The following is a 114,076-nucleotide window of genomic DNA, read 5'->3' on the forward strand; positions in this document are numbered from 1 at the left end:
AGTTCGGCTCGACCAGCACCACGGCGGAGGGCTCCACGGCGCGCAGCCGGTGGAAGAGCTCCTGCCGATCCGCTCCCGCGGCCATGTGGTGGAGGGCGAAGGCCGCGTGCACCACGCGAGGCCCGGGGTTGTCGCCCAGCAGGCGCCAGTCGTCCTCGTCGAGCGCCTCGATGACCTTGGGAATGCCCCGGAAGTGCAGGGCGATGCCCAGCTCCCGTGCAACGCCCAGGAGCGCGGCCTCCGCCGTCCGCAGGCTGTCGCCGTCGGGCTCCACGGCCACCACGGTGAGCCGACGCAGCGCCGTGCCACGCGCCTTCAGCGTCCGCAGCAGCGCCACCTCCTGACGCCCCATGCCCAGGCCCACGTCCAGCAGCGAGGCCTCCTCATGGCCCGCGAACAGCCGGCACATCACATCGTTGGCGATCCGCCCCGCCAGATTCACCATCGGCAGCCGCTCGGCCACCAGGTTGAAGAGGGCGATCTGCGGCAGCTCGAAGCGCCGAAGGTAGAGGTTCATCCTCTGGGCATCCCCCACCCCCAGTCTCCGGGCGAGCGCCGTGGCGAAGAGGAAATACTGCATGTCCTCGGCCACCGCATCGATGTCCAGCTTTCGTGTGAGTGCCGCCAGCGACCGCCGGGCCACTGATGCCCGCCCCGCCTGGAGCTCCTCCAGCACACGCACGAGCAAAGAAAACTTTTCCGAGCGCACGTCTCCCCCTGACCCCCCTCCCCTGACCGTCGAATCTTCTCGGCTTCAGGAAAAAGGGTCCATCCCGGGTCGGCTCAGACCCTGGGCTAGGTCCCATGTTGGGAATTGATCTCCTGAGACCCGATTGGATCTCAGGTGGTCACATGAGAAAGGGGTGGGCTAGCGGCGGCGGCGCCCTCCGCCGAAGGCGATCAGCAGGACGCCGCCCACCACGCCCGCACCGCCGAGGATGAGATCACGCTGGGTGCGCTCGGTGTAACGCCCGGTGAGCGTCTCCATGGCGCGCTCGGAAAGAGAGCCGGTGGCGCGGTAGGCGCTCACCAGAAGCATGGTGCCAGCGACGACGAGCACGAATCCCAGGATGCGGGCGATTCCCACGGGCGATTCCTCACGAGGGTGATGAACGGTGCCGGGGGGTTCCGGCGCCGCGCGCAGGTTAGTGCGGAACACGTCCCCTGGGGGTAGCTTCCGCGCACATGGCGTCCTCCCTCCTCGAGCTCTTCCTCACCCGCGCCCGCCAGGAGCCCGCGCGGCCCGTCCTGGACTTCGAGCAGCAGCGCTTCAGCGCCGGCCAGCTCGCGAGCCACGTCACCGCCTTCGCCAGCGCCCTCCAGCGCCGCGGGCTGAAGCCCGGGGAGCGTGTGGCCCTCTTCCTGGAGAACAGCCCCGCCTTCGTCATCTCCTACCTGGGCACCTGGTACGCCGGGGGCGTCGTCGTCCTCGTCAACACCCAGTACCGCATGGTGGAGCTCAGCCACATCCTCTCCGACGCCGGTGCGCGCGCCTGCGTCACCGGGGCCTCGGGCGCCGCCGAGCTCGCCCCCTTGAAGCAGCAGCTCCCCGCCCTCGAGTGGCTCGTCACCGTGGAGCCCCCCACCGCCCCCGTGCCGTGGCCCACCGTCGCCTTCGAGGCGCTCCTCTCCGAGGGGGACTCCTCCGCCGCCCTCCCCCTGCCCCGGGGCGAGCAGCTCGCGGTGCTCGGCTACACCTCCGGCACCACCGGCCGCTCCAAGGGCGCCATGCTGCTGCACCGCAACCTGCTCGCCAACGTGCGCGCCGTCACCGAGGCCTGGCGCTGGACGGAGCAAGACAGGCTCCTGCTCACCCTCCCCCTCTTCCACACCCACGGCCTCATGGTGGGCCTGCATGGCACGCTCTACTCCGGCGGTACCGTGGACCTGCGCCGCCGCTTCGCCGCCCCCGAGGTCCTCTCCGCCCTGCGCGAGGACGCCTCGCTGACGATGTTCTTCGGCGTGCCCACCATGTACGGCCGGCTCGTCGAGGAGGCCCGCCGCGCCGGGCCGCGTCCGCGCTCCCTCCGGCTGCTCGTCTCCGGCTCCGCTCCGCTCAGCCCTCAGCTCTTCCACGACGTGGAGGAGACGTTCGGCCAGCGCATTCTCGAGCGCTACGGGATGACGGAGACCATCATGAACACCACCAACCCCTACGAGGGCGAGCGGCGCCCCGGCACCGTGGGCATGCCCTACCCCGGCCAGGAGGCCCGCGTGGTGGACGTGCGCACCCGCCAGCCGCTGCCGGACGGGGAGACGGGGGAGATTGAAGTGCGCGGCCCCCACGTCTTCGCCGGCTACTGGCAGCGCCCGGACGCCACCGCCGAGTCCTTCGACCCCGAGGGCTGGTTCCGCACCGGGGACCTCGGCCTGCGCGACGGCGACGGCTACTTCCATATTACCGGCCGCGCCCGCGAGCTCATCATCAGCGGCGGCTTCAACGTCTACCCGCGCGAGGTGGAGGAGGTGCTCGCCACGCACCCGGGCGTCGCCGAGGTGGCGGTGCTCGGCCTGCCGGATCCGGACTTCGGCGAGCAGGTGGTGGCCGTCGTCGTCCCGCGCTCCCCCGCTCCCGAGCCCCAGGCCCTGGTGGACTACTGCAAGGACCGGCTCGCCAGCTTCAAGAAGCCGCGCCAGGTCGTCTTCGTGGAGGCCCTGCCCCGCAACGCGCTCGGCAAGGTGCAGAAGCACCTACTGCGGGAGCGACTGCCGCCCCACCCGAACGTCCAGAAGCCAACAGTCACCTGAACCTTCGGGCACCTTCCGACATTCGCAACGGAAATCTCCTCGGCGCCCGGCGGGGGCCAGTAGTGTCAGGGAGGCGAGAGGAGCGGCGAGCGTGAACGAAGCCGAGCAGTCCGAGGAGCCCGTCCGCCGGGTGTCGACCGGCTCCTCAGGCCTGGACACCATCCTCCATGGCGGGTGGGCCCACGGTGGCACCTACATGGTCACCGGCTCGCCGGGCGCGGGGAAGACGATCCTCGGCAACCAGCTCTGCTTCTCGCACGTGGCCTCGGGGGGCCACGCCGTCTTCGTCACCATGCTGTCCGAGTCCCACGAGCGGATGATGACGCACCTGCGTCGCATGCACTTCTTCCGGCGGGACGTCATCGGCCAGTCGCTGCACTACGTGAGCGGCTACGCCACGCTCAAGGCCGAGGGGCTGGACGGACTGGCACGGCTGCTCTACCGCTCGGTGCGCGAGCACCAGGCCACGGTGCTGGTGGTGGACGGGCTGCTGGCGGTGCAGGAGAGCGTCGGCTCGGCGCTGGCCTTCCGCGAGTTCCTCCACGCCCTGGGGGTGCACAACGCGCTGGCCGGCTGCACCACGCTGTTGCTCACCAACCAGCAGGAGAGCCCCGCGGACCCCCAGTTCGCCATGGTGGACGGGGTGCTGATGTTGGAACTGCGAGGACTCCGAGCCGTGCGCACCCTGGAAGTGACGAAGCTGCGCGGCGAGGCACAGCTCGCTGGCAAGCACACCTTCCACATCACCGACAACGGGCTGGACGTCTACCCACGCCTCGAGTCCCTCCCCCCTCTCCCGCCAGGCCCGGAGCAGCCGGACGGCAAGCGGAGGCTCGGCTTCGGCCTGACCCGGCTAGATGAGATGCTCGGGGGCGGGCTGATTCCCCGCTCGTCCACACTGGTGTTCGGCTCGCCGGGCAGCGGTAAAACGCTGCTGGGGCTGCACTTCCTGGCGCAGGGAGCCCAGCAGGACGAGCCCGGGCTCTACTACGGCTTCATGGAGACGAGCGCCCGGCTGGTGGAGAAGGCCGCGGGCGTGGGCCTGCAGCTACGGCCGTGGGTGGACTCGGGCCGACTGGTGTTGAAGACCCGAGTGGCGACGGAGACGCTCCCGGACGCCCTGGCATACGAGCTGTTGGGCTTGGTGGAGCACCACCGGGTGCGGCGGCTCGTCATCGATGGACTGGAGCCCCTCGTCCAGGAGACGATGGACTCCCGGAGGATTCCGGGTTTCCTCACCGCGCTCACCCACAGGCTGCGCTCGCGCGGCGTCACCGTGCTGATGACCCAGCAGACCCACGTGCTCTTCGGACCCCGGCTGGAGGCGAAGCTGGAGGGCCTGGAAGCCATCGTCGACAACATCGTGTTCCTCCGGTATGTGGAACTGCGCTCGCAGTTGTACCGGATGCTGTCCATCCTCAAGATGCGCGAGAGCGACTACGAACCCGCCCTGCGCGAGTTCTCCATCTCAGCCCGAGGCATCGACGTGGCGGAGACCTTCGAGAGCGCCGAAGCCATCCTGACCGGACAGGCCCGGCCGTTGAACATGAAGACCCGGCGCAAGAAAGCGGGCCGGCGCATGCCCTCCCGGAGACGGAGCCGCTCATGAGCAAGCTCCTCATCGTGGACGACGAGGTGGCCATCCTGGAGGCCCTCACGGACATCCTCTCCGTGGAGGGGTACGAGGTGGCCACGGCCGCCAATGGGGCCGAGGGGCTCGACCACGTGCACAAGGACCGGCCGGACCTCATCCTGTTGGACCTGATGATGCCGGTGATGGACGGCCAGGAGATGCTGCGCCGGCTCAAGGAGGACCCGGACCTGCGAAACATCCCCGTGGTGGTGATGAGCGCCGGGCGCGTGTCCAAGTCGGAGCTGCAGGGCAGCCGCTTCCTGGCCAAGCCCTTCGAGCTGGACGACCTGCTGAACACCGTGTCCGCGGAGCTCGACAAGGCGCACTGAGCTCAGGGGCGCGTGCTATCCGCCGGTGGCCGCGCGGAAGAGGTGCGTGCGGTAGTGCGTCAGCTCGTGGATGCTCGCGCGCAAATCCGCCAGCGCCGTGTGCTCCGTGGTCTTCTTCTTGAGCGGGGGCATGTCCGGGAACCACGCGTTCGCCAGCACCTTGAGGCTCGTCACGTCCACCTGCCGGTAGTGCAGGAAGCGGTCGAGCATCGGCATGTACTTGGCCAGGAAGCGCCGATCCGTGTGGATGGAGTTGCCACAGAGGATGCCCTCGCCCAGCGAGCAGTGCTGCGACACCAGCGCCGTCACGTCCCGCTCGGCCACCCAGAGCGACGTCTGCGACTCGCGCACCCGCTTCCACAGCCCGTTGCGCGTGTGCATCTCCTTCACCACCGGCTCCATGCGCGCGAGCACCTCGTCCGGCTGCCAGATGACGCGCTCCAGCTCCGCCTTCGGCACCAGGTCCGGGCCCGTGATGATGACGCCAATCTCGATGATGGTGGATTCCTCCGGGTCCAACCCGGTCATCTCCAGGTCGAGCCATATGAAACAGGGGGGTGAGGTGGGTGCAGGCATGTGGCGGTCAGTGTAACCCGGGTCCGCTCACCGGTGCGGACGGAGAGGGCGGATTGTCGGCGTCCTCCAGGAAGGTGTGCACGTCGATCTCCGACTCCATCGTGCGGTGCACCGGGCAGCGGTCCGCCATCCGCACCAGCCGCTGGCGCTGCTCCGTGCTCAGCGGGCCCTCCAGCGTCACCGTCCGGTCGATGCGGTCCACCTTGCCTTCCTTCGTCTCGCAGTGCCGGCAGTCCTCGGCGTGCACCTTCGAGTGGTGCAGCCGTACCGAGACGTGCTCCAGCGGCCAGCCCTTGTTCTGCGCGTACATGCGCAGCGTCATCGCCGTGCACGCCCCCAGCGCCGCCGCCAGCAGCCCGTAGGGCGAGGGGCCCGTGTCCTCTCCTCCGTACTCCGTCGGCTCGTCCGCTCGCAGCCGGTGCCGCCCCACCCGGATGTCCTGCGCGAACGGGCCCTCGCCCGCCTCGTGCACCTCCACCACGCCGTGCGCCAGTTCCGGCCCGGCCTCGCGCTGCGCCTCCACTTCCCGCGAGCCCACGTACCTCCCCGCCCACGCCCCCAGCACCGCCGCCGCGAAACGTGCGTCCTCGGGCCGGCTCAACAGGTGGTCCGCTCCCTCCAGCGCCAGGAGGCTCTTCGGCTGCCGCGCCGCCTCGAAGATGCGCTGCGCGCTCCCCATCCCCACCACTCCGTCGACCGGCGAGTGCAGCACCAGCAGCGCCCGGCCCAGCTGGTGCAACGCCGTCTCCATTGCCGGTTCGGTCAGCTCCTCCAGGAAGCGCCGGGAGATGCGCACCGTCCCCTGCCCCAGCCGCACCCGCGCCTCGCCCTGCTCCTCCACCTGCTTCAGCACCGGCGCCAGCAGCCCGTGCACCAGGCTCGGAACGAAGGGCGCCCCCAGGGTCGCCACCGCCCTCGCCTCGGGCACCGAGCCCGCCGCGTGCAACACCGCCGTGCCTCCCAGGCTGTGGCCGATGAGCAGCCGGGGCGCCTCGCGCTGGGTTCGCAGGTGTGCCACCGCCGCCAGTACGTCCTCCACGTCCGAGAAGTCGTGCGGGGAGGAGGCATCTCCACCCGCCTCCGTGAAGTCGAAGCGCAGCACCGCCAGCCCGTGCCCCGCCAGCGCCTGGCTGATGGCCTCCGCCGGGAAGACGTCTCCTCCGCACGTGAAGCAGTGCGCGAACAGGGCATAAGCCACCGGCTTCCTCGCCGGCAGGTCCAGGCGCGCCTCCAGCGTGCGGCCCCCGGCCCCTCGGAAGGTCATTCTCTCGGTACGGGTCTCCATCGCGCGCTCCCCCCTTCAGCCCTTGATGCACGCCAGGGGCTCGAGCCTCGCCACCTTGTGCGACAGCCCCGCCACCTCCGCCGCGTCCACCACCTCGACGACGTCCTTGTAGGCTCCGGGGGCCTCCTCGGCCACCCCCCGCATCGACGGACTGCGGATGAGGATTCCCCTCCTCGCCAATGACTCCACCACGTCCCGGCCCCTCCAGTGCCGGAGCGCATCGTGCCGGCTGTGGCTCCGCCCCGCTCCGTGCGCCGAGGAGCTGAAGGCCCTCGCCTCGCTCTCCTCCGTCCCCGCCAGCACGTAGGACGCCGTCCCCATGCTCCCGCCAATGAGCACCGGCTGCCCCACCTCGCGCAGCCCCGGCGGCAGGTCCGGGTGTCCCGGTCCGAATGCCCGCGTCGCTCCCTTGCGGTGCACGAAGAGCCTCCGCCGCTTCCCGTCCACCTCGTGCTCCTCCACCTTGCACGTGTTGTGGGACACGTCGAAGAGCAGCCGCAGCTCCGAGGCGCCCGTCACCCGCGCGAACACTTGGCGCACCAGGTGAGTGATGATCTGCCGGTTCGCCAGCGCGCAGTTGATGCCCGCGCGCATCGCTCCCAGATACTCGCGCCCCACGTCCGAGCGGATGGGCGCACAGGCCAGCTCCCGGTCCGGCAGCGACAGCCCGTGCTTCGCGGCCACCAGGGTCATCTCACGCAGGTACTCGGTGCCAATCTGATGCCCCAGCCCTCGCGAGCCGCAGTGGATGCTCACCACCACCTGCCCCTCGCGCAGCCCGTAGGCCTCCGCCAGCCGCGCGTCCTCCACGTGCGCCACGTGCTGCACCTCGAGGTAGTGGTTCCCCGAGCCCAACGTCCCCATCTCGTCCGCCTGCCGCTGCCTCGCCCGGCGCGACACGGACTCGGGATGGGCCCCCGCCATGCATCCGCCCTCTTCGATGCGCGGCAGGTCCGCCCACGTGCCAAACCCCTGCTCCACCGCCCACCGCGCGCCCCCGGCCAGCATCGCGTCCAGTTCCGCGTCATCCAGGTGCACCCGGCCCGTGCTCCCCATCCCCACGGGTACCTCGTGGTAGAGCGCGTCCGCCAGCGCCTCCTTGAAGGGCTCCAACTGCTCGCGCGTCAGAGGAGTCTCCAGCAGCCGCACCCCGCACGAGATGTCGAAGCCCACCCCTCCCGCCGAGATGATGCCCTCCTCTTCATCGAAGGCCGCCACTCCGCCAATGGGGAAGCCATAGCCCCAGTGCGCGTCTGGCATCGCGTACGCCGCCTTCACGATGCCCGGCAGGCTCGCCACGTTGCACGCCTGCTCGGACACCTTCTCGTCCATCTCCCGCATCAACGGCTCGGAGGCGTACACCACTGCGGGCACCCGCATCGCCCCGTGCGGCTCCACCCACCACTCCGCCTCGGCGTGCCTGCTCACGCGTGACAGGTCCATCGCTGCTCCTCCCGCGGGCCGGCGTCACACGTCGACCACGCATTGCGCGTACCACCCCCCATCCGGCTCCCGCCTCACCTCCAGCCCCGTCAGCGTGGCCGCCTTCACCTCCACCGCGGGCTCGTGCCGTTCCACCTCTACCGGCTCGCCCCACGCCCGGCCCTCGAGGTGCCCGTCCGCGAGCCGCACCTCGAACCGGCTGAAGAGCATCCGCCGCACCGACATCTCGTAGATGAGCGCGTTCAACCAGTCCGTGAAGAGCACCTCCACGTCCGGCGCCTCGCAGCTCACCTCCACCGGCTCCCTGGGGACAACGCGCGACGGCTCCGTGATGACCCCACAGAGCGCCACCGCGGCCCGCTCGAAGGCCTCCTCCCTCGTGCGGCCCCGGCCCCAGACGCCGATGTCCGAGCCGTGGCGCAGATGGCCCCAGGCATGGGCACCTTCTCCCCCCGGAGGTGTCTCTCCGAGGGTGGGTGTTTCTCTCGGCGGCTCTGCCTGCATCGGGAAGACCCTCACTCCGGCCCTCTCCCGAAGGAGAGGGACCATGGGCCGGAGCACCTCAGGGCGCCGAGGGCCTCGTCTCCTGACCCAGCGGCAAGCCCACCAGGAACCGCCTGAACCACCCCGCCGCCAGCTCCGCCACCCGCTCCAGCGCTCCTGGCTCCGGGAACAGGTGCGTCGCTCCCGGAATCACCTCCATCGCCCTCATTGGCGCCCGCAGCCGCTCCAACGCCCGCTGGTTCAGGTCCAGCACGATGTCGTCCGCCCCGCCCACGACGAACAGCGTCGGCGCCATCACCCGCTCGAGCGCCTCTCCCGCCAGGTCCGGCCTCCCGCCCCTCGACACCACCGCGCCAATCTCATCCGTCCGCTCCGCCGCGGCCACCAGCGCCGCCGCCGCCCCCGTGCTCGAACCGAAGTAGCCCACGTTCAACTGGCGCAGCTCCGGATTCGCGAACACCCAGTCCGTCACCTCCGCCAACCGCTTCGCCAGGAAGCCGATGTCGAAGCGCAGCTCCGCCGTCACCTCGTCCAGCGCTTCCTCGTCCTCCGTCAGCAGATCAAACAGCAACGTCCCCAGCCCCGCCATCCGCAGCGAGTACGCCACGTAGCGGTTGCGCGGGCTGTGCCGGCTGCTCCCGCTTCCGTGCGCGAAGATGACCAACCCCCGCGCCCCTTCCGGAACCGCGAGTGTCCCTCCGAGCCTCGCCTGCCCCGCCATCACCTCGACTTCCCGTTCCACGGCCATGTCGCTCCTCCTCTCGCGCTCAAACCCACCAGGTGTCCCCGGCGTCCATCGCCGCCTCGGGGCTCCCTTCGTCCCGGCGGCGCTGCCCGCGTGCCCGCGCCAGCAGCTCCTGCACCTCCTCGTCGGACGTCTGGTTGAAGTCGTCGTAGAACTCGCCCACCGACATCATGAACTCGGCCGGATGGACGGTGACCAGGTCGTCCACCTCGTCGCGCAAGACCTCGAGCGACTCCACCGCGCCCACCGGCACCGCGAGGACAATCCTTCCCGGCTTGCGCTCCCTCAGCGCCCGGATGGCCGCCCGCACCGTGCCGCCCGTGGCCACGCCGTCGTCCACCAGGATGACCGTGCGGCCCTCGAGGTCCGGCGGGGGATGAGGGCCCCGGAAACGGGCGACGCGGGCCGTCACCTCGTCCGCTTCCCGCTCGGCCGTCTGCATCACCTCCGTCTCGGAGAAGCCCAGCGAGTGCAGCATTCCCCGGTCCAGGAAGAGCGCCCCGCCCTCGGCCACCGCCCCCAGCCCCAGCTCGGGCTGCCCCGGCGCCCCCACCTTGCGCACCACCCACACGTCCAACGGAGCCCCGAGCGTCCGGGCGACCTCATAGGCCACCGGAATGCCGCCACGAGGCAGACCGAGCACCAGGGGCGACTCGGCCCGGAACTTCGTCAATTGAGCCGCCAGCTGCTGGCCCGCGTCCTTCCTGTTTCGAAAGCGCATGAACTCCCCCCAGGGCGAAGGTCTTTCTCTCTAGGAGAAGCATGGGGCGCGCCATTGGCTCCCGACGCCCCACCGAGGGCATGGCCACCCTCTCGGCACGGGTGCGCGAATCCCACGCCCCACGTCCCGCCGGAATGAGGGATGATGCGAGCACTCCCCACGGCCAGCCCGGCCCGAGGGCCCGCGGAGGGACCATGGACCTGACCGTCTTCAGCGGCACCGCCAACCGCCCCTTGGGTGATGCGCTCGCCCAGGCGCTCGGACGCCACCTGGGCAAGTGCCACCTCGAGCGCTTCCCGGACGGCGAGCTGCACGTGGAGCTCCAGGAGGACGTGCGAGGGCGGAGCGTGTGCCTGATTCAACCCACCGTGCCGCCCGTGGGGGAGAACCTGCTGGAGCTGCTGCTGATGGCGGACGCGTGCTGGCGCGGAGGCGCGACGCGGCTCATGGCGGTGCTGCCCTACTTCGGTTACGCGCGGCAGGACCGGCGCAGCAACGTCGGCGAGGCGCTCGGCGGCAAGCTGGTGGCGGACCTGCTGGAGCGCGGACACTTCGAGCGGCTGGTGGCGGTGAACCTGCACACGCCCTCGCTGGAGGGCTGCTTCGCCATGCCGCTGGAGCACCTCAACGCGGGGACCCTGCTGGCCGAGGCCGCGAGGCCCTACGCGGGCCCGGGCGCGGTGGTGGTGTCTCCGGACCTGGGCGCGGTGAAGCTGGCCGAGCGCTATGCGCGTCAGCTCGGATTGCCACTGGCCATCGTGCACAAGAGCCGGACGAGCGGCTCCGAGGTGAACGTCCGGGGCCTGGTGGGCGAGGTGCGAGGGCTGCGGCCCATCATCGTGGACGACCTCATCTCCACGGCGGGCACCATCGCGGCGACGGTGGAGGCAGTGCGGGAGGCGGGCTGCGCAAACGAGGTGACCGTGGTGGCCACCCACGCGCTATTGGTGGGCCCCGCGGTGGAGCGACTGAGCAAGGCACCCATCCACCGCCTCATCTCCACCGACAGCGTGTTGCACCGCACGGACCTGCCCTTCCAGCACGAGGTGGTGAGCCTCGCCCCGCTGCTCGCAGACGCCATCCGCCGCGTCACGGGCACCGGGCGCTGAGGGAGGCGGCGCTCCCGGGCGCGCTTTCGAGCAACTGGTCCGATGGCAGGGTTGGTCAGAACAGATAGGGAGTGGCGGCCGAGCGAGGAAGCCCCCAGTCTTGGCAGAGAGAAGGGCATTCGCCATGCCCTCCAGCCGCTCAGGCTCAATCCGCTGTTCCGACCAACCCTGTGGTCGGACCAGTCCGCACGACTCGCGACCGGAGGCCCTCCGAGTCGTCTGACACCCTTTTCGGCGTTCGGAAATGGCTGAGCAGCCAGTCTTACGAGGCGCAGCGAGCGTTTGGCCTGCTTGCAATCAAGAACGTACAGAGTGGGATATTGTGAAGAGTTTCGAAAAGCTCATTGAAGAGTTTGCTTATCACGTGCAAGCCCAGAATGAGGAGATTTTCAAGGGAGATGCAAGGGCCGGAAACAAGCACGCCAAGAAATTCATAGCCGCATTCATGCAACTTCGCTCTCACGGAGATACTGGGCGCGACGCGCTCGCGGTGCTGTTCTCACATCCTCGCATGGACGTGCGGGTAATGGCTGCTGTGTTCCTGCTCCGCCATCGGACAGCGGAGGCCAAAGCAGTTCTGGAACAGGCAGCAAAGGGGCAAGGGTTGGTTCCGTTCGGAGCTTCCGAAGCCTTGAAGCGGTGGGAAGAGGGCACTTGGGCACTGGACCCTGCCGAGGATGATACGGGGCAGTCAAAAGAAGCCCCTCCGGCACCGCCGACCAAGCGCAGCCGACCACGCACGGAGCGCGCCGCTACTGATAGACGGAGAGGGAGCAAGCGGGACAAACCTGGAGGTTGATCTAGAACAGGGCGAGCAAGTGGGCTTGCCCCGATTACGTGGCTCTCCCGCAGTTTGTGTGAAACCTGCGGTCATCGCGTCGGTTGCATGAGAGATGCTCGCCTGCTTGCCGCCGCAGAACCACGCGAAGTGCGGGAGAGCCACAAAATCGGGGCAGGCTCACACCTCACTTGTCGAGGTCGAACAGACACAACCCGGGTTGGTCCTCACTCGCCCCTGCGCATTTCTCCAGCGGCCCGCAGGTGCCCGGCGCATCCGCTTTGCAACTCTGGATACAGCGATCACCCATACACGAGAAGCCCTCGGGACACGATGGCGCCTGAGGGCCGCACGAGCGCAGACACATCATCCCCACGCGATTCTGGGACTCGCGGGCCGAGACTTCGCAGACTTGACCCGCCGGGCAGGGATGGAGTTGACAATCCGTACCCTGGACCCGCGCGCAAATCGATATGCCGTGCTCCAAAGCCACGCATCGTTGCCCTTCGGGGCAGGTGCGCCCCTCGCAGGTCGGCAGACACACGGAGCCCTTCGCATCCGCCGCATGGCAGTAGAAACCTTCTGGACAACTCCGGGGCTCCTGGGGCTGACAGGGGCGGCGGCATTTCGTGTGAGTACACTCCAGGCCCGGCGCGCACGCCCATCTCCGCAAGCGGGGCAACTCCATGCATAGCTTCCCCTCCGCGACCTCACCCGGAGCACCACACATGCGAACCACGCGTTCGCCTGCTGCAATCGAATGGCAGGAGAGGCCTCCGCTACAATCTGCGTCCGTTGTACAAGTGCTGGCCACACAGGCTCTCCTGAGCAGGAGCTGGGCTGGAAGACAGACGAGCGGAGCATCACAGTCCGCATCACCCTGACAATTTCTATCGAACGAGAGCAACCGTCTCGTCTCGTCTGGCGCAAGAATTGGGACGAACCTGTGGTCGTCCTCGCGCGCAGTAGATGCATAGAGACCACCCAGCAGCAGCCTGGTCGAGGCCCATATCAATAGGAGCGGCAGCAGAACGGCCAACAGGACGACAAGCCACGCGCGCCCCCTCACTTCCAGCCTCTCCTTTCCATCTCCAGCATGCAGTCCTCCATGCATGCCGCGTAGTCATCAGGAGCACACTCGGCTCTGATGGCCACGGGCCATTCTTTCGATTTCGTCCTTGCGCAAGGACTGATGCAGCACGCCCGCTTCACCTCCCACGGGGCACACCGTCTCCCTCGAAGAACATCGCAGGGCCCTACCCCCAAGGGGATAGGACCCTGTCCACCACAACACGTGGAAGGACTACGGAGGGAGGAACGTCTGGGAGACGGTGTTGGTCCTGCAGAGGTCTACGTTGTTAGGCCCTCGGATGATGAGATACCTCTGATAGTAGCCTTCGAGGCCGGGGGAGTTGAGGACGAGGAAGGAGAACGTGAGTTGGTCGTAGGAGAACGTGCCATTCGTATCCACCACGCCATTCCTTGTTCCATACAAGTAGGCCTTTGAGCCCGCGGGGTAGGAGCCCGACGCTGAGAAACCGAAGGTCGCCGTGCCACCACTGGGAACCGTGGGACTGCTGAACCACGCCGAGCACGAGCAGCCTTCGTCGACGGAGCCATCGCAGTTGTTGTCCATCCTGTCGCACACCTCGGTGGCTCCAGGATGCACGAAGGAGTTGCTGTCGTTGCAGTCGTCGGAATTAGCGGCGTAGCCCACCAGCTGAGTGCAGCCCAGGTAGGAAGCGGGGCCGGGGGCGGGGCCCGCAACAAAACCCTGTCCATAACCATCTCCATCGGCATCCCAGGAGTAATAGCGAGGCAACGTGGCGTTGGTATCGTCGCAATCGCTGTAGTCAGACACGTAACCGGACGGTGCCGAGCACGTCTGGACGATCACCGATGGATTGCCGCGCCTGTCCCCATCCGCGTCGCGGTACCAGGTGCTCACGGGAAGCCCCTCGTCGATGGAGCCATTGCAGTTGTCATCCACCTTGTTGCACACCTCGGTGGCTCCAGGCTTCACGCTGGCCAGGTCGTCGTTGCAGTCCGCGGAGTTGGACACGTAGCCCGTGGGCTTCGCGCAGGCATGGGTGATCACCGCCGGATTGCCATACCCATCGTTATCCGCGTCGCGATACCAGGTGCCCCCGGACGCCCCGTCATCCACCTGTCCATTGCAGTTGTTGTCCCGGCCATCGCATACCTCCGTGGCTCCAGGATTGAGCGTGGAATCGAAGTCATCGCAGTCCAGGCCCTGCTCCACGTACTCGGGGCTTGAAGGCTGGCAGCCCTCCTCGGAGGGAAACAGGTCGCCTCCATAGCCATCGGTATCGAGATCGTAGAAGTAGATGTTCAGCAACTGCGTCTGGGTCATGGTGGAATGATTGGTCTGCGTGCCATCGCCCAGCTGCCCCGAGGAGTTCAGCCCCCAGGCCCAGAACGGGCAGCCGGGACGCAGCGCCAGGGAGTGGGAGAGTCCCGCGGAGATCGCCAGCGCATCACTCAACCCCTGCACCTGCACCGGGCTGGTACGCTGGGTGAGCGTCCCGTCGCCCAGCTGGCCCCAGCTGTTCTGGCCCCAGCCCCAGGCGGCCCCGGTGGCGTCGATGGCCAGCGAGAAGTTGCCTCCCGTGGCGATGGACTTCACCGCCCCCGTGAGCGCCGCCGCCACGGGCGTGCTCTGCGCCGTGGCGGTCGTCCCGTTGCCCAGCTGTCCATTGGTGTTCTGTCCCCACCCCACCACGCTCTGATTGGAGAGCAGCGCCAATGCGTGGGTGGCTCCGGCAGCAATGGCGGTGGCTGGGAGCGCCAGGTTCACCTGGTACGGCGTGAGCTGATTGACGCTCGAGGCGCTCCCATTGCCGATCTGCCCATTGAGGTTGCGGCCCCACGTCCACACATGTCCGTCCGCCCCCAGCGCCATCGAGTGGAACCACCCCGCCGAAATGGCCACGATGGTGGCAGGCAGGCTGAGGTGGACCGGCGTCAGCCGGGCGTTCGTCGTTCCATCCCCGAGCTGGCCATCGCTGTTGGCGCCCCACGCGTAGACACTGCCATCGGCGGCAATGGCCAGCGAGTGGTTCAGGCCTCCGGCGATGGCCACGGCGCCTCCCGGAATGGTCACGGACACGGGCGTCAGGCGGCCGGTCGTCGTTCCATCCCCGAGCTGGCCCGAGGCGTTCTGGCCCCAGGCCCAGACCGAGCCGTCCACCCCGAGCGCGAGCGAGTGGTTCCTGCCCGCGGCGATCGCCTTGATGACGGGGAGTCCCGTCACGCGGAGCGGGACGGGGCTGAGGGTCAGCGTCCCGTTTCCAAGCTGCCCAAATGAGTTCTGTCCCCACGCCCACACCGAGCCGTCCGTGCGCAGGACCAGGGAGTGGGTGTTACCGGCGGAGAGGGCCTTCGTCACGGGGCCGCTGGTGACGAGCGCGGCGGCCACGGTCCGTTCGTCCTTTGCGTCGGAGGGCAGCGCTTCTCCCGTTTGCGCCGAGAGCTCGCTCTCGCGCAGGTCACCTTCCGAGTCATCCACTACACAAGCCGTCACAAACAGGCCCAAAAATACCGCCCACAAAATCCGGGGCCCCGACAACTTCTTCTTCATTGAACTCTCCTCTGCCTCGAAAAAATCGGCGCGCACCCTACAGAGCGTTCACTCACCGCGAAAGCCCATTTTCTCGGGGTGATCTCCCAGAGCACTACTGCACGAGCCCGATCTGCTTCATGAACATCGGGTTGTCCCAGAACAGGAACTCCTCGACCATGACGCCGTCCTTCCAGCGGCCCACCGTGCTCATCTCCAGCTTGAAAGGCTTGCCCGTCGGGGCGCTCGTGCCGTTCAAGCGGACGTCTACACGCGGATCGTGTTGGCATGAACGCACGACCTATCCGTAATCTCGAATCGAACTCTGTGTGGAAGGAGTCAACGCCAGGAGGCGCTGCATGTCACGCGCGTGGGCTGTGCTGCTCTGCATGTTTCTTGTGGGGTGTAACGGCGCTGCCCAAAGTGTCCGTCACGCCACTGCCCAGCAAGAGCGCTGTGTTGATGTCCCTCGCAGTGACGTTGCGCCGGGGGCACGAAATGAAGCGTTTCATTCAGCTCGCGCTGGCGTGGAAGCAGTGCCTGTGGCGGCTACGCTGGGGGCGGCTTCACCAACGGCGCCGCTGACCCCACCCTCGTCACCTCCACTGGAGGCGCAGTCACCGCAGCAGCCAATAGTGTGCTCTTGCTCTGCTTGACCGCCAAGGCGGCCGTGGATGGGGCGGAGACCCCGATCGACTCATGATGGAGAGAGGATGCCCGGAAGTGGGCTCCCGAGCACGCCCCTGTCTCCCGGCCCTGTTGGCGAGATGCCTTCGGCCGTCTCCATCGACATCTTCCACGCGAACGACAACCACTACGTCTTCGGGCGTCGCAAGTAGGGAGGGTGGGAATCGCCAGCCCGGCCCTGCGCAAAGCCATGATGAACCGCTTGAGCCAGCGCTTCCGGAAGTGCACCACCTGGCCAGGAAGCGCGCCGCGAAGACATAGGCACCGGAGTCCCTGCGCTGGGATTACTCGTCCCGGGGCGGGGGAACAGGGACGTACAGGAACTGCGAGGGCTTCTCTGCCAGGTGGCTGAAGTCCGGACGCATGAGCTCGGGACGCCCTTCCTGGTACGCGTTGGGCTTTTGCTGATGGAGCTGGCCCACCATGACCCACTGTCCCTGCTGCGCGGGCTGACCGGGCTGAGCAGGCCTGGGCCTTTCATACTGGGCGAAGACCGTGGCACCCGTTGCCAGGGGCGTTCCATCCTTCAACTTCATGCTGGTGGGGTGCGAGTAATCCGCGGGCCCGAGCGTGGCGGCGTGCTGCAGGTTCGGATTCCTCCTCAGGAAGTCCGCCAACTCCGCCTGGCCGTTCTTCGAGAAGTCGGCGTGGTGCACGAAAGACAGCGTCTGGGTGTTCTTGTCGTGGAAGGCGTGCACGGCGCAGCCATTGAGCTGTCCCGTGATGATGGTCGTCGGCGCGCCGGGCGGGGGATGCTGGGGCACGCCACTGATGCCCGCGTAGCGACCCATATCCGCCGACAGGTAGTGCAGGTAATGCGCCTGCAGGCCCTGACCTCCCTCGGGATTGAAGGCCAGGTTCGCGTTGCCCACCTTGGTCTTGTCCCCGGGATTGTGCTGGTAGGCGTTGACGGTGACGGTGGAATGAGCGGCGGGCACGAAGGTCTGGTTCGGCGTGGGCAGCGGCAGACCCGGCGGCGGCACCGTGTTGTTGACGTTGAGGACGTTGTTCGCCGTGAACATCACGGGATTGCTCGCGAGGTTCGCCGAGACGTTCGTGCCTCCCGGTGCCTTCGGGGGTGGCATGGGGATGGTCTTCGCGGGCACGTAACCGACCGCCGACGAGCTCGAGCCGGAGAATCCATCGCCGCTCCCGGGCGAGGAAGAGCCGGTGCGAGCCTGGGGAGTCGCCGGAGCGGGCACCGAGCTGCTGGACGCTGGGGTTCGCGGAGCCTGGATGCTCGGGAGGGACGGCTTCTTGCCGCCAATCGACTTGAACACGGGTCATCTCCTGGAAAGACGGAGGATGTTGTCGTGTCCCTCGTACCACGTCCTGGCTCGGGTTTTCAATTTAAGCGGACATTTCCTGTTTCTTGGAAATTCCAAGGAGTATCCGCGGCTCACATGAGCGTTCCGCACTCGGCGATCCGCTGAACCCGGAGCGCGGCCAGCCGCTCCAAGGGGGCCGCCACGTCGGGTCCTTCGAGGGCCGACACCGCGCGGGCGATGGCATCCAGGGTGGACATGCCGGAGGGATGCGTGGGCTCGCGCAGCCGGAGCAATCCGGGCTCGGGCGGCGGCAGCACCAGCCGGGGGAGCGCGCGCAGCACGGGGAGCCGTTGGGTCATCCGCCGCGCCTGTGACCAGCTCGCATCCAGCACCACCAGTTGCCTGGGGGGCGGGGCGTCCGACGGCGCGGTGGGACCATCGGGGTAGAGCAGCCAGGTGCCGGGCTCGGAGAGCAGGGCGGTGTCGAGGAACTCGGCCGGTGAGCCATAGGTGAGCAGCCGGACGTTCGCGAGGGCCAGCGCGGCCACCCGTCCGGTGTTGCTCTTCTTCGCGATCTCCATCACGTGCTGCAGGAGCAGGAGCCGGGTGCGCGTCTCCACCCGGGGTATCTCCGCGCACAGGCACAGGTGCGAGGGGAGGTTGCAGCGCGGACAGCGGGGCCGGGGGAAAACGCGATGGGACATCCTGCGCCATCCTCTTCCGCTTCCGCTGGCCCGGGGAAGAGAAGCTGGACCCGAGGCTCCCTCTGGCCCCCCCCCCAGCCGCTTCATCTCCTCGATGCGTCCCCCCTGCACGACTCCTGGAGAGCCGTGCCAATCCTGGAAGGCCCGGATGCCGTCAGGAGAGAAACCCCTTGTTCTTCTTGAGTTCCCGCTTGTGGTGCAGGCGGCATCGATGTATCTTCATACGTCGAGATGCAGGAACTGACCGAAGCCTTCAAGACCCTGGGCGACCCCACGCGGCTGCGCATCCTGCGGCTGGTGGGTGAGGCGCGGCTCAACGTGTCCGAGGTGGTGTCCCTGGTGGGGGTGGCGCAGTCGTCGGTGTCGCACCACCTGACCCGGCTCAAGGCGTTGGACCTCATCCGCGAGGAGCGCCAGGGCGGCTTCACCTATTACTCGCTGGCGGTGGACGAGAAGGCGCCACTCTGGCCGCTCATCCGGCTGGCCAAGGAAGCGCCCGACGAGCATGGGGACCTGGCGCGGCTGACGGACCTGCTGCAGCGGCGCGAGGACGTGCACACGCTCAACGAGAAGCTGCTCGAGCCCGGCCAGTCCTGGCGGCTGTGGGCCGCGGCACTCGCGAGCCTGTTGCCACCGCTGGACTGGGTGGACTTCGGGTGTGGCACGGGCGTGTTGACGATGGAGATGGCGCGCTGGGCCCGGCACGTGACGGCCATCGACCGCAGCGCCTCGGCGCTGGGCAAGGCCCGCGCGGAGGCCGAGCGCCAGGGCCTGCACAACATCACCTTCCTCGAGGCCAACCTGGAGGAGCTGCCGCTCAAGAGCGCGGCGTATGACCTGGTGGTGCTCTCGCAGAGCCTGCACCACGTGGAGTCGTGCGCGCGGGTGCTGACCGAGGGCGCGCGCCTGCTCAAGCCCGGCGGGCGCATGGTGGTGCTGGAGCTGCTGCCGCATGACGAGCAGTGGGTGCGCTCACGGCTGGGGCACCAGCACCTGGGCTTCGAGCCGGACACGCTGCGCGAGCTGCTACGGGAAGCGGGGCTGGAGGCGCCCACGCTCGTGTCCGCGCCCCGGGACGTGGCCTCCCCCTTCAAGGCCTTCCTCCTCACGGGAACGCGCGCCATCTCCGAGGCGCTTCCGGTCCCGCTTCCCCTTCGCAAGTCCTCCCCAGGCACGAGAGCGTCATGATCCGACCCGCGCACACCACCCAGGAGCTCGAGCAGCTGTTCTCCCAGCGCATCGCCGTGCTCGACGGCGCCATGGGCTCGATGATCCAGAGCTACCCGCTCACCGAGGCCGACTTCCGGGGCACGCGCTTCCAGGCACACCCCAAGGATCTCAAGGGCAACAACGATCTGCTGTGCCTCACGCGGCCGGACATCATCGAGGAGATCCACGCGCGCTACTTCGCCGCGGGCGCCGACATGGTGGAGACCAACACGTTCAGCAGCACGTCCATCGCCCAGGCGGACTACGAGCTGGGCTCCATCGTGACGGAGCTGAACGAGGCGGCGGTCCAGTGTGCCCGCCGGGCCGCGGTGGCCGCCGAGGCCGCCACGCCGGGCCGCCGCTGCTTCGTCGCGGGCGCCATCGGGCCGCTCAACCGTACGCTGTCCATGTCCCCGGACGTCAACCGCCCGGACTACCGCGCGGTGAACTGGGACGAGGTGGTGGCCTCCTACGCCGAGCAGGTGCGCGCCATGCTGCGCGCCGGCGTGGACGTGCTGCTGGTGGAGACCATCTTCGACACGCTCAACGCCAAGGCCGCGCTCTTCGCCATCGACAGCTGCTTCGAGGAGCTGGGCGTGCGCGTGCCGGTGATGGTGTCCGTCACCATCACCGACGCCTCGGGGCGCACGCTGTCGGGGCAGACCATCACCGCCTTCTACCACTCCATCCGGCACGCCCGGCCCTTCAGCGTGGGCATCAACTGCGCGCTGGGCGCCAAGGACATGCGGCCCTACCTCCAGGAGCTGTCGGCGGTCGCCGAGTGCCATGTCACCTGCTACCCCAACGCGGGCCTGCCCAACGCGTTCGGCGGCTATGACGAGACGCCCGCGGACATGGCCCGGGCGTTGAGCGACTTCGCCCGTCAGGGCTGGGTGAACATGGTGGGCGGCTGCTGCGGCTCGACGCCGGCACACATCGCCGCCATCGCCACCGCCGTGCGCCCCTTCGCCCACCGCGTCCTCCAGCCCCCCTCGCACCTCCTGCGCCTCAGTGGTCTCGAACCGCTCCTCGTTCCGTGAGCCGTAGAAAGAAGGCCCCGTCGTGACGAATCAGGCTACGCGCTTCCAGCTCGTTGGCGAGCGCACCAACATCACCGGCTCTCCGAAGTTCGCCAAGGCCCTGAAGGCCGGAGACTGGGACGCTTGTCTGTCCATCGCCCGCCAGCAGGTGGAGTCCGGCGCCAACATCCTCGACATCAACGTGGATGAGGCGCTCATCGACGGCGAGGCGACGATGGTGAAGTTCCTCAACCTCATCGCCGCCGAGCCGGAGATCTGCCGGGTGCCGCTGATGCTCGACTCCTCCAAGTGGAGCGTGCTGGAGGCGGGACTCAAGTGCATCCAGGGCAAGGGAATCGTCAACTCCATCTCGCTCAAGGACGGCGAGGCGGAGTTCCTGCGCCGCGCGCGCCTCATCCGCCGCTATGGCGCCGCCACCGTGGTGATGGCCTTCGACGAGCAGGGCCAGGCGGCCACGCGCGACGACAAGGTGCGCATCTGCACGCGCGCCTACCGGCTCCTGGTGGACCAGGTGGGCTTCCCGCCGGAAGACATCATCTTCGATCCCAACATCCTCACCGTGGCCACGGGCATCGAGGAGCACAACAGCTACGCGGTGGACTTCTTCGAGGCCACGCGCCTCATCAAGGCCACGCTGCCGCACGCGAAGGTGTCCGGTGGCGTGTCGAACGTGTCCTTCTCGTTCCGCGGCAACAACCCGGTGCGCGAGGCCATCCACGCGGCCTTCCTGTACCACGGGGTCGCCGCGGGCATGGACATGGGAATCGTCAACGCCGGCATGCTGGGCGTGTACGAGGAGATTCCCAAGGACCTGCTCGTGTGCGTGGAGGATGTGCTGCTCAACCGCCGTCCGGACGCGACGGACCGGCTCATCGCCCTGGCCGACGAGATGAAGGCGCGGGATGGCGGCGGCTCCAAGGCCGAGGTGAAGGAGGACCTGGCGTGGCGCAAGGCGCCGGTGGCCGAGCGGCTGTCGCACGCGCTCGTCAAGGGCATCGATGCCTTCATCGACGCGGACACCGAGGAGGCGCGGCTGCTCTATAAGCGGCCCCTGGACATCATCGAGGGGCCGCTCATGGATGGCATGCGCGTGGTGGGCGACCTGTTCGGTGCGGGCAAGATGTTCCTGCCGCAGGTGGTGAAGTCCGCGCGCGTGATGAAGCGCGCGGTGGCGTGGCTCACGCCCTTCATGGAGGAGGAGAAGCGCCGCCACCAGGAGGCCGGCGGCACGGCGCGCTCGCAGGGCAAGGTGCTGCTCGCCACGGTGAAGGGCGACGTGCACGACATCGGCAAGAACATCGTGGGCGTGGTGCTGGCCTGCAACAACTACGAGGTCATCGACCTGGGCGTGATGGTGCCGTGCGAGAAGATCCTCTCCACGGCCCGGGAGCAGGGCGTGGACGTCGTCGGCCTGTCGGGCCTCATCACCCCGTCGCTCGACGAGATGGTGAACGTCGCCCGGGAGATGAAGCGCCTGCGCTTCGAGGTGCCGCTGCTCATCGGCGGCGCCACCACCAGCCAGCCGCACACCTCGGTGAAGATCGCGCCCGAGTACGAGCCCGGCGTGGTGCACGTGCTCGACGCCTCGCGGGTGGTGAACGTGGTGAGCGCCCTGCTGTCTCCCGAGCAGAAGCCGGGCTTCCTCGCGGAGGTGACGGACAAGCAGCGCCAGGCGCGCGAGGACTTCACCTCGCGCCGGGTGCGGCGCCGGCTGCTGCCGCTCAAGGAGGTGCGGGCACGCCGGGCCACCTGCGACTGGGACTCGGTGGACATCCCCCGGCCCGCCTTCCTGGGCACGCGGGTGTACCAGGACGTGCCGTTGAGCGAGGTGGTGCCCTTCATCGACTGGGGCCCATTCTTCAACGCCTGGGAGCTGTATGGCGCCTTCCCGCGCATCCTGGAGGACGCCAAGGTGGGCGCCGAGGCGCGCAAGCTCTATGAAGACGCGCGCGTGCTGCTCAAGCGCATCGTCGACGAGAAGCGCTTCACCGCGCGCGCCGTGCTGGGCTTCTGGCCCTGCAACGCGGTGGGGGATGACGTCGAGCTGTACACGGACGAGTCGCGCAAGAAGGTGCTCGGCCACCTGCGCATGCTGCGGCAGCAGGCGGAGAAGCCCCAGGAGCAGCCCTACCTGTGCCTGGCGGACTTCGTGGCGCCCCGGGAGTCCGGCCGCCTCGACTACTGCGGTGGCTTCGTGGTGACGGCGGGCCTGGGTGTGGAGGCCTTCGCGAACTCCTTCCGCGCGAAGCACGACGACTACTCGGCCATCATGGTGCAGGCGCTGGGGGATCGGCTTGCCGAGGCCCTGGCGGAGCTGATGCACAAGCGAGCCCGGGAGTTCTGCGGCTTCGGCAAGCTGGAGGACCTGACCAACGAGCAGCTCATCCGCGAGCAGTACCGGGGCATCCGTCCGGCGCCGGGCTACCCCGCGTGCCCGGAGCACACGGAGAAGGGCACGCTCTTCGCGCTGCTCAACGCCACGGCCGCCACGGGCGTGTCCCTCACGGAGAGCTTCGCGATGACGCCGGCCAGCAGCGTCAGCGGCTTCTACTTCAACCACCCCGAGGCGAGGTACTTCGGGCTGGGGAAGATCGGCCTGGATCAGCTGGAGGACTACGCGCGGCGCAAGGGCATGAGCATCGACGAGGCGGCGCGCTGGCTCGGCCCCAACCTCGACGAGGAGGTCGCCGCCCCGGCGAGCGTGGCGGCCTGAGCGCGGCGAGTTGCAGGTGATGGCGCCGCTGTTGTCGCGCACGGACGGCGTCTTGTAGACCAGGGTGAGCAGCTCCCCCTGGGCGAAGCCTCGCCCCCGCGTCCGTGTGGAGCACCTGGGATTGCCCACGGCATGTGCGCGGTTGGCCCTGCGCCTCGGGCAAACCTCACGAGGCGCCACGGCGTCTTCGCTCCTGGCGCGCAACCGCGGCCATTTTGCACTTCACGGGCTGTGCGTGTAGAGTCTGCACGGCACATTTGCCATTGGACAACACAAGCAGCTCATCTTCATTACGCTGGAAGGTGTCATGAAAACATCCCTGTTTTCTTGTATGGGTCTGGCCCTGGGTGCACTTGTCGTGACGATGGTCATTCCCCTGAATGCGGCGGGCAGCGCCACTCAGGGAACTGCCCCCTCCAGTACCGAGGAACAAGGCTCCTCCCAGAGCATGGAATCCAATTGCATGCAGAGCGTGGAGTCCGAAGTCGACACCAGCTCGGAACCTGATCCGTCCATGCTTGCCTGCAACTGCGCCATTGGCGAGACCTGCAACGGCGTGAAGCTCTACAGCCAGCCCTGTGGGACCCGGGTCTGTGGGAAGGACAAGTACTGGTACACCTGTACCAACTGGAACTGGCAGAAAGAAACAACCCCCTGTAGCTGCTAATGCATGGATGGCAGGAGCCCATGTTCGCAGGTTCATGTGAAACATGGGCCTCTGCGGGCTCGACCGAGCTCAGTCGAGCCCGGTCTTCCCGCATGGTGGAATCTCCGTGAGGTCAGTCGTCGACACCGACGACGATGCCGGCACCGAGCCAGGTGGCGAGCAGCGTGCCGGCGCGGGTCACGCCTTCCTCCTCGCCGAGATGTGCAACCAGCGTGTCGCACAACGCGCCAAAACGATCGTCGTCGCGCAGGCTGAGCAGGGCCGCGTGCTCCACACGGTCGATCCGCTTCAGTCGCGAGGTGAAGTCGCATCGCCAGACGACAAGGCCGCCCGGCGCGTCGAGCATCTCGCTCTTCGGCGCCTCGACCGCGTCCTGCAGGGCCGACCAGATATCGTCCGCGTTGGTGGTAGCCACGCGCTGGCGCAAGCTCGGGGTCAGGCGCAGGCGTGCCATGTCCCAGTCGACCCGCAACAGCTCGTCGTTCGAGGCTGGCGTGGCATCGCCTGCGACGAAGGCTTCGGACAACGCCCACTCGATCCAGGCCAGTTCGTGTACGTCGGGGTTGTGCGGAAACAGCGCGAGCAACGTGTCACCGAAGTCGCCGCCGTAGGCATCGAGCGTCCACGTGCGCGGCGGACGGCTGTTGATATGGGTGATCGCGGCTTCGCGGAAGGCGTCGTCACCGATCCAGCGGCGCAGTTGCGGGTAGCTCGCTTCCAGGCAGCCGAACAGTTGGGAACGGTAGTTGTTCTGGTAGACCGCCAATCCGGTGGTCGCTCGGTCGCCGAAGCGCCGCGCCGAATCGTCGGAGGCGGTGACCAGCCAGGCGCGGAAATCGCGCTGCAGTTCGGCGAGGTTCATGCGACCTCCAGCATGCGCTGCGCCCGGCCCTGGCCGATGCCGCGCGCGGTGTTCAATTCGTCGAGCAGTTCCGCCAGCGGAGGGATCGAGTCGTCGCGCTCAATCATCGTCGCCACGGGTCCGACCCGCGACATCGCCGTGGCGTAGAGCGACCAGACGTCGTCGCACACGGGCTGGTCGTGCGTGTCGATCAGCAGTTCCGGTCCCTGGGTGTGACCGGCGAGGTGGATCTGCCGCACGCGATCGGCGGGAATGCCGCGCAGGAACGCATGGGCGTCGAAACCGTGGTTGCTGGCGCTGACGAAGACGTTGTTCACGTCAAGCAGCAGGCCGCAGCCGGTGCGCCGCGACATCTCGGCGAGGAATTCCCATTCGCTCATCGACGCGCAGTCGAAGGCGATGTAGCTGGACGGATTTTCGAACAGCATCGACCGGCCCAGCGTCTCCTGCGCCATGTCGATGTTCCGGCAGACCATCGCCAGAGCCTCCGCGGTGTATGGCAGCGGCAGCAGGTCGTGAACGTTGAACCCGTCGATGCGCGACCAGCTCAGGTGATCGGAAACGAACAACGGCTCGATCTCGTCCGCCAGTGCTTTCAGGCGACGGAGGTAGGCGCGGTCCACGCCATCGGCCGACCCGATCGACATGGACACGCCATGCAACGCCACCGGGTGCTTCTCGCGCACCTGGCGCAGGATGTGACGCGGCTGGCCACCGTCGACCATGAAGTTCTCGGAGATCACCTCGACGAAGTCGACCGGCACATCGGTCTCGAGGAAATCGCGGTAATGCTCCTTGCGCAGGCCGAGGCCGTAGCCGGAGAAGCTCGGGGGTGGCGTGAACATGGCGTTGTTCCTTGCTGCGAGAGGGGGCGGGACCGGCCAATCGCCGGTCCCGCGTGGCGCTTACTTCGGCTCGGTCAGCGTGCCGCCGGCGGCCTTGCACTCGCTCGGCGTCTTCACCAGAACGCCCTGGCCCTTGCAGCTGTTCAGGCCCTTGCAGTCGTTCTTGGCGGTGGCGCAGAGGCTGCTGCCCTTGCAGGTGTTGATGCCATAGCAGCGACCCGGCTGCTCCTTGGCGGGAGCCTTGTCGGCGGCGCTGACCGGCGAGCCGATCGAGGCGACGGCGAGGGTGGCGAGCGCGGCGGCGGCGGCGAGGCGGGTGCGGGACCTGGTGGCAATGGTTGTCATGGTGTGTCTCCTTCGTGGTGGGCTTGGGTTGACGGGGTTGTGTAGGGGGTGGTGTTTACTTGACGCTCTTCGCTGCTTCCTCGATCACCTCGGCGACCTTCTCCGGTTGCGAGATGTAGACGACGTGGCTGGCTTTGATTTCGGTGACCTTCGAGCCGGCGCGCTTGTACATCCAGCGCTGGAGGTCCGGGCTCAGGGCGCGGTCCTCGGTGGCGACGACGCCCCAGGTCGGCTTGGTGAGCCATGCGGCGACCTGCATCGTGGCGCCGAAGGCGGCGGTGGTGGCCGGCACCTGCGAGACGGCCATGAAGTCCGTGCGGTTCTTCGTGAGGTCGCCGGCGAAGTCGGTGCCGTACTTGCTCTCGTCGAAGAACAGGTGCCCGTCGCGGGTGGGCACCACGTCGTTGCTCGGCGACGGCATGGACGCGACCAACTGCGACAGGCTCTCGCCGACGTTCGGCTGCACCGCGGCCACGTAGACCAGCGCCTTGACCTTGTCGCGGTTGCCCGCCTGCGTGATCACGGCGCCGCCATAGCTGTGGCCGACCAGCACGACCGGGCCATTCTGTTTGCGGACCTGCTCGTGGGTCAGCTCGATGTCGTCGGCCAGCGTTTCGATGCGCGGCTGGACGATGCTCACGGTGTAGCCTTTGTGGATCAGGATGTCGTGCACGACACGCCAGCCCGAGCCGTCAACGAAGGCGCCCGGCACGATGACGATGTTCTTCACGCCTGGCGGGGTCGGTGCGTCGGCGGCGAAGCCGACGGCGGAGCCGCCCAGGGCGAGCGCGGCGATGGCGATGGTGAGCGGTTTGCGCATGGTCAATCCCTGTAGTGGTTGGGTGATGGAATGAATGGGGAAGCGTGGGAATCGGGCGGTGTTCAGCGGAATGGCGCTGGCTCAGACGAGGGCGAGCTCGACGTTGATGTTTCCGCGCGTCGCCTTCGAGTACGGACAAGTGCGGTGGGCGGCCTCGATCAGGGCCTGGGCCACCTCGCGGTCGAGGCCCGGCAGGCTCACGGTGAGGCGGGCCTGGAGGAAGTACGCGCCTTCGCTAGTGCCGAGGTCGACCTCGGCGTCCACCGCGGTGTCCTTCGGCAGGGCGACCTTGCGCTCGCGGGCCGCGAGGCCCATCGCACCGATGAAGCACGCCGACCAGCCAGCGGCGAACAACTGCTCCGGATTGGTGCCGAGGCCGGTGGAGCCGGGCGGCGAGAGCTTCACGTTGAGGTGGTTGTCGGAACTGCGCGCTTCGCCGTCGCGGCCCCCGGTGGTGTGGGTCTTGCCGGTGTAGAGGACGGTGTCGATCTGTGCCATGGTTGGGTTTCCCGTTGCGGTTGATGACTGCGCCTTGGGCGCGTCGGCTGTCGGTCAGCCGATGTGCACAAGAAACCGTCGTTGCGTATCCCGGGTGTGTCGTGGCGGGCGCCGAAGGGCATCGGAATGTGTAGCGTCCCCGGCCGGATACAGTCGGATACAATCCCGCCCGCATCCCGCTGCGGGAAAGGCGTCAGAGAACTCGAGACGAGGGACCCGAGCGAGAACAAGGCTCGCCGTAGACGGGCAACCGACCGCTCTTCAAGTCTTTCTGAGGACTTGGCTCTGGCCCTTCACCTTCGCTTCCAACCCTGCGCTCCAATCTCTCCAAGAAGGTGGGCAGGCTCGTGGACTGGAGCGGCAGCTTCTGGGAAAGGCGTTACCCGGCTGAGCCTGTCCTGGACGACACGGCTCTGGTAGGCCGGCTGCGCTACGTGCTGTCCCATGGCGTGAAAGAGGGGCTGGTGGAGAAGAGCGCCGAGTGGCCGGGCCTCACGTGTCTGCCTCAATTGCTGGGGCCGGCGCGACGACTGTTCCCGTGGTTCAATTGGACGAAACGCTGGAGCAAGAGGGGGAGCGAAGACAAGGCAGGAGTGCAGGAACTCTTCGCCCAGGACTGGCCCGAGCACCTCAAGCGCAGCCCTCGGCCTCTGGGGCATGCATCCTCGCTCCAGGCGCTGCGCGAGTTGAGTGAGCAGTACCTTTCCTTCGTCGCGGCTTTCCGAGAGGCAGCCGCTCGCTGGATGCGTGGGGACTTCTCTGCGCCCTTCCCGCCTTTCTCCTTCCTTCCGCGTGTGGTGCCAGAGCGCGTCGCTCGAATTCTTTGACTCCCTCTCGGAACACCCTCTCGGCTCAAGTTCTTTGACACCCTCTCGGGGTCCCGAGCCGGCAGCGCGCTGGAGTACACGCCGATGACTGTCAGACCCGCGCCTAGAATGGGACGCTACATATGAGCCATGTTCAATCAAGAGCCCTCCTCCTTGCGATAACCATGACACTCCTCCCGTGTGCCTCCTTCGCCGCGGAAATGCCCAAGGAACTCGCCACCAGGCTGAGCGACGCGAAAATCGACGAGGATCGCTTTACGGCCCTTTGTGCCGAAGCTGTCCGGGCCGCCGATCCGGAGGCGACCGTGTCAGTCGTCGCCCCGTTCAAGGTCGCCGTTACCAGCCAGGGAGCAAAGCTGATGGTTGGATTCGAGAACCCCTGGCGAGCTTCGCCGGGTAGCAGGGCACAGGCCGTTTGGAACCATGTTCAACAGCTTCGGGATGTGGTCCAGGCTTCACTCGGCAAGGTAATGGGTGAGCTGTCGGAGATCGTTCCCCTGGTGAGGGGCGAGGTCGAGGCATCCGTGCAGATGATCAAGGCGGGCAAGTACAACCAGATTGGAGAAAGGCTCGCTGGCGATCTGTGGGTCATCTATGCGTTCAACAAGCCCACCCACTTCATGCCCGTGACCGATGCGGACCTGAAGCGGCTGAAGCTGGAAAGAGCACAGCTTCGGGCGACCGCTCTGAAGAACCTCCGGCAGCAGATTCCGCCGGTCGAGAAACGGGGGGGCGCTGGTACCTGGATGTTCATCCTTCCCAAGACGGGCGGGAACTTCGAGGCAAGCTTGTTGCTGTTCGATGAGCTCTGGGATGGGAAGTCAACAGAGAAGGAGGGCGACTTCGTCGTCGCCGTTCCCGCACGAGACATCCTCCTCGTTACCGGGTCACGGAGCAAGGCTGGGGTCGAGAAGGTCAGCGCTCTGGCCGCTGAGACATTCGCCGGGGGCGACCACCCGATTTCCAAGCAGGTGCTTATCCGGCGGAAGGGGAAATGGGAGACCTTCCAGGCGCAGTAGTAAGGGAGTCGTGGCAGGTACGCGGACGGAGTTCGCCGCCCGCGAAGCTGGCCCCGGCCCAAGGGCCAGCGCTGCTCTCCTGGAGTTGTCATCCCCTCTGCTCCAGCCCTCCCACCCTCCATTGGCCTCCCATTCGCCCGATGCGTCTTTCGGTGCGGGCATGCGGCTCCAGCATTCTTCAAGCCACGTTCGAAGCGTCAGCCCTCGGCAAGTTTGCGCTGAAACCACGCCCGCAACGCGATCACGTCCTCGCGCTCGCTCAGCTCCGGCGCGGACACGAAGTGGTACGTCGCGCCGCTCAGCGCTTCACGAAACGGCCGGACCAGCAATCCTGACCTGAGCGCGTCGTCGACGAGGACGATGCTCGCGATGACGACCCCCTGACCTGAGAGAGCGGACTGCACCGCATGGAGGCTGTCGCTGAAGCGCGGACCCACTTCAGTATTCACGCCGGCGACTCCTGCCTCGGCGCACCAGCGGCTCCAGGTCGGCGGTGGGCGCGGCACCCGCTGGCCGTCGACATGGAGGAGCGTGGCGCGGCGCAGGTCGCTCGGTCGCGAGACTCCGAGCCGGGGACTGCACACGGGAGAGAAGGAGTCCGCCCGCAGGACAGTCGTGTCGACTCCGGCGTAGGGGCCTCTGCCGTACCGGATTGCAACGTCGACCGCTCCCGCCTGCAGCGGAACGGCAGCCCCGCTCGTGTGCAGTCGGAGATCGACCTCGGGCAGAAGCTTCCGCAGCTCCTCGAGCCGAGGCACGAGCCACTGACTCAAGAAGCCCGTGGTCGCGGAGAGTGTGAGCGCAGGGCGCGACCTCCCCGGCCGAAGGCGCGATACCGCTCGACTGATCTCGGCGAAACCCATCACCACGGCATCGAGCAGCTCTCTCCCGGCGGGTGTGACGGCCACCGATCTCGGTGTGCGATCGAGCACCCGGACGCCGAGCTCGGTCTCGAGCTGTCGGATCTGGTGACTGATGGCGGTCGGCGTGACGAAGAGCTCGGCCGCTGCGGCCTTGAAGCTGCTGTGACGCGCGACTGCCTCGAAGGCCCGCAGCGCTGCCAGCGGAGGAAGATCATACCGGGTCATGCTGAGCTCTTTTCATCTCAGGGCTGAAAACATCGACTTTGCGCCAGACGCTCTACCGAAACTATACCCTTTCGCCGAATAAAAGATGAGCAGCACTCATCCACGCGGGAGCGAAGCACATGACGGAATTGGTAGCGGGGCTCATCGACGTGTTCGCGGATGCGCCTCTGAACGGAAATCCGCTGGCCGTGGTCGAAGGCGGGGACGAGCTGCCGGACGCGACGCTGCGGCGGGTCGCCGGCGAGTTCAACCAGGCGGAGACGACGTTCCTGCTGAGGAGCACGCGCGCGGACTGGAGGCTGCGCTCCTTCACGGCGAGCGGCGCGGAGATCTTCGGCGCCGGCCACAACGCGCTCGGGGCGTGGCTGTGGCTCGCAGAGCGAGGCCTCCTCGGTCGGCTCGACCTCCCGCGGACGTTCCACCAGGAGATTGGCAACGACGTGTTGCCCATCACGCTCCAGCGCCGCGACGGGCGTGTCTTCGGGAGGATGAAGCAGGCTCCCCTGCGATTGGGTCGACCCTTCGCGGACGTCTCTGCGCTCGCCGCAGCGCTCCAGTTGAACGATGCGGACGTTCTGACCCGACCTGCGCCCCGCGTCGCGGACACAGGTGCGGGTCACCTGATGGTCCGGGTTCGCGACGCCGCGTCGGTGGACCGCGCAAGGCCCACCGCGGACGTGCTCCTCAAGGTGCTGCGTGATGCCGAAGCCGAGGGCTGCTACGTCTATTCCTTCGACAGCGCCGCGCCGGGCTCAGCCTATGCGCGCTTCTTCAACCCGACGGTGGGGCTCTGGGAAGACGCGGCGACGGGCACCGCGGCCGGCCCGCTTTGCGGCTATCTCGGCGCGGAAAATCTCCTTGGACGCGAGGAGGGCGCGCTGCTGGTGGAGCAGGGCGTCGCCATGGGACGCCGAAGCCTGCTGCACGTCCGGCTTACGCCCGAGCCCGAGCTGTCTGGCAGCGGGGCCGTCGTGCTCCGCGGCACGCTTCGCGTCCGATGAACTGGGCTCTTTCGACACCCATTGATGCGGCGGGCTGCTGCGCCGACCGGCCGGAGAAGGTGTCAAAGTGTTTCTGACTGCTCCGGCTCCGTACGCCTGCACGCCTTCACCTTCGCTTCCAACCACTTCCACCTGCTGGTGTGGGCGCGCGGTGCCTCCCTCTCCTCTGTAATACCTCGCCGTCACGACGTGGGACGGCGAGGTATTACGATCAACAACGGCGCAGCACGAGATTAGTGCCCGGGGGAAAGGAACGAGCCGAGCTGCGCCTTCAATTGCTCGAGCGCGACCTCCTTGTTGGCGAACACCGAACGCTCACTGTAGACAAGGACTCGCACGACGCTGGTGCTGCCCAGCGCCGCCGCGAGACAGGTTCGCACCGACTCGGGCAGCATCGGAGACGCGGGGTCGAAGGTGATTTCGACCCAGGCCGACACCTCCCGTGGAACGTCCGAAGGACGCCGCCGCAAGTGATCCCCCCCACGCGGCATGCGCATCTGGATGGCTGGGGCAAGCTCCTGGAGTTCGACTGGGAGGTACTCAGGGTCAACCGGCATGCACTGATTCTCCTCTTGAGAGACTGAGGGCGCTTCGCCACGACCATGGGGGCGGCATCCCAGTGGATGCGGTCCCCCAGGCGGTAGTAGGGCAAGTCCCCGACATCACATAAGTTCGAGTTTCGCAGTTTCGAGCGGTCGGGATGAGCGAGCGGAGGGTGAGCTGGTGAGTTGTGTAGCCCCCGCTCCCGGTGGCGCCTTCCAGCTCGCCTGAAGACGGCGCGGGGGAGCGAAGCTGGAGCGAGCAGGGGCAGGACAAACAGGGTCGACAAAACCTTCTCCTGCTCCTACCCGGCTCCTTGAAGGCCGCTGCTCGAGCGTCGCTAAAAGTGCGAAACTCGAACTTGGTCATCAGCGGCTTCTTCGCCGTCTGCATGGGCTACCTCCACTTCTTCGGCGCTCCGTAGCAGACTCTCCCTCTCGGTCGAGTACCTGCGCCGCCACGTTCGCGCCCGCCAGCCCCACTCACGGGTGCTGGAGTCCCGGGTCGAGCACCGTGCGCCCGCGAAGCCCACCCGAGGCCTGGCGCCAGGTCCACCGGGAGCGCACGTCCGTGTCGGGCAGCAGACCCCGCAGGAGGTTCTCCAGCCGCTCCGGCATCTCTTCCTCCGATTGCATGATGCTGAGGGTGTCCAGGAAGGACAGGCGTCCCATCCTGCGCAAGTCGTCCGCGCGCCACGGCTTCAGCGGGAGGCTCATGTCGAGCGCGAGGACCCGCAGCGACGGCAGGCGCGTGGCGAACTCCACCAGGGCATCGATGCCCTCTTCGGAGAAGTCATTATCCTTCAAGCTCAGCACGCGAAGCCTGGGCGCCCCCTCGATGCCACAGCCGTGCGAAGGGGGCGGGCGTTGAAGCCGGGGGCATGGGGCCGTCCTCGTGGTTGGGGCCGTGTGGCATGGGGGCGGGCTCACGGAGTCGTTCAGGGGAGTACGTCATCACCGTGGCCAGGCCCAGCATACGGGAGCAGGTCATCGTCCCTGACGCGACCGTGACTGTTCGTGCGACTCCGTGTTCGGAAGGGCTCGGCGGGACCTCGACAGAGGACGGCGTCTCCCCCGAGCGTCGTGCTACATACGGCAGCCATGTCCACCGAGCGTCCCAAGTACGATCCCTCATCCATCGAGCCCAAGTGGCAGGCCCGCTGGGAGCAGGAGAAGACCTTCGCAGCCCGCCGTCATCCGGGCCGCCCCAAGGCGTACATCCTCGACATGTTCCCCTACCCCTCCGGCTCGGGGCTCCACGTGGGCCACCCGGAGGGCTACACCGCCACCGACATCGTGGCCCGCTACCAGCGCATGCGCGGCGTGGACGTCCTCCACCCCATGGGCTGGGACTCGTTCGGCCTCCCCGCCGAGCAGCACGCCATCGAGACCGGCACCCACCCCGCCCAGACCACGGCGAAGAACATCGCCACCTTCAAGCGGCAGCTCAAGTCGCTCGGCTTCTCGTATGACTGGTCGCGCGAGCTGGCCACTACCGACGAGGCCTACGTCCGCTGGACACAGTGGATCTTCCTCAAGCTCTTCGAGCGCGGGCTCGCCTACCAGGCCGAGCTGCCCGTGAACTGGTGCCCCGCCCTCGGCACCGTGCTCGCCAACGAGGAGGTCATCGACGGCAAGAGCGAGCGCGGTGGCCACCCCGTGGTCCGCCTCCCGCTCCGTCAGTGGACGCTGCGCATCACCGCCTACGCGGACCGCCTGGCGCAGGAGCTCCAGGGGCTCGACTGGCCCGAGACGAAGGAGAAGCAGGTCCACTGGATTGGCCGCAGCGAGGGCGCCGAGGTGGACTTCGCCCTCGAGGGCCGCGGCGAGAAGCTCCGCATCTTTACCACGCGCCCGGACACCCTCTTCGGCGCCACGTACATGGTCATCGCCCCCGAGCACCCGCTGCTCGAGTCGCTCACCACCCCGGAGCACCGGCAGAAGGTGCTCGCCTACCGGGACTCGGTAGTCAGCAAGAGCGACATGGATCGCACGGCGCTCACCAAGACGAAGACGGGTGAGTTCACCGGAGCCTACGCACTCCACCCCATCACCGGGGCCCGGCTGCCCATCTGGGTGGCGGACTTCGTGCTGGGCTCCTACGGCACCGGCGCCATCATGAGCGTGCCCGCGCACGACGAGCGCGACTTCGAGTTCGCCCGCGCCTTCGGGCTGCCCGTGGTCGAGGTCGTCTCGCCCGACGGCCAGCTCCACGACACCGCCTCCTGGGCCGAGGCCTTCACCGCCGAGGGTGTCGCCGTGCGCTCGGGGTTCCTCGACGGCCAGCGCACGCCCGAGGCCAAGGCCACGATGAGCTCCCACCTGGAGCAGAAGGGCCTGGGCACACGCCGGGTGCAGTACCGCCTGCGCGACTGGGTCTTCTCCCGCCAGCGCTACTGGGGCGAGCCCATCCCCGTCTACTTCCCCGTCGAGCTGCCCCCCGGCTCCACGGATCCGCGCAAGCATCCGCACACGGTGCGCTACGACCAGCCCATCGCCGTGCCCGAGAGCGAGCTGCCCGTGCGCCTGCCCGAGCTCGAGGACTTCAAGCCCTCGGACGACCCCGCGGGGCCGCTGTCGCGCGCGCTCGACTGGCGCTTCTTCCAGAAGGACGGCAAGTGGTTCGCCCGCGAGACGAACACCATGCCCCAGTGGGCCGGCTCGTGCTGGTACTACCTGCGCTTCCTCGACCCACACAACACCCAGGCCGCCTTCTCCCAGGAGGCCTATGACGCGTGGATGCCCGTGGACCTGTACGTCGGCGGCTCCGAGCACGCCGTGCTCCACCTGCTCTACGCCCGCTTCTGGCACAAGGTCCTCTTCGACTGCGGCGTCGTCTCGCACCCCGAGCCCTTCGGCAAGCTCGTCCACCAGGGGATGATCCTCGGCGAGAACAACGAGAAGATGTCCAAGTCGCGCGGCAACGTCGTCAACCCCGACGAAGTCGTCCAGCGCCACGGCGCCGACTCGCTCCGCGTCTACGAGATGTTCATGGGCCCCCTCGAGGCCGTGAAGCCCTGGCAGACCCAGGGCGTCACCGGCGTCCGCCGCTTCCTCGACCGCGCCTGGAATACCCTGGCCTTCGTCCGCGAGGAGCCCGGCGCCGCCGAAGCCACGCTCGACGAGGAGACGCTCCGGCTGCTGCACAAGACGGTGAAGAAGGTCGGCGAGGACATCGAGGCCCTCCGGCTCAACACCGCCGTGAGCGCACTGATGATCCTCACCAACCGGCTCGCGGATAGTCCTCGCGTGCCGCTCGAGACGGCCCGGACGTTCGCGCTCCTGCTGTCGCCCTTCGCGCCCCACCTGGCCGAGGAGCTGTGGGAGCGGCTCGGTGCCACCCAGAGTCTGGCCTACGAGCCCTGGCCCTCCTACGACCCCGCCCTCACCGTGGACGATGTCGTCGAGATGGGCGTCCAGGTGAACGGGAAGATGCGCAGCAAGGTGAAGCTGCGCCGCGATGCCACCGAGGCCGAGGTTCGCGCCGCCATCGCGAATGACCCCAACGTCCTGGCCCACACCCAGGGCAAGACGGAGAAGAAGTTCGTCTACGTCCCGGGCCGCATCATCAACCTGGTCGTCGGCTGAACGGCCTCGGGGGCTCGGGCCCAACCTGGGGCCCGTGGCCCCCTCACCCCGGGGAATGTGTCATAGGACTCGTTTCGGCCCCCGGGACGGAGTCCTCGCCGCTTACGAGTCGTCTGACACCCGGCCTGGGGCTTGGCGCTCAACACCACGCGAGCTGCGCTGGCCCCTGGGCCGGGGCCAGCTGAGCGGGCGGAGAGGGCAGTGCCAGGTGCTCGAAAAGAGCGCGCCCCCCACGGGGAGCCGTCAGGCATGCCAGCTCCTGGTGCCTGCCTCCACACCGGGCGCAGATGACCTGTGCGCATCGGGCAACGGTCCAGAACACTGATGAAGCCTTCAACCACCTATCAACTTCCCTTCAAGTTCCTGGTGTCCGAGGGGCCGCTCTTTGGCGCCGGCATCTCCACTCGCGTCAGCCTGACGGTCGCCGGACGTCCTGACATGGACGACGTTCGCCCGTTACTTCACGCGAAGCTCATGCACTTCGGCGTTCTCTGCGCGACGGGCGCTTTCGGCGTGGTGCCGCCCCAGGGCTTCGATCCCATGACGCCGTTGTTCGAGTCGGCGGAGGAAGGGGAGGAATTCCTTGCCTGGACGCTCACGGGTTGGCCTGCCGGCGACGATGCCGTTGCGGTGCTCGCAAGTCTCTTCATGAGTGGCGACGTCGCCCCTCTGTTGGAGCGCGTCGAGATATCAGCCAAAGGCAAGACCTGCACGAGTGTTCTGCCGCTGGACGGGCGTGTGGAGCAGTCGTATCCCCCAAGAGCCACGCTGCCTTTCCCGAACCACATTTCGCATGAAGGGCAGGACAAGTTCGAACTGAATCTGTCATTCAATGGCTCGCCGCCGGACGAAGGGAAAGGCGAGATCGAACAACTGTTGCTGCTGTGGGCTCATGCAGCGTCGTCCGGGGCTTATGGTGTTTCGCCGGTGGAGCCTCTGAAATGCTCATTCCAGTTCTTGGAAGAGGTGGACTGGTTTGGTGATCGATTGACCTGGCACATTTCGCGGTTCCGCGCGCACGCCGATGCCTTGGACGGCCTGATGAATGTGTGCGGGACCATCCATGCCAGGTTGTGGCCGATCGTGGCATGCAAGATCGATTGAGCCACTTGTTCATCAAATAGGGCTGCAAGCGCTAAGGATTCGACATGCCCAATTGGACAACGAGGAAAGGGAAATAGATATGACAAACGCAAAATCTAACTCAATCATCAAAGACTCCCTGAGAGTCTTCCAAAAGACAGTTGAAAATCCCTACTCCCAAGACGCTCTCGAGCAATTTGAAAAGATAAACAAAACCAAAATCCCAGAAGAACTCAAGAGTTTCTTCACCGAGCATTCTCGAGTTGCGGTTCCTGATGATACGGACTCTTGGGAAAGTCTTTGTCTTTTCGTAGAGCCTCTGGGCCTGGATCAAATGTTTCCGGGACTTTTAGAATGGTTGGATCGGAGCTGGGGCGGACGACCCGAAATTGAATCCAGCTTTCAGCCGCAAGAAATTGAAGAGATCAATTCCAAGCTGCGCTGCTTTGGTTTTTTCAAAATTGATGATGAGTCTTATGATTACTTCGTCTTTGATCAAAATGGAAAAACCTATGTTCTCCATTACCATCAAGATGAGTGGGGGAAATTCGAAAAACTACTCAAATCAAAACCAGCGCCTCAGGCCATTGAAGAATTGCTGAAGAATTTCTTGGACAAGGTTGTTCAAGACCCCGATGCGGAAATAGTCGACACCGATTCGTCGAATGAGCCCACGGAAAATCCAACCCCGACGCCAAGTCATGACGATCTTTTGAATCAAAAAATCTCGGCCCTCGCATCAGCCGGTGACGCGGAAGGGATTTTTAACTTGTTAGTCTCGTGGCCCCACAAAACTGAAGCCTGGTACCAATGCTTGAACGGACGACTTTTAGCTCCATCAAGCACTAACGAACAACGCAAGATCTTGAAGCAGTTGATCAAGGAATTTGAAAAGGCGAATTCGGCCTTGAAGCCCTTCTCCAGGTGGAGTGCATGAAGGCCGCACGGGGTGTCCTCTTCAGCATGGCCCTGTTCCTCCTCGGAGCGGGGCCCCCATCCATGAAGCGCGAGCCCGTTCCCGTGGAGTGGACACATCCCGCTCCGCTCTACTGGCCGCAGTGCAAACCGGGCAGCACCTTGACCCGGCGCCACCTGCCCGCGGGAGGGGGAGCGCCCTTCGTGGAGCACATCACGCGCATGCGTCCCGACAGTGACTTCCGGGCGGAGCTGCGTTCCGAGCGAGTGCAGAGCGATGGGACGCGCAGCAAGCAGTGCTGCTCGATGGAGTTCGAGCCGTCGCTCTGGGGAAATGGCCTGGTCCTCTCCCAGCAATTCCTGCGTCGGGACGTCCTGGAGGTCGGCGGGAAGCGTGTGGATGTAGAGGTAACCCAGCGCATCTCCTCCTACGGCGGTGACATCATGTGTGGCACCCGCCCGGAGCCGTGTCCGGGTGTCAAAAGGGTGGAAGAGGTGTGGCGGCGCGTTGGAGCGCCACCCGCGGAAGGGCCGCTTCGTATCCGCGTGGATCTCAAGCCGTGGCTCTCAGGTGAGGTGCCTTCATCCTGCCGCCCTCCCACGAAGCGGGACCCCGATGCCGACGGCATGGTGGACACCCGGCTTGCGTTGGCCATCGACGTGAAGGTCGTCATGGACGAGCGGGTGCACGATTGCATCCGGGTGAGGATGTGGTCTGAACGCCCCCCCCTCTCGAATCGGTGGAGTGCCCCAGTGTCCTGGGTGGCTTCGCGATGTTTCAGCGCGGGAACAGGGAGGATGCCCTCGAGACGATCGAGGTGCTCTCCTTCAAGTGTCGCCAGCGAAAGTGAAGCTCCCTATCGGAAGACGGAGAGGGCCGTTTCGTAGGTGCCCACATGGATGTCGGCGCCGAAGGCCTCGAGCACCTCGGGCCCCCAGGGAATGTGTCATAGGACTCGTTTCGGCCCCCGGGACGGAGTCCTCGCCGCTTACGCTCCCATGCCGCGCCGGGTACACACCGGGTTCTGTCTGAGCGTCACTGCCTGTGCCTTGGGCATTGCGTGTCTCCCTCGGCTGTGCCTGCGGATGTGTCAGGACGTGTCAGCGACCGGGGCGCCGCGGGGCTTCACGCCCGTAGGTGCGGAATGGCTCCAGGATTTGCGCGAAGTAGGCGGTGGGATAGTCCGGCTGCTTGCCGATACCGAGCTCCTCCGTGGTGAAGCGCTTCTTCGGATCGGCGGTGAAGGTGCCGAGCAGGCAGTCCCAGAAGTGGGTGAAGAGGCCGAAGTTGACGTCGCCGATGCCCGCCCACTTGAGGTGGTGGAAGCGGTGCCCCTCGTTGAGGGCAAGGACGTAGCGCAGGGCGCCCATCCGGTAGTCCGCATTCGAGTGCTGCAGCAGCAGCTGGATGGCGGTGCAGAACGCCAGCGCGGTCGCCACGTCCTCCGGCAGGCCGATGAGCACCAGGGGGAGGACGCCCACCGTCATCTCCAGGGCCTGGTGCACCGGGTGCTTCATCAAGCCATTGAAGCCATAGAATCGCTTCACGCTGTGGTGCACGGCGTGGAAACGCCAGAGCAGCGGCAGCTTGTGGCTCGCGAAGTGGGTGAGTGTCACGCCGAAGTCGAAGACGAGGAGGGCGAAGAGGAGCTGAAGCACAAATGGCCACTGCCGCGGCCAGAGGTCCGCCACCGTCACGAGAGCGGTGATGAGCGGCAACGTCGCGAGGCTGACGAGGTTGGCCACCTCGTTGACGACCGCGTGTAGCACGTCGCGAAGTGCGTCGCCGTGGGAGCGGTTCCACTCCACCTCATAGGGGATGATGTGCTCGACGAGGAACGAGAGGCCCACCGCGCCGAGCAGCAGGGCGAGCAACCATCCCCTGGGCGCGTTGCTGGCGATGAGGTGCACCGCTGCGCCATTGGCTCCGAGGAGCAGGAGCGGCGCATAGCCGTAACGCAGGACTGTGTGGCGGATGGACCCGGTGACAGGCGAGGCCGGGAGGCGAGCCGCGGTGGGAGTGGTGCTCATGCCCACGACCCTGCCGCGACCGTCCTCCTCGGGCCTTGTATGAACTTGCTACCTCGCTTTGCCCATGACGCGGCTGTAGGTGGTCACGACGCTGGAGCAGGCAGGCGGCTATCCGCTCCCCGCTGCCTGAGCCCTCAAGCAGGTGGGGCATTGGTGTAAGGGGTTGAAATCACGAGGTCTTCGAGATTTCGCGCACGGGTGTCACGCCCTTGCGCGCTGAGTCGTCTCCCGGGCGAAAAACAAGGAGACGTCATCATGCGCGTTGTCATCCTGGGTGGTGGTTATGCGGGACTCATCTGTGCACTTCGGCTCGCGCGGCGCACGCGCGGGCAGGTCGCGGTCACGCTGGTGAGCGCGAGCCCGTGGTTCGTGGATCGCATCCGGTTGCATGAGCGGGCGGCCGGCTCGGAGCCGGTGAAGCGTGAGCTCGCCGAGATGGTGGCGGGCACGGGCATCACCCTGAAGATCGGCCGCGTCACCCGCATCGACCCGCGAGGCGAGGTCCTCCTCGGCGACGAGCGGCTGCCGTTCGAGCAGCTGGTGGTGGCGCTCGGCTCCCACGTGGACCTGGACGGAGTGCCGGGAGTCCGCGAGCACGCCTTCACGCTGGACGCCGCCTCCGCCGCATCGCTGTCCGAGCGCCTCCCCGCCATCGCCGCCCGCAAGGGACGCGTGGTCGTCGTCGGTGGAGGCCTCACGGGCATCGAGGGCGCCAGCGAGCTCGCCGAGGCCCACCCAGGCCTCCAGGTGACGCTGCTCTACGCCGGAGACCTGGGAGGCAACCTCTCCGAGGCCGGACGGGAGCACCTGCGCCGGAGCCTGAACCGGCTCGGCGTCACCCTCGAGCAGGGGAGGGTGAAGCGGCTCCAGGCAGGCTCCGTGGAGCTCGAGGATCGCAGCGTGCCGTTCGATGCCTGCCTATGGGCCGGCGGCTTCGTCGCTCCGGAGCTCCTGCGTCAGTCGGGGTTGTCCGTGAACGCACGCGGACAGGTGCTCGTGGATTCGTACCTGCGCGCGCTCGGGCACGAGAACCTCCACGTCATCGGTGACGCGGCCGCGCCCGTCGATCCTCCTTCCTCCATGCTCATGGGCTGCAAGACCGCCATGCCCATGGGGGTGTACGCCGCCGAGAGGCTCTCGCGACTCTCGCGGGGCCAGGACTCGGAGCCCTTCGACTACATGGACGTGGCCTTCTGCATCAGCCTGGGGCGCCGGGACGGGCTCGTGCAGCCCTACCGTCATGGCTCGCCGACGGGCTGGGTGTTCCGCAACCGCCTGGGCGCCTGGCTCAAGGAGGCGATCTGCCTCGGCGTGAGCTGGACTCTCGCTGCCGAGCGCAAGGGCCTGAGCTTCTACGCCTGGACCAAGACGGGTCGGAAGCTCTCGCCCCCGGCGGCGCAAGAGGGGAGACTGGCAGCATGACGGACGGAGCCCTGGAATCCTTCGAGGCCCATCGGCCCTCGATGATCGCCATCGCCTACCGGATGCTCGGCTCGGTCGCCGAGGCCGAGGACATCGTCCAGGAGGCGTGGCTGCGCTGGGAGGCCGCGGGGCGCGAGGACGTGCGCTCGGATCGGGCGTTCCTGTCGACGGTGGTCACCCGGTTGTGCCTCGACCGCCTCAAGAGCGCGCAGGTGACGCGCGAGCAGTACGTCGGGCCGTGGCTCCCCGAGCCCGTCCGCACCGACACGCAGGTGGATTCCGAGTCGATCTCGCTCGCGTTCCTGGTGCTGCTCGAGAGCCTGTCGCCCGTCGAGCGCGCCGTGTACCTGCTGCATGAGGTGTTCGGGTACAGCCACTCCGAGGTCGCCGAGATGGTGGGCAAGGAGGAGGCCGCGTGCCGGCAGATCCTCCACCGCGCCCGGGACCACATCCGGACGCGGCGGCCGCGCTTCGCTCCCTCCAAGGAGTCGCATGAGCGGCTGGTGACGGGCTTCATGTCCGCCTGTCTCAGTGGCGATCTGGAGGGCCTCAAGAACCTGCTCGCCCATGACGTGACGAGCTGGGCCGACGGAGGTGGCAAGGTCCGGGGCGCGTCGCGCAACCCCGTCCATGGCGCGGACGCCGTGGCTCGCCTGTTCCTCGGCATCATGAAGAAGGCCCCGGCCGGAATCGTTCCAGAGTTCGCCGAGGTGAATGGCTGGCCCGGGTTGGTGCTGCGGTGGAACGGCGCCGTCTTCGACGTCATCTCCTTCGAGACGGATGGCGCTCACATCCACGCCATCCGCTCGGTCCTCAACCCGGACAAGCTCGCTCGCATCTGAGCCGCATCGCGCGGCCGTGGACATCTCGACGGTGCAAGAGTTGCCACCTGTGCAACTCTTGCACTCCCCGCCCGGCGTCCCCCGAGCAATCCTTGCATGGATGCGGCCCCATCTCCCCCGGGGCGACTCCCGCCAGCTGGCACTCCCCTTGCTCTCGCGTTCCTCGGAGCCCAATCCGGGGCACTGAAGCATCCAGCGTTCGAGGGAGAAATCATGAGAAGTCTCCATGTCTTGGGTGTCGTCACCGGCCTTTTCTGCGCGGCAGTGCAAGCGCCCGTCGCCAGGGCAACGCCAGCCAATTTCAAACCCCCACTGCCCGCGGACCTGGCCCAGGGAGTGGGCGAGAGTCTCACGTACTGGCACCCGGGAGTTCCCCACAATCACTCGGTGGTCTCCGACGGGGAGAACCCGTGGCCCGACATGCTGAGCCGCTACCAGGGCATGCCTGGCATCGATTGGGCCGCGATGACGGACCATTACCCCTCCCGCTATGGCGGGTTCTGGATGGACGTACAGGAGTACGGGGATGAGTACGACAGCATCCGGGACAACTGGCAGAAACAGGGCTTCGCGGGGGTGCCAGGGATGGAGGTCACAGAGGACGGGGCACGAAGAGACGGCTGAGGTGATTCGGGAGATTCACGACCACGGCGGGTTTCCCATCATCGCCCATCCCTATGATGACGTGGATGGCAACACCACGATGCGGGGGCAGGTCCTCGCGGAGGTCCTGAAGACGGATCTGGCGACTCGCATGCCCTTCAGCATGGAAGTCATCAACAAGGAGATGGAGCCTCAGGACAGGGTCTCCATGACCTTGTGGACCCAGTTCCTGCTGCAAGGAGCGCGTGCCCTGCCCACTTTTGGCCGCGATGCGCACAGCTGCAATGGGGAAAACGGAGCGGACCCGGTGAGCGATGCTGGGGCGACCGTCCCCTATGCGAAGAGCCTCACCATGACGGGCATCGTGGAGGCCTTGCGCGCGGGCCGCTCCTACATTTCGACCGGCGCGGGCGTGGCGCTCTGGGTCCGGCCCGTCAACCCGGACCCCAGCATGCCCCACGACCCGAGCGACTACCGTTGGATGGGTTCCGTCGTCCCCCTCACCCTCTCGGGAGCCTCGCGTCTGTGGGAGGTCGTCGTGACCGTCAACGCGCCTGTCACGAGGCAGCTCCAGGTGAAGGTGGGGCGGCTCGGGCTGTCCAGCGAAACCGATCTCCTCAACCAGACCGTCTCTGGGACGAGGGAGATCGTCATCCCCCTGAATGTCGACAGGGACCTCTATGTCCGGGCGCAGCTCGTTGACGCGAGTGGTGCCGACAAACCAATCAATGAAGCCTATTCATCGCCCATCTGGTTCGACGTGCCGTTGCCGTAACCGGGATGTGCCAGGGCCCGGAGGGGCGGGCGGGGACCCACTCGTCGGAGAGGGAGATGGTGGGGCGCGGCCCCCTGCACAGGAAGCCTCACAGACGGAAGACGAGAACGTCCTGATCCCCGGGGCTCATCCACACGATGGCGTCGAGGCTGGGGAAGTAGATCGCCCGGCGCCGCGCGATGCCGCTCTGCAGTACGGGCGCGGCGTTGGCGAAGGTCTTCGGCCGCAGCGTCGCGGGCGTGGTCTTGAGGTCGAGCTCCAGCCAGGTCATGCCGCTGTTGAGCTTCGTGTACACCCAATAGACGTCCTCGGTCGGCACGTAGACCATGCCGTGGCCGTCGGTGGCGTGATCGGTGTCGGGGAACGAGGCGAGCGACAGGCCACCTTCGTACTTCCACGTCGAGCCCGACGAGAGCACGGTGTGGGTGGCCACATCGTAGCGCTGCCAGCGGCCAGGTGAGGCGTAGTACCCGGCGCTGTTCGGTGGCACGAAGATCGTCACGATGTCGCCTTCCTGCGTGTAGGCGCCACCGCTCCAGTCCCAGCTGCCCCAGGTCGCGCGCGGGGCGAGCCAGGTGTCGGTGCGCAGATCGTAATCGGCTGCGAAGGGGCCGCCGGAGCCACAGGAGCCGATCACCAGCTTCGACTCGTGGTCGAGCACCGCAATCACCTCCTCCGTCAAGGCGTAGGAGTCACCGTCGGCGCGCGGGTGCGTCTTGATCGTCCACTTGTGGCTCGCGAGTGAATACCGCCACAGCCGGCGGCAGGCGACGATCAGCTCGTTGCTCTCGGGCACGTAGATGAAGCCGTCGTACACGTGCCGCGCCGTGGGGTTGCCCATGGGGTTGCTTTCGGTGCGATCCCAGAAGATCTCGTCGTAGTACCAGTGGTCGCGCTGCGCCCAGGTCCCTGCGTCGACTTCGGCGTCGTAGGCCGCGCGAGACTCGGGGCAGCCCGCGAAGGTGCCTGACTCGCGGTACGCCTGGCTCCAGAGTCTGGTGTCGCTCGGCATGTGTTCGATCGACCAGCGCATCGAGTCGAGATCGAAGCGGTAGATGCCGTTGTTGCTCGAGTCGCTGTGACCACCGCCGTGACGCCACAGCCGGCGGCCGGCGAGGTCGAAGGCCGGCGCGTTCCACGCTTCGGTGACGCCGCTCCAGCCCATGCTGCCGTAGTCCCTCCACCCAGGAATAGCGGCCTGCACCTGCGCACCGAGGCCTTCGAGTTTCGTGCCCGCGACGCTCACCCACCGGCCGTGCGGCACCAGCGCCCAGCTCGATTCGTTCACTCGGCCGTCGCTGTCGCGCCCGGGCGTCCACACATCGTTGATGAACGTGCCGGGCTGGGTGCCGTGACCCCAGCCAGGGGAGTCGCCGGCATCGCGCACGCCTGCATCGACGCCACCGTCGTTACCTGCGTCGAGCGATTCGCCCGCATCGCTGACGACAGGGCCCGCGTCACTGGAAGTCCCCGCATCGGACGACGTGACGGAACTCACACATCCCGAAAGAGCCAACAGCGCGATCAGCCATCGTGACATGGCGAGCAGTGTAAATGGTTCAGCGGCTGACGAGTGAGCGGGAAGCGATGGGGACTTTGATAACAAGTCCGTCCAGCGAGGCATGTTGCGCCCGGCCTCAGGGTTCACCAGATTGAGCCGTACGATGGAGGCTCTCTACCGTGGCTACACCCTGAGACGTGCCAGGCCCGAGGAGCTGGCGGCGCTGCCGGATGTCGAGCAACTCGCGGGGCAGCAGTTCCTCCACTCGCCACATCCCTTCGCTGCCCAGATGCCGGTGCAGTCACTCGAACAGCTGAACGAGTACCAGCGGCACGGTGGCGCATGGGTGGCCGTGACGAAAGACGGGGACATCGCGGCCTTCGCTGTGTGCAAGGAGGTGGATGGCGCGCTCTTCATCGCTGAGCTGTCCGTGCACCCGGCCCATGCTCGGCAGCGGCTGGGAGGGGCTGTCCTCGGGCTCCTGGGACAGTGGGCCCGAGGGCGGGGCTACCCGGCGCTGCTGCTCACCACGTTCCGGGATGTGCAGTGGAATGCGCCCTACTACCAGCGCCTGGGCTTCCGCATCCTTCGGAACGAGGAGCTGGGGCCCGGGCTGCGCGCCATCCGCGCACACGAGACGGAGCTCGGCCTCCCTCCCGAGAGCCGCGTCTGCATGAAACGCGCGCTCGATGCACCCCTCGCCACGGAGTCCGGCACTCGATGAGGGACAATCGGCTCGGTACGTCGCGGGGCTCGCCTGCTTCGCGCATTCTGGCCCCCTTCTCGCGCACGATTCATCGACGCGTGCAAGGGACAGGACGGCTGTGGTAGTCCGCCCCATGAGCCAGCCGCGCAGGCACCCGGCGGCTGCTGTGACGAGCGCGATGGAGGCAGAGCCATGGGGACGCACGCGAACCCGAGGCGGTGGGCGCCGCCGCCGGAAGTGGAGCAGCAGCTCAACCAGGACCGCGAGCACTTCCGCAAGTGTCTCGACTACCTGAGGGAGCACGCAGCAGGCGAGCTCGAGGGCTTCTACGGCCCCGGCAGCATGACCTGGGAGCTCTATCGCGAGCCGGTGATCCTCCTCGGCGGACTGCGCGCCATCCTGCTGCAGATCGCCCATCCAGCGGTGGCCCACGGCGTATCCCAGAACAGCAACTTCCGGGGTGACCTGCTCGGCCGTGCGCGACGCACCTATACGGCGATGTACCAGCTCGTCTTCGGTGGCCTCCGCGAGGCGATGGGCGCCGCGAAGCGGGTCCACAGCCTCCACAGCCGAGTCTACGGCTCACTTCCGGCCGGCGCCGACCCGCACGGTGACGGCCGCTATCGCGCGAACGATCCCACGCTGCAGCGCTGGGTGCTCGCCACCCTCATCGACGGCGCCATCCTGGTCTTCGAGACATTCGTGCGGCCGCTCAGCATCGAGGAGAAGCGCCGTTACTATCAGGAGACGCTGCTCGCCGCGGCGCAGTTCGGGCTCCTGCCGGAGCAGGTGTCGCCCACGCTCGAGACCTTCTACGAGTGGTACAACCAACAGCTGGCGGGGGATACGCTGCGCGTGGGAGACACGGCGCTCGAGTTGGCGAGCCTGCTCTTCAATTCGCCATTCACCCGGGGACAGCTCGATGAGTTGCTCACCGCCGGCCTCCTACCGGAGCGCTGGCGCGAGGCGTACGGACTGGCCTGGGGACCGGGAGAGCAGCGCGCGTGGAAGCTCCTGAAGGGCGCGATGCGCCGGGCCATCAACCTCACCCCGCCAACGCTCCGCTCCGTCACGGCCTGGCATCAGGCTCAGCTGCGGCTGGCCCTGGCTCGAGGAGAGCGGCCGACGGTCATGGCCCGGGTGCTGAACACCATCGACTCCTACGTCGACGTGCCGTTCAGCATCCGGCCGGTCGCGGTGAAGGTCCCAGCGGACGACAAGGATTGAGAAACCCACTCCGAGGCGGTCTGGGTTGACGGCCGCGAACGCACGCGAGGAGTCATGCCCGCGGCGATGCGCGAACAATCAGGCGAAAGCCGGCGTGCACTACGTTCTCATCGAGTGAGAATGCCTATGCGTTTCCTGGCACGGCCCTCGCTGATTCTCTCGGCTTATGGGAATTGCATCGCTCCGTCTTCACCTGGAGCGAAACGACTTTCTCTGAGGGAGGGGTGAAGGACGGCGCGTTCCGCAAAGGGGCAATGCGCTGGTGGTTGATGGTCGAATGAAGTCGAAAAGACACAGGCGATTGCTTATACGAGCGCGGACTTTTCGCTGAGGCTCACGAAGCCCGGCTGCGGCCGAACCCCGGCCTGCTTGGAGGCACTGCTGAAGCGCTCGTACACCCTGGTCTTCCCCACGCCCGCCCTGTATTGGCTCGTCGCCGGCATCGTCATGATCTACCTGGTGGCGGCGGCGATCCTCGCGCCCACATCGCTGCACCTGCTTCCGCGGGGGGTGATCGAAAGCCTGCTCCGACACAGCTTCGGGTTCCTCATCCTGCTGTTTGGCATTCCCTGCGGCGTCTACCTGATTGGCTGGCGGGCCAGTGACATCTTCGCCTGGATGCGCGCGCCACGCTCGCTGGAGCTGGACGACGAAGGCCTGCGCGCCGCCAACACCCGGATCGCGTGGAAGGACGTGAGTGCGATCATCGAGCAGCACCAGCACGACCGGGTCGTCCTGCGTCACCGCAACGGGCTCTATCGGCTGCGGCTGAACCTGTGGAGCGACGCGGAGCACCTGCACCGCAAAGTGACCACCCATGTTGTGTCGGGGCTGCTGGACCGCGTGAACCGTCAGGTCGCTGCGGGCCAATCAGTGCACTTTGGTCCGCTGACCCTCAACGGCGCGGGGCTGACACACAAGGGGCGGTTGATGCGTTGGGAAGAGATCGAGAGCATCCGCCTCCAGGACGAAGAGGAGCAAGGCGTGGCGACCCGCGAGCTGGTCATCGTCACCCAGGGCAAGCTCCGCAAGATAGACGAAGCGAAGATCGTCAACGCGCCAGTTCTGCTGGCCTACCTGTCAGGCCGCCGAGGCGACTGACTTCAACCCCACCACTCACAGGCATCACATCATGCAAATCTATAGCTCCGCTCAGACGAAGAAGAAGACGGAACAGCCACATGCGATCTACTACTCCCGCACCAAGCTCATCTCCGGCGCCGTAATCTGGACGCTGGGTATGGCCTTCTTCGGCCTGCTCACCTATCGATTGAGGGCCGAAACCGGTGCGATGCTCCTCACCGGCCTGGTGACGTTTGGGGCGATCAGGATGTTCTTCAACTGCGTCCGGCCCCTGGGCAGCCTGGACAAGCCAGCGCTCATCATCGGCAAGGATGGCATCCGTTTTGAGGACGGCCTGCTGATCGGCTGGGACGACATGCAGGAAAACGTCTACCTCAACCAGACGTACATGGGCATTCCGATCCTCAAGATGGTTCAGATCAAGACCACCTTGGACAAGCCCAAGGTCAAGAAGATGCGCGTTGCCGCCCTGGCCCTCGATAGCGACGAGTACCTGGCGCTCTGTGACAGCTACAGCCAGGGCGCGACCCCGTCAGCCACGCGCTGACACGATTGCACATCATTTCTGCATGAGGCATGGCCAGGGCCTTGCCTCCTTGTGTCCCGGCGGTGCCGTACGAAGTGGCTGACTCGTCAGGGACAAAGTGTCGGAACGAGTCCCATGACGCCTTATCGGCGCGGGAGTCCGCTCAATCAGGCCAGAACTCCACCTTCGCCACGCGCCCATCGTGGAACCGGACGATGCCCCAGTTGGTGCGCTGACGCGGCGCGCCGTACAGGAGGGTGGTGCGGTTCGAGTGAAATCGTGTTGCCTCAGGTTCGTAGGGAGGGGGAACACTGCGCACATTCCCTACGAGGCATCCGATGAGAGTCGATGGCGGTTCGGTCCTGGGCCTTGCCTTGCTTCTGGCCGTGCCCATAACCACCCATGCGGCCGCGCCAGATACGGAGGTGACTCCGGCGAAGTCGACCCCGAAGGCCCCAGCAGAAGTCCCCGCGTTCACGAAAGCGCAGGCGAGAGACATCATCGCCGACGCCCGCCGGATCGTCACCCCTAACGGGGTCCAGGAGTTGCTCGAGCTGCCGATTGGCGGAACGAAGCAGTGGATTTCGGTGCGAGGACGCGACCGTCGCAATCCCCTCCTGCTCATGATTCACGGCGGTCCCGCCTCGCCGGAGATGCCGACGAGCTGGGCATTCCAGGCGGGGTGGGAGGACTACTTCACTGTCGTCCAGTGGGACCAGCGCGGGTCTGGCAAGTCATACACCTCGAACGACCCGGCCACGGTCCAACCCACGCTGTCGCTCGAACGAATCACCCAGGACGCGGCCGAAGTCGTGCAGGCCCTGCGAAAGCGTTATGGCAAGGAGAAGATCTTCGTCCTGGGCCACTCGTGGGGGAGCCTGGTGGGCCTGAGCCTCGCGCATGAGCATCCAGAGTGGCTTCACGCCTACGTGGGCATGGGCCAGGTCATCAACGGCCAGGAGAGCGAGCGCGCCGGGTACGAGCTCACGCTCCGCGCCGCCGAGGCGGCCAGGAACGACGAGGCCATTCGCGAGCTGAAGTCGATTGCACCCTATCCAGAAAAAGACGGCACGTTGCCGCTCGAGAAGATCGGCCTCGAGCGCAAATGGTCCGTTCGGCTCGGCGGACTGAGCCATGGCCGGGACAACCTGGGGTACTACCTCAACCAGGCGGAGCTCTCGCCGGACTACTCCGACGAGGATGTGGCCGCCATCGACAAGGGCGCCGCGCTGTCGGTGCCGCGCCTGCTACCCGACCTCGGGAAGTTCAACTACACGAATGTCCGGGACTTCCGATGCCCCATCCTCATCTTCGCTGGGCGGCATGACTTCACGACGCCCTCGGAACCCACCGCGGCATGGCTCCAGCGTGTCCGCGCGCCGAAGAAGAAGCTGATCTGGTTCGAGAACTCGAGCCACATGGCGATGGTGGAGGAGCCCGGTCGCATGCTCGTGCATCTGGTCGAGGACGTACGTCCCCTGGCCGGCAAGGCCGAGCTCGACGTTGACGCGAAGTCCCCGGTCACTACCATGACTGAGTGACGTGTCCCTCAGCGCCCCAGGACGAACCGGAGGGGCTGTCTGACGCCAGCGCGCCTCGTGGACGAGGGAGTCCGCCAGACAGGCCCGCACGGCCCTCAGGGCATGCCCTGGTACGTGGTGCTGACGAGTGCCACGGTGTTCATCAACAGGTTGTCATACACGGGGTTCTGGCGGATCTGATCGACCGTGTCCCAGTTGTAGGGCCCGGTGACGATCTTCCCGTCAGCGCCGAGCTGCGCGATCGAATGGTTCAACACGCTCCGTCGATCGCGCTCGTGCTGCGGGTTGATCCGCTCGTTCCGGCGCGTCTCCATGAGCCAGTCGAACACCTCCTGGGTCTCGACGTACCACCCCGTATCCTCATCGATGACGCACTGGAGGTCGGGCGCCAGCCTCCCCTCGGTGCCGAACTGCTCCGCATAGCGTTGGATGTCCGGCACGTCCTTGAAAAGGAACTCGTCGAACTCGGCGGCCGCGGCGAAGGAGAATCCGCTCAGGTCCTGGTGCTGGTAGTAGGGGTTGCCTTCCTTGTAGATCCACCACACGTTGCTGATGGGGCGCAGGTAGAACTCGAAATCGTAGGCCCCTCCAATCGTCCGGTAGCCAGGAACGAATGCGAGCAGTTGGGTGCGGATGAAGTTCTGGATATCCACCAGCGTCCGGAGGACGTCCCACCACCTCATGGCGTTGGGTTGAGGCAAGGGAGGCTGCGCCGGCAGCACGATGCTCTGCAGGGACTCATAGCGGCGATCCATGGAGATCCGCGTCTGCTTGCCCGGGATGGGCGTCCCGGTGACATCGTAGACCTGCTTCTTGAAGCCGGCCTTGAGGAACTTCTCCCAGAGGATATCCGGCACCTCGATGAACGCGTCGCAGTCGAACTGGTTGGGATCGAAGGCCTGCGAGGTGAGCTTGTTGGGTCCCTTGTGATAGGCCTTCAGGCCACGCACCAGGCTGCCACGGAACTTGATGCGCACCCGTGAGCCTTCAGGGCCAAAGACCGAGAACACCTTCTGGATGATGTCCCGGAAGGGAAAGAGGATGGAGGCCACGTCCGTGATGGCATCCAGGCGTGGCTGATGGGGCGCGGTGCCCGAGACGTTGACGAAGTCCTGGAGATCGGAATCCAGCCCGATGGCGCTCCACTTCCGCGTCTCGCGGGTGATGAGCTCCTCCTGAAGCTCGAGGCTCGTCCTGGCGCGGCGCGGTGGCCTGCCCGTCATCTGCCGCCGTTTGGAGGGCTCCTCGAGGTCTTCCAGCCGCTCGGAGAGCTCCTCGACCTGATCCTTGAGACGAAACACCACATCTTCCAGTTGTTGCAGCGTCAGGGGCATGGAGCTCGCTCCGGCGGAGTCAGGTAGGGGAAACCGCTCTCTTCCCAGGACGGGCGAGACCGGCTCCCGGTGAAGCGCGCCCAGCTCGAAACCGGTGCCTTCACAAGCAAAGTCCGCCCGGCGTCTGTCTCTCGATTCCCATGGTCGGGGAGAGGTGGACAGATGCAGGAAAAGTTCCTGAACGAGAATCCCAAGCCATCTGGCAACAGCATCCGCTTCGATGCCTTGATGAACAGCCTCCTGTACTTCAACTATGACGAGCTGCTGATGGGCTACCAGGAGACCGCGAAGACCCTCTCCCAAACCCAGACGTGCGCGAGCTGCAGCGGGGTGGAGTCCACCAAGGCGCTGTGGGCCGCGGCCCAGGTCATCCAGGATGCCGGGAGGTGGAAGGGCGAGGGCGACACGCTCGCTCCGACGGACGTGGCGGGGCTCCCCCCCTCCCTCGCTCCAGCGCAAAGGGTGGGCTTCGGCACGAGCGGGGCCGCCATGTATCAAACCGGCGTTGCCAGATCGGACAAGTGGCAACGGCTGTATGACCGGGTGAGGGAGGCGAAGTGGAAGGACTGGAACTGGAAGAACTGGCTGGAGACGAACAAGGCCGGCCAGGAGCGGGACTACCTGCAGCGGGCCGTGGGAGCCTTCCTCAAGAAGCCAGCCCATGCGCACTCGGTGATGTCCCGCGCCACCATGAGCAGTGGCATCCGGCTGGCCCTGGTGGAGTTCTCCTCCTTCGTGAGTTGGGGAGGCCACGCCCGCACCGAGGACCATGAGCGCATCTTCCGCGAGAGCCTCGCCCTGCGCGGCCAGGGACAAAACCTCAACCTGGATGAATCCCTGCTGCTGATCCGCCTCTATCAGTCGTTCAAGGCGAAGCTGGCCAAGGCCCCCTACTTCGCCGACTCCCCTGCTCGCACCGTCTCCGCAATCCTGACATGCCTCATCCAGGCCAGCGCGGAGTGGGCGGCGGACGCCACGCTGGCGCCCTACCTCCACCTCCTCCTGCCCGGCTGCGCGGCCCTTTGCCGTGCCTGGATGCTGTCCTACGGCGAAAGCATGGCCAGCACGACGCTGGGCAAGCAGAAGCTCCACCAGAAGACCCGGTTGAGGCGCTTGCTGCTCCAGGCGGACTTCCGACCCCTGCTCACGCGAGAGAAGAAGGCGCCGAGCCGAGGCATCCCCCTGCAGGACTTCGAGGCCCTGGTCGACACCATCCGGGGCAAGAGCGACGAGTCGGCCCCGGCCTGTGCGGTGGTGCATGCGGTGGGCGGGAGCTGGGACACGGAGCGGAGCGTCGAGTTCGGAACCCAGTGCGGATGGTGCGAGCTGGATCAGGGCAGCGGCGACCTGACCGGGCGCTTCATGGCGGTCGCCCAGCAAAGCCTCGCTGGGACCAACCCCTTCGTGGGCACGGGCTACTACCAGTTCGCGAACGGCAACGCCTCTCAACCCACGGCCTGGGATCTCCAGTCCGCGGTGGCCTGCAAGGTGTGTGAGATCGCCACCGGGCGCCTCTTCGACGACGGGACGATGTACGGCATGTCCGAGGCGCAAATCCAGGTCATGTCCGAGCTGCGAGAGGTCCTCAGCGCCTGCCCGGCGGTCTTCGTCGGGTACGTGGAGGCACTGCTCATCGAGGCCTCCTACATGAGCGATGCCGCTCCCTTCATCACCAAGGTCATTCAACCCATGAAGGTGAAGTCATGAAGAAGACCGTCGACATCGCCGGGACCCAGCTCGAGCTCGAGCCGGAGCTGGCCTCCACGGCGGAGACCTGGCGGCAGTGCCTCGAGAGCTTGCGGAAGGTGTTGCAAGCGTATGAACAGCAGATGGACGAGCCGCGGCTGACCCCGGCCCTCACCGGAGCGAGCCTGGTTCCGCTGCTCGGCGGCCTGGTGGACCTGCTGCACGAGCACGTCGGATGGATGGATGCCGGTGCGCCCAACACCCGGTCCATCGCCCAGGAGCTGACCGAACGCTACGCGGATTCCTTGCTGGAGACCTGCTCCCGGCTGCTCACGGACTGGGACAGCCTCGAGAAGCTCTTCTTCTGGAGCGACCTCGAGAAGCACCAGCTCGTGTCCTTGCAATGCATCACGCCCACGGGGAGCGACCTGCACAACGGTGGCCGACAGGTGATGATCCTCACCTTCCTGCTCGCGCCCACGGGCGAGCTGCCCACCCTGTCCGCCTCCCTCACGGCGCGGCTCGTCTACAAGCCGAGCGCTCTGGATATGGACTGGTTCTTCGTGGGGGACACGCGTCACCTGTGCTGTCAGGGAGGGCCCTACGTCTACACGGCGCGGCCTTGCACGCACCGCACGTGCCGCAGCCTCGCCGAGCTGCTCAACCTCGAGCTGGGCAACGGGTTCGCCCTGCCCACCTACGTCGTGTGGCCGGCCAACTCCGCCACCGCCCCGCGCCAGGGTGACACCTCGCCCTATGGCTACATCCAATACCTCTCGCACGAGCTGGAACGGGACCGGACGGCGCAGGGCGAGGAGGACGTGCGCGCCTTCTACTTCGCCCAGGGCCGGCTGTGCGCTCTGGCCTACGTCTTCTGCATGGAGGACATGCACCTGCAGAACGTGCTCGTCCACTCGGGACTCCCGCACCCCATCGACCTGGAGAACGCCTTCGCCAACCCCTTCCGCGACCTCTCGCGGACGCTGATCTTCCGGGAGGACATCGGGCCTCTGCTGAGCACGTTGGATCCCACGGATGTCACCAGTGGCCAGGAGGGCACCCCAGAGACGCTCGCCTACCGGTTGTTCCGCAAGGCGGGCGGCTCCAACGTCCGGCTCGTGGATCCACGGCCCTACCTGTTCCAGCTCCAGCAGGGCTGCGACGAGACGCTGCGCGCCCTCGGAAAGCTCTCGGAGGAGCTGGGGGAACGGCTGCTCAATGGGAGGAACCTCGTCGCGCGCTACGTGCTCCGCGCGACGAGCAGTTACAAGGAGCGCCATGGCGAGCTGCTGGCCATCCTCCACCGGACGGAGGACTGGCATGACTGGGAGAAGGTGCGCGAGCTCCGGCAGGAGTGGTTCGAGCGCGAGGCCACGGACTGGACACTCTTCTGGTTTGGCCGGGTCCTGAAGGCCATCAACGGCAAGCTGACCCAGCTACAGGGGCCCGTGCCCGAGTACTGCAAGAACGTGCTGGACGAAGCGCTGACGGGCCTGGCCAGGAGCGTGAACGTGGACTCCTGGGCCAGGGTCACCCCGGAGCTGCTGAGCGCTCTTTCGCCCGGCGAGCAGGCCCCGGCCTGGGAGCGGCTGTTGGAGATCGCCAACCTGGTGTGGGGGATGTTCGAGCAGAAGTCCTATTCCGCGGGCGTGGAGGACTCGTGGGAGAAATTGCCCCTCTTCGCCGCCGTCAACCCGGAGGTGCACGAGCACCTGCGCGCCAGCCTCCCGTATTTCACCCGTCCCATCCAGGACACGGGGCTCTTCGACTCCAGCGGGGAGGAGGTGCGGCTCAGGTGGGTTGCCCAACCGCCCATCCCCACGCTCACACGCGACGAGTATTTTCCCGCTCCCATTGCCGATCTGGTCGCGGAGCGGCTGGCGGAGTGCGGACAGCCGGGCATCCGCGCCGCCATCGTCGGGCAGATCGAAACCTTGATGCGAGCCTGGCCCCGTCGCTAAGCGCCAGGGGAGGACTGTGCGTCCGTCGATGCGACGATGTTGACGGCCAACCCAGGGCTGCCTTCAAGCCTTTGAACCACGGTGCCGTCATTCAGCCCGGGGCTCTCCGCGATTCCTTCGGACCCGCAGCCTCCGACACGCCAAAGATTGAATGGCGTGGCAACGAGGCTCGCTGGATGCCAGATTGAAGGCATGGAACATCCAGTGCTTGCCCGTGTGGTCGAGGCTCTCCGGCCCGTCCGAGGCCTGGTCGCGCTTGTGCTCGGCGGCTCGCGGGCGAGGGGCACGGCCGGCCCCGCTTCCGACTACGACCTCGGCCTGTACTACGAGCCCGACGCGCCGCTCGATGTCGCGGCACTCCAGGCGGCCATTGCCCCACTCGTCGATGAGCCCTCGTCGACGGTGACCCGGCTCGGCGAGTGGGGGCCGTGGATCAACGGCGGCGGCTGGCTCACCATCGAGGGAGTGGAAGTCGATCTCCTCTACCGCGATCTCGGACGCGTGCGCGAGGTCATCACCGAGGCGCGGCAGGGCCGCTTCTCGATGAACTACCAGCCGGGCCACCCTCACGGCTTCAGCTCGGTCATCTGGATGGGGGAGGTCGCGACCTGCCGGCCGCTCCTCGATGCGTCTGGCCGCATCGCGGAGCTGAAGAACGAAACCTCGCCCTTCCCAGAGCCGCTCCGGGACGCATTGATTGCCCGCTTCGGCTGGGAGGTGGGCTTCGCCATCGAGAATGCCGAGCTCGCCGCCCGGCGTGCCGAGCAGATGCACATCGCGGGCTGCGCCTACCGGGCGCTGAGCTGCGTGGCGCAGGTGCTGTTCGCCTTGAACGGCCGCTACCTCATCAACGAGAAAGGCGCCTTGACCGAAGCCTCGACCTACCCGCTCACGCTCGAGGGTCTGACCAGGACCCAGGCCGAGATCTGGCGCGATATCGGCAATGCGGACCATGCGAGTGCGCTGCGCCGGCTGCACGCCGTGTCCGACGCTCTGCGCGCACTCGTCGAGAAAGCAGGCTCACGTTGGATCTCATCTTCTTGATTACATCCGCCTCGAGGCCTACTCGGATTCTGCCAATGTGAGACCAGGCATTGGGCACATCACCACGATGGAATTCCCAGCGATTCCAGCGGCGATGAACCAGGAGTGTCAGCCCACTCACTTAAGGTGTGCCCCAACGCCGAACTGATGGCCAGTTCGGAGAGAAACCCTGGGGGTATGGCATTGAATTCCACTGGTTTGAAGGCGATGTACACCGCGTGTCTCGCGGCCCTGGCGGCCTGTGGCCCGAACCCGATTCCGGGCAGCGAGGATCCGGAGCCCGCGCCCAAACTGGACATCGCCGCGTCTCAACTCCAGGCGCTCGCGGATTGCTCGTCTACGTATTCGCTCACCAAGGACGTGGCGCAATCGAATCTCGCGGGAGCGCAGGGAAGCTGGTCCTGCATCTATAAGTTGACCGTTCCGAGTGGCGCGGGGGCGCTCAAATTCACCACGTCGGGAGGGACCGGCGACGCGGACTTGTATGTCCGATACAACCTGGTGCCGGACGGAACGTCGTACGATTGTCGCTCGATGAGTGCCACCAACGACGACCAGTGCTCGATTCCGTCGCCGCAAGCCGGGACCTACTACGTCCGACTCTACGGGTACGGCCAGTACAGCGGCGCGAGCCTCAAGGCGACCTACGCCACCGCCTGCAGCAGCTCCACCATCATGGACGCGTCACGCTACTACCTGAACGTGAACGCGCCGCAGGGGATGTTCTCGTGCGGATACATGTTCACGGTTCCCACCGGAGTCAACAGCGTCACCTTCACCACCTCCGGCGGCACCGGCAATGGGGACCTCTATGTCCGGAAGCTGGATTGGCCTCGCTTGGACACGTATGACTGCAAGTCGGCGGGTTACAGCAACAGCGAGACCTGCACGCTGTATTACCCAACCCCTGGCACGTATTACATCAAGCTCTACGGCACGTCCGACAGCAGTGGCGCCCAGCTCATCACCACCCTGGATCGCCCCTACACCGCGCCCGTCCTCGTTCGCGGTCAGCCGTACGTCGGCGTCTCCCTGGCCGCGGGCGAACAGCGGCGATACGAAATCGACCTGCCGTGGGGAAAGAGCGACCTCCAGTTCGGTGTCGCGAGCGGAGCCAATACCGGCATTGGCAGTGTCGATTACTACGTGAAGTTCGAATCGGTGGCGGGGCCCCAGAGTTATGACTGCAAGGGCTACAATCTCGGTCCCGCGAGTTATTGCACGATGGGCTGGGGCAAGACGGGGCGATACTACCTGACGCTTGTCGCCAGGGACCGCCCGGTGACGGACCTGACGGTCTCGGTGAACTACACGGACTATTACAACTGACCGAACCCATTGGCGGAGGCGCCCGCCGGCCGACGGGCGCCTCTGGTGTGTTCTCAGGGGATCCAGATGGGGAAGGCGTGCGTCCCATCCGGGTTCAACCGCAGCTTCGTGATGCCACGCACGGCTCCGAGGGGGAGCGGGCCGTAGAGGTGCGGGAAGAGGCCGGGACGGGAACCGCTGGCAGCCGGTTCCCAGCGCAGGGCATCTCCGAGCGCGGCGACGTCTACCTCGACCAGGAGCAGGTCCAGCTCTCCGGCGCGGTGCCTGGCGGCGCTGGCGCGCACCTGCGCGGCGGTGGAGAAATGCAGGAAGCCGTCACGCGTGTCGTCGGCGCTGCCCCGGTACTCGCCCACTGCTTTGGCCGCCCGCCAATCCTCGCTACGCACCAGCGTGTAGATGGTGGTGACGGATTCAGGCGGGCTGGCTCGGTCGCTCATGCGCGCACGATACCATTCACCCATCCCGTCATACGAAGGGCCGTTCAAGCCTCCTGGAGCACTCCTTGCTCTGCGCTGCCTCCCAGTCGCCCCTACGAGTCGTCTGACACCCTTCTCCGCCCTTCTCCGCTCAGCGGGCCGCCTCATCCACTGGGTCAACGATGAAGCGACGGCATTTCAACGACCAGAAGTAGTTAGCCAGGTACCAGACCTTCAGGCCGTGGATGTAAAGCTTCGTATCGTCATTCAGGCCCTGGGACGCTCGCACCAGCCCGCGCTCCTCCCGTTCGAAATCCGCGATGCGGGACCTGAGCAGTTCCACCGCCCGGCGAACCGCCTCCTGCTCCGGATGACCGTGCCGCCGCATGAGGATGATCACGATGTTGTGGACGTCTCCCTGCTCCATTTCCTTTGGAAAGGAGACGAGATCGTTGGACAGCGTGATGATCTCCGACGAGAGGTATTCGAGGCGCCCCCTCCTGGCATTCGTCCAATCCACGCGGTCGTACTGGATTCCCGCCGCGGGCACGACCAGGTCGAAGCAAGGATGGGCGGCGCCCGTGTGCTGTCGCTTCGCCAGATACTCCTCGACATCCGGGCAGTACCCGACGCGGCGATTGTGGGTCTCCCATTCATAGGACTCGAGGTAGTCCGCGACATGCCCCGCGAAGCGCTCTTGCAAACCTGGAGAGGCCACGGCCCGCAGTCTCGACCAGATGTCACTCAGCCCCGAGTGGAGCGTTCGCCGAGGCAACTCCCGCGCCACGGCGGACGTATCACCGAGGAGCGACAGCAGACTCTCCCGGGATTGCCGGGCCCTATCGGTGCTGTGCCCGTCGTCCCCCTCATCAAATTGGTCATCGTACTCGAACAGCCAGGCCATCCAGTCATGGGCCAGGAGCAGGTTGTCGCGAGAGGCCGTGGGATAGGCCATGGCCGCGAACATGGGAACCGCGATCCTCCGGTGCTGCTCGAGGCGACCCGGCTTGTCCGTCAGCCCCACGCTCTCCAGCCAGTCATCCGCTTCCCGGTGGATCCCCGGGTAGTGCCTGTTGATGGGAGGCGGAGGCCCCCAGTCGACCGTTTCCAATGCCTTGCAGATGGACTGCTGATTCACTCGAACTCCCAAGAGGTTACCTCTTCCGGCGTGTGACCCGCATCCGCAGCTGCTTCGGGATCAATGAGACATGCGCTGGCGCGGGCTCGATCGGCCCCTCCCGCACGCACCGCGCCTCCCAGCGCGAGGCGATCGTCGCCAGGGTCAGCATGACCTCGGTCACCCCGAGCATCTCCCCGATGCAGCGGCGAACCCCCCCGCCGAAGGGGACGAAGCTGTTCATCGACAAGCGGTTGGCGCGCTCGGGGAGCCACCGGTCGGGCTCGAAGCGGTCCGGCTGCTCGAAAGACCTGGGACTGCGGTGGAGCAGATAGGGGCTGTACGCGATCCCGGTTCCCTGCTGGAGCTGGTAGGAGCCCAGGACGGTGTCACGCATCGTCACCCGGGTGAAGAGCCAGCCCGGTGGATAGAGGCGCAGCGCCTCCATGACGATTCGACGTGTTTCCTTCAGCTCGGGGATGTCGTCCCATTGCGCGGCCCGCCCACCGAGGACACCGTCCAGCTCGGCCTGGAGCCGTTGGGTGACGTCCGGATGGTGGCCCAGCAGGTACAGACACCAGCACAGGGTCGCGGCCGACGTCTCGATTCCCGCCAGCAGGAGCGTCGTGACTTGATTGTGGACCTCCTGGGGGGAGAGTCCCGCGCCTCCGCCCTCGTCCTTTTCCCTCAGGAGCATGGACAACACGTCCTCGCGCTCCACGCCGGACGCGATGTATTCCGAGATGATCTTCCGGATCTCCTCATGCAGGACCGCGAGCGCCCGCTTGTAGCGGAGGTTGCCAGGAGTGGGCAGCCGCTCGAAGAGCACGCCCGGCCCCACCGTCCGCACGAAAAGACCGTTGAGGTAGATGGACAAGGCATCGGCGATTCTCGCGATGGAGGCGTCGGCCATTTCCGCCGAGAACATCGAGCGTGCCGCGATGCGGGAGGCGATGTGATAGGCGGCGGCCTTCATGTCGACCACGGCACCCTCCTCCCAGTCGCGAAGCGCCCCCTCGGCGACCCCGGCCATGACGGATGAGTAGTCCTTGATCGAGCTTTTCTTGAAGGCGGGCTGCACCAGTCGCCGCTGTCGCTTGTGCGGCTCCGACTGGCTCGTGAGCAGCCCATTTCCCGTCAGCTCGCTCAGTTTCTCGTACAGGGAGCCACCCTTGTCGAAAGTCGCGCTGTCATGCAGGACCTGACGCGTGAGCTCGGGGTCGGTGATGACCACCATGGGCATCTGTCCGATGTAGACACGGACGAGACTCCCGACCTTCTCCAATGAGAGAAGGAACTCGCGCGGTCTGGTGAGCAGGGGCCAGGAATGTCCGAGCAGCGGCCAACGCGCGGGGGCGGTCGGGACATGCGCCGGGGCAGCTCGCGGCGTCTGTCCATCCAGGAGGTGCATGCCGTCCCATCTCTCATCCCTGTTCGTGAATTGCATCACCACGACGCATGAGCGTTCGATCCCTCTTTCGGGTGATTTCCATCAAGGCCTGACGATCTACCCTGCGCGCGTGCTCGAGACATCAGATGATTGCGTGAAAGACCCTCTCCACATTCTGCGCAGGGCGATGGCGCTGACGATCGTGGGCCTGCTGGCGGCATGCGGAGACCGTGGAGCGGCGAAGGCGAACCCCGAAGCCGCGATGCTCGGAAGCAGCCCCCATCCGGCCGCCCTGAGCACGGACGATGTCGGTCCCCCGCTGCCCGCCGGCCGCTACGTGCTTGTGAGTGCACTGAGCGGCAAGTGTGTGGAGGCAATCCCAGGCAATACCGACGGAGGGAGGATCCAACAAGCCACCTGCGTCGACGGTCCGAGCCAGACCTTCGAGGTGATTCGAGAAGCCGACGGAGGCTACAAGTTCGTCAACGTGGGCACCGGTCGCGTGCTCGACCTGAACGGTGGCTCCACCGCGGACGGCGCCGTCATCCAGCAGTGGAGCGATAACGGCTCCAGTGCCCAACGCTTCCTGCTGCGACGCGACCAGGGCAATCTCCACAGCCTGGTCAACGTGGGCAGCCACAAATGCGCGGCCATCGAAGGAGGCGTCAGCACCGAGGGGGCCGGCCTGCGGCAGGCCAGTTGCGACAGCCAGGCGCCGCAACACTTCCTCCTCCATCCCCGAAGCGGCGACAGCCGGGGCCCCCTCGCCGTGGGCCAGTACAGCCTGCGTTCGGTGAGCTCCAACCTGTGCCTGGAGCTCGCAGGCGCCAGCACGGCCGATGGAACCCAGCTCCAGCAAGCCCACTGCGACAACGTGGCGCATCAGCACTTCGAGGTTCTGCCCTCGGTGGATGGCACCTACCAGTTGCGTGGCGTCCACAGTGACAAGCCGCTGGACGTGCGCGGGAACACCCCGCTCAATGGCGAGCCGTTCCAGCAGTGGAGCGACTCCGGTGGGCCCAACCAACGCTTCAGGGTGACCCCGGTGGGAGAGGCCTTCCTGCTCGAGGCTTCGCACAGCGGAAAGTGCATGGACGTGAAGGGCATGAGCCAGGCCGAGGGCGGGCAGATCATCCAATGGGATTGCAACGGTCAGTCCAACCAGCAGTGGCGGCTGGAGGCCGTGACGCAACCGGCGCCCACCGGCTCCGCCCATCTGCTCAAGCTTCCACTCGAGCTGCTGAGCGATGGCTCCCCGTCGCTCCCAGCGCTCGCCGAGGCCAACCTCCATGTTGACGCCAGCAAACTCGGCGACGTGAGCCAACTGTGGTGGGTGTGCCACCGCTGCGCCTTCTTTGGCGCCCCCGAGTTCGAAGCGACGAGCCAACCCCCCACCCGGCTCAAGGCCAGTGTGCGTGTGCTCGGAGGCATCAGCCCGGAGCAGGCCGACGGCATTCCCTGGATCGACATCACGGACGCCACCGTGAAGCTGGCGGATGTGGAACGTGTCCAGGGTGGTCTGACCCGAGGCGGGTTCTACACCACGCGCATGAGCCTCGTGCTCGATGCCGCCACCAAGGCAAGGCTCGTGGCCGCGCCTGGAGCCAACCGCATCCAGTTCCGGTTCAACGGGACCGATGGCGAGTCCAATGGATACCGCGTCCTCGACCTCCAGCTGCAGGACGCCCAGGGCACCAGCCTGGCCAGCAACCCCGTGCGGTTCGCCGACATCCAGGCCGAGAAGGTGGCCGGCCAGACCTGGAGTGCCGATGTCCCGGCGGGCGAAGCGCTCTGGCATGGCCAGGGCACGCTCCTCAAGAGCAGTATCGTCAGGCGTAACATCAAGGCCGCCTGCGCCTCCTGCCACGCGACCGATGGGCGGGATCTGCAGTACTTCAACTACTCCAACAACGCCATCGTGCAGCGCTCGCGCTTCCACGGCCTGAGCGATGCACAAGGCAGACAGATCGTCGCCTACCTTCGCTACAGCCAGCGGAACGTGCCCCACGTGCCCCAGGCCGCGCCGTGGAACCCGCCATACCAGCCCGGCCCGGGGCTGGACGGCAAACCCATCATCGAATGGGCCGCCGGAGCTGGCCTGAGCGCCGTGCTCGAGACCCCCACCCAGGCCCTCCAGGCCCTCTTCGGCAAGCCGCTGGGTCCCCAGCCACTGAATCTGAGTCAGACGGATGTCGATGCCGTGATGAACGCCAACGCCACCCTGAACGCGCGGGAAGTCGCCATGCCGTTGCAGTACCCCGACTGGAACGCCTGGCTGCCCACGATCCATCCGCTCGACGTGTGGCCCGCGGGCGCCAGCAGCGCCGGTTCCTTCGAGAACGGAGCCCAATGGGCGCAGAGCAGCCGCACCCATCCCAAAGCCAGTGCGGACCAGATCGAAGCCTGGCTCGAGGCCCACGAGAATCCCAACGGGCAGTACGGGGACTGGCGCCACCTGACCCCGAGCGAGCGCAACGAGATCCAGGGCTACTTCAGCGCCTTTGGCTGGGAGGCCTACCGCTTCCTGGGCGGGGGCCGCGGCAATCACATCGCCAGCTCAGGCGAGTACGGCGCGCAGGTCGGAGCCCGCCTCCTGGCCGCGCGCGCCGCCAGTTCCACGACGGACAGCGATCCGGCGTCCTTCACCCCCAACGCCTTCATCGAGCGCGCCGTCATGAGCCTGCTCCACTGGAACGTCATCAAGCAGTGGGAGTGGGCTCACACCTATGGGCTCGAAGGCAACCAGCAGTGGTTCATTGGCGACTTCAACGCCGCCACCCAGACCTGGAGAGGCCGGGGTGAAGTGCGAGGCTGGCCCTTCAACACGGTGAGCGTGTTCTTCCTGGCTCCGCACATGCTGTACCAGGCCGACGAGACCTCTTCGGGGAAGGTCACGCGGGAGTGGTACCTGGCCTGGGAGCGCTCCAACATCGTGGGCTCGTACTACCGGACCAACGCCTGGTACCAGATGCAGGTCTCCATCAACCCGGGAGCTCAAGGCGACTGGGCGAACTACTCGGTGGACTGGCCCTACCTGACCGGCTTCGATGAGCTCCTGGCGGCAACCGTGGGCACCTCGACACCCGCTCACGCGAACGCGGCCTTCCTGAGCGACATCCGGCTGCTGCAGGCCCGCATCAAGTCGGCCCAGTACGTCAACAACGACATCCCGATCTACGTGCCAACCCAGACAGGCAGCCTCGTAGACAACCGCGGACGCTTCGGCCGGGCGCAGACCCTGAAACACCTGACCCCTACCAACTTCATGGACCAGGCGACGACACAAGGCTCCGCCAAGACGCCCTTCAGCAAGTTCGATCAACTCCAACCGGGCCTGTACCTGAAGGTGCTCAACGGGGCGATGAACCAGTTCAATGTCCTGTACACCGACACCGAGCCCGCGAACTGGCGGCGTTGTGATCCGGCCAACACGGAGCTGGGAGAGAACGAGCCGTATGCCGGATTCGCGTTCTGTGTGGATCAGACCCGGAATCCCCTGGCACAGCCTGAACCGGGCAACTTCGTGATGAACGCGGTGAACGGAAGGGTCACGGTCGAGCAGTCGCAGCAGTATGGAATCTGGAAGGCCACGCAGCTGGGTGCCGATGCGCAGCGCATCCAGAAGTGGCGCGAGTGGACCTCACGTCTCTGGCCTTGAACCGAGCTCAGCACAAGGAGAACACGATGAGAACCTTCACCACCGCCGACGGATGCAAACTGGACTACCACCTCGCGGGCTCGAGCTCGAGCGAGCGCACCCTGGTACTGCTGCACGGCTGGTCGCAGTCGCGCGCGATGTTCGATCGGGTGATTCCCATGCTCGCCAGGCACTACCGTGTCGTCAGCTACGACCAGCGTGGCCACGGTGAATCCGGCCACCCCTCGCATGGCGCTCGCATCGCCCGGCTCGCGCGCGACCTCGACGAACTCCTGACGCACCTTTACATCGAGCGGGCGGACTTCGCGGGCCACTCCATGGGGGCATCCGTGCTGTGGAGCTACCTCGACCTGTTCGGCTCCGCGAAGGTGAGCTCGCTCATCATCATCGACCAGCCCAGCGCCTGCACAATCCTGCCCTGGCTCGACCCGGCAGAGGCGGCCAAGGTCGGTGCCATCGTGGACTTCCCCGGCGCCGAGGCCTTCTGCAAGGGATTCACCGGTCCCGATGCGGCGAGCGCGCGGCGCAATTTCCTCGTCTCCATGCTTACCCGGCAGATCTCCGGCGAGGACCTGGAGTGGCTCTACCAGGAGAACCTCAAGCTCGACGGAGGCTTCGGCACACGGCTGCTGCTGGACCACCTCATGCAGGACTGGCGTGACGTGCTGCCACGCATCGACGTGCCGACGCTGGTGATCGCTGGCGAGGTCAGCCACGTCAATCCGGCATCGCAGAAGTGGAGCGCCGAGCAAGTCCCCGGAGCCCTGCTGCACACCTTCACCGCCAAGGAGGGGGGCGCACACTTCCCGTTCTTCGAACGGCCGGAGCCTTTCACGGTCGCATTGCGCTCCTTCCTCGACGCCCTGCCGACGCCGAGTGCCCGGGCAGGCGCCGTCTCCTGACATGTGGATTGTTGGCGGCAACGCCGCGCATCGATGACGCACCACCTTCAGCAACCATTCCACCTCTGCTCGCGTAAGCGGGGGCAACGACTCGAAGCGCACGCTGCCCTCCTGCGGCACGAAGACGCCCAGAGCGACCCTTCTCGCAGAAGGACTCACGCGGGGGCCGCCCACCCCTTCGCGGCCCAGGAGGCAGAGAGGGGTGGGCTAGAGTCGGAAATGCATCCAGGCATCGGGCTCGGGCAGCCGGCTGGCCGGGCTCCGGGCTACCGAGGGCACATGCAGGTAGTCCTCTTGTGTGTCCATCCCTTTGAACTCCGCCAGCCGTACCAATGCCAGGCCCTCGACGGACAAATGTCCCTCGGTGGCGAAGACCTCCGGGGCGAGGCGCCCGCTGTCCTCGGCCTCCTCCATGGCATCGCGGCGCTCTGCCAGGAATCGCTCGAGCGAACTCTCGAAGAGACGCGAGTCCCTCTCCAGGAGCGCCCGGCAGAGCTCCCACCGGATGTCGTCCGTTCCCTGCAGCGCCCTCTCGTACCTCTCGAGCAGGGCTGAGCAGTCCGCATTGGAAGCCCCTAGGAAGAAGTGCTGCATGAGGAGCTCGACGAACAGGAAATCCTCTTCGTACTCCGAGCCCCGGACCCACGTCCGCCTGGCATGCCGCGCCACCCGGGACGCGCACTCGGAATCACCCGCGGCCACCGCATCGAAGAAGGGCAGACATTGGCTGGTCAGCTTGGAGTCCTCGGCCACCTTCTCGAGAAAGTGGGCGAAGGCCCTGCCGCTGTGGTGGAGGCACGGGAGAAACCGTTCCGCGGTACCGCCCAGAAAGAGCAGGCCGGTGCCGATGATGCGAAAGTTGCGGCAAAAGGCGAGGAGCGTCTCCCACTGCACCCGCCCACCGAGCAGTTCCGGCAGCAACTCCTCATTGTCCACCGTGGCATTCTGAATGAAGGCGGGCAGGAACTCCGAAGGCATCGTCATGACAGGCTCCTGGACAGTGAAGGTCCGGTCACGAACCTCACGACCCCTCCGCTTGGAGGAGAATGCTCCCCACGGCGCCCCGCTCCGAGCGCGAGAGGACCACCGACTGGCCGGTACGGGCCCACCGCCCGCGCAAGTCCTGGGCGGCTAGACACACCCCCAGGGCTCCGCTGGCGGCCCCGGTGTCTCCCACGGCGGCGCAGGGCAGATGCATCCGGGGCTCCGCCAGGAGGTCCGAGAGGCTCACCCGCGCGCTCCCCCACTCCAGGGCCCGCCATTCCTCGCCGTTCAGGTCCGAGTAGATGTCACCGCGGAAGGGCAGCAGCCCCTTGCTCTCGCGCCCGAGGAGGATCCGAAGGCACGTCGACAACGCCCGCGCGGACCCCCTGGCACCGCCAGGGCTGTTCTCGGTTTCCTGTCCGGTCGCCACGCCCGTGACGACGGCATGGACCGCCGCCCCGCGGCGCCGCGCGCCCGCCTCGCTCTCGAGCAGCAGACACACGCCGGCTTCTCCCGGCATCAGCCCGGTGGGGCTCTCTTCGCACTTCAGCCGCCGCGAGTTGGCCAGCCGCTGCAGCAACAAGGGGTCAAACCAGCTATCCACCGACACCAGGAGGATTCGCTCCAGGCTGGAGCCAGCGAGCCGCTGCATTCCCTCCTGCAGCGCCAGGGCGGTGCCCGCATGACCGACGGTGACGAGCTTTGCGTCCTGGTGGGCAATCGGGCGCTCCAGCATCCCGAGGAGCGGAAGCAGGTAGGCCTTGCGGACGACTTCCGGGAGCTGCTCCTCCGAGGAGAGGAAGATGTCGGCATCCAGAGGGGGGAGGACCGCGATCAGCAACGTGCTGGCCCAGAACCGCTTGTCGGAGGCCTCGGGCAGGAGTCCCGGCTGCGCCAGCAATTCCCCGAGACAGCCGCCGGCCAGCCGCAGCCACCGGCCCACCAGGTGGAACCCTTCCGTATATCCCTGGATGGGGTGACCCATGAGTGCGATGCGCTCCTGCGACTCCTCGTCCACCAGGGCGAAGCCCTTCACCTTGCGCGGGCGGGCGATGCCTGCGCGGATGGCCGCACAGGCCGTATCCGCCGTGCGGCCCACGGAGGTGATTGCTCCCATTCCAGTCAAGGCGAGGCGCACGGCATCTCCTTCAAAAAGCTCTCGAAGGGCTGGCTCCCCGAGGCGAACCGGAGCCCTCGGGCCGCCTGCAGTTGGCGGCGCTGTTCCCAGGTCCACGCCCGTGTCTCGAGTTGGCAGGCGCCCCCGCTGCGCACGGCGAGTTCCCAGGCGAGAGCAGGGCGCCGTCGCATGGGAGCCACCTCCAAGGCATCCACCAACGCCTTCACGCTCCACAGACTCCCGTAGAGGTAGCGCCCCGCCTTGTCGAAACGCGACTGCTCGCGCTGCCACCATGCGTCCACCGCTTCCACACGCACCGTGCCGGGCAGGAGCACGGGGCCGGGAAGAGCCCCTTTGCCCTGCTCCTCGTCCGCGGCCATCGGCGCGGCTTCCTCCTCGGCCGCGTCCTCTCTGGCCGCCGCGAGGACTCCCTCCAGGGGCATGCCGGTGATGGCGGCGAACGACTCTGCCTCGAGCCAGCCTCCCCCGCCCTTTCGCAGGACATCCAACAGCGCCTCAGCCGCCGCCCTCCTCCCGCTGAAGCCGAGCGCCCAGGCGGCGTCGGCGCGCAGCGGGTCCACCGCCAGCGCCTTCACCAGGAGCTCCACCTCACGCGGGCCCCCGCCCACGGCCAGCGCGATCATCGCCGTCGCCAGCGAAGGACCCCCCGCCTCGACGAGTCTGCGGCACAGTGCCCAAGAGACCTTCGCGTGGAAGCGCAGGCCCGTGAGGAGGGCGGCATCCCGCTCCTGGGGATGGGAAGACGTGAGCCCCCGGGCCACGAGCCCAGCTGCCACGTCCTGGGAGGTAAAGCGTGCCGCGCGCAGGGCGGCAGTCAGGGTTCCGGGAGCGCCCTCGAGCGACAGCCTCCTGAGCACGACCCCCGTGTCCACCTGCCGGAAGGCGAGGCAGCCCAGCAACGGTCCACGAAGTCCAGGCCCGGCCTCCGGCAGCAGACGCATCAGGAGCTGGTCGAGCTCTTTGCGGCCGCTCAGCTCCAGCGCCCCCAGGAGCCCACGCCGTGCCTCCGGCTCCGACCGCACGAGAGCGTCACGGACCTGGCCGCTCCCGTCGAGCTCCGGCGTGGCGAGGAGGACATGGGCCGCGACCGCTGCGCGCGCCCAGTCGTCGCCCTCCAACGCGGGCTGCAACAGGCGCTCGATGACCGGGGCTCCATGAACGCGCAGCCCCTCCAGGTGAGCCAGGAGCCGCCCCTCGTCGCCCTCGGTCACCTCCGCCAGCACGTCTTCCAAGGACAGGAGCGCACGCTCCCGCTGCGACCAGAAGAAGGCCGACTCGTCGAGGTGCTGCTCCACCACATCCCAGAGGATTCTTCGGCGAAGCATGGGGGCTATGAGCAGGCAAGAGCGACATCAGGGCTCACGGCAGCCTCGCCTTGTCATTGATGTCCAGCTCCGACCAGAAGACATTGCTGAGCTTCAAAGCGCTGATCTCCTTCGCCAGCTCCAGCCGGACGACATAGGAATCCGGGGCCTGGTCGATGCGGAAGAGCTGGGGGGCGTTCTCCAGTTTCTTCCGGTCGAGCACGCGTTTCTGGAGGCTCACGATGCGGCCGGACTGCTTCGCCTCATCCTCCCAGACAATCGAACTCGCCTTGAAGTCGAGGCAGTCGAAGGTGCCGATGGGGTTGATGATGCTGTAATCCTGGCTGTAGACGCGCTTGCGATGATCGTACAGCGTGAACGGCAGGTACTCGATGTCGTTCGTGGCGTGCTTTTCGATGAGCGCACGGAACTTGCTGGAGACGATGAGCATGTTCCGGACGGTGCTCAGCTGGTCCGCCAGCTTGATGCCGGGGGACTCCTTGGACATGTAGATCTTCGCGTCCTGCGGGTACTCCGCCCCCACCCGCTTGCCCGCGCCAACCTTCCAGGCGGACATCTCGATGCCCTTGACGAAGTCGTGAATCACACACCGGCTGCGGTCATTGACGTTTCCCAGCACATCCAACAGGAAGAAACGCATTGGGTTTCCAGTCGAGGTCTAGCGTCAGAATACGAAGTCGGCGGCGGAACCCGAAGGAGTCTCTTGCGGCAGGCGGAAGAGGTCCTTGGGCATCTCCTCCACGGAGCCTCCGCTCACACGCCCCTTCTTCATGAGCTTCCCCGCGAGGACGATCATCGGATACAGCTCCTTCGACAGCGCCTCCAACTGCGTCTTGGCAAACTTGTAGTCCGGGGCCTCGTGATTCTGGAGCTTCTCCTGCACGGGATTGAAGAGCGCATCCAGCCGGATCTGGACCTTCTCGCTGTAGGCATTGTGCGAGAAGGTGTCCGCTGAAATGCGGTGCCGGGGCAGCCCCAGCGTCAGGGCGATCCGCTCATCCATGGGCAGGATGATCATGTTGAGCGTGTGGTTGAGGTTGTAGCTCTCCTCCAGCAGCCCGGTGCGAACCAGCTTCTTGTACTCCAATTCGTAGGGTGTCCCCGCCCCGAGCTTGGCGATGGCTGTCGTCAAGTTGCTGTCGGGGATGATGTGATGGGACTCGTGCCAATAGGGCAGGTTGCAGGACGTGCGGAAGTTCTTCCCGCCGTCCTTGACGTCCCAGAGGCCCTCCTTGGGAGCATCCACTTCCATGCGTCCACCAACAGTGCGCGCCAGCATCGTCAGCCGCGGGCTGCGGCTGATCTGCTCGCACAGGGCCTTGTAGCGGGGCCAGTTGTAGAGCTTGGGGTCCTCCAGGGCCCGCTTGAAGCCTTGCCACCGGTAGTTGCAGGAATGCTCCTTGAGCACCCCCTCGGGGCCCTTGTGCCGGTCGGCGATGTGGCGGTTGAGGCAACTCCCCCCGTCCGTCGAGCCCGGAACCGGCTTGTGCTTGCCCTTCAGGTTCTTCGCGTCCCAGTTGTGCTGCTTCTGCGACATCGTGCTCTCCCGTCAGTCCGCATGCGCACCGGGGCCCTGGAGCCCGTCGCCTCAGTTGATCTGCACCTTCCCACCCCTGAGCCGCTGGAGCTCGTCCGCCTCGGTGCGGATATTGACTCCCCTAAGCACCACCAATCCATCTCGACGCAGGGTCAGAGAGGCCTTGCCACAGCGCAGGACGACTTCCTCCCGGCCCTCGACGAGAACGCGCCGGCCATCCACTTCCACCTCCTGCGGCTTCCGAGCGAGCGTCTCATCGAGCACGGCCTCGAGCATGGAGGAGGGGCCAGCGGCCTGGAGCAGCCCCATGACCAGAGGCTGAGCGGGGTCCCCCTCCGCGAAGAGGAGCACCACCGACTGGCGGTCGGCGATGGCCCGGGCCAAGACCTGAGCCTCCAGCGCCACCGCGAGGCGCGCGGCAAGCGGCCCCCGGCTATTGGCCGGGTAGTCCACCAGGGCGCAGCCATCCTTCATCCCGAGCAGCCAGCCAATCCGCGGCTCCAGGATACGCTCGGAAGAGTCGAGAACGTCGAGCCGGGCCTTGTCGCGGGGGTTCCCATCAGAATCCATGTGCACAGCTCCTTTCCGCGGTACGGGCTAACGCTCCTCACCACAGACGTCGCACTCGTCATGGGCCGACTTGCCGAAGCCCACGACAGGAGGCTGCATCAACGGGGCGGGCGGCGTGTTCTTGTCATTATGCAGCATCAGGTCGAGGGCCCGCGCCACGTTCTTCCCCTCGAATTCCACGTCAAAGGAGTAGTTGACGAACTCGGCCTTTCCCTTCGTCTTGCCCGAGGCCACACCCCCTCCAGCCGTGCCGGCCTCGTCCCCGGTGCTCGTGCTGAAGTTGGAGTCCTTCACGCACACCGGGTTGCCCTCCACTAGGACCTTCTTGGTGCCTTTAGCCGTGTCCGAAGACTTGGCGATATTGGGATACGGAATGGGCACGGGCCCGCCAGGGCTCGGAGTCTTGCAAACGTCTGGGAAGGCCACCGTGACGCCGTTGGAGTCCTTGGTCACGACAGAGAGTTTGTTGACGCCTACCGTGTTCGCCATCGGCCCTCCCCGCGGGCAGGTGAGCGTGGAAATATACCTGACTCATCCGCTGGATACCACGGACCTGCCCCGGTGAGGGGGGGTCTGACCAGGACCCGCGTAGGGCGCGGCGCAACGGAACGGGCGTCCGTCGGCGGGGCCCAGGCCCGGTCGAGGGGCGGCGGATGGCGCGGCAGGGTCAGCCAGAAGCAGGTGCCCTCAGCCTCCGTGGAGCGCACCTGCAACGTGCCCCCGTGGGCCTTCACGATTTGAGTTAGAGAGGAGATAAAGCGGCCAGGCGGCCAAGGGGGCGTGGAGCCGCTCGCGTCCACGAGCTGCTGGACCGAGCCGGGCTGCTGCGGAAGTTACAGCCCTGGCCTGCAGGTTGACTGCAGCAGTTCGAGGGACATCCTTGAGCAACTCGCTTCATGGGAGCAGGACGGTGAGTGGCGATGGACCTGGCGCCACTCCAGTCCACCAACATGTCGAGTTCTTTGACACCGTCTCGGGGACCGTTCCCAACGCAGAGTCGGGGATCCGTACGTGAGGTTACTTCTTCGGCGCTGGATTCAAGCGCTCCGACCAGACGACGGAAACGATCTTCCAACCGGCTTCCGTGTTCACCAGATGCCAGGCTTCCTTGCCGTGGTTGGTTTCGCGTCCGTCGTCATGGAAGCTGTAGTCGAAGTAGACGGAGGCAACGTCGCCGTCGGTGTCGATGCGGATGTTGGAGAACTTCTCTTCGGTCCGTTGCTTGTCCGCCACGATGCCGTCGATGAAGGTGATGGGGTTGTACTTGCGGTTGACCTCCACCTTGGCGGCTTTGGGATTCTTCTGACGGATGCGCTGCAGGCTCTCGTCGTCCATCACGGCCTGCCAGGTGATGTCTTCGTGCAGGAGCAGCTTGAGGAAGCGCTCCTTGTCCTTGGTGATGATGGCGGATCGGAAGTCCTCGATCACGGCTTCGATTTGTTTGACCGGCGTACCGGTGTCCTTCGGGCTGGCCTGCGCCATGACGGGGGAGGCCATGAGACAGGCCATGAGTAGAAACGACAGCTTCACGAATGCTCCGGTGTCGTGAGTGGGTGGGTGTTTTCGCAGCCGGCGGGGCAACGTGGTCGCAGGGAAGTTATTCCCCGGCCGGCAGTCCCTTCTTTCACGGAGGTGTTGCGGAAGCGATAGAAGCCGGGTTGAGTCCCGCCTCCCAACCGAAGAGCACAACACACGGCCAGCCCAGGCCGCCTTCCCAGGCGGGGCGCGGCACTGGATGAGGCCTGCAGTTGTGCTGGGAGCTCTGGGGTGACCCCTGCGCCGGGGCCAGCCTCCCAGTCCTCCGTAATATCGTGACGACACCGCTCTTTGCGCACAGCCTGCCAACATCACTCCGACTGGCGGACCTTCTTGCCCAGGTGCTGAACCAGGTTCTCCATGGCAGCGCGGCGCTTCGGCTTCTCGGCCATTCGCTTCATGGCGGCCATCATCCCCTCGGTCCTCTGGCGAAGGCCCTCCTGAGCATTCGAGGAGACCAGCCCGTGGACGCTGAAGAACTTCGCGTAGGCATCGATGTGCTGGTAGCCGACCTGCGCCATGAAGGCCGCGGAGAGGGCATCGGAGTCCTTACCGGTGATGGGGATCTGCTCGTTGAAGGAGCCCTTCACCTGGATGTTGGGGAGCTGCGTGAAGGGGCTGAATGCGTTGATGCCGAAGAGCAGCGAGGAACCGATGGCTCCATCGATCTGCTTCTCGAGACCCGAAGGCATCGGCTGGGGGGGGACTCCGGTCTGTCCCGTCGTCCAGGGCGCGGGATAGAGGGAGGGAATCTCGGCGATCATGGAGGTGACCCATGCGTGCGGCACGGCGTCGAGGCTGTTCCAGATGTTCTGGTTCCAGGCGAAATAGTCCTGCTCCAGGCCCAGGCTGACCGGCGGGAACACCTGCTGGAAGAGCTTGGCGAAGTTCGCGTCGCCAGGAGTCGGGCCGGCCGTCGGGAGCACGAACACGTTGCCCCAGTTGGAGGTGCTGAACTTCGTGCCCTTCGAAGTAGCGAGGGCCAGGGCCAGAGTCGGCGCCAGCGCGCCACCCAGGCTGTGGCCGTTGAAGATCAGCGTCTTCGAACCGGTCGAGCCCAGCGAGCACAGAAAATCCACCAGGCTCTTCTGGGTCAGGTTGTCGACCATGCTCAGCAGGTTGTTGACGCCAATCTGGGTCCCCTGCGAGATGTGCGGAGTGTCGAAGCCCGAGGGCGCATTGCACCCACCCAGCGACGGGAACGCCTGCGCAAAGGGGATCGCGCCGACGACACAGTTGTCCTCCAGGATGACATCACTCAGGAGGGCATTGAAGTTGGTCCCCGCGATGGCAACGAAGTAGGCGGACCGGTCGGGGTTCGCCGCGACGTACATGACATTGGCTGGGACGCCCAGGGGCGCGTAGACCACGGGGCCCCAGACGAGCGACCACTTACCGCCCAGATTGGGAAAGACGGCCTTGTTGAGGTGCTCCGCCAGCTGGATGGCCAGGACCAAGGGAAGGCCCTTCGCATCATCGTTCCCCAGGTAGTTGGACTCGTGTGAGAGGATGAAGGCCTGCTGACACAGATTGAGGTTAGGGAGGATCATGGTCGTCCTTGTCGGTTGACTCGTACCGGCTCGAGGGCACGAGGCGGGCGTGGGTTTCGTGGCTTCTGCCTGGGCACCCGCGCAGGGACTGATAGCAAGTCATGGGCCAGGTCCGGCCCGTGCCACTCTCCCTCGGAGCGGGCGTTGTCACACCGTGGCGGCGGACATGTCGCGCCACGATTGACGCGTCAGGCCGGGAGGCTGACACGTCAACCATGTTGCACAGCGACCTGCCGCTCGAAGCGCTGATGGCCGCGCGCGATTCGCGCTCAAAAGGCCTGATTCGTCAGGGTGCCTGTCGTGCACGGCGTTGACCGGATTTGGCGGGTGGGTGGACCGAGGTGATGCCGGTGAGGATGAGATCGACCCCGGCGATGAACTGGGCCCGGTCGTCATGGTCGCGCAGCTGGTCGGCGATGGCCCGGGTGAAGGGATATTCGTCGGGGTCGAGCGCTTCCCAGGCCGTCACCGCCTCGTCGAGGAACGCCCTACGGTCCACGTCATCTTTGAGCGAGCGCGCGCTCGCGACGTTGGCGGCGTTCTGAGCAGCGGCACCGAGGATGTAATGCACCAACGCGAACGTCGCGTTGAACTGGTCGCCCTCGGGCACGCCCAGCGCGCGGACCTGACGACCGATGCGCTCGACGATGCGCGGCGTCACCGACCCCCAGGGTCTCCGGGAGAGCTGCGTTGAGAGCTGCGCGGCGAGCCACGGGTGTTCGGCGATCGCATCGAACAGGCTGAACGCGACGGCGCGAATCTCGTCCTTCGGCGAGCCCAAAGACGCAGCGGGCTCGGCGGCCAGCGCGGCAGCGACCACCGCGTCGGTCGCGGCGTCGAGCAGCTCGTTCTTGTTCGCCACATGCCAATAGATCGCCCCGGGCCCGGTCGCCAGGCGCTCGGTCAGCGCTCGGAATGTCAGCTCGCCCTCGCCGACCGTGTCGAGGAGCTCGATGGCCGCCTCGACGATGCGCTCACGAGAAAGCCCATCCGTGCGCCGCTCTGACCTGCGTTTCCGGGATGCCATGGACCCACCTTGACATGGTTGGAATGCTGTTCCATTTATTATGGAACAGCATTCCAGAAGGAGCAACCATGCACCCCCCCGTCACCATCATCGGCGCCGGCCTCGGCGGACTCACACTCGCGCGCGTTCTGCACGTCCACGGAATCGCAGCCGCGATTTACGAGGCGGAGCCGTCACCGACGTCGCGCGCGCAGGGCGGGATGCTCGACATCCATGACTACAACGGCCAACTGGCGCTCGAGGCGGCAGGCCTGACCGACGAATTCCGCAAGCTCATCCTGGAGGGCCGCCAGGCGATGCGGGTCGTCGACTCGAACGGGTCGGTTCTCTTCGAAGAATCCGACGACGGCTCACGGGGACGCCCGGAGGTGATGCGCGGCGAGCTGCGACAGATGCTGATCGACTCGCTCCCCGCCGGCGCCATTCGCTGGGGTCACAAGGTCAGCAGCGTCCGCGCCCTCGGCGACGGCGGCCACGAGGTGAAATTCGTCAACGGCACCACGGTGGTCACCAGCCTGCTGGTCGGCGCGGACGGTGCGTGGTCACGCGTCCGGCCGCTGCTCTGTGACGCCACCCCCACGTACGGCGGCATGTCGTTCATCGAGACCTGGCTGTTCGACAGCGACACCCGGCACCCGGCCAGCGCGAAAGCGGTCGGCGGCGGGGCGCTCTACGCGCTCGCGCCCGGGAAGAGCATCCAGGCGCACCGGGAGCGAGGCGGAACCCTTCACACCTACGTGGCACTCTCCAGGCCGCAGGACTGGTTCGCTGGTATCGATTTCACCGATGCCGCCGCGGCCAAAGCGCGAATCGCTCAGGAGTTCGACGGCTGGGCACCGGAGCTCACCGCGCTCATCACCGAGAGCGACACCGCGCTGGTCCTGCGCCCCCTCCACGCGCTGCCGAACGAACACCGGTGGGACCGCCAACCGGGGGTGACCCTGCTCGGCGACGCCGCCCACCTCATGCTTCCGTCGGGCGAAGGCGCCAACCTCGCCATGTACGACGGCGCCGAGCTCGGCAAGGCCATCGCCGCGCACCCCCATGACGTCGAGGCCGCTCTCGCGGAGTACGAGACGGCCCTGTTCCCCCGCGCCGTCGCGGTCGCCATCGAGGGAGATCTCCTCCACAAGGCCCTCAGAGACGACGACGTACCCCGAGGCTTCCTCGACCTGCTCACTGGACACGCGCAGGCCTGAGGCCATCTGAAGTCGTAGGCGCGCTCCTCACGCTGGATGACTGGGCCGCCTGCGTCACGCGCCCGGATAGGCGGAAGTCCCGGTCCAGTCCACGCCTGTGAAACCGGCTGCCGTGATGGCGTCAGCAAGCGGCTGGCTGACCAGCGTTACGCCCCACAGCCCTTGCAGCCGGAACAGTTCTCGCCCAGCGGGGATTGCCTCGGGGCGCAGCACGAGTCGCTCCATCGACTGGATGCGGGTTTTCTTGATGCGACTCATCTTGCATCCCGATGCTTCCATGTCGATGGCATCGACCGGTTCGATGGGATGCACCACCCAATAGTCCTTGCTTGCGACACGGCCCTCGTGGTCCAGGATCGTCATGGGCAGGTACTCGACGTGCGTCAGGCCGCGCGCATCGAGGAAGGCATGCAGGCGCTCGGACACGACGAGAATCCCGTCGGTGTTGTGGACGTTGTCCAGGAGCCTCAGCTCGGTCGGGCTTTCCGGATTCATCGCGCTGGAGAGGCCCGCGCTTCCGAGGCTAGCCCATATCGAAGTGCCCTCTTTCAGGGGAACGATTGAGTCAATGCCGCTCGGCTCGAGGAGGGAGCAGGCACCTTCCACGTCGTTGTATCTCCAGATCAGGTAATCCATGTTCAGCGTCCCAGACGGCTTCGTCGTGTAGCCGTCACGGCAGTGGTGAGCCCAGTCATGCCGCGGAATGTTCGCAAAGGGCGGGGGCGCTTGTCGCGGTGTGCATGCCAAGGAGCCCGAGACCCCGGGTTCCCGTTCAACCCATCAGACTCGCGACCGGAGGTCCATCCGGTCGACGTTCTCCTCACGCGCTCGCCCGCTCCTGCTTCCTCCGCCGCGGCACCAGGTTCTCGAACACGAGATACGAGAGCACCACCAGCCCCGCGAACACGGCCGTCGTCCCCACCAGCCACTGGTACGTCAGCGGCTCGCTCACGTGTCCCAGCACCGCTTCCAGGAGCGAGCGGGGCCGGTTCACCACGTTCCAGCTGTTCCACCGCTCGAAGCGCCCCAGGTAGATGCCGTAGCCGCACAGCACCGACGCGGCCAGCACCCCTCCCCACGCCACCGCCCTCCCCCACCGCTCCTCCAGCAGCCGCTTCCACACTTCCAGCGAGAGCAGCCCCAGCAGCCACCCCGTGGCCGCGAAGCTCGCCAGCATCGCCGCGTCGAACCACATCGGCACGCCCGGCCTCGGCCTCAGGTGGATGAAGTCCGTGAGCAGGTACGGCGCGTTGGGAAACGCCAGCAGCCACGCCCCTCCCAGCGGCAGCAGGTTCCACCACCTCCCCCACCCCCGCGACTGCAGCAGCCCCGCCAGCAGCGCGAGCCCATACGGCACCCACGCGAGGAACAGGTTCCACACCAGGAAGACGAAGCTCATCCTCCCGCTCCACTCCAGCCGCAGGTACAGCATGACCACGGCCACGATGCTGCTCAGCAGCACCGGCAACAGCCCGTGGTGACGCAAGTACGAGGTGAATCCGGAGCGCGGGGTCGTCATGGCTTGCACCGTGTTGTGGCCGGAGAGCCACAGGAAGTCCTCCAGCCAGGGAGCGAAGCAAGCCCCGGGCCATTCCCTCGTCCTCCGGTTAATCTCCCCTCCATGTCCGACACGCTGCTCACGAACCTGGAATCCGGAATCCTCTCCCTCACCTTCAACCGCCCCCAGAAGAAGAACGCCTTCACGGGGGAGATGTATGACGCGGCCGCTCGCGCCCTGCTCGAGGCCGACAAGAACGACGCCGTGCGCGTGGTGGTCCTCACCGGCGCGGGCCACACCTTCACCGCGGGCAATGATCTCAAGGACTTCCTCGAGCACCCCCCCACCGGCGAGGACAGCCCCGTGTTCCGCTTCCTGCGCGCCCTCTCGCACCACTCGCGCCCCGTGGTGGCCGGCGTGGACGGCGTGGCGGTGGGCATCGGCACTACCCTGCTGCTGCACTGTGACTACGTGGTGGCCTCCGAGCGCGCCGTCTTCAGCATGCCCTTCATCAACCTGGGTCTGAGCCCCGAGGGCGCCTCCAGTGTGCTGCTGCCCCGCGTGGCCGGCATGGCGCTCGCCTCCGAGCTGCTCATGTTCGGCGAGCCCTTCGACGCGGCCACCGCCCTGCGCGCCGGCATCGTCAACCAGGTGGTGCCCGACGCCAGCCTCGCCGACACGGTGAACACGCGCGCCGCCGCGCTCGCCGCCAAGCCCGTGGAGTCCCTGCGCCTCACCAAGCGCCTGCTGCGCGAGCCCCTGCGCGCCACCGTCGACGAGGCCCTCTCGCGCGAGGGTACTCAATTCGTCCAGCGGCTCGGCTCGGCCGAGGCCCGCGAGGCCTTCAACGCCTTCCTCACCAAGAAGAAGTAGCCCGGGGGCCTACGCCGCCCCTTCCAGCAGCGTCGCATCCGGCTCGTCGTCGCGCACGCGCTGGGGCGTCGCCTTCATCCTCCGGACCACCCGCCCCATGTCCGCCGGCGACACCGGCGGCCACACTCGGGGAGGCGTCCTCGGCAGGCTCTGGCGCGAGGGACTCTCGGCCGGGGCCGTCTCCTCCACGGAAGATGCAGGGGGAACCACCAGGGGAGTCAGGCCGTCGTCCGTCTCGTGCGCCATCGTCGCCTCCGAGGAGAACCGCTACTCCGGGTGAAAAGGCTAGGGCTCCCCTCCTGGACGGTCAAGGCAGCCGGGCTCTGGCAGGAGAATCTGTTTTCCAACCAAAGCCCGGAAAGACCCGACTGTCGTCCAGACAACAGTGCTCAGCGTCCGGAGGGCGCCGGCACCTTCTTCTTCGGCGAGGCGAGGAAGGACTCGATGCCAGGACCCTGGGCCTCCTTGAAGGCGATGCACAGGTCCATCCCCTCGAGCATCTGCGCGAGCATGCGGGGCCCACCCGGAGCGCGCGCCATGCGCTCGGTGAAGAAGGCGGCGGCCTCCTGGCGGTGCACCGGGTCGCAGTACGCGGCGGCCGACCACACCAGCGCGGCGATCCGGTCCTCCTCCAGCCGCGAGGCGAGCGCGTCGTAGTTCTCCTTCACGAAACCGAAGGCCACGTCCCGTGTTTTCACCTGGCCGGCCATGAAGAGCAGCATGACCAGCTCGCGCGTGTCCATGCCGGGCTCCAGCAGCAGCTTCAGGTTCTCCCGCACCAGCGCGGGGTCCCGGAAGCCGCCCAGCGCGTCGATGAGCTGCTCCCGCTTGCGGCGATCCTTCTCCGAGCGCATGGCCGTCATCAGCTTCGCGTGCAGGGCCGCGTCCCCGTGGGCGGCGGCGATGCCCAGCGTGGTGTACACCAGCTCCGGAGCAATCGCCTTGCTGTCACCCAGCCACTTGTCCGTGAGCTTCCTCGCCTCGGCCACCAGCTTCGCGTCTCCGCCCTGCTCCCCGGCGAAGCGCAGCAGCATGGGACGCAGCAGCCGGGTGTCCTCGTCCTCGTTGGCGCGAGGGGTGAATCCGAGTGCCCGGGCCCGAGCCCCGTAGGTGTCGCGCAGGAAGCGCTCCCGGTCTGCCTGGCGCGCGTCCGACAGCATCGAGGGCCTGACCAGCCCCAGCAGCTCCAGCGAGGCCTGGAACACCTGGCGATCCTTGTCCCCGGCCAGGCCCGGCAGCAGGCCCAGGGCATCCGAGGCCGCCATCGTGCCCGCGCTCACCAGGGCCTGCACGTCACCGACGAGGGTCACGCGCTCGGCGCGGGTGAGGGGGACGCCTCCGGAGGAGAGCAGCCGGCCCAACATCTGCGCGTCCAGGGCGGTGCGGTAGTAGCCGGCGCCGTCCGCGTTGGGCAGCAGCCAGGCGGGGCACGCCTTGGACTCGGAGAGCGGCAGCTCGGCCGTCTCGCCCTCCATCACCGTGCAGGCGCGGAACGACTCGCGGCCCGTGCCATAGCGCACGCACAGGGGCACCTTCCACGTCTGCTTCGCGCTGCCCGCCGAGCCCACCGGCAGGAAGCGGCTCTGCGAGAGCTTCGCCACGGGCACCTTGCCCGAGCAGTCCAGCCGCGCGGTGACGAGCGGCGCGCCGCCCTGGTCCAGGAAGGAGCCCAGCACCCCGGACACGTCCTTGCCCGACTCGGCGGACATGGTGTCCAGGAAGTCCTTCGCGGTGGCGTTGCCGTGAGCGTGGGCGCGCAGGTGGCGCTGCACCCCGCGCTGGAAGACGTCCCGCCCCAGCCAGCTCTCCGTCATGGACAGCACCGCGGAGCCCTTGCCGTAGGTGATGCCGTCGAAGGCGTTGAGGATGTCGTCCTCGCTCTCGATGGGCTGGCGGATGTGGCGCGCCGTCACCAGGCTGTCGGAGCCCAGCGCGTACGAGCGCTCGCGCACGCGCTCGATGGGAGCGTCCCACGTGGGCTGCGCGCCCTCGACGATGCGCGGCGTCGCCCAGGAGGCGAAGGCCTCGTTGAGCCACAGGTCGTCCCACCACGCCATGGTGACGAGGTCACCGAACCACTGGTGCGCCAGCTCGTGCATCTGCACGTCGTAGAAGCGGCGCTGCCGGCCGATGGAGTCCTCGGCGGGCTTGGACAGGATGAGCTCCGAGTTGAACGTCACCAGCCCCGGGTGCTCCATGGCGCCCCCGAGCAGCGGCACGGAGAGCACATCCAGCTTCTCGAACGGGTAGGCGATGCCGAAGTACTTCTCCAGGTGGCCGAGAATCTCCGGCGTCACCTGGGCGGCATAGGTGCCCTCCACGGCCTGGCCCTTCGGGGTGATGATGCGGGTACGCACGGCCTTCTCGCCCGAGGGCTTCGCCTCGAGGAAGTCGAAGGGGCCCACGCCAAAGGCGATGAGGTAGCTGGGCAGCGGCTGGGTGCGCGCGAAGCGATAGGTGGTGCCGCCCTGGGCACGAGGCTCCTCGTTCACCAGCGGGGTGTTGGTGACGGCCACGTTGCCCGCGGGCACGTGGAAGGTGAGCTGCCAGGGTACCTTGAAGCCCGGCTCGTCGAAGCACGGGAAGACGCGCCGGGCCCCGAGCGGCTCGAACTGGGTGTACGCGTACCACGCCCCATGGTCCTGGGCGCGGAAGGCGCCGATCGTCTCCCGCTCCGAGAGCTGGCCCTCGTAGGCGAGCCGCAGGTGCGCGGCGCCGGGCGGCAACGTGCTCGCGGGGATGAAGCCGAGGAAGTCTCCGTTACCCTTCGTCTGGGTGAGGGCCACGGCCTTGCCACCGACGGTGAGCGTCGCCTCCTTCACCGTGAGGTAGCGGCCGAGCAACCAGATGGCATCGGTGGCCTCCTTCACCTCCAGGTCGATGTCCACCACACCCTGGAAGGTGGGCTGGGAGGGATCGAGCGTGAGCTCGACGGTATAGCCAGTGGGGCGCACCTGGGAGGGCAGGCGCAGCGAGGGGGACACGGGCGCGGGCCGGGCCGAAGCCTGAGCCTGGGGCACGGGCGAGGGGGCGGCATCCGAGGTGGGAACGGACTGACGAGCACTACAGGCCGTCAACGCGGCCAGCAGGGCGAGCGAAGCACGTCGGGTCGTCTTGGGCATGGGGCGAGGGTCTAGCCCAGGTAGGGCGGGCAGGGTAGCAACGGGCCGTCGCAGCCCCCTTGCCTGGCATCCCGCTTCCAGGTGGAGTGCGCCGCCGTGTCCGCCCCCGCTCCGTCCCCCGAGTCCCCGCCCCTCCCGCTCCCGCTTCCTCCCGCCCGGCTCACCGAGATACTCGGCAAGCGCCCCTCTCCGGTGGTGGGGTGGCTCGCCAACCGGGTGATGGACGCGGTGTGTGCGCTGCCCGCGGCATGGAGGGATGGACTCGCCCGCTTCGTGGGCTGGCTGGCGTTCACCCTGGGCATCCGCCGCCGCGTCGCCCTGGAGAACCTGGCGCACGCGTACCCGGAGAAGAGCGAGGCCGAGCGGCGCGCGATTGCCCTCGGGGCCTACATCACCATGGCGCGCGTGGTGATCGAGTCCATCGACGAGCGGGAGCACGTGGAGACCTGGTGGGAGATACCGGAGGTCCAGGGCCCGGCGTGGGAGGCGCTGAAGGCGAACATCGCGAAGGGCCAGGGCGCGCTGCTGGTGACGGCGCACTTCGGCAACTGGGAGCGCGCGGGGAAGATGCTGCTGCGGCGCGGCGTCCCGCTCAACGCGCTGGTGCGCCCGCTGAATGGGGCACTCAACATGCGCATCGTGGACAACCGGATCGCCGCGGGCGCGGGGCTCATCTATCCGAAGGGCGCCATCGCCCAGGCCCAGGAGGCGGTGCAGCTCGGCGAGACGGTGCTGATGCTGCTGGACCAGTCACTGCCGGCGAAGGCGGCGGTGTTCGTGCCCTTCTTCGGCAGGCCGGCCTCCACCACTCCGGCGATGGCGGTGGTGGCGCAGCGCTCGGGCGCGCCGGTGTTCGTGGTGATGGGCATCCGGGACGCGAGCGGCCGGAAGATGCGGCTGGAGGTGGAAGGGCCCATCCGGGCGCCCGAGGGCCTGAGTGAGCAGGACGCCATCACCGCGCACACGGCGGCGGTGACGGCGGTGCTGGAGCAGTACGTGCGGCGCTACCCGGACCAGTGGCTGTGGCTACACCGGCGCTGGAAGGTGCAGCCGCCACCGGAAGGCTCGGCCGCCCCCCAGGGTTGAATCCCACGAGAGCCATGACGCGAACCCTCTTCATCGGAGACGTGCACGGCTGCGCGGAGGAGCTCGACGCGCTCCTGCGCGAGTGCGGCTACCGCCAGGGAGACCGGGTGGTGCTGGTGGGCGACCTGGTGGCGAAGGGACCGGACTCGGCGGGCGTGGTGCGCCGGGCGAGGGAGCAGGGGATGCTCGCGGTGCGAGGCAACCACGACGAGCACGTGCTGCGCTGGCACGCGGGGAAGATGCCCGAGGGCAAGAAGCTCAAACCCGAGCACAAGCAGGTATTGAAGACGCTGGAGGACGAGGACTGGGCGTACCTCGAATCGCGGCCCCTGCACCTGCACCTCCCCGAGCTCAACGTGCGCGTGGTCCACGGAGGCCTGGTGCCCGGGGTTCCGCTGGAGGAACAGAAGCCGGAGCTGATGCTCAACCTGCGCAGCATCACGCCGGACGGAGAGCCCTCGAAGAAGGTGGATGATGGTGTCCCGTGGGCGAGCCTGTGGAAGGGGCCGGAGCTCGTCATCTTCGGCCACGACGCGCTGCGAGGCGTGCAGCAATACCCGTATGCCATTGGACTGGACTCGGGCTGCGTCTACGGCCAGCGGCTCACCGCGTACGTGCTGCCGGAAGGCCACTTCTACTCGGTGAAGGCGAAGCGGGCGTACATGCCGCTCTGACGGCTCCCGCTTGCATCGGACATCACGGGCGCTCTCTACTGCGCACGAGAGGTGCTCGATGCCGCGAATCAGTCCCTACCTGCTACTGTCCGCCGGGTTGTTCGCGGCGTGTACCTCCTGCACTCGCGAGATACGTGACGAGGACAGCGACCGCATCACCGAGGCGATGCGGCCAGAGCCCCACCCGGACGTCATTCCCGAGGGTGTCGCGCTGAGCAACGAGGCTCCGCCGCTCGCGCCGCCGGACACCCACGCAGCTCACGTGGTGAACGTCCCCGCCCAGCCCCTCCGAAGTCCGGCGCACGCCCACCGGCGCCATCATGGGCTGCGCGGCTCCGTCCGCTATCACCTCGAGCCGCGCCCCGGAGGCAGCACTCCCGGCCTGCTCCCGTGAGCGCGGGCCACTGCCTCACCGCCCTCAGCTCTCGGGCGGGCGCACCACCAGCACGGGCCTGTCCGAGCGCGACATCACCGCCTTGGCCACCGAGCCCATCAACGAGGTCTTCAGTCCCGTGCGTCCGTGCGTGCCCAGGCAGAGCACGTCCGCGTCGAAGCGCTGCGCGGCCTGGAGGATCGCCGTCGCCACGTCCTGGCCCGTGAGCACCTCCACCTGCACCTTGCGCCCGTGGCCATCCGCGTCCCGGGGCACGAGCTGGTGCAACCGCTGCCGCAGCTCCCGCTCGTGCTCCGTCGCCTGCGGCGGCTCGCCCACCGTCACCAGGTACACCGAGCCCCCGTTGGGCAGCAGCGAGAAGGCATACGGAATGGCCCGGTTGGCTGCATCCGAGAAGTCCGTGGCCACCAGCACCGAGCGCAGCACCGGGATGGGCACCGCCACTCCGCGCGCCGCCACCGCCACGGGCACGCTCGCCACCGACATCTTCGCCAGCCGCAGCGCATGGTGCGACACGCTCCACAGCTTGCCCAGCGCCCGCCGCTGGTGCGAGCCCACCACCAGCACATCCACCTTCTCGTCCGCCGCCAGCGTCACCAGGTGGTCCGCGATGCGCCCCACCCCGGGCTCCAGCCTCACCCGCACCGGCGGCTGCCCCGCTGCCTCCAGCGGCCCCGCCAGCGTGCGCACCTCCTGCTCCAGCGCGCGCCGCAGCTCGGGCGTCACGTCCTGGAAGGACATCGGGTGCGCCAGCCCCATGCGCTGGTACTCCTCGTGCGGCCAGTAGATGCGCCCGGCCACCACCTCCACCTGGCCGTAGCGCCGCAGCCGCTGCAGCCAGTCCCGCGCCGCCTCGAAGGGCTGCGAGCGGTCCACCCCCAGCATCACCCTCAGTGGCCGCGTCTCGCGCACCCACGCCTCGAAGGGCTCCGCGTCCCGCACCACCAGCAGCGGCACCGGCAGCGCCGTGGCCAGCCGGTCCACCGTCCCTCCCACCCCCAGGAAGGGCGAGGCGCTCGTCGGCCCCGCCGTCACCACCAGCCCCGCTCCCTTCTCCTCCGCGAAGCGCGCCAGCTCCTCGGCCGGCTCGCCCGTCAGGAGCTGGAAGCTCACCCGCGTCCCCAGCTTCTCCAACCGCTGCACTTCGTCCCGCAGCGCCGACATCGCCGTGTCCTGCAACGTCTTGCCGAAGGCGCGCGCCAGGTCGCCCGGAAGCACGTGCACCAGGAAGAGGGGCTCGTTCAACTTACGCGCGAGCTCCGCGGCGGCCGTGGCCGCTCGCTGCGCGGCGTCCGAGAAATGGGTGGCACAAAGGATGGTCATGGAGGCTCCAACACGGTGGGCCCGGCGGCCCGGGTCATCGAAGAGGTCGGTTCACTTCCCGTGCCGGGCACTCTAAGCCAGCAAGGGCCTCTTCCGGCGCGGGACAAACGCCCTCGCGCCAGGCGTAAAAGCTGCGCACTCGGGGGAGCCCACCGCAGAGCCTGCACGTCCGCCCCCGGAACGCCCGGACGGCCGGCTCCGGTCCCGGGCTGGCGCTCCCCGCATCGCTACCTTCAGCAGAAGAGGCCCTGGAGAATCCCATGTTCCGCTGCCCTTCCTGTGGCGCCTTCAACCGCGTGCGAGAGCCCCCTCCCCCTGGCCAGCCGACCTGTGGCCGTTGTCAGCGGCCGCTCGACCTGTCGGGTGCCCCCCAGGAGGTGGACGGGGAGGCCTTGTGGCGGGCGGTGAGTGCCTCACCCGTGCCCCTCCTGCTGGACCTGTGGGCGCCCTGGTGTGGCCCGTGCCGTGCCGCCGCCCCCATCCTCGAGGCGGTGGGCCGCAAGCAGGCGGGCCGGCTCGTCATCCTCAAGCTGAACACCGACGCGAATCCCCAGGCGGCCAGTCAGCTGCGCGTCCAGGGCATTCCCACCTTCGTCGTCTTCTCCGGCGGCCGGGAAGTCGCACGCCGCAGCGGGCTGCTGCCCCAGGCGGAGCTGGAGCGCTGGGCCCTGTCGGCCGCGCAGGGTCAGGGGCCGTCGGCCTCGGTTTGAGGGCACGGTGAGGAAGAGGCATGGCGTCGGCGCTCCTCACGGACCTCTATGAATTCACCATGGTGGACGCCTACCTCGCGGAGGGGCTCCACGACGAGGCCGCCTTCAGCCTCTTCGTCCGCCGGCTGCCCGCGCGCCGCAACTTCCTGCTCGCCAGCGGGCTGGAGGACGCCCTCACCTGGCTGGAGTCGCTCCGCTTCTCGGCGGAGGAGCTCGCCTGGCTGGAGTCACTGGGACGCTTCTCTCCGCGACTGCTGGACTGGCTGGAGCACTTCCACTTCACCGGAGACGTGCACGCGGTGCCCGAGGGCACGCCTGTCTTCGCCGAGGAGCCGCTGCTCGAGGTCGTCGCGCCCCTGCCCGAGGCGCAACTGGTGGAGACGTACCTCATCAACCAGATGCACCTGCAGACGCTGGCGGCCTCCAAGGCGGCGCGAGTGGTGGAGGCGGCACGAGGCCGGCCGGTGGTGGACTTCGGGGTGCGGCGGATGCACGGAGAGGACGCGGGCCTGAAGGTGGCGCGTGCGGCCTATGTCGCTGGAGTGAGCGCCACCTCCAACATGCAGGCCGGCCAGCGCTATGGCATTCCTGTGTCCGGCACCCTGGCGCACAGCTACATCCAGGCGCACGACGACGAGCTCGCCGCCTTCCGCGCGTACGTCCGCCGCTTCCCCGAGACGACGCTGCTGGTGGACACGTACGACACGCTGGAGGGCGTGCGGAAGGTGGTGGAGCTGGCGCGAGAGCTCGGGCCGGACTTCCGGGTGCACGCGGTGCGGCTGGACTCGGGAGACCTGGTGTCGCTGGCGCACTCGACGCGCTGGCTGCTGGACGCGGCGGGCCTGGAGCGAGTGCAGATCTTCGCGAGTGGCGGGCTGGACGAGGACGAGGTGGACATGCTGCTCGCGCACCACGCACCCATCGACGGCTTCGGCGTGGGCACGGCGATGGGGGTGTCCGCGGACGTGCCCGCGCTGGACATGGCCTACAAGCTGGTGGAGTACGCGGGCCGCGGGAGGCTCAAGCTGTCCACGGGCAAGGCGCTGCTGCCTGGACGCAAGCAGGTGTTCCGCGAGGAAGAGGACGGCGTGGCGAGGAGGGACGTGCTGGCGCGCCACGGCGAGGTGTTGCCGGGACGACCGCTGCTGCGGCAGGTGATGCACGCGGGTACGAGGCTGGAAGGCGCCTCGCCCTCGCTGGAGGCGATACGAGCGCACGCGAGGGAGGAGTTGGCACGCCTGCCCTTGGAGGTGACGCGGTTGGAGCCAGCCCGGCCGCCCTACCCGGTGGACGTGAGCCGCGCGCTGAACGAGGCGAGGGAGCAGATTGTCGCGCAGCTGCGGGAGGAGCTGCACGCGCCATGAAGCGGCCCGAGGAGGAGAGACGATGCGGATGAGGTTCCGGGACCGGAGCGAAGCGGGAAGGATGATGGCGGAGCGCCTGAAGGAGCTGCGTGACGAGTCGCCGGTGGTGCTGGCGCTGCCTCGGGGCGGAGTCCCGGTGGGCTATGAGATAGCGATGGCCCTGGGAGCACCGCTGGAGGTGCTCGTGGTACGCAAGCTGGGAGTGCCGTGGCGGCCGGAGCTGGGGATGGGAGCCATCGCCGAGGGAGGCGCGATGTATGTGAACCCCGAGGTGGTGGCGTACGCGGACCTGACGGACGAGGACGTGAGGGCAGTGGCGCTGGAGGAGGCACGCGAGCTGGCGCGGCGGGTGCGTCTGTACCGGGGCGAGCGGCCGTTGCCGGACGTACGAGGACGCACGGTCATCCTGGTGGACGACGGACTGGCGACGGGAGGCACGGCGCGAGCGGCGGCGCGAGCAGTGCGCGCGTTGGGGCCAGAAAGACTGGTGCTCGCGGTCCCAGTAGCTGGCGAGGAGACAGCGAAGGGGCTGGGCAGCGAGGAAGTGGACGAGGTGGTGGCGGTGCAGGAGCCGGAGATGGTCGGCTCGGTGGGGGCGTGGTACGAGGACTTCCATCAGGTGGACGACGAGGAGGTGCTCGCACTGCTCACGGCGGCGCGAAACCTCGGAGCCTCGCCAGCCCCCTGAGCCCCACCCTCCTCGTCGCTCTCGCTACTCCTTGAAGATGGCGACGGAGGGAACGCCGTCCGGCCCCATGTAGCCGCGGTACATGCCCGTCGAGTTGAAGGGCGTGGCCACGTTGCCCTGCGAGTCCATGGCGATGACACCGCCCTCGCCACCGGCCTTCACGAGCACGTCCAGGACGACCTGGTTGGCGGCCTCGAGCAGCGGCAATTGCAGGTACTCCACGCGGGCGCAGATGTCTCGGGCCACGCCGTAACGGATGAAGTATTCGCCGTGGCCGGTGCCGGAGACGCCGCAGCGCGGATCGGCGTAGGTGCCTGCACCGATGATGGGCGAATCCCCCACGCGGCCGAAGCGCTTGTTCGTCATGCCGCCCGTGGAGGTGCCCGCGGCGAGGTTGCCGGACTGGTCGAGCGCCACCGCGCCCACGGTGCCGAACTTGTGGTCACTCCCGTCGGGAGTCTCGTAGAAGGTCGAGGGCCCCTGCGGCTGCCCCGGCTCGGGCGGCGCCTCCTGCTGCTTCTTCTCCGCCTCCAGGGCGCGCTGCAGCGCCTGCCAACGCTCCTCGGTGAAGAAGTAGCTCTCGGGGACGAGCTCCACGCCCTGCTGCTTCGCGAACGCCTCGGCGCCCTCGCCGACCATCATCACGTGCGGGGACTTCTCCATCACGGCGCGCGCGAGCGTGATGGGGTTCTTCACATGGTGCAGACCCGCCACGGCGCCAGCCTCTCGAGTACGCCCGTTCATGATGGCGGCATCGAGTTCGTTCTTGCCGTCATGGTTGAAGACGGCGCCCTTGCCGGCGTTGAAGAGGGGCGAGTCCTCCATGACGCGGATGGCGGCGGTGACGGCATCCACGCTGGAGCCTCCCTTCGCCAGAACGGCGTGACCGGCCTGGAGGGCCTCGGCGAGGGCGGCGCGGACAGCGGCCTCGGGCTCCGGGGTGAGGGACTCGCGCTTGATGACGCCAGCGCCGCCGTGAATGACGATGCCCCAGCGCGGGGCGGGCTTGGAGACGTCGTCGGAAGAGCTCATGAGCTTCTCTTCTTCCCGTTTGGTGGTGAGGGCAGTGGAACACCCGAGCGGCAGGAGCAGGGCTGTCAGGGCAGCGGCCGAGAGGGCACGACGGAGCGGAGCGGGCATGCGCGGAGTCCTCGTGGGGTCACTTCCAGGCCCGGGTTCTGCCCCATCGCAAGCGCCGGGTCCAGACACGGCCCGCGCTGGCACCCGGGCCTCTCGCCACACGTTCAACACTCGGGCGAGCGATGGAAGGGTCCGATGATTAGAACGCTCCGCCAGATTCAGGAGGATGAACGATGCGTGCTGCCGTCTACGGAGCGGGCGGTTCGAAGAGCCATGAGCTCGTGGTGAAGGACGTTCCGGATCCGAAGCCGGGCTGGGGCGAGGTGCGGGTGAGGGTGCGTGTCTCGGGCGTGAACCCGACCGACTGGAAGGCGCGCGAGTGGTCCGCCCGGAACCTGCCGTGGCCGGAGCAGATCCCCAACCAGGATGGCGCGGGGGAGATCGACGCGGTCGGAGAAGGCGTGGACCCCTCCCGGCGCGGTCAGCGCGTCTGGGTCTATCACGCGGCCCGCCAGCGGCCGAACGGGACCGCCGCCCAATACACGGTCGTGCCCTCGGCCCAGGCGGTGCATCTGCCGGAGGGCATCTCGTTCTCGCAGGGCGCGGGCCTGGGCATCCCCTACCTGACCGCGCACCGCTGCCTCTTCGGCGATGGAGGCGTGCAGGGCCGGACGGTGCTCGTCAGCGGCGGCGCGGGTGCGGTCGGACACGCGGCGATTCAGCTCGCGCGCTGGGCGGGCGCGCGAGTCATCACCACGGTGAGCTCGGAGGAGAAGGCGCGGATCGCCTCCGACGCGGGCGCGCACGGGGTGCTCAACTACCGCGACGCGGACTTCCGCGAGAAGCTGAAGGCCGCCGCGCCTGGTGGGATTCATCACGTCGTCGAGGTGGCGCTGGGGGCGAACCTCGAGGCCATGCTCCCAGCGCTCGCGCCCCACGCCGTCATCTGGACCTACGCGACCGAGGAGAAGGACCCCGTGCTGCCCGTGCGGGCACTGATGACCAACAACCTCAGCATCCGGGGCATGCTCGTCTACGGGCTCACCGCGCAGATGCTCGAGGACGGCGTGCGCGACGTCACCGCGGCGCTCCGAGCCGGCGCGCTCGAGCCGCTGCCGGAGCATCGTTTCACGCTCGAGCAGACCGCCGCCGCACTCGACGCGGTGAAGAAGAACGCGGTGGGCAAGGTGCTCATCGACATCCCGTGACGGCGGACGTGTGGCCTGGGAGCCCGCGAGGAGCTCCCGTGCCATCTCCCTCGCTACGGCTTGGGTTGCGCGGCCGGGGCCTTCTGCGGCGTGTTCCCCGCCTTGTCTTCCTTGACCTTCACCTTCGTATTCGCGGGCTTCTGCTTGAAGAGGTCGGGATCGGTTCCGCCCGTTCCAGAGGTGGTCACCTTGGGATTGGTGTCCTGGTCCAGGCAGGTGGTGCAGGAGGTCGTGGTCTGGGCCTCCTTCACATTTGCAGAAGGAGCACCGCCCCTCGGCGCAGCACTGCCCTTCGCGCTACTGCCTTTCTGCTCGGCTGCGAGGGTGGGACCGCCAGCCATCAGCAACACCAGACACGGGACGAACCGCGACAGCATCTTCATGGAGTCTCCTTCGCAAGGCACTACTCGAACAGCATCACGTCCCGGACCCAGCTCCGCGGCTCCCGGGAGAGCCACACGAGGCGCTCGTCGCGCAGGGCGGCCGCGGGCGTGGAACCAGCGCGGATGCGGGCTCGGACCGCATCGAAGAACACGCTCGCGTCCGCGTCCTGCACCCGGGAGGTGGACGCGAGCACCCCTCGAGCCCCCGCCTCCAGGAACGCGGCTGGCAGGCTCCAGGCCTCGTGCTTCCAGGGCAGGGTCCTCGCGGCGTCGCAGGCACCCAGGATGACGAGCGGTGCTCCCTTCAACGGTCGCTCGCGGACCTCGCGCGCCTTCAGGGCGAAGCGGCCGTCCCTGTCCGGGGACAGCACCAGGGCCGAGGCCTCCGCCTGGTCCACCAAGCCGTGGACATGGAACTCGATGACGGTGGCCTCCCCCATCAACTCCTGCACGCGCGAGGGAGTGGCCTCGGTGCCCCGCACCTCGACGAGGTCGGGTGACCGGGGCTCGGGACTCCAAGGCCCCAGGGGCGCGAGGTTCAGCGACTCCGGCGCCTGGATGTCATGCACGACGAGCCGTCGCTCGGGCAGGCCTGGTGCCCCCGGGGGCGCTCCAGACTTCAGCCGGTAGCTCCACGCCACCTCGGGTGGCAGCAGCGAGGGCCGTCCCTGGAGGGGCGCGGGCGCGAGCACCTCCACCCTCGGGCAGCCGGCGAGGTGCGTCCGCAGACTCTCGGGCACGAGCTTCTCGGGCTCCAGCGGGCCCGTTGTCACCTGCACCTGGAGCTCGCCCCGGGTCCTCCCCTGCCCGTCCCGCGCCACCATGACGAGCCGCTCGTCGTCCATCGCGAAACCCAGCGCGCAGCGCTCGGGCGTGGGCAACTCCATGGCCCGCGAGATGGCTTCCAACGCCTGCTGGGGCACTCCCGTCCGAAGCGCGTCGATCGCCAGGACCGCGAGGCTGGAGGCGCGTGCCTTGCGCGCCTGGATGTTGTCCACGGGCTGACGCTCCGCCCTGTCGATGGCGTCTCGCAGCAGGCGCTGGCCTCGAGCGGAGTCCCGCTCGATGACGACCCGTCCCTCCAGGTAGTCGAGGAAGATGCGCGTCCCCTCGCCCGAGTCCTCCGCCGCGCGGAGGGTGGCCAGGGCACTCCAGAACTCGTGCTCGACGTCGGGCGGCGCGCCCAGGCGCACGAGGTCCGCGAGGATGGCGGCACGGAACGCCGAGGGCGGTGCACCACAGGTGGGCGCCAGCTTCAACTCCCGGAGGCCCGTCTCGCGGTCCACGCGGATGAGCGCCATGTTGGCGAGCGTCTCGTGCACGTAGTTGCTGATGGCGCAGGCGTCCCTGCCGCCCTCGCTCTCAAGCAGCACCTCCTCGAGGTAGGCCCGCGCGAGGGGGAAGTCATCCTGGAAGCGGGCGATCTGCGCCAGCCGCTGGAGGAAGATCTGCTCCAGCTCCCACTCGTGGGTGCGCCGCACGCGCTCGAGCCCCCGCCGGGCCTGGAGCAGCGCCGCCTCGATGCGGTGGACGGTGTTGTACAGCCCCGCCAGCTCCAGTTCGAGCCGGGCACAGCGGTAGTCGAGGCGCTCCCGCTCGCAGCGGGCGAGCGCGGAGAGAAGGACGGACTCGGCCTCGGCGGACTCGTCGCGCAGGAGCAACTCCCTGGCCCGCTCATGCAGTGCGAGGATGTCGAACCAGGGGTCCGCCGCGCGAGCCACCAGCTCGCTGAAGCGCTCGGGGCGGCGGGACGTGCTCCGGGAGAGCACCATCGTGCCCAGCTCGATGTCCCCCTCGCCGGAGCTTCGCAACCGGGAGAGGAGCGCCTCGGTGTCGGAGGGAGGCGATCCGAGCACGAGCTGGCGGTACTCGCGGGCGGCCGCGCTCCGGCGCCGGAAGTCGGCCTGGACGAGCGAGCGGAGGTAGCGCTCGAGGACGTCCGTCCGGTACTCGCGGTCCAGGGCTTGGGCGAGCGGCAGGAGTCCGCGCACCTCCTCCGGGGAGGTGGCCGAACGGGCCGCGTCGTACAGGCGCAACCGGGAGAAGCCGGGATTGCGGCGGGCGTCCTCTTCAGGCAGCGGAGCGCCTCCCTTCACCATCTCCAGGGAGCGCGCGTCGAGCCCGAGCCAGGCCGTGCGCGAAGCCTCCGCTTCCTGCCGGAGCGCCCGTGCGCGCTCCTCGGCTTCCCGGGCCCAGCCGGACTCGCCGAGCGCGGCCACCCGGGAGAAGGTCTCCGCCGCGGCGAGTGGCAGCCCGAGGTCTCGCAGCACCAGCGCCCGGTTCCAGAGGGCCTGCGGGTGGGCAGGACGGACGGACAACACGCCCTCCAGCAACCGGAGTGCCTCCGAGTGAGCGCCCTGGGCCAGCGCCACCACGGCGCGATCGCAGTCCACGTCCGGCGATGAGGCCGTCTTCGTCAGCGCGTCTCCCGCCAGCTTCGGAGCCCCCATGAGCAGGTAGGCCGTGGCCACGCCATGGAAATCCTTGTCTTGAATCAACCGTGCCAGCACGTCCTCGGGCACCTGCTCGCCGGAGGAGCCCTCCCCGGCCCGCGCCACGCCATAGCCGCGGTACGCGCTCGCACCGGAGTACGTGAGGCGCGCCTCCATGGGGCGCAGGAGCGCCACGGTGAGCGGCTCGGGCGTCCTGGAGTGCTCGCGAGAGGCGACCAGCGCCCCGATGAAGACGGCCAGGAGCGAGGCCGCCAACGCCAGCGGCACCACCCACCGGCGCGAGCGCTTGCGCGCGGACACCTCCTGCCCCATCACCTCCAGGTGCATCAACTCCAGCAGCCGGTTCTGGCACCGGGCGCACGAGGCCAGATGAACGCGGAACGAGTCCGCGTCCGCATCCGCCATCTCTCCATCCGCGAAGAGCTCGAGGTCCTCACATCGGGAGCTCATTCCACCTCCTCGGTGCCATCGAGCAACAGGGCGCGGAGCCGCTCCCGGCCACGGGCCAGCCGCGTCCCCACGGTGTTCTTCGGAATGCCCAGTCTGCGCGCGATGGCGTCATAGGGAAGTCGCTCGAGCAGGAAGAGCTGGCACACGCGCTGGAACTTCTCCGGAAGCCGGGCCACGGCCCCCTCCAGGTCTTCGGAGGTGATTCGAGCCCACGCCGCATCATCCACCCGCTCCTGGGGAATCTGCTCCGCCACCTCGAGGGGCTCCACCTGCCGCCGCGCCTGGGCCCGGCAGTGATCCACGATGCGGTTGTGCAGCACGGTGGTGAGCCAGGCGCGCAGGTTGGTGTCCGGCGGAAGCTGCGGAAGACTCCTCAACCCACGCTCGAACGTGTCCTGGACCAGGTCCCTCGCGACCGCGGGGTCGCGACAGGCGCGCAGGGCGACCTTGTAGAGGATCGGATCCAGCGTCCGCGCCAGCTCCCGGAAGGACCGCTCGGTGCTGAGGTGGGAGACGGGCATCCGTCTCGCAGACTGGCACGGCTCCCACGGATGGATCAACGAAGAGTCCCCTGTCATCACCAGGGTGACGTCCGAGGGGTGTCCATCTTCCCGGGGGGCATTTTTTTTCGGGAACGGGTGACACGTTCCTCGTTCCGGAACAGGCGCTGGGAAGAAGCAAAGGGTCTCGTCGTCACCTCTGAACGGGAGCCATGCCGTCGCGGTCACGAGCGGCTCTCGTCATCAGTCATCCGGAGGATACGCATGAAGGAACTCACATCCTGGGCGCTGTGCTTTGCCCTTGGGGGGCTCGGCGGTTCCGCGCTCATCCCGAGCACCGAGCCATCTCGCCCACAGGAGAAGCCACTCCCGTCACCCACGGCTCCGGCCGTGTCCACCCCGAACCTCGACTGTATCGGCGGCATGGAGAGCCCGCTGAAGGTCGAGCTCACGCCCGAGGCCTATCGCACCGGGCCCGAGGGCCAGTCATTGGAGCTGCGCCCCACGCTGTCCAGCCATCTCGGCGAGCCCGTGCGCGCCATGTATGCCTTCCGCCTGATGGACGACGTGGGCCATGTCGTCGAGGACACGCGCTACTCGCCCGCGGTGAAGCTGAAGGAGGGAGAGCAGGGCACGGCGGAGCGCATCGTCATCCCCGCAGGCCTGCCGGATGGGTTCTACCGCGGCTTCCTCAACCTGGCGGCGGCGGGCAGCCGCACCCAGGCCTCGGAGCAACTTCAGGTGTTCCTCGAGGTCCGCGGGGGCGAGGTCCTGCTGCTCGAGGGTGATGACTGGCACATGCGCTCGCGTTCCAACCAGGCGGTGCGGCGATGAAGAACCTGCTCCTGTGTCTCGTGTTCCTGGGCACCCTGCTCGGTGCCAGCCCCACCCGGGCCGCCTCCGGCTACGTGCGCGGACGCATGCAGTTCTGGCAATACCAGGGCAACTACTGTCCGAGCTACCGCAACTGCCAGGGCGCGGCCTATACCCAGGACCAATTCCAGACATACCAGCCGGTGCGCAACGCACGCGTCTACATCTGGAGTGACTCGGCCAATGGCGTCATCGGCCAGGGCTCGACGGACGTCAACGGCGACTACACCGTCTCCTGGTACTCCCCGGGCACCACGTCGCCCACGGGCGTCTACGTGTACTGGGTGCCGGACCAGAAGGACGGCCGCTTCTATCTCCGCTACTCCAACGGGACGTACCGCTGGTACCCGACCAACTATTTCACCCTCACCAACGCAACCACCTCCACCAGCCCGCAGAACATCGGGACGGCGGCCTGGGGCACGGACCAGTGGGCCAATGCCTACGACGGCGCCGAGCGTATGTGGCGGGACGGGCTCGACTACTTCGGGGTGATGCAGAGCTACTTCACCGGAGTGGAGATTCGAGGCTTCGCCAACAGCATGCCGGACTTCAATGGCACCTGTAACACGAGCTGCGCCAACGGTGCGACCAAGCGGGTGCAGCTCGACGAGAACGCCGCGTTCGCGCCCCAGGGACGGGTGATGCACGAGATGGGGCACATCGCGTCCTATCTGGCGAAGCCCTACAACGGCGCGGGTGGCAATGGGTACTGCTACCCGAGCACCAGCAACTTCCCCGCGGGCTGCCAGTGGTGGACCCTCAATACCGCCGAGCACGGAACGGCCGCCTTCGAGGAGGCGCTCGCCACCTTCCTGGCGGACAGCGCGCTCTACTGGCCCGACAGCCCCGAGCCCCATAGCTGCCTGGCCGCCTCCGCGCCGTGCGCAACGGGAAGCTTCAACCTGGAGACCAGCAGCGGGTCCGCGTGTGCCACGGGCGAGAGCCGCTGGCCCCTCACCGCCATGCGCTTCCTCTGGGACGTCTACGACAGCGTGGACGACCAGGAGACCGTGGCGGAAGGCGCCGGCAACTACTGGAAGATGCTCAACGTGCTCGCCCTCTATGACAACGGGACGAGCACCCTGCAGATCGACGAGCCCTGGAACGCCACCTACACAGCCATCGACAACTGGGACGGACGCGGCAGCTACTCGTACCGAATGAACTACTTCAACAAGAACGGCACGACCGTCTACACGCCGTACGTTCGCAACTGCAGCCCCCCGTAGACCGCCATGGCACGCTCCTACGTCAGACACTCCCTGCGAATCGGCGGAGTCCTGCTGGGCGCCCTGGCCGTCATGGGCTTCCGGATGGCCTTCACACCGGAACTCCCCGAGGACGGTCCGTCCGCCTCGGAGCCACGCCCGCCCACCTCCGCGCTCGCGCAGCAGCAGCCAGAGCCGCGGCCGGTGCCCGCCTCCTTGGGACGTACCCCGGCACCCGCTCCCAGACCGGAGCGGGGACCCGGCGCCCTGCCACCCCGGACACCCCAGCCCCGGGACCCGAACGAGTGGCAGGGCATGCAGGTGGACCTCGCGGTACGGGCGCTGTGCGGAGAGGCCAACCACTGTGGCCTCGCCGCCGCGTGCACGGACGGACACTGCGGCCCGTGCGCGACGGATGCCGACTGCGACTCGGGGGAGGCCTGCGTGCTGGACCACTGCGTGCGCCAGGAGAACGTCGAGTGCCACAGCCGGCGCGACTGCCCGGGCGAGCAGTTGTGCGCGCTCACTGGCTACTCCAGTGACCCGCGAGGCAACGCCCAGATGCGTGCGTATTGTCTGGACCCGCGTGAAGGGACACCCCGGCCGGCCGAGCCCACCCGGCCCGCGCCCGCCGATCCCTCCCAGCCTCGGGAGCCCGTGGTGTACGAGGAGCTGCAGCGCCGGTTGTCCTCCGGGGAGCCCTGAGCCCGGGGGGATGTGCGGCGCACCGGGAGGGAGATGTCGGCCAGCGTGCCAGACCGGCCTCTCCCTCCCGACCATGCCGCGGGTTAGAGCTCCACCGCGTAGAATCGGATGTCCTGCGCCTCTCCGGGCAACCGAACCATCCGCTCGTACTTCAACCCGATCCTCTCGAGCACCCGGATGGAGCCTTGATTGTCTGGATTGACGATGGCGGCGAGGCGCTTCAAACCCAGAACATCCCTGCCATGGGCCTTCACGGCCGCCGCCGACTCCAGTGCGTAGCCCTTCGACCAGAAGCGCGGCAGGAAGGCGAAACCCACCTCCACGTCCTCGATGGAGTCTCGCTTCAGCAGGCCACACATGCCCATCGGCTCATCCGACGCCTTCAGCCCCACCCGATACAGACCAAAGCCATATCGCTCATAGCTGGCCACCGGCCCGTTCACGATATACCGGCGGGCATCCTCGACAGACCGAACGCCCCTGTCTCCAATATTCTTGATGAACGAGGGCTCATTCAGCAGCTCGAGAATGAACTCGGCATCCGCATCCACCGACAGCCGACGCAGGCTCAGGCGCTCGGTTTCCAGGAGATTCACGGGGCCACACCTTAACCGAGGTGGTGGACTCCGACGGCGGTGTTACGTTCCCGCCATGCCTCGCTGGTTCAACACCGCCGGTCCTTGTGAGCCGGACGACCACTACATGCTCCCGGCCTTTCGGCGTCTGCCAGAGGTGCACCGCCTCATCGACCAGAAGAGCTACTTCGTCCTCCATGCCCCTCGGCAGGTGGGTAAGACGACGGCCCTGTCCTCGCTCGCTCGCGAGCTGACAGCGCAGGGACGTTACGTCTCTGTCCTCGTCTCCATGGAGCTGGGCGCTGCCTTCCAGGAGGTGGGCGCCGCCGAATCCGCCGTGCTCCAGAGCTGGCGCGAAGACATCCGCGCGCAGCTCCCACCCGAGCTACAACCCCCGCCCTTCCCCGAAGCCCCTCCGGGCAGCCGCATCAGCGCCGCGCTTTCGGCCTGGGCCGAGTCTTCCTCCAGGCCCGTGGTCGTCTTCCTGGATGAGATCGATGCGCTCCGGAACGATGTCCTGCTCTCCGTGCTGCGGCAGCTCCGCGACGGTTACCGCCGTCGCCCCGAGCACTTCCCCGCCTCGCTCGCCCTCATCGGCCTGCGCGACGTGCGCGACTACAAGGTGACCTCGGGCGAGCGCGGCCATCTCGGGACCACCAGCCCCTTCAACATCAAGGTCGAGTCGCTCACCCTGCGCAACTTCACCCGTGACGAGGTCGCCGAGCTCTACGCCCAGCACACCTCCGACACCGGCCAGGTCTTCCTCTCCGAATCCATCGATCGGGCCTTCTACTGGACGCAGGGCCAGCCCTGGCTGGTCAACGCCCTCGCCCGGCAGATGGTGGAGCAGCTGGTGCCCGACCCGAGCCAGGCCCTCACCGCCGCCCACGTGGACGCCGCCAAGGAAATCCTGCTGCGCCGCCAGGACACCCACCTGGACAGCCTCGCCGAGCGCCTGCGCGAACCCCGCGTGCGCCGCATCCTCGAGCCTCTTCTCGCCGGTCTCGCCCTGGGTGAGGTGCCCGCGGATGACTTGCGCTTCGTCCAGGACCTCGGACTGGTCCGTCTGGCGCCCACGGGCGGCCTGGAAGTCGCCAATCCCCTCTACCGGGAAGTCATCCCCCGGGTGCTGGCGAACACGGCCTTCGCCTCGCTCCCGCCCCAGGCCGTCACCTGGCTGCGAGCCGACGGGCGTCTGGACACCGAGCGTCTCATGGAGGCGTTCCTCGCCTTTTGGCGGCAGCATGGTCAGCCCCTGCTCGGCACCGCGCCCTACCATGAGATTGCTCCCCATCTGGTCCTCATGGCCTTCCTGCACCGGGTGGCCAATGGCGGGGGAACTCTGGAGCGGGAGTATGCGATTGGCACGGGACGCATGGATCTGTGCCTGCGCCATGGACCGGACACGCTCGCCCTCGAGCTGAAAGTGTGGCGCGACGGAGAGAAGGATCCGCTGGACGAAGGACTGGCCCAGCTCGATGGTTATCTGGCGGGCCTGGGGCTCGGCAGCGGATGGCTCGTCATCTTCGACCGGAGGAGTGGTCAGCCCCCCATCGCCGAACGCACCCGTGCCACCGCCGCCGCCTCTCCCTCGGGCCGCCAGGTCTCCGTGGTGCGGGCGTGACCTCCCACCTCTGGCGCAGGCCCGCCCGGAGTCCACGCGAGGAGGCATCCGCGAGGAGTCGGCGCGAGCAGGAGTCCAAGTCCCACATATTGGAACTCCCGCGTACCTCGGAACCACCGGTATGCTCGCCCCGTGAGGACAACAGGGGCGAAGCATGAGGCGTACGAGGAGGAGCTGCTCCTCGCGCTGGATGAAGGACTGATCTCCCAGGGGGAAGCTGGAGCCCTGCGCGAGGAGGCGCTCCGCCTGGAGCGCAGCCCGTTGGAGCTGCTGCGCGAGCGCGGCCGGCTCTCCGAGGACACCCTGGTCCTGTTGCGCGGGGAGCTCTCCCGGGAAGGCACGGAGAACGGCACGGACCGGCACGATCGTCCGACTCCGAACAGCTCCGGTCCCGAGGAGGCCGCCACCCTGCCCCCTGTCACTCCCGGGGCCGCCACCCCCTCCCCCATCACCCCAGGGACTCCGTCTCCCTCCGGTGGAGGCGCCATCGCCGACGAGCCTCGCGAGCCCGTCTTCCCGGTGCCGGGTTGGGACCGCTACCAGCCCGTGCGCTTCCTCGGCCAGGGCGGCATGGGCCTGGTGTTCCTCGCCTACGACCCTCTGCTGCGCCGCAACGTGGCCCTCAAGTTCGTGCGCGGCGGAGACCCCGAGCTCGCACGCCGCTTCCTCGCCGAGGCCCGTGCCCAGGCCCGCGTCCGTCACGAGCGCGTGTGCGAGGTGTACGAGGTCGGCGAGGTCCAGGGCCGTGGCTTCATCGCCATGCGGTACGTGGACGGGCAGCCGCTGGGCCAGCTCGCGGGCTCGCTCACCCTGGAGCAGAAGGTGCTGGTGCTGCGCCAGGCCGCCGAGGGCGTGCACGCGGCCCACCGCGCCGGGTTCGTCCACCGCGACATCAAGCCCGCCAACATCCTCGTGGAGCGCACCGAGGACGGCGGCCTCGCGCCCTTCGTGATGGACTTCGGCCTCGCACGCGACTGGCGGGACGAGGGCACGGCCTCGGGCGCGGTGCTGGGCACGCCCCACTACATGGCTCCCGAGCAGGCCCGCGGCGAGGTGTCCCGGCTGGACCGGCGGGTGGACGTCTACGCCCTGGGTGCCTCGCTCTACGCGCTGCTCACCGGACACCCTCCCTTCACCGGCACCAATGCCCTCGAGGTCATCACCCGCCTCCAGTCCGATGAGGCCCGCCCCCCGCGCTCGCTCGACAAGGACATCCCCTCGGACCTGGAGGCCATCGTCCTCAAGTGTCTGGAGAAGGAGCGCTCGGCCCGCTACGACTCGGTGCGCGCGCTCATCGAGGACCTGGAGCGCTTCCTCGGCGGCGAGCCGGTGCTGGCGCGCCAGGGCCTGGGCTACCGGCTGCGCAAGAAGGCCCGCAGGCACCGGGTGGCGCTGTCGCTCGGCGCCGGCACGCTGCTCGTGGTGACGCTGGCCCTCGGCCAGGCCGTGCTCGCCCGCGGCGAGGTGGCCGAGCGCGAGCGGCTCTCCCGCCGCTTCACCGAGCGCGTGGAGCGCATCGAGGCCTCGGCGCGCTACTCCGCGCTCTCGCGCCTGCATGACACGCGCGAGGACCGCAAGGCCCTGCGCGCGGAGATGGACGCCCTGGAGGCCGAGGTCCGTCAGGCCGGTCCCAAGGCCAAGGGTCCAGGTGAGTACGCCCTGGGCCGTGCGCTGCTCACCCTGGGTGACCTGGAGGGCGCACGCACACGGCTCGAGTCCGCCTGGGAGCTCGGCTACCGCGAGCCCCGCGTGGCGTGGGCGCTCGCGCTGGTGCTGGGCAACCTCTACCGCGAGCAGCTCCTGCTGGAGGTGGAGCGCCGCAGCCCCGAGCAGCGCGAGGCCCGCCGCCGCGCGCTCGAGCAACGCTACCGGGACCCGGCCCTCGCCTACCTCCGCCAGGCCGAGGGCCCCGACGTCCCCGCCCCCCCGCTCTACGTCAAGGCGCTCCTCGCCTTCTACGAAGGCCGGCTCGAGGAGGCGCTGACCCACCTGGACACCCTGGGCAACACGCAGCCCTGGTTCTACGAGGCGCCCCTGCTCCGGGGCGACGTGCTCCTGGCCCGAGCCACCCAACGTTGGAACCAGGGAGACCGCCCGGGCTCCCAGGCGGATCTCACCGCCAGCCACCAAGCCTATGCCGCCACCATCTCCACCGCCGAGAGCGTGCCCGACGTCCACTACGCCCTGGGACGGCTGGAGCTCGCCGCGCTCGTCATGGAGCTGTACGGCCAGGGCGACGTCCTTCCCCACTACCAGCGGGGTCTGGAGTCCCTGTCGCGCGCACTCACCGCCGCGCCCGACCACTACCGCTCCCAGGTGCTGGAAGCGCGCTTCCACCGCCGGCTCGCCGAACAGCGCACCAACCAGGGCGGCAAGGATGTGGAGCCGCTGTTGGAGAAGGCCATTGCCTCCGCACGCGCCGCCCAGGCCCTCGCCCCCCCGAGCGCCCGTGTCCCGCTGGAGTTGGCCGTCACCTGGCGGCTGTGGGCCCGCTACCGGCAGCAGCAGGGGTTGGACCCCCGCGAGCAGCTCCGCCAGTCCATCGAGTCCTTCGAGCACCTGCGCCCCGAGGACCGCGACTACTCCTTCTTCGCCAACCTCGGAGTCACCCACAGAGTGTGGGCCGACTATGAGGGCGAGCACGGTGGAGACCCCCTCCCCCATCTGGACCGGGCCGTCGACGCGTACCTCGCGGCCATCCACCTGGATGAGCGCCAGGCGGATGCGTGGATCAACCTGGGCAGCGCCTATCGTGAGCGGGCCTCGAACCCTCGCGCTCCCGACGCGGCGGGAGACCTGGAGCGGGCCCGGGACGCGCTCGATCGGGCGCTGACGCTCAACCCCTCCAACATCCTGGCCTGCTTCAATGGAGCGGATGTCTCCAACCAGCTCGCCCACCGGCGCCGCGACCGGGGCGAGGACTTCGGACCGGACCTGGAGAAGGCCCTGGCGCTCTACCGCAAGGGGCTGGCCATCAACCCCAAGCAGCCGCAGCTCCACAATGGCCTGGGCGCGGTGCTCCTCTGGCAGGCGGAGCAACTCTGGGAGGACGGCGGCGACCCCGAGCCCTCGCTCGCCGAGGCCCAGAAGTCCTTCGAGCAGGCCCGGGAGCTCGCGCCCCAGCACGCCTACGCCTACCACAACCTCGGCGAGGTGCGGCTCCAGCGGGCCGTGTTCCAGCTGGCGCGGCGGGAGGACCCGGGCCCGGACACCCGCGCGGCCGTGGAGCTCTATCGCAAGGCGCTCGAGCTGCTGCCCGGTGATGCCGACTTCTGGGCCAACCTGGCCCGGATGCACGACGTGCAAGCCACGTGGGTGCTGGAGCAGGGAGGAGACCCACGGCCAGAGCTGGCCCGGGCCGAGGAGGCCCTGACCCATGCGCGCGAGCTCAATCCGCGCCTCGCCAACGCGTGGCGCTACCTCGGGGAGGCACGTGGCGTGAGGGCCCGCTGGCTGGCGCGGCAGGACAAGGCCCCGGACGAGGACTTCGAGGAGGCGGTGAAGGCCTTCCAGCAGGCGATGGAGCTGGAACCCCGGCAGTTGGAGTACCGGCTCGCCGCCGGCCACCTCCGCCGCGCCTGGGCCGAGTGGAAGCAACACCGGGACGCCGACTCCGTCCCGGTGTTGAAGCAGGGCCTCGAGCTGGCCGAGCAGGTGCTCGCCACCCGGCCCCGGTGGGCCCGTGCGCGGGCCCTGCGCGCGAGCGTGCTCCAGGCACTGGCCGATACGAATGCCCCAGCCGAGCAGAGGCGGGAGTGGCACAACCAGGCCCGGGAGGACTTGGAGCAGGCCCTGGCCCACAACCCACACCTCGGGCCCGCGTGGCGGAACCAGCTCGCCGCCTTGCAGCAGCCCGTGGGGGGCCCGCCGGTGCCATAGCCCGCGCCTACTTGCTCTTCTTGTCCTTCTTGTCCTTCTTGTCCTCCTTCGGCGGAGGAGGATCCGTCGTCACGTCCAGCTTGCCCACCTTCGCCTCGTAGTTTCCTCCGAGCTTCCGCTCCTTCTCGGCCAGCGAGATGTCGGGGGCGTTCACCGTGAAGTTGTACCAACCCGAGGCAGAGGTCTCGACCGGCTCCGTGTGCGGGCTCGGGGGCAGCGTAAAGCTGGGCGCGCTCAAACAGCTGTTCGTTCCGAAATCCACCGAGACGGACACACCGGAGGTCAGGAGCTGGAAAGTCACCGTGCCGCCAGGTTTGACGTACGGCGCGTGGTCGTACGCGATCTGGATGCGATCACCGGGTGGGTTGGTGGGTATATACGAGATGCTGATGGTGAGTTCGGTATAGGGATTGGACATGGTTCTGCGCTCCTTGCCCCCTCGGGGATGCGGGAAGAACGTTGCTGACGGAGGGTTGCAGGCACCGTACCAATGGTTCTGACATCCCTCCCCCTCTGAAGCCCGGTCTACCGGGCAGTCTCAGGACCCCGGCGGACGCGTCACGGACACGTCATCGGCCCGGGCTGACACGTCAGGCCTCATCGAGTCCCAGCTCGCGCACGCGGCGCTGGAGTGCCCGCTTGGAGACCTCGAGCCGCCGCACCATCTGGTCCAGGTCGCCCTGGCACTCGCGATAGCAGCGGGTGATCTCCTCCGGGCTCAGGTCCCTGGCGGTGCGGATGAGGGTGCTCCTGTCGATGAGCACGTAGACGGAGGAGCGGGGAATGCCCAGCCGCTCCGCGGCGGCCTTGAGGTCCCACGAGCTGGCGCGCAGGGCCTCCAGCAGCTCCTGCTCGCCGACGTCGGAGGGCTTGCGCCGGGCGGCCTTGTCCTCGGCGGAGTCCGCCTCGTCGGAAGCAGCAGCCGGGGCCGCCGCCGACAGGAGCTGACCGGGGATGGGGGCGGCGGCGGAGTCCAGCTCCTGCTCCAGCCGCGCATCGACACGCAGACCCGGCAGGCCCCGGCTACCGATGACGAGCTGCCGGGCGACGTTGCGCAGCTGGCGGATGTTGCCGGGCCACGCGTAGCGCACGAGCCGGACGGCGAGCGAGGCGCTCAACCACGGCTCGGCGCGGGGATCCGAGGACGACAGCCGCTGGGCCTCGCCCGTGCTCTCCAGCTCCTGACGGGCGAAATGCATGAAGAGCAGGCCGATGTCCTCGCGGCGCTCGCGCAGCGGCGGCACCTGGATTTCGAAGCCGGCCAGCCGGTGCAGCAGCGGAGCCTTGAAGAGCCCCTGGCGGATGCGCTCCTCCAGGTGGGCATCCGTGGCGGTGAGCAGCCGCACGTCCACGGGCACCGGGGCGTGGCCGCCCACCGGGAACACCTCGCCCGTCTCCAGCACGCGCAGCAGCGCCACCTGCACCTCGGGCGGGGCCTCGCCCACCTCGTCGAGGAAGAGCGTGCCCCCGTGGGCGGCGCGGAAGAAGCCCTCCCGGTCCCGGGTGGCGCCCGTGTACGCGCCCTTCTGCGCCCCGAAGAGCTCGGCGGCCACCAGCTCCTTGGGCAGGGCGCCCAGGTTGACGCTGATGAAGGGGCCGGCGCGCCACGGGCTGTGCTCATGGATGGCGCGGGCCACCAGCTCCTTGCCCGTGCCCGTCTCACCGCGGATGAGCACCGGCACTTTCAGGTCCGCCACGCGGGCGACATCCTCGCGCACCCGGCGCACGCCCTCGCTCTGGCCCACCATGCCCAGGTCCCCCGGGCCGGACTCCCCGGGCGAGGACGTCAGGTGGAGCAGCAGCACCACGCGATCGGAGAACACGAGCGGCACGCCCGCGGCCAGCTCCTGCTGGGAGAACTCCCGGCCTCCCCCGGTCACCAGCTCGCCGGCCACCCGCACCTGCGTCCCATCCTCGGGAGCGATCATCCGCAGCCCTCCGCGAGAGCCGGGCTCGAACTGCACGGGCTTGCGGCTGACGAAAGGATCTCCCAGGGGCAGGGCCATCAGGCTGCCGGGGCGGGAGAAGTCCGGAGCATTGCGCGACACGGACGCCGTCCTTCCCACGGCGGCGAGCATCTCCAGCAGCAGCCGCTCACCGATGCGTTGCGGCTGCGGGTGGGAGACGATGGTCAGGGCCGGGAGAATGCGCGGTGACGAGGCATCCTTGCCCCGCGAGTGCACGGCGGTCGTCGAGAGGTCGTCGGAGATCTTGAGCTGCATGAGGACTGGCGGAGATCGCGCCGTAGGGCAGTCTACACCGCCCGACACGGACTTGTTCCGCCTGGGGACCCGGCCAGGGCCTCAGCCCCCTCATTTTCTCGAACTGCTTCTCCTGGAGACGATTTCAACTCCAAGCAGAGGGGGGATGACAGCCCACCTGCGGACATGCCAGCACCCCGGCCGGCATGTCCGCCAGGGCCGCGCCTACTGCGCGCAGTAGGTGTCGCGGTTGATGTAACCCGTCACGTTGACCACCGAGCCGGGGCGGACGACGAACTCGCTGGCGCCCACGTGCTTCGTGTCGTGGCTGCACCAGTCATAGGTGTAGCCCAGGCCCGTCCACGGGTAGCGCGTCTTCTGCCAGAAGCCGTAGCTCGAGGCGTAGTTGTTGGTGAACCAGTTCTTGTGCTCGGTGGACACCTCGACGGGGAACGTCAGGCCACACGTGCCATCGTCGATCTCCGGGTCCGGACAGGGCCGGAACATGTCACCCGGCTTCACCCACATCTCGACGAACAGACGCCCGTTGTCGGATTCGTTGGCCGGAGGCAGGCCGAGGAACTGGTTGATGCGCACGATGCGGGCCGCGTCGTCCGGCAGCGTCTTGCACAGCTCCTGGAGCTGCGGCACCGCCGTCACCCAGATCTCCCGGGTCAACGTGTTGTCGCCCGACTTGTAGCCCGTGTACGTGGTCCATGCGACCATGCGCACCGCGCTCTTGTCCTCGCTCCACGCCAGGCGCGGGTTGCTCGGGGTGATGGCCCACAGACCGTCGACGACGTCCTCCTGCGCGGGCTCGACGGCATCGCGAACGGCCTCGTCGTACGTCTCCTGCGTGCAGGCCGCGGGCTGCGGGTCCGGCTTCTGCTCCTCCTCGGGACCGCAGGCGACGAGCGACATCAGCGCGGCGGTGGCCGGAATCCACCGCAGACGAGGCATTCCTTCGAACTTCATTTCTCTGTTCACTCCTGTGAGGGATGGGAACCGCGCCCCTTAGCAAAGCGGAGACCCCACTGGGAACCGGTTCCCGGAAGACCCCAGAGCCTCAAGATTCGAGGGGTTGGCACGAGCCCTGGTCTCGCGAGGCGGCGCCGCCGGTGGAGCTGACGCGTCAACGACATGTCCGTGGCGCGTCAGCCCAGGCAGATGGAGCGTGTTGCCACCGAGCACCCGAGCGCTTCCCGGCAAGCCCGGAACCTGGGCACCACGGCCCTCGCCACCAGGCCCCGGCGGCTCGGGCGAGGGGTGTGCAACTTTGAGGGGAAGGTGCGGGCACGCAACGCTTGCGCCCTTCTCACGCAGCCCTTGCGTGCTCGCCCACATGACGCCAGGCCCGTGCCCGGAAGACGGTCTGGCATGGGACATGGAAGGGGACGGGGTATGACTCGCATCCTCATCGCGATCGATGGCTCCGCTCCGTCCCTGCGTGCCCTGGAGTTCGGGGCTTCCCTGGCGGCGAAGCTGGGAGTGGGGGTCGTCCTGCTGCACGCGATGCCGCAGGTGATGCTCCCGGTGGGAGGGGGTGGCCCGGGCGCGCTCTCGGAGCTACAGCACTCCCTGCGAGCCGAGGGCACGCATTTGCTGGAGTCCCTGGCGGACAAGGCGAAGAGCCTCGGCGCGACGGTGGAGACGGAGCTGGGAGTGGGAGACCCGGCGATCGTCGTCTATGACCGGGCGGAGGCGCCAGACATCCAGATGGTGGTGATGGGGAGCCGGGGACAGGGAGCGGTCGCGCGGCTGCTGCTCGGCAGCGTGGCCACCCAGGTGGTGCACACGAGCAGCAAGCCCGTGGTGGTGGTGCGATGAGCGGGCCCGGAGGAAGCGAGATGCGGCGGATACTGGTGGCGGTCGACAGCACGGACGTGGCGCGACAGGCGGCGCGCGTGGGGCTGGACCTGGCCGGTCGCATGGGAGCCCGGGTGACGCTGGTGCACGTGCTGCCGCGCTCGGTGGCCGAGGGAGAGACGGACGACTTCGCCGCCTTCGAGAGCGCCTGCGAGGACTATGCGAATGGGCTGCTCACCGAGATGCGCCTGCTCACCGGCCACAGCGGTCCCTCCATCGGCACGGCGGTGCTCCACGGCGAGCCGGCGGAGGCCATCTCGAAGGCGGCCGAGGCGGAGGACGTGGACCTGGTCATCGTGGGTACGCGGGCGCGTGGGGCACTGGCGCGCACGCTGCTGGGGAGCGTGGCGGACGCACTGCTGCGGCAATGCCCCAAGCCGCTGATGGTGGTGCCCGAGGCGCCCAGGAAGGCCCCCACCGAGGCGGAGCGCGCGGAGGAGGAGCTCGCCGAGGCGCTCGGGGCCCCGACGGTGGGAGGCCAGGGATGAACGGCCCTCCTCCCACGCCCGTCCCGAGGGAGGCACCTCCGGGGGTCTCCGAAATGGAGGGGCCCGCCGGCGCCAGAGTGGAAACCCGAGGGCTGGACCGGGCCGAGGCCGAGCGCCGCCTGGCGGAGCACGGGCGGAATGAAATCCAGCGAGAGAAGACGCGCTCGCCGGTGTCGGTGCTGCTGGAGCAGTTCCGCTCGCCCATGATTGCCCTGCTGCTCGGGGCGTGTGCGGTGTCCGCGCTGCTGGGAGAGCACGCGGATGCCATCGCCATCGGCGCCATCGTGGTGCTCAACGCCATCATCGGCTTCGCGCAGGAGTTCAAGGCGGAGCAGGCCCTGCTGGCGCTGCGCTCGATGACGGCGCCGCGGGCGCGGGTGATGCGGGACGGCTACGCGGTGCAACTGCCGGCGGCGGAGGTGGTGCCCGGAGATGTGTTGCTGCTGGAGGCCGGAGACGTCGTGGCGGCGGACGCGCGGCTGTTGGAGGCGCACACGCTGGCCACCAACGAGTCGGCGCTGACGGGCGAGAGCGTACCGGTGGACAAGGCCGTACGGCCGGTGCCCGAGGACACGCCGCTGGCGCAGCGCACGGACTCGGTGTTCCTGGGGACGGCGGTGACGCGCGGCACGGGGGTGGCCGAGGTGCGGGCCACCGGCATGCGCACGGAACTGGGGAAGATTGCCCACCTGCTGGCCTCGACGAGCGAAACGGAGACTCCGCTCGAGCAGCGGTTGGAGCGGGTGACGCGCTCGCTGCTGGTGGCCTGCGGGGTCATCGTGGTGCTGGTAGGGGCGCTGGGGCTGTGGCGCGGGTACGGGTGGCTGGAGGTGCTGCTGTCCTCCATCTCGCTGGCGGTGGCGGCGGTGCCGGAGGGGCTGCCGGCGGTGGTGACCATCGCCCTGGCCCTGGGCGTGCAGCGGATGGCGGCGAGGCACGCCCTGGTGCGCCGGCTGCAGGCGGTGGAGACGTTGGGCTCGGCGACGGTGGTGTGCACGGACAAGACGGGCACGCTCACCACGGGCACCATGGAGGTGCGCCAGGTGTGGGGGACGGACGAGCGGGCCGTGCTCTTCGCCTCGGCGGCGTGCTGTGACGCCTCGCTGGGGCCGGACGGGAAGGACGGCACGGGAGACCCCACGGAGCTGGCGCTGCTGCGTGCGGCACTGGCGAAGGGCATCCGCCGCGAGGAGCTCGAGCGCGAGCGCCCGCGCGTGGCGGTGCGGCCCTTCGACTCGGAGACGAAGCGCATGACGGTGCTGCGCGCGGACGGGGTGCTCTACGTGAAGGGCGCGCTGGAGGTGCTGCTGCCCCGCTGCCGCGCGGGAACGGAGGGCGCCACCGAGGCGGCCCGGACGATGGCCAGCGGAGGCCTGCGGGTGCTCGCGGTGGCGCGAGGCCAGGGACCCGAGGAGGAGGGGCTGGAGCTGCTCGGGCTGGTGGGCATGGCGGACCCGCCGAGGCCGGAGGCGGTGGCGGCGGTGGCTGCGGCGCGCTCGGCGGGGGTGCGCACGGTGATGATTACGGGAGACAGCGCGGAGACGGCCCGGGCCATCGGGCGCGAGCTGGGAATCCTCCAGCCGGGAGAGGACGCCGCGGAGCTCATCCACGCGCGGGCGACGGCGGAGGACAAGCTGCGCATCGTCCGCCGCTGGAAGGAGCGGGGCGAGGTGGTGGCGATGACGGGGGATGGGGTGAACGACGCGCCGGCGCTGCGCGAGGCGCATATCGGCATCGCCATGGGACGCACGGGCACGGAGGTGACGCGCGAGGCGGCGGACCTGGTGCTCACCGACGACAACTTCGCCACCATCGTCGCGGCCATCCGCGAGGGCCGCGCCATCTACGAGAACATCCGCAAGACGCTGGTGTACCTGCTGGTGGGCAACGTGGGCGAGCTGGCGGTGATGTTCGCCGCCTCGCTGGTGGGCCTGCCCCTGCCGTTGCTGCCGCTGCAGCTCTTGTGGATCAACCTGGTGACGGACAGCCTGCCCGCGCTGGCGCTGGTGATGGATCCAGCTCGCTCGGAGCTGCTGTCGCGCCCGCCGCGGCGCCCGGACGAGCCGATGCTGGGAGCTGCGCAGTGGCGGCACATCCTGCTGGTGGGAGCGCTGGAGGCCTCGGTGGTGCTGGGGGTCTTCATCTGGGCGGACCCGGCCCAGCACGTGGAGCGGGCGAGGGCGCTGGCCTTCTCCACACTGGTGTTCGCGGAGTTGCTGCGAGCGTTCGCCGCGCGGAGCGCCACGCGCATCTTCTGGGAGGTGGGGCCGCTCACCAACCGGGTGCTGCTGGGAGTGGTGCTCTTCTCCGCGGGGTTGCAGCTGGGGCTCTATGAATTGACCGCGGCGCGAGAGCTGTTCGGACTGGGAGCGCTGCGGCTGTGGGAGCTGGGACTGGCGTTCGCGCTGGGGCTCATCCCGGTGACGGCGCTGGAGCTCTCGAAGCTCGTGCGCCGCTGGATGGCGAGGCCTTGAACTTCACGGGCACTGCGTGTTGATTGCGCCGCCGTGGAGGCCGTCCTGGCCTCCACGACACATAGCTCCAGACATCGTCACAGGGAGGGGTGCAATGTCGAAGTTCATTCGTGGAACGGTTCTGTCGGGCGTGCTCGCGAGTCTCCTGTTGGCTCCGGCCATGGGAGCGGCGCAGGGCCACCACACCTACGTGAAGGTGGGCAAGAACGGCCACGTCGACGTGAAGGCGGGCAAGTCGGCGGTGAAGGTCGACGGGACGGGCGTGGATGCCCAGACCGATGAGGCCGAGGTGGAGGCGCGGTCCGACGAGGGCTCGAGCGCGCAGGACGAGGAGACGCCGGCCGGCACGAGCCTCGAAATCAGTGACTCGGGTGCGAAGGAGACGCACCGCTGCTCGCCGAAGACCGATGTGAACATCAGCGGCAGCGACAACGAGATCATCCTGACGGGTGAGTGCAAGAGCGTGAGCGTGAGCGGCAGCACCAACAAGGTGAAGGTGGAGGCCACGGGCACCATCTCCGTGGAGGGCGCTGACAACGAGGTCACCTGGAAGCGGGCCGTGGGCGGCAAGAAGCCCAAGGTGAACCGCGTCGGCACCAACAACAAGGTGACGCAGGCGCGCTGAGCGAGCCGTTCCACCCGGGCGCCGCTCAGTGCACGGTGTCGGCCGGGCTCGAGGCCTCCTCGGGCCTGGCTTCGAGCAGACGTGCCGCGGCGCGGAACAGGGGCAGCCGGACGCGGAAGGTCGAGCCCATGCCCGGGTGGCTCTCCACCTCGATGCGGCCCCCGTGGGCCTCCACGATGCGCCGGGCCACCGACAGGCCGAGCCCCACGCCCGGTGCCGTCTCGCGAGCCATCCCCGTGCGCCGGAAGGGCGTGAAGAGGGTGCGCAGGTCCTCGGCGGAGATGCCGATGCCCCGGTCCATCACGGACACCAGCGCCTCGTCCCCCTCGCGGCCCACCCTCACCTCCACCCTGCTGCCCGCTGGCGAGTACTTCAGCGCGTTGCTCACCAGGTTGTGCAGCACCTGATCCATGCGCATGGGGTCGCAGTTCACGAGGACGGGCTCCTCGGGAAGCTGGAGCCGCAGGTCATGGGAGGAACCCCCGGACTGGTAGAGCTCCAACACCTCGGTGGCCAGCCCGCGCACGTCGCGCTCCTCGAGGTTCAGCTCGAACTGTCCGGCCTCGATGCGGGTGGCATCCAACAGGTCCCCCACCATCCGGTCCAACCGGGCCACCTGACGGCTCACGAGCGCCATCGTCTTGCGCAGGCGCTCCTCGGGCACCGGGCGGCTGGAAGAGACGAGGGCGGCGGACATCTTCAGCGCGGAGAGAGGGTTGCGCAGGTCATGCGCCACACCGGCCAGAAAGGTGAGTTGCTGCTCCTGCTGGCGCGACAAGGAGTTGGCCATCTCGTTGAAGGTGCTCGCCATCTCGCGCAGCTCGGTGGGGCCTTCCTCGGGGGCGCGGGTGCGCTTGCGGCCGGAACCGAAGCGGCGCATCGCCTGGCTGATGTCGAACAGGGGCCGGAAGACGAAGCGGCGCATCCACAGCAGCAGTCCCGCCCCACCGACGACGAGGAGCACGGCCACGCCCACGCCTCCAATGTTGGCGAGCCGGTCCCACCGGTCTGCCTGGAGCTGGGTGGTGCGGGCCTCTTCGACGTTGAACGCAACCAGCCGGTCCAACGCGGTGAGGGCGGCCTCCATGCGAGGAGCCATCACCTGGCGCATCTGCTGGGGAGACAGGTTCTTCGCGCGCTCGTGGGCGAGGAAGAAGTCGGAGATGGAGTGCTCGACGTCGTCGAACAGAGCCCGCTCCTGCTCCGTCTGGGCATTGTGCTGGGCCCCGATGAGGTGGCTGCGGATGTTGGCCTCCGTCCTGGCGATCGAGTGGTCGTCATCGGAGGGAAGACTCAGGACGGAATCGGGCAACCGGATGAGGTTGAGCAGGTCGACCTGAAGCGCCTCGGCGAGCCGGACGCCCTCGACCGAGTCCCCCATGTTCGTGGTGGTGCGGTGCAGGTAGGTCGTCAGGATGACGAGCGAGGCGGCGGCGGCCAGGGTGACGGCGCCGAACGCGGCCACGGCGGTGGTGATGACGCCCTTGAGGCTCATGACACCTCCGGGTGGCGGGGGCATCCACCGTGCGGCACGTGGCGAGGGCTGCGGAGGTCCACGCGATTCCTCCCGGAGACACAAGGGGGGCGCGGTCCTCCCGCGCCATCCCTTCTGGAACAAAAGATGTGTCCGGAAGAAGCCGACCTCCCACGCCCGGCAGGAGGGGAACCATTGAGACGAGAGCGGAGGCGAGGAAGCGAGCCCCCGCTCCCGGGTGACTCACCTCACGGGCTGACGAGCTTGACGCGCGCGTCGGAGCCCTTGGCGGTGTCGGGCACGGCGTAGCCCGCGCCGGAGGCGGGGAACTTCGCGGCGAGGTAGTCCGCGAAGGCCTTCTGCTCGCGGCCCTCGTCCGAGAAGCCCTGGTTGCCGCTGGTGGTGTCCAGCGAGACGAGGTGGAAGAGCTCCTCGTTCTCGGCCTTGAAGCGGGGGAACGGGTAGTTGTCACCGCCGCTGGCCATGAAGCTGAGCGTCACCAGACGGAAGGTGCGGGTGGGCTCACCCACGAGGGCGCCGTTGTCCACCAGGGTGTCCACCACGTCGCCCGCCTCGTTCACGATGGCGGCCTTGCGGATGCGCTGCCCGGGGGTGGTGACCTTGAAGCTGGTGTCGAGCACCTGCGCCGGCTTGCTGGCGTCGTACTCGAAGCGGAGACCAGCCACATGGGGGAACTGGCCCGGGGTGGCGCCGGGGGCCACGGCCGCCACACCGTGCTCGAGCACCTCCTTGAGCTGCGACGCGGTGACGGTGACCAGCGACAGGTCGTTGTTGAAGCGCAGGCTGTTCTCGATGTCGAGCTGGCTGATCTCCCCCTCCTTCTTGTTGGCGGCCGGGTTGGCGGCGGGCGGGCCATAGGTGGGGTTGGAGCCGGTGCTCACGGCACCGATGGAGTCGCGGATGCCGCCGCCGTTCTTCACGGCGATGGAGGTGGAGGGGTCTGTCTTCTGGGCGAGCCAGAGGTTGGCGTCGGAGGTGATGTTGCCGAGGTTGGTCTCCTCGGTGCGGACGGAGGTGCGCAGGCCGTTGAGGTACACCTGCGTCTTGCCGAAGATGGCGCCATCCTTGGCGATCACCACGCCCTTCACACCGTCGGCGATGGCCTTGACCTCGGGGTCCACCTTGGAGGCGGCCTGCAAGCGCGCGACCCCCGCGTCGTCCGTGGCGTAGGCGCCGTTCTTGGAGACGTCATGAATCTCGGGGATGAGCACGCCCGCCTCGTCGAAGTTGGCGAGGAAGCGGCCCACGTAGCGCCAGTTGGACGCCACGTTCACCACGGCCATGGGCTGGCTGGACTTCGACTTCCTCCACTTGGGGTACTCCTCGGCGCGGGTATCGCCGGAGTACAGCGCGTCATCCGCGTCGGCCCAGACGGCGTGGTTGCCGCCGGCGATGATGACGTCCACGCCCTCGAGCCGCTTGGGCAGCTCGTCCACCTCGATGACGTACTGCTGCATGTGCGCCATGAGGATGATCTTGTTCACGCCGGTCTCGCGCAGCTTGTCGACGCTCGCCTGGATGATGGCGGCCAGCCCGTCATAGTCGACGGAGTCCGAGGGCGAGGTGACGACGGAGCCCGGCGACGAGATGCGCGGCAGCTGCGGGGTGGTGGCACCCACGACGCCGATCTTCTGCCCGTTCACGTCGAAGACGACGCTGGCGGAGATCTTGTTGTGCATGTCCGTGCCGGGGTTGCTGGCGTTGATGACGGTCCCGGCGGACACGACCTGCGACTTGAGATCGGCGTTATCGCTGAAGTCGAGGTTGGAGGTGAGGTAGGGGAACTTCGCGCCGGACCAGTCGCCGTCCTTGACGATGATGTTGCGGATTTCGCGCGGGCCGCTGTCGAACTCGTGGTTGCCGAACGAGGCGGCGTGGAAGCCCATCTCGTTGAACATGGCCATGTCGGCGCGGCCGGAGCTCTCCTTGCCCACGCCGGGAACGTTCTTCATGGCGGGGTCACCACCGGCGTTGAAGAAGACGCCGGGCAGCCACAGGTCACCGCTGGCGAGCTTGAGGGTCTGGGTGGGGTACTGCTCCTCGAGCGCGCGCAGCACGGCGGAGAAGCGCGGAGCATCCGCGGTGGCGGGCAGACCGGACTCCATGTCCGAGCCGTGGAGGATCTGCAGGGTAAAGGCAGTCGTTGGAGGAGGCGGAGGAGGCGGAGGATTCGGCTCCTCCAACTCGCAACCAGGGACGAAGGCGAGCGCCAGGAGGGCACCGGCCAGGGAGACGGGTCGTTTCTTCGAGTGGAGCATGATGCGTTCCGTCGGTTGAGACGGCCTTGCGGCCTTGGGGGGGCCGCAAGGTAGCGGAATTCACGCTCCGATGGTCACGCCCCGAAGCCGCCGAGGGCGGTGCGGCTGAAGCTGGCGGCGCCCTGGCTGACGCGGACGGCGGACTGGCTGAAGACCTGGAAGGCCTTGCGGATGTCCTGGGCGCTCTGCCCCGGGGTCAATATCCACTTGTCCTCGATGCCCATCTCGCGGAAGACCTTGCGGAAGTCGGTGGTGCCGTCGTCGATGCCCATGGCGGCGACGATGTGATTCTCGGCGCGGCGCAGGTCGTTCACGAGCGCGGCGACGTCACGGGCGCGCGAGCTCTGCGAGTGGCAGTCACCACCATCGGTGATGAGGAGGGTGACGGTGCGTGCGGAGACGCCGTTGCGGGTGAACTCCTGGGCCTTGGCGAGCACGGTACCGAGCAGGATGACGGCCTGGTCATAGAGGGGCGTGCCCTTGTCGGGGTCGTAGTTCTTGGAGTGCATGCGGACAACGTCCTCGAGGGGCCGGTAGGGATTGAGGACGAAGCCGTTGAGGTAGCGGGTGTGGAAGAGGATGCCGTCCTTCTGCTGGGAGGAGAGGAGGGCATCGAGGACGAGGTTGTGGCCGTCGCAGACGGTGCGGGCGTGCCCGGCGTGCTGGATGGAGCCGGAGTCATCGGGCATGACGGTGACGAGGACGACCTCGGAGGCCTGGACGTCGTCCACACTGATGCCGAGCCCCGCCTGGATTTGAGCCCCGAGGTCCACGACGGTGAGGGCCTGGAGTGCTGCGGGACTGAGGACGCCCTCGGCATGAGCGGCCTGGAAGAGTTGGGAGACATGGGCGCTGCGGCTGTTGCCA

100 protein-coding genes (2 of these 100 running past the window's edge) are annotated in these 114,076 nt (G+C 67.7%); 48 read left to right on the forward strand and 52 right to left on the reverse strand.

Translation table 11 applies throughout. The annotated features are described in order from the left end of the window. Positions 1-682 carry the 5' portion of a GRAS family protein gene (locus DAT35_RS15395; RefSeq protein ID WP_304466050.1) on the reverse strand. The gene continues 383 nt to the left of window position 1, outside the view, so only the first 682 of its 1,065 coding nucleotides appear in the window; its start codon is at positions 680-682; the stop codon falls past the left edge of the window. 186 nt (positions 683-868) lie between these two features. Beyond that, complete coding sequence (locus tag DAT35_RS15400; protein ID WP_199242895.1) at positions 869-1,087, reverse strand: DUF3185 family protein; 219 nt, start codon at positions 1,085-1,087, stop codon at positions 869-871. 98 nt (positions 1,088-1,185) lie between these two features. On the opposite strand from DAT35_RS15400, the gene DAT35_RS15405 reads away from it, so the two are divergent. From DAT35_RS15405 to DAT35_RS15415, 3 genes are all read left to right on the forward strand, one after another. Beyond that, positions 1,186-2,748, forward strand: coding sequence for a class I adenylate-forming enzyme family protein (locus DAT35_RS15405; RefSeq protein ID WP_108067738.1), 1,563 nt, complete (start codon positions 1,186-1,188; stop codon positions 2,746-2,748). Positions 2,749-2,839: 91 nt separating this feature from the next. After that, complete coding sequence (locus DAT35_RS15410) at positions 2,840-4,357, forward strand: ATPase domain-containing protein (protein WP_108067739.1); 1,518 nt, start codon at positions 2,840-2,842, stop codon at positions 4,355-4,357. Then, positions 4,354-4,710, forward strand: a complete 357-nt coding sequence (locus DAT35_RS15415; RefSeq protein ID WP_108067740.1) for a PleD family two-component system response regulator — start codon at positions 4,354-4,356, stop codon at positions 4,708-4,710. Before DAT35_RS15410 ends, DAT35_RS15415 begins: the two co-directional genes overlap by 4 nt. 15 nt (positions 4,711-4,725) lie before the next feature. On the opposite strand, the gene orn is transcribed toward DAT35_RS15415, so the two are convergent. From orn to DAT35_RS15445, 6 genes are read right to left on the reverse strand one after another with little or no spacing between them, the layout of a single operon-like run. Continuing rightward, on the reverse strand, positions 4,726-5,286 hold the full coding sequence (gene orn / locus DAT35_RS15420) for an oligoribonuclease (RefSeq protein ID WP_108067741.1): 561 nt from the start codon (positions 5,284-5,286) through the stop codon (positions 4,726-4,728). 7 nt (positions 5,287-5,293) lie between these two features. Continuing rightward, the gene (locus DAT35_RS15425) at positions 5,294-6,571 is read right to left on the reverse strand and encodes a bifunctional alpha/beta hydrolase/OsmC family protein (RefSeq protein WP_108067742.1); all 1,278 of its coding nucleotides are present in this window, start codon (positions 6,569-6,571) and stop codon (positions 5,294-5,296) included. 15 nt (positions 6,572-6,586) lie between these two features. Beyond that, the gene (locus DAT35_RS15430; protein ID WP_108067743.1) at positions 6,587-8,014 is read right to left on the reverse strand and encodes an RtcB family protein; all 1,428 of its coding nucleotides are present in this window, start codon (positions 8,012-8,014) and stop codon (positions 6,587-6,589) included. A gap of 24 nt (positions 8,015-8,038) precedes the next feature. Further along, positions 8,039-8,533, reverse strand: a complete 495-nt coding sequence (locus tag DAT35_RS15435) for an archease (RefSeq protein WP_199242896.1) — start codon at positions 8,531-8,533, stop codon at positions 8,039-8,041. A gap of 43 nt (positions 8,534-8,576) precedes the next feature. Further along, positions 8,577-9,266, reverse strand: coding sequence for a dienelactone hydrolase family protein (locus tag DAT35_RS15440; RefSeq protein ID WP_108067744.1), 690 nt, complete (start codon positions 9,264-9,266; stop codon positions 8,577-8,579). A gap of 19 nt (positions 9,267-9,285) precedes the next feature. Continuing rightward, positions 9,286-9,984 carry a phosphoribosyltransferase gene (locus tag DAT35_RS15445; protein ID WP_108067745.1) on the reverse strand — a complete coding sequence of 233 codons (699 nt, stop codon included), beginning with the start codon at positions 9,982-9,984 and terminating at the stop codon, positions 9,286-9,288. Between the two features lie 194 nt (positions 9,985-10,178). On the opposite strand from DAT35_RS15445, the gene DAT35_RS15450 reads away from it, so the two are divergent. Together DAT35_RS15450 and DAT35_RS60695 are read left to right on the forward strand one after the other, a co-directional pair. Continuing rightward, positions 10,179-11,093, forward strand: a complete 915-nt coding sequence (locus DAT35_RS15450) for a ribose-phosphate pyrophosphokinase (RefSeq protein ID WP_108067746.1) — start codon at positions 10,179-10,181, stop codon at positions 11,091-11,093. A gap of 322 nt (positions 11,094-11,415) precedes the next feature. After that, complete coding sequence (locus DAT35_RS60695) at positions 11,416-11,892, forward strand: DUF2019 domain-containing protein (protein WP_369945718.1); 477 nt, start codon at positions 11,416-11,418, stop codon at positions 11,890-11,892. A 1,282-nt stretch (positions 11,893-13,174) separates the two neighbouring features. Here the strand turns inward: DAT35_RS60695 and DAT35_RS15460 are convergent. Together DAT35_RS15460 and DAT35_RS15465 are read right to left on the reverse strand one after the other, a co-directional pair. After that, positions 13,175-15,400 carry a MopE-related protein gene (locus tag DAT35_RS15460; RefSeq protein WP_158501715.1) on the reverse strand — a complete coding sequence of 742 codons (2,226 nt, stop codon included), beginning with the start codon at positions 15,398-15,400 and terminating at the stop codon, positions 13,175-13,177. Positions 15,401-15,566: 166 nt separating this feature from the next. Beyond that, positions 15,567-15,710 carry a hypothetical protein gene (locus DAT35_RS15465; RefSeq protein ID WP_199242897.1) on the reverse strand — a complete coding sequence of 48 codons (144 nt, stop codon included), beginning with the start codon at positions 15,708-15,710 and terminating at the stop codon, positions 15,567-15,569. A 454-nt stretch (positions 15,711-16,164) separates the two neighbouring features. Between DAT35_RS15465 and DAT35_RS61800 the strand changes: the two genes are divergently transcribed. Next, positions 16,165-16,290, forward strand: a complete 126-nt coding sequence (locus DAT35_RS61800) for a hypothetical protein (RefSeq protein WP_255415180.1) — start codon at positions 16,165-16,167, stop codon at positions 16,288-16,290. Positions 16,291-16,422: 132 nt separating this feature from the next. Here the strand turns inward: DAT35_RS61800 and DAT35_RS15470 are convergent, their stop codons facing one another. Together DAT35_RS15470 and DAT35_RS15475 are read right to left on the reverse strand one after the other, a co-directional pair. Then, a complete protein-coding gene (locus DAT35_RS15470; protein ID WP_108067748.1) occupies positions 16,423-17,418 on the reverse strand; it encodes a hypothetical protein in 996 nt (331 codons plus the stop codon). Between the two features lie 119 nt (positions 17,419-17,537). Beyond that, on the reverse strand, positions 17,538-18,110 hold the full coding sequence (locus DAT35_RS15475) for a tRNA-uridine aminocarboxypropyltransferase (RefSeq protein ID WP_108067749.1): 573 nt from the start codon (positions 18,108-18,110) through the stop codon (positions 17,538-17,540). Positions 18,111-18,341: 231 nt separating this feature from the next. Here DAT35_RS15475 and DAT35_RS15480 point away from each other — a divergent pair, with 231 nt between their 5' ends. From DAT35_RS15480 to DAT35_RS15495, 4 genes are all read left to right on the forward strand, one after another. Next, positions 18,342-19,298: a metalloregulator ArsR/SmtB family transcription factor gene (locus DAT35_RS15480; RefSeq protein WP_108067750.1), complete on the forward strand. Its 957-nt coding sequence runs from the start codon at positions 18,342-18,344 to the stop codon at positions 19,296-19,298. Next, positions 19,295-20,359, forward strand: a complete 1,065-nt coding sequence (locus DAT35_RS60700; protein WP_108067751.1) for a homocysteine S-methyltransferase family protein — start codon at positions 19,295-19,297, stop codon at positions 20,357-20,359. The genes DAT35_RS15480 and DAT35_RS60700 overlap by 4 nt, the downstream gene beginning before the upstream one ends. Before the next feature lie 22 nt (positions 20,360-20,381). Further along, on the forward strand, positions 20,382-23,072 hold the full coding sequence (gene metH, locus DAT35_RS15490) for a methionine synthase (RefSeq protein ID WP_108067752.1): 2,691 nt from the start codon (positions 20,382-20,384) through the stop codon (positions 23,070-23,072). A gap of 463 nt (positions 23,073-23,535) precedes the next feature. After that, complete coding sequence (locus DAT35_RS15495) at positions 23,536-23,739, forward strand: hypothetical protein (RefSeq protein ID WP_158501716.1); 204 nt, start codon at positions 23,536-23,538, stop codon at positions 23,737-23,739. Positions 23,740-23,851: 112 nt separating this feature from the next. Here the strand turns inward: DAT35_RS15495 and DAT35_RS15500 are convergent, their stop codons facing one another. From DAT35_RS15500 to DAT35_RS15520, 5 genes are all read right to left on the reverse strand, one after another. After that, positions 23,852-24,601, reverse strand: coding sequence for a DNA-binding domain-containing protein (locus DAT35_RS15500; protein ID WP_108067754.1), 750 nt, complete (start codon positions 24,599-24,601; stop codon positions 23,852-23,854). Next, a complete protein-coding gene (locus tag DAT35_RS15505; protein WP_108067755.1) occupies positions 24,598-25,446 on the reverse strand; it encodes a DUF692 domain-containing protein in 849 nt (282 codons plus the stop codon). The genes DAT35_RS15500 and DAT35_RS15505 overlap by 4 nt, the downstream gene beginning before the upstream one ends. Positions 25,447-25,506: 60 nt before the next feature. After that, positions 25,507-25,791, reverse strand: coding sequence for a hypothetical protein (locus DAT35_RS15510; protein ID WP_108067756.1), 285 nt, complete (start codon positions 25,789-25,791; stop codon positions 25,507-25,509). A gap of 55 nt (positions 25,792-25,846) precedes the next feature. Next, entirely contained in the window at positions 25,847-26,611 is a 765-nt protein-coding gene (locus tag DAT35_RS15515; RefSeq protein ID WP_108067757.1) for an alpha/beta fold hydrolase, read from the reverse strand. A gap of 81 nt (positions 26,612-26,692) precedes the next feature. Continuing rightward, on the reverse strand, positions 26,693-27,109 hold the full coding sequence (locus tag DAT35_RS15520; RefSeq protein ID WP_108067758.1) for an organic hydroperoxide resistance protein: 417 nt from the start codon (positions 27,107-27,109) through the stop codon (positions 26,693-26,695). A 949-nt stretch (positions 27,110-28,058) separates the two neighbouring features. Between DAT35_RS15520 and DAT35_RS15530 the strand changes: the two genes are divergently transcribed. Then, positions 28,059-28,955: a DUF1444 family protein gene (locus DAT35_RS15530; protein ID WP_108067759.1), complete on the forward strand. Its 897-nt coding sequence runs from the start codon at positions 28,059-28,061 to the stop codon at positions 28,953-28,955. Positions 28,956-29,152: 197 nt separating this feature from the next. On the opposite strand, the gene DAT35_RS15535 is transcribed toward DAT35_RS15530, so the two are convergent. Beyond that, on the reverse strand, positions 29,153-30,043 hold the full coding sequence (locus DAT35_RS15535) for a LysR substrate-binding domain-containing protein (RefSeq protein ID WP_108067760.1): 891 nt from the start codon (positions 30,041-30,043) through the stop codon (positions 29,153-29,155). A gap of 119 nt (positions 30,044-30,162) precedes the next feature. On the opposite strand from DAT35_RS15535, the gene DAT35_RS15540 reads away from it, so the two are divergent. Then, on the forward strand, positions 30,163-31,044 hold the full coding sequence (locus tag DAT35_RS15540) for a PhzF family phenazine biosynthesis protein (RefSeq protein WP_108067761.1): 882 nt from the start codon (positions 30,163-30,165) through the stop codon (positions 31,042-31,044). Positions 31,045-31,277: 233 nt separating this feature from the next. Here the strand turns inward: DAT35_RS15540 and DAT35_RS15550 are convergent, their stop codons facing one another. Together DAT35_RS15550 and DAT35_RS15560 are read right to left on the reverse strand one after the other, a co-directional pair. After that, a complete protein-coding gene (locus DAT35_RS15550; RefSeq protein ID WP_108067763.1) occupies positions 31,278-31,601 on the reverse strand; it encodes a hypothetical protein in 324 nt (107 codons plus the stop codon). Between the two features lie 465 nt (positions 31,602-32,066). Continuing rightward, positions 32,067-32,399 (reverse strand): hypothetical protein, encoded by a 333-nt coding sequence (locus DAT35_RS15560; RefSeq protein WP_108067765.1) that lies wholly within the window; start codon positions 32,397-32,399, stop codon positions 32,067-32,069. Between the two features lie 285 nt (positions 32,400-32,684). On the opposite strand from DAT35_RS15560, the gene leuS reads away from it, so the two are divergent. From leuS to DAT35_RS58155, 3 genes are all read left to right on the forward strand, one after another. Next, on the forward strand, positions 32,685-35,171 hold the full coding sequence (gene leuS, locus DAT35_RS15565; RefSeq protein ID WP_108067766.1) for a leucine--tRNA ligase: 2,487 nt from the start codon (positions 32,685-32,687) through the stop codon (positions 35,169-35,171). A 324-nt stretch (positions 35,172-35,495) separates the two neighbouring features. Further along, the gene (locus tag DAT35_RS15575; RefSeq protein WP_108067767.1) at positions 35,496-36,275 is read left to right on the forward strand and encodes a hypothetical protein; all 780 of its coding nucleotides are present in this window, start codon (positions 35,496-35,498) and stop codon (positions 36,273-36,275) included. A 79-nt stretch (positions 36,276-36,354) separates the two neighbouring features. Beyond that, positions 36,355-37,191, forward strand: a complete 837-nt coding sequence (locus DAT35_RS58155; RefSeq protein ID WP_146209725.1) for a hypothetical protein — start codon at positions 36,355-36,357, stop codon at positions 37,189-37,191. 1,079 nt (positions 37,192-38,270) lie between these two features. On the opposite strand, the gene DAT35_RS15585 is transcribed toward DAT35_RS58155, so the two are convergent. Next, positions 38,271-39,200 carry a sterol desaturase family protein gene (locus DAT35_RS15585; RefSeq protein WP_108067769.1) on the reverse strand — a complete coding sequence of 310 codons (930 nt, stop codon included), beginning with the start codon at positions 39,198-39,200 and terminating at the stop codon, positions 38,271-38,273. Between the two features lie 255 nt (positions 39,201-39,455). Here DAT35_RS15585 and DAT35_RS15590 point away from each other — a divergent pair, with 255 nt between their 5' ends. The 4 genes from DAT35_RS15590 to DAT35_RS15605 all read left to right on the forward strand — a co-directional run bounded on the left by DAT35_RS15590 (position 39,456) and on the right by DAT35_RS15605 (position 42,842). Next, positions 39,456-40,622 carry an NAD(P)/FAD-dependent oxidoreductase gene (locus DAT35_RS15590; RefSeq protein ID WP_108067770.1) on the forward strand — a complete coding sequence of 389 codons (1,167 nt, stop codon included), beginning with the start codon at positions 39,456-39,458 and terminating at the stop codon, positions 40,620-40,622. Further along, a complete protein-coding gene (locus DAT35_RS15595; RefSeq protein ID WP_108067771.1) occupies positions 40,619-41,464 on the forward strand; it encodes an RNA polymerase sigma-70 factor in 846 nt (281 codons plus the stop codon). The genes DAT35_RS15590 and DAT35_RS15595 overlap by 4 nt, the downstream gene beginning before the upstream one ends. A gap of 213 nt (positions 41,465-41,677) precedes the next feature. After that, positions 41,678-42,088 (forward strand): hypothetical protein, encoded by a 411-nt coding sequence (locus DAT35_RS15600; protein WP_108067772.1) that lies wholly within the window; start codon positions 41,678-41,680, stop codon positions 42,086-42,088. 1 nt (position 42,089) lies between these two features. Next, the gene (locus tag DAT35_RS15605) at positions 42,090-42,842 is read left to right on the forward strand and encodes a CehA/McbA family metallohydrolase (RefSeq protein ID WP_108067773.1); all 753 of its coding nucleotides are present in this window, start codon (positions 42,090-42,092) and stop codon (positions 42,840-42,842) included. Between the two features lie 88 nt (positions 42,843-42,930). Here DAT35_RS15605 and DAT35_RS15610 read toward each other — a convergent pair whose 3' ends face one another. Further along, positions 42,931-44,340, reverse strand: coding sequence for a hypothetical protein (locus DAT35_RS15610; protein WP_158501717.1), 1,410 nt, complete (start codon positions 44,338-44,340; stop codon positions 42,931-42,933). Between the two features lie 166 nt (positions 44,341-44,506). On the opposite strand from DAT35_RS15610, the gene DAT35_RS15615 reads away from it, so the two are divergent. The 5 genes from DAT35_RS15615 to DAT35_RS15635 all read left to right on the forward strand — a co-directional run bounded on the left by DAT35_RS15615 (position 44,507) and on the right by DAT35_RS15635 (position 49,426). Beyond that, the gene (locus tag DAT35_RS15615) at positions 44,507-45,067 is read left to right on the forward strand and encodes a GNAT family N-acetyltransferase (RefSeq protein ID WP_158501718.1); all 561 of its coding nucleotides are present in this window, start codon (positions 44,507-44,509) and stop codon (positions 45,065-45,067) included. A 174-nt stretch (positions 45,068-45,241) separates the two neighbouring features. Next, complete coding sequence (locus DAT35_RS15620; protein ID WP_108067776.1) at positions 45,242-46,276, forward strand: oxygenase MpaB family protein; 1,035 nt, start codon at positions 45,242-45,244, stop codon at positions 46,274-46,276. Between the two features lie 369 nt (positions 46,277-46,645). Next, positions 46,646-47,377: a DUF6585 family protein gene (locus tag DAT35_RS15625; protein ID WP_108067777.1), complete on the forward strand. Its 732-nt coding sequence runs from the start codon at positions 46,646-46,648 to the stop codon at positions 47,375-47,377. A gap of 31 nt (positions 47,378-47,408) precedes the next feature. Continuing rightward, on the forward strand, positions 47,409-47,906 hold the full coding sequence (locus DAT35_RS15630) for a hypothetical protein (RefSeq protein WP_108067778.1): 498 nt from the start codon (positions 47,409-47,411) through the stop codon (positions 47,904-47,906). Between the two features lie 317 nt (positions 47,907-48,223). Next, positions 48,224-49,426: an alpha/beta fold hydrolase gene (locus DAT35_RS15635; protein ID WP_108067779.1), complete on the forward strand. Its 1,203-nt coding sequence runs from the start codon at positions 48,224-48,226 to the stop codon at positions 49,424-49,426. Between the two features lie 95 nt (positions 49,427-49,521). Here DAT35_RS15635 and DAT35_RS15640 read toward each other — a convergent pair whose 3' ends face one another. Next, entirely contained in the window at positions 49,522-50,760 is a 1,239-nt protein-coding gene (locus DAT35_RS15640; RefSeq protein WP_108067780.1) for a hypothetical protein, read from the reverse strand. A 162-nt stretch (positions 50,761-50,922) separates the two neighbouring features. Between DAT35_RS15640 and DAT35_RS15645 the strand changes: the two genes are divergently transcribed. From DAT35_RS15645 to DAT35_RS15660, 4 genes are all read left to right on the forward strand, one after another. Next, the gene (locus tag DAT35_RS15645; RefSeq protein WP_108067781.1) at positions 50,923-52,467 is read left to right on the forward strand and encodes a hypothetical protein; all 1,545 of its coding nucleotides are present in this window, start codon (positions 50,923-50,925) and stop codon (positions 52,465-52,467) included. After that, a complete protein-coding gene (locus DAT35_RS15650; RefSeq protein WP_108067782.1) occupies positions 52,464-54,407 on the forward strand; it encodes a DUF4135 domain-containing protein in 1,944 nt (647 codons plus the stop codon). Before DAT35_RS15645 ends, DAT35_RS15650 begins: the two co-directional genes overlap by 4 nt. A 192-nt stretch (positions 54,408-54,599) precedes the next feature. Continuing rightward, positions 54,600-55,451 (forward strand): nucleotidyltransferase domain-containing protein, encoded by an 852-nt coding sequence (locus DAT35_RS15655; protein ID WP_108067783.1) that lies wholly within the window; start codon positions 54,600-54,602, stop codon positions 55,449-55,451. Positions 55,452-55,628: 177 nt separating this feature from the next. Continuing rightward, positions 55,629-56,780 (forward strand): PPC domain-containing protein, encoded by a 1,152-nt coding sequence (locus tag DAT35_RS15660; RefSeq protein WP_158501719.1) that lies wholly within the window; start codon positions 55,629-55,631, stop codon positions 56,778-56,780. A gap of 53 nt (positions 56,781-56,833) precedes the next feature. On the opposite strand, the gene DAT35_RS15665 is transcribed toward DAT35_RS15660, so the two are convergent. The 3 genes from DAT35_RS15665 to DAT35_RS15675 all read right to left on the reverse strand — a co-directional run bounded on the left by DAT35_RS15665 (position 56,834) and on the right by DAT35_RS15675 (position 59,724). Further along, a complete protein-coding gene (locus tag DAT35_RS15665; RefSeq protein WP_108067911.1) occupies positions 56,834-57,217 on the reverse strand; it encodes a DUF952 domain-containing protein in 384 nt (127 codons plus the stop codon). Positions 57,218-57,347: 130 nt separating this feature from the next. Continuing rightward, the gene (locus tag DAT35_RS15670) at positions 57,348-58,334 is read right to left on the reverse strand and encodes a hypothetical protein (RefSeq protein ID WP_108067785.1); all 987 of its coding nucleotides are present in this window, start codon (positions 58,332-58,334) and stop codon (positions 57,348-57,350) included. A gap of 16 nt (positions 58,335-58,350) precedes the next feature. Next, the gene (locus tag DAT35_RS15675) at positions 58,351-59,724 is read right to left on the reverse strand and encodes a cytochrome P450 (RefSeq protein ID WP_158501720.1); all 1,374 of its coding nucleotides are present in this window, start codon (positions 59,722-59,724) and stop codon (positions 58,351-58,353) included. A gap of 133 nt (positions 59,725-59,857) precedes the next feature. Between DAT35_RS15675 and DAT35_RS15680 the strand changes: the two genes are divergently transcribed. Both DAT35_RS15680 and DAT35_RS15685 read left to right on the forward strand, forming a co-directional pair. Then, entirely contained in the window at positions 59,858-63,361 is a 3,504-nt protein-coding gene (locus DAT35_RS15680; protein WP_158501721.1) for an RICIN domain-containing protein, read from the forward strand. Positions 63,362-63,387: 26 nt separating this feature from the next. Continuing rightward, on the forward strand, positions 63,388-64,263 hold the full coding sequence (locus tag DAT35_RS15685) for an alpha/beta fold hydrolase (protein WP_146209730.1): 876 nt from the start codon (positions 63,388-63,390) through the stop codon (positions 64,261-64,263). 207 nt (positions 64,264-64,470) lie between these two features. Here the strand turns inward: DAT35_RS15685 and DAT35_RS15690 are convergent, their stop codons facing one another. The 10 genes from DAT35_RS15690 to DAT35_RS15740 all read right to left on the reverse strand — a co-directional run bounded on the left by DAT35_RS15690 (position 64,471) and on the right by DAT35_RS15740 (position 73,930). After that, positions 64,471-65,247, reverse strand: a complete 777-nt coding sequence (locus DAT35_RS15690; protein WP_108067788.1) for an Imm49 family immunity protein — start codon at positions 65,245-65,247, stop codon at positions 64,471-64,473. A 37-nt stretch (positions 65,248-65,284) separates the two neighbouring features. Continuing rightward, positions 65,285-66,385, reverse strand: a complete 1,101-nt coding sequence (locus DAT35_RS15695) for a hypothetical protein (RefSeq protein ID WP_146209731.1) — start codon at positions 66,383-66,385, stop codon at positions 65,285-65,287. Beyond that, the gene (locus tag DAT35_RS15700; protein WP_108067790.1) at positions 66,370-67,710 is read right to left on the reverse strand and encodes a TIGR02270 family protein; all 1,341 of its coding nucleotides are present in this window, start codon (positions 67,708-67,710) and stop codon (positions 66,370-66,372) included. The genes DAT35_RS15695 and DAT35_RS15700 overlap by 16 nt, the downstream gene beginning before the upstream one ends. A 34-nt stretch (positions 67,711-67,744) precedes the next feature. Then, positions 67,745-68,350 (reverse strand): imm11 family protein, encoded by a 606-nt coding sequence (locus DAT35_RS15705; protein ID WP_108067791.1) that lies wholly within the window; start codon positions 68,348-68,350, stop codon positions 67,745-67,747. A gap of 24 nt (positions 68,351-68,374) precedes the next feature. Next, positions 68,375-69,247 (reverse strand): AHH domain-containing protein, encoded by an 873-nt coding sequence (locus DAT35_RS15710; protein ID WP_108067792.1) that lies wholly within the window; start codon positions 69,245-69,247, stop codon positions 68,375-68,377. 51 nt (positions 69,248-69,298) lie between these two features. Continuing rightward, on the reverse strand, positions 69,299-69,817 hold the full coding sequence (locus DAT35_RS15715) for a DUF6484 domain-containing protein (RefSeq protein WP_233261494.1): 519 nt from the start codon (positions 69,815-69,817) through the stop codon (positions 69,299-69,301). A gap of 27 nt (positions 69,818-69,844) precedes the next feature. Beyond that, positions 69,845-70,306 carry a DUF4150 domain-containing protein gene (locus DAT35_RS15720; protein ID WP_108067793.1) on the reverse strand — a complete coding sequence of 154 codons (462 nt, stop codon included), beginning with the start codon at positions 70,304-70,306 and terminating at the stop codon, positions 69,845-69,847. A gap of 528 nt (positions 70,307-70,834) precedes the next feature. After that, positions 70,835-71,347 (reverse strand): nuclear transport factor 2 family protein, encoded by a 513-nt coding sequence (locus tag DAT35_RS15730; RefSeq protein WP_199242899.1) that lies wholly within the window; start codon positions 71,345-71,347, stop codon positions 70,835-70,837. Positions 71,348-71,664: 317 nt separating this feature from the next. Beyond that, positions 71,665-72,903: a hypothetical protein gene (locus DAT35_RS15735; protein ID WP_108067796.1), complete on the reverse strand. Its 1,239-nt coding sequence runs from the start codon at positions 72,901-72,903 to the stop codon at positions 71,665-71,667. Positions 72,904-73,189: 286 nt separating this feature from the next. Next, positions 73,190-73,930, reverse strand: coding sequence for a TetR/AcrR family transcriptional regulator (locus tag DAT35_RS15740; protein WP_108067797.1), 741 nt, complete (start codon positions 73,928-73,930; stop codon positions 73,190-73,192). Between the two features lie 68 nt (positions 73,931-73,998). Here DAT35_RS15740 and DAT35_RS15745 point away from each other — a divergent pair, with 68 nt between their 5' ends. Further along, positions 73,999-75,129: an NAD(P)/FAD-dependent oxidoreductase gene (locus DAT35_RS15745; RefSeq protein WP_108067798.1), complete on the forward strand. Its 1,131-nt coding sequence runs from the start codon at positions 73,999-74,001 to the stop codon at positions 75,127-75,129. Positions 75,130-75,183: 54 nt separating this feature from the next. Here the strand turns inward: DAT35_RS15745 and DAT35_RS15750 are convergent, their stop codons facing one another. Both DAT35_RS15750 and DAT35_RS15755 read right to left on the reverse strand, forming a co-directional pair. Beyond that, positions 75,184-75,765, reverse strand: a complete 582-nt coding sequence (locus DAT35_RS15750) for an imm11 family protein (protein ID WP_108067799.1) — start codon at positions 75,763-75,765, stop codon at positions 75,184-75,186. A 184-nt stretch (positions 75,766-75,949) separates the two neighbouring features. Next, positions 75,950-76,648: a DUF1361 domain-containing protein gene (locus DAT35_RS15755; RefSeq protein ID WP_108067914.1), complete on the reverse strand. Its 699-nt coding sequence runs from the start codon at positions 76,646-76,648 to the stop codon at positions 75,950-75,952. Positions 76,649-76,750: 102 nt separating this feature from the next. Between DAT35_RS15755 and DAT35_RS15760 the strand changes: the two genes are divergently transcribed. After that, positions 76,751-77,500, forward strand: coding sequence for an enoyl-CoA hydratase (locus DAT35_RS15760; protein WP_108067800.1), 750 nt, complete (start codon positions 76,751-76,753; stop codon positions 77,498-77,500). 9 nt (positions 77,501-77,509) lie between these two features. Here DAT35_RS15760 and DAT35_RS15765 read toward each other — a convergent pair whose 3' ends face one another. Together DAT35_RS15765 and DAT35_RS15770 are read right to left on the reverse strand one after the other, a co-directional pair. Further along, on the reverse strand, positions 77,510-77,746 hold the full coding sequence (locus tag DAT35_RS15765) for a hypothetical protein (RefSeq protein ID WP_108067801.1): 237 nt from the start codon (positions 77,744-77,746) through the stop codon (positions 77,510-77,512). Positions 77,747-77,889: 143 nt separating this feature from the next. After that, on the reverse strand, positions 77,890-80,622 hold the full coding sequence (locus DAT35_RS15770; RefSeq protein ID WP_108067802.1) for a M1 family metallopeptidase: 2,733 nt from the start codon (positions 80,620-80,622) through the stop codon (positions 77,890-77,892). 96 nt (positions 80,623-80,718) lie between these two features. On the opposite strand from DAT35_RS15770, the gene DAT35_RS15775 reads away from it, so the two are divergent. From DAT35_RS15775 to DAT35_RS15785, 3 genes are read left to right on the forward strand one after another with little or no spacing between them, the layout of a single operon-like run. Next, positions 80,719-81,708, forward strand: a complete 990-nt coding sequence (locus tag DAT35_RS15775) for a lysophospholipid acyltransferase family protein (protein ID WP_108067803.1) — start codon at positions 80,719-80,721, stop codon at positions 81,706-81,708. 14 nt (positions 81,709-81,722) lie between these two features. Then, on the forward strand, positions 81,723-82,382 hold the full coding sequence (locus DAT35_RS15780) for a metallophosphoesterase (RefSeq protein WP_108067804.1): 660 nt from the start codon (positions 81,723-81,725) through the stop codon (positions 82,380-82,382). A gap of 58 nt (positions 82,383-82,440) precedes the next feature. After that, complete coding sequence (locus DAT35_RS15785; protein WP_108067805.1) at positions 82,441-82,776, forward strand: hypothetical protein; 336 nt, start codon at positions 82,441-82,443, stop codon at positions 82,774-82,776. 24 nt (positions 82,777-82,800) lie between these two features. On the opposite strand, the gene DAT35_RS15790 is transcribed toward DAT35_RS15785, so the two are convergent. Beyond that, the gene (locus DAT35_RS15790) at positions 82,801-84,099 is read right to left on the reverse strand and encodes a universal stress protein (protein ID WP_108067806.1); all 1,299 of its coding nucleotides are present in this window, start codon (positions 84,097-84,099) and stop codon (positions 82,801-82,803) included. A gap of 260 nt (positions 84,100-84,359) precedes the next feature. On the opposite strand from DAT35_RS15790, the gene DAT35_RS15795 reads away from it, so the two are divergent. The 3 genes from DAT35_RS15795 to DAT35_RS15805 are packed head-to-tail and all read left to right on the forward strand — an operon-like array spanning position 84,360 to position 86,861. Next, on the forward strand, positions 84,360-84,809 hold the full coding sequence (locus DAT35_RS15795; protein WP_108067807.1) for a co-chaperone YbbN: 450 nt from the start codon (positions 84,360-84,362) through the stop codon (positions 84,807-84,809). 20 nt (positions 84,810-84,829) lie between these two features. After that, positions 84,830-86,173, forward strand: a complete 1,344-nt coding sequence (locus DAT35_RS15800) for a nicotinate phosphoribosyltransferase (protein WP_108067808.1) — start codon at positions 84,830-84,832, stop codon at positions 86,171-86,173. Positions 86,174-86,195: 22 nt separating this feature from the next. Continuing rightward, positions 86,196-86,861: a phosphoribosyltransferase gene (locus DAT35_RS15805; protein ID WP_199242900.1), complete on the forward strand. Its 666-nt coding sequence runs from the start codon at positions 86,196-86,198 to the stop codon at positions 86,859-86,861. A 24-nt stretch (positions 86,862-86,885) separates the two neighbouring features. Here the strand turns inward: DAT35_RS15805 and DAT35_RS15810 are convergent, their stop codons facing one another. Further along, positions 86,886-88,001 (reverse strand): isoaspartyl peptidase/L-asparaginase family protein, encoded by a 1,116-nt coding sequence (locus tag DAT35_RS15810; protein ID WP_108067810.1) that lies wholly within the window; start codon positions 87,999-88,001, stop codon positions 86,886-86,888. A gap of 173 nt (positions 88,002-88,174) precedes the next feature. Between DAT35_RS15810 and DAT35_RS15815 the strand changes: the two genes are divergently transcribed. Next, positions 88,175-89,149 carry an NADPH:quinone reductase gene (locus DAT35_RS15815; protein WP_108067811.1) on the forward strand — a complete coding sequence of 325 codons (975 nt, stop codon included), beginning with the start codon at positions 88,175-88,177 and terminating at the stop codon, positions 89,147-89,149. A gap of 53 nt (positions 89,150-89,202) precedes the next feature. Here the strand turns inward: DAT35_RS15815 and DAT35_RS58165 are convergent, their stop codons facing one another. From DAT35_RS58165 to DAT35_RS15830, 3 genes are read right to left on the reverse strand one after another with little or no spacing between them, the layout of a single operon-like run. Beyond that, on the reverse strand, positions 89,203-89,532 hold the full coding sequence (locus DAT35_RS58165; RefSeq protein WP_146209732.1) for a hypothetical protein: 330 nt from the start codon (positions 89,530-89,532) through the stop codon (positions 89,203-89,205). A 20-nt stretch (positions 89,533-89,552) separates the two neighbouring features. Further along, positions 89,553-92,435 carry a CHAT domain-containing protein gene (locus DAT35_RS15825; RefSeq protein ID WP_108067813.1) on the reverse strand — a complete coding sequence of 961 codons (2,883 nt, stop codon included), beginning with the start codon at positions 92,433-92,435 and terminating at the stop codon, positions 89,553-89,555. Then, on the reverse strand, positions 92,432-92,956 hold the full coding sequence (locus tag DAT35_RS15830) for an RNA polymerase sigma factor (RefSeq protein WP_158501722.1): 525 nt from the start codon (positions 92,954-92,956) through the stop codon (positions 92,432-92,434). Before DAT35_RS15830 ends, DAT35_RS15825 begins: the two co-directional genes overlap by 4 nt. A 243-nt stretch (positions 92,957-93,199) precedes the next feature. On the opposite strand from DAT35_RS15830, the gene DAT35_RS15835 reads away from it, so the two are divergent. From DAT35_RS15835 to DAT35_RS15845, 3 genes are read left to right on the forward strand one after another with little or no spacing between them, the layout of a single operon-like run. Then, on the forward strand, positions 93,200-93,769 hold the full coding sequence (locus tag DAT35_RS15835) for a hypothetical protein (RefSeq protein WP_108067815.1): 570 nt from the start codon (positions 93,200-93,202) through the stop codon (positions 93,767-93,769). Further along, a complete protein-coding gene (locus tag DAT35_RS15840; protein ID WP_108067816.1) occupies positions 93,766-95,040 on the forward strand; it encodes a hypothetical protein in 1,275 nt (424 codons plus the stop codon). Before DAT35_RS15835 ends, DAT35_RS15840 begins: the two co-directional genes overlap by 4 nt. Positions 95,041-95,046: 6 nt before the next feature. Further along, a complete protein-coding gene (locus DAT35_RS15845) occupies positions 95,047-95,724 on the forward strand; it encodes a hypothetical protein (RefSeq protein ID WP_108067817.1) in 678 nt (225 codons plus the stop codon). Positions 95,725-95,807: 83 nt separating this feature from the next. Here the strand turns inward: DAT35_RS15845 and DAT35_RS15850 are convergent, their stop codons facing one another. Then, positions 95,808-96,320 carry a GNAT family N-acetyltransferase gene (locus DAT35_RS15850; RefSeq protein ID WP_108067818.1) on the reverse strand — a complete coding sequence of 171 codons (513 nt, stop codon included), beginning with the start codon at positions 96,318-96,320 and terminating at the stop codon, positions 95,808-95,810. 55 nt (positions 96,321-96,375) lie between these two features. On the opposite strand from DAT35_RS15850, the gene DAT35_RS15855 reads away from it, so the two are divergent. Together DAT35_RS15855 and DAT35_RS15860 are read left to right on the forward strand one after the other, a co-directional pair. Beyond that, a complete protein-coding gene (locus DAT35_RS15855; RefSeq protein WP_108067819.1) occupies positions 96,376-97,923 on the forward strand; it encodes an ATP-binding protein in 1,548 nt (515 codons plus the stop codon). Positions 97,924-98,055: 132 nt separating this feature from the next. After that, positions 98,056-101,802, forward strand: coding sequence for a serine/threonine-protein kinase (locus DAT35_RS15860; protein WP_108067820.1), 3,747 nt, complete (start codon positions 98,056-98,058; stop codon positions 101,800-101,802). Between the two features lie 7 nt (positions 101,803-101,809). Here the strand turns inward: DAT35_RS15860 and DAT35_RS15865 are convergent, their stop codons facing one another. From DAT35_RS15865 to DAT35_RS59925, 3 genes are all read right to left on the reverse strand, one after another. Further along, the gene (locus tag DAT35_RS15865; protein WP_108067821.1) at positions 101,810-102,220 is read right to left on the reverse strand and encodes a hypothetical protein; all 411 of its coding nucleotides are present in this window, start codon (positions 102,218-102,220) and stop codon (positions 101,810-101,812) included. A gap of 172 nt (positions 102,221-102,392) precedes the next feature. Beyond that, positions 102,393-104,024 carry a sigma 54-interacting transcriptional regulator gene (locus DAT35_RS15870; RefSeq protein WP_108067822.1) on the reverse strand — a complete coding sequence of 544 codons (1,632 nt, stop codon included), beginning with the start codon at positions 104,022-104,024 and terminating at the stop codon, positions 102,393-102,395. A 204-nt stretch (positions 104,025-104,228) separates the two neighbouring features. After that, entirely contained in the window at positions 104,229-104,978 is a 750-nt protein-coding gene (locus tag DAT35_RS59925; RefSeq protein ID WP_199242901.1) for a hypothetical protein, read from the reverse strand. A 426-nt stretch (positions 104,979-105,404) separates the two neighbouring features. Here DAT35_RS59925 and DAT35_RS58980 point away from each other — a divergent pair, with 426 nt between their 5' ends. The 4 genes from DAT35_RS58980 to DAT35_RS15900 all read left to right on the forward strand — a co-directional run bounded on the left by DAT35_RS58980 (position 105,405) and on the right by DAT35_RS15900 (position 109,456). Continuing rightward, entirely contained in the window at positions 105,405-105,830 is a 426-nt protein-coding gene (locus DAT35_RS58980; protein ID WP_158501723.1) for a universal stress protein, read from the forward strand. Positions 105,831-105,850: 20 nt separating this feature from the next. Further along, positions 105,851-106,357: a universal stress protein gene (locus tag DAT35_RS15890; RefSeq protein WP_158501724.1), complete on the forward strand. Its 507-nt coding sequence runs from the start codon at positions 105,851-105,853 to the stop codon at positions 106,355-106,357. Positions 106,358-106,434: 77 nt separating this feature from the next. Continuing rightward, the gene (locus DAT35_RS15895) at positions 106,435-108,831 is read left to right on the forward strand and encodes a cation-translocating P-type ATPase (protein WP_199242902.1); all 2,397 of its coding nucleotides are present in this window, start codon (positions 106,435-106,437) and stop codon (positions 108,829-108,831) included. A gap of 94 nt (positions 108,832-108,925) precedes the next feature. Continuing rightward, positions 108,926-109,456 carry a DUF3060 domain-containing protein gene (locus tag DAT35_RS15900; protein ID WP_108067826.1) on the forward strand — a complete coding sequence of 177 codons (531 nt, stop codon included), beginning with the start codon at positions 108,926-108,928 and terminating at the stop codon, positions 109,454-109,456. A gap of 25 nt (positions 109,457-109,481) precedes the next feature. Here DAT35_RS15900 and DAT35_RS15905 read toward each other — a convergent pair whose 3' ends face one another. The 3 genes from DAT35_RS15905 to DAT35_RS15915 form a co-directional block, all read right to left on the reverse strand. Then, a complete protein-coding gene (locus tag DAT35_RS15905; protein ID WP_108067827.1) occupies positions 109,482-110,951 on the reverse strand; it encodes a HAMP domain-containing sensor histidine kinase in 1,470 nt (489 codons plus the stop codon). Between the two features lie 227 nt (positions 110,952-111,178). Next, positions 111,179-113,209 carry a bifunctional UDP-sugar hydrolase/5'-nucleotidase gene (locus tag DAT35_RS15910; protein WP_108067828.1) on the reverse strand — a complete coding sequence of 677 codons (2,031 nt, stop codon included), beginning with the start codon at positions 113,207-113,209 and terminating at the stop codon, positions 111,179-111,181. Positions 113,210-113,283: 74 nt separating this feature from the next. Beyond that, positions 113,284-114,076, reverse strand: the 3' portion of a protein-coding gene (locus DAT35_RS15915; protein WP_108067829.1) for a hypothetical protein. Its footprint extends 20 nt past the window's final position; the window shows 793 of its 813 coding nt (coding positions 21-813); its start codon lies beyond the right edge, outside the window; it ends in the stop codon at positions 113,284-113,286.

It is taken from the genome of Vitiosangium sp. GDMCC 1.1324 (assembly GCF_003044305.1).
Classification (GTDB): domain Bacteria; phylum Myxococcota; class Myxococcia; order Myxococcales; family Myxococcaceae; genus Archangium.

Excerpts from the sequence above, each read along its gene's own strand:
- DAT35_RS15405 (WP_108067738.1), top strand. The coding sequence starts at position 1,186 with ATGGCGTCCTCCCTCCTCGAGCTCTTCCTCACCCGCGCCCGCCAGGAG.
- DAT35_RS15415 (WP_108067740.1), top strand. The coding sequence starts at position 4,354 with ATGAGCAAGCTCCTCATCGTGGACGACGAGGTGGCCATCCTGGAGGCC.
- orn (WP_108067741.1), bottom strand. The coding sequence starts at position 5,286 with ATGCCTGCACCCACCTCACCCCCCTGTTTCATATGGCTCGACCTGGAG.
- DAT35_RS15425 (WP_108067742.1), bottom strand. The coding sequence starts at position 6,571 with ATGGAGACCCGTACCGAGAGAATGACCTTCCGAGGGGCCGGGGGCCGC.
- DAT35_RS15430 (WP_108067743.1), bottom strand. The coding sequence starts at position 8,014 with ATGGACCTGTCACGCGTGAGCAGGCACGCCGAGGCGGAGTGGTGGGTG.
- DAT35_RS15440 (WP_108067744.1), bottom strand. The coding sequence starts at position 9,266 with ATGGCCGTGGAACGGGAAGTCGAGGTGATGGCGGGGCAGGCGAGGCTC.
- DAT35_RS15445 (WP_108067745.1), bottom strand. The coding sequence starts at position 9,984 with ATGCGCTTTCGAAACAGGAAGGACGCGGGCCAGCAGCTGGCGGCTCAA.
- DAT35_RS15450 (WP_108067746.1), top strand. The coding sequence starts at position 10,179 with ATGGACCTGACCGTCTTCAGCGGCACCGCCAACCGCCCCTTGGGTGAT.
- DAT35_RS61800 (WP_255415180.1), top strand. The coding sequence starts at position 16,165 with ATGCCCGGAAGTGGGCTCCCGAGCACGCCCCTGTCTCCCGGCCCTGTT.
- DAT35_RS15475 (WP_108067749.1), bottom strand. The coding sequence starts at position 18,110 with ATGTCCCATCGCGTTTTCCCCCGGCCCCGCTGTCCGCGCTGCAACCTC.
- DAT35_RS15480 (WP_108067750.1), top strand. The coding sequence starts at position 18,342 with ATGCAGGAACTGACCGAAGCCTTCAAGACCCTGGGCGACCCCACGCGG.
- DAT35_RS60700 (WP_108067751.1), top strand. The coding sequence starts at position 19,295 with ATGATCCGACCCGCGCACACCACCCAGGAGCTCGAGCAGCTGTTCTCC.
- DAT35_RS15495 (WP_158501716.1), top strand. The coding sequence starts at position 23,536 with ATGCAGAGCGTGGAGTCCGAAGTCGACACCAGCTCGGAACCTGATCCG.
- DAT35_RS15500 (WP_108067754.1), bottom strand. The coding sequence starts at position 24,601 with ATGAACCTCGCCGAACTGCAGCGCGATTTCCGCGCCTGGCTGGTCACC.
- DAT35_RS15505 (WP_108067755.1), bottom strand. The coding sequence starts at position 25,446 with ATGTTCACGCCACCCCCGAGCTTCTCCGGCTACGGCCTCGGCCTGCGC.
- DAT35_RS15510 (WP_108067756.1), bottom strand. The coding sequence starts at position 25,791 with ATGACAACCATTGCCACCAGGTCCCGCACCCGCCTCGCCGCCGCCGCC.
- DAT35_RS15515 (WP_108067757.1), bottom strand. The coding sequence starts at position 26,611 with ATGCGCAAACCGCTCACCATCGCCATCGCCGCGCTCGCCCTGGGCGGC.
- DAT35_RS15520 (WP_108067758.1), bottom strand. The coding sequence starts at position 27,109 with ATGGCACAGATCGACACCGTCCTCTACACCGGCAAGACCCACACCACC.
- DAT35_RS15530 (WP_108067759.1), top strand. The coding sequence starts at position 28,059 with ATGAGCCATGTTCAATCAAGAGCCCTCCTCCTTGCGATAACCATGACA.
- DAT35_RS15535 (WP_108067760.1), bottom strand. The coding sequence starts at position 30,043 with ATGACCCGGTATGATCTTCCTCCGCTGGCAGCGCTGCGGGCCTTCGAG.
- DAT35_RS15540 (WP_108067761.1), top strand. The coding sequence starts at position 30,163 with ATGACGGAATTGGTAGCGGGGCTCATCGACGTGTTCGCGGATGCGCCT.
- DAT35_RS15550 (WP_108067763.1), bottom strand. The coding sequence starts at position 31,601 with ATGCCGGTTGACCCTGAGTACCTCCCAGTCGAACTCCAGGAGCTTGCC.
- leuS (WP_108067766.1), top strand. The coding sequence starts at position 32,685 with ATGTCCACCGAGCGTCCCAAGTACGATCCCTCATCCATCGAGCCCAAG.
- DAT35_RS15575 (WP_108067767.1), top strand. The coding sequence starts at position 35,496 with ATGAAGCCTTCAACCACCTATCAACTTCCCTTCAAGTTCCTGGTGTCC.
- DAT35_RS58155 (WP_146209725.1), top strand. The coding sequence starts at position 36,355 with ATGACAAACGCAAAATCTAACTCAATCATCAAAGACTCCCTGAGAGTC.
- DAT35_RS15585 (WP_108067769.1), bottom strand. The coding sequence starts at position 39,200 with ATGAGCACCACTCCCACCGCGGCTCGCCTCCCGGCCTCGCCTGTCACC.
- DAT35_RS15590 (WP_108067770.1), top strand. The coding sequence starts at position 39,456 with ATGCGCGTTGTCATCCTGGGTGGTGGTTATGCGGGACTCATCTGTGCA.
- DAT35_RS15595 (WP_108067771.1), top strand. The coding sequence starts at position 40,619 with ATGACGGACGGAGCCCTGGAATCCTTCGAGGCCCATCGGCCCTCGATG.
- DAT35_RS15600 (WP_108067772.1), top strand. The coding sequence starts at position 41,678 with ATGAGAAGTCTCCATGTCTTGGGTGTCGTCACCGGCCTTTTCTGCGCG.
- DAT35_RS15615 (WP_158501718.1), top strand. The coding sequence starts at position 44,507 with ATGGAGGCTCTCTACCGTGGCTACACCCTGAGACGTGCCAGGCCCGAG.
- DAT35_RS15620 (WP_108067776.1), top strand. The coding sequence starts at position 45,242 with ATGGGGACGCACGCGAACCCGAGGCGGTGGGCGCCGCCGCCGGAAGTG.
- DAT35_RS15630 (WP_108067778.1), top strand. The coding sequence starts at position 47,409 with ATGCAAATCTATAGCTCCGCTCAGACGAAGAAGAAGACGGAACAGCCA.
- DAT35_RS15635 (WP_108067779.1), top strand. The coding sequence starts at position 48,224 with ATGAGAGTCGATGGCGGTTCGGTCCTGGGCCTTGCCTTGCTTCTGGCC.
- DAT35_RS15640 (WP_108067780.1), bottom strand. The coding sequence starts at position 50,760 with ATGCCCCTGACGCTGCAACAACTGGAAGATGTGGTGTTTCGTCTCAAG.
- DAT35_RS15645 (WP_108067781.1), top strand. The coding sequence starts at position 50,923 with ATGCAGGAAAAGTTCCTGAACGAGAATCCCAAGCCATCTGGCAACAGC.
- DAT35_RS15650 (WP_108067782.1), top strand. The coding sequence starts at position 52,464 with ATGAAGAAGACCGTCGACATCGCCGGGACCCAGCTCGAGCTCGAGCCG.
- DAT35_RS15655 (WP_108067783.1), top strand. The coding sequence starts at position 54,600 with ATGGAACATCCAGTGCTTGCCCGTGTGGTCGAGGCTCTCCGGCCCGTC.
- DAT35_RS15660 (WP_158501719.1), top strand. The coding sequence starts at position 55,629 with ATGGCATTGAATTCCACTGGTTTGAAGGCGATGTACACCGCGTGTCTC.
- DAT35_RS15665 (WP_108067911.1), bottom strand. The coding sequence starts at position 57,217 with ATGAGCGACCGAGCCAGCCCGCCTGAATCCGTCACCACCATCTACACG.
- DAT35_RS15675 (WP_158501720.1), bottom strand. The coding sequence starts at position 59,724 with ATGCACCTCCTGGATGGACAGACGCCGCGAGCTGCCCCGGCGCATGTC.
- DAT35_RS15685 (WP_146209730.1), top strand. The coding sequence starts at position 63,388 with ATGAGAACCTTCACCACCGCCGACGGATGCAAACTGGACTACCACCTC.
- DAT35_RS15690 (WP_108067788.1), bottom strand. The coding sequence starts at position 65,247 with ATGACGATGCCTTCGGAGTTCCTGCCCGCCTTCATTCAGAATGCCACG.
- DAT35_RS15700 (WP_108067790.1), bottom strand. The coding sequence starts at position 67,710 with ATGCTTCGCCGAAGAATCCTCTGGGATGTGGTGGAGCAGCACCTCGAC.
- DAT35_RS15705 (WP_108067791.1), bottom strand. The coding sequence starts at position 68,350 with ATGCGTTTCTTCCTGTTGGATGTGCTGGGAAACGTCAATGACCGCAGC.
- DAT35_RS15710 (WP_108067792.1), bottom strand. The coding sequence starts at position 69,247 with ATGTCGCAGAAGCAGCACAACTGGGACGCGAAGAACCTGAAGGGCAAG.
- DAT35_RS15715 (WP_233261494.1), bottom strand. The coding sequence starts at position 69,817 with ATGGATTCTGATGGGAACCCCCGCGACAAGGCCCGGCTCGACGTTCTC.
- DAT35_RS15720 (WP_108067793.1), bottom strand. The coding sequence starts at position 70,306 with ATGGCGAACACGGTAGGCGTCAACAAACTCTCTGTCGTGACCAAGGAC.
- DAT35_RS15735 (WP_108067796.1), bottom strand. The coding sequence starts at position 72,903 with ATGATCCTCCCTAACCTCAATCTGTGTCAGCAGGCCTTCATCCTCTCA.
- DAT35_RS15740 (WP_108067797.1), bottom strand. The coding sequence starts at position 73,930 with ATGGCATCCCGGAAACGCAGGTCAGAGCGGCGCACGGATGGGCTTTCT.
- DAT35_RS15745 (WP_108067798.1), top strand. The coding sequence starts at position 73,999 with ATGCACCCCCCCGTCACCATCATCGGCGCCGGCCTCGGCGGACTCACA.
- DAT35_RS15750 (WP_108067799.1), bottom strand. The coding sequence starts at position 75,765 with ATGGATTACCTGATCTGGAGATACAACGACGTGGAAGGTGCCTGCTCC.
- DAT35_RS15755 (WP_108067914.1), bottom strand. The coding sequence starts at position 76,648 with ATGACGACCCCGCGCTCCGGATTCACCTCGTACTTGCGTCACCACGGG.
- DAT35_RS15760 (WP_108067800.1), top strand. The coding sequence starts at position 76,751 with ATGTCCGACACGCTGCTCACGAACCTGGAATCCGGAATCCTCTCCCTC.
- DAT35_RS15765 (WP_108067801.1), bottom strand. The coding sequence starts at position 77,746 with ATGGCGCACGAGACGGACGACGGCCTGACTCCCCTGGTGGTTCCCCCT.
- DAT35_RS15770 (WP_108067802.1), bottom strand. The coding sequence starts at position 80,622 with ATGCCCAAGACGACCCGACGTGCTTCGCTCGCCCTGCTGGCCGCGTTG.
- DAT35_RS15780 (WP_108067804.1), top strand. The coding sequence starts at position 81,723 with ATGACGCGAACCCTCTTCATCGGAGACGTGCACGGCTGCGCGGAGGAG.
- DAT35_RS15785 (WP_108067805.1), top strand. The coding sequence starts at position 82,441 with ATGCCGCGAATCAGTCCCTACCTGCTACTGTCCGCCGGGTTGTTCGCG.
- DAT35_RS15790 (WP_108067806.1), bottom strand. The coding sequence starts at position 84,099 with ATGACCATCCTTTGTGCCACCCATTTCTCGGACGCCGCGCAGCGAGCG.
- DAT35_RS15795 (WP_108067807.1), top strand. The coding sequence starts at position 84,360 with ATGTTCCGCTGCCCTTCCTGTGGCGCCTTCAACCGCGTGCGAGAGCCC.
- DAT35_RS15800 (WP_108067808.1), top strand. The coding sequence starts at position 84,830 with ATGGCGTCGGCGCTCCTCACGGACCTCTATGAATTCACCATGGTGGAC.
- DAT35_RS15805 (WP_199242900.1), top strand. The coding sequence starts at position 86,196 with ATGCGGATGAGGTTCCGGGACCGGAGCGAAGCGGGAAGGATGATGGCG.
- DAT35_RS15810 (WP_108067810.1), bottom strand. The coding sequence starts at position 88,001 with ATGCCCGCTCCGCTCCGTCGTGCCCTCTCGGCCGCTGCCCTGACAGCC.
- DAT35_RS15815 (WP_108067811.1), top strand. The coding sequence starts at position 88,175 with ATGCGTGCTGCCGTCTACGGAGCGGGCGGTTCGAAGAGCCATGAGCTC.
- DAT35_RS58165 (WP_146209732.1), bottom strand. The coding sequence starts at position 89,532 with ATGAAGATGCTGTCGCGGTTCGTCCCGTGTCTGGTGTTGCTGATGGCT.
- DAT35_RS15825 (WP_108067813.1), bottom strand. The coding sequence starts at position 92,435 with ATGAGCTCCCGATGTGAGGACCTCGAGCTCTTCGCGGATGGAGAGATG.
- DAT35_RS15830 (WP_158501722.1), bottom strand. The coding sequence starts at position 92,956 with ATGCCCGTCTCCCACCTCAGCACCGAGCGGTCCTTCCGGGAGCTGGCG.
- DAT35_RS15835 (WP_108067815.1), top strand. The coding sequence starts at position 93,200 with ATGAAGGAACTCACATCCTGGGCGCTGTGCTTTGCCCTTGGGGGGCTC.
- DAT35_RS15840 (WP_108067816.1), top strand. The coding sequence starts at position 93,766 with ATGAAGAACCTGCTCCTGTGTCTCGTGTTCCTGGGCACCCTGCTCGGT.
- DAT35_RS15845 (WP_108067817.1), top strand. The coding sequence starts at position 95,047 with ATGGCACGCTCCTACGTCAGACACTCCCTGCGAATCGGCGGAGTCCTG.
- DAT35_RS15855 (WP_108067819.1), top strand. The coding sequence starts at position 96,376 with ATGCCTCGCTGGTTCAACACCGCCGGTCCTTGTGAGCCGGACGACCAC.
- DAT35_RS15865 (WP_108067821.1), bottom strand. The coding sequence starts at position 102,220 with ATGTCCAATCCCTATACCGAACTCACCATCAGCATCTCGTATATACCC.
- DAT35_RS15870 (WP_108067822.1), bottom strand. The coding sequence starts at position 104,024 with ATGCAGCTCAAGATCTCCGACGACCTCTCGACGACCGCCGTGCACTCG.
- DAT35_RS59925 (WP_199242901.1), bottom strand. The coding sequence starts at position 104,978 with ATGAAGTTCGAAGGAATGCCTCGTCTGCGGTGGATTCCGGCCACCGCC.
- DAT35_RS58980 (WP_158501723.1), top strand. The coding sequence starts at position 105,405 with ATGACTCGCATCCTCATCGCGATCGATGGCTCCGCTCCGTCCCTGCGT.
- DAT35_RS15890 (WP_158501724.1), top strand. The coding sequence starts at position 105,851 with ATGCGGCGGATACTGGTGGCGGTCGACAGCACGGACGTGGCGCGACAG.
- DAT35_RS15900 (WP_108067826.1), top strand. The coding sequence starts at position 108,926 with ATGTCGAAGTTCATTCGTGGAACGGTTCTGTCGGGCGTGCTCGCGAGT.
- DAT35_RS15905 (WP_108067827.1), bottom strand. The coding sequence starts at position 110,951 with ATGAGCCTCAAGGGCGTCATCACCACCGCCGTGGCCGCGTTCGGCGCC.
- DAT35_RS15910 (WP_108067828.1), bottom strand. The coding sequence starts at position 113,209 with ATGCTCCACTCGAAGAAACGACCCGTCTCCCTGGCCGGTGCCCTCCTG.